We start from the raw sequence: 106,237 nt of genomic DNA, 5'->3' as shown, positions 1-106,237 counted from the left end.
CACCTTCGCCATCGCCGGGCCGCGCTCGCGCGATGTGCTCAAGGAGCTGGTGCGCGACGCCGAGCCCCAGACGGTGCTCTCGAATGCGCGCTTCCCGTGGCTGTCGATGCGCCGCATCGAGCTGAAGATGTGCCCCGTCTACGCGGTGCGGGTGGCCTACACGGGCGAGCTCGGCTGGGAGCTCTACCACCCCATCGAGATGCAGAACTACCTGTGGGACGAGCTCTGGGAAGCGGGCGAGAAGCACGGGATGAAACCGGTGGGCGCGCGGGCGCAGAACTGGCTGAGGCAGGAGAAGAGCTATCGCGCCTTCGGCAACGAGCTTGGCCGCGATGCCACCCCGCTCGAGGCCGGGCTCGACCGCTTCGTCGATCTCTCCAAGGAGTTCACCGGCAAGGAGGCGATGCTGGCCAGGGGCATCCGCTCGAAATGCGTCACGCTCCTCATTGACGGGCCGGACGATGCCGACCCGTGGGGGCGCGAGGCGCTCTATGCGGGTGGCGAACGGGTCGGGCGGCTGACCTCGGGCGGCTGGTCGGTTGCCTTCGGCAAGTCGATCGGCATGGGCTATGTGCGCCCCGATCTGACCGAGCCCGGCACGAAGCTTCAGGTGAAGATGTTCGACGCGCTCTGGCCTGCCGAGGTGGTCGAGGACAGCCCCTACGACCCGAAGAACGATCGGCTCCGCGCCGACGGCTGAGAGGGAACGCGCGCCTTCAGGCGCGCGTGCCTCCGGCGGGGGTATTTGGCCCAGGGTGAGAGATCAGCCGCGCACCACAAGGGGCGTGCCCGGCTCGATGTGGCGGACGAGCCAGAGGAGATCGGCCGGCGCGAGCGCGATGCAGCCCGCCGTGGGAAAGCCCGGACGGCGCCAGCGGTGCAGGAAGATCGCCGAGCCGTGCCGCGGGCGGGGCGGCGAGGCGTTCCAGTCGGTCGTCAGGATCAGGTCGTAGAGCCGGTCTGCCCGGCGCAGCGCCTCGTGCGAGAAGGCGCGCGGGGCGCGCGCGGGCCGGTTGTAGAGCGGGTCGGCCGGATCATCAGACCAGATGTCGCGCGGGCCGATCGGCCGCGCCCAGGGCACGGGGCGCGCCATCCGGTCGGGCCGGTAGAGGCAGCCGGTGATGCGCAGCGTGCCGGCAGGCGTGGCCATGTCGCCCTCGCGTTTGGAGGCGGTGATGCCGGCCCGCCCGATGGCGCAGGGCATGAGCCGCGCGCCGAAGCGCAGGCCGCGCGGGGTCAGCACAAGCGCGCCGCGCGTCACAGCAGGTGGCCCGACTTCTTTGCCTTGGTGGCGAGATAGGCGGCGTTGTGGGGGTTCTCGCCCACCTTGAGCGGCACCCGTTCGACCACCTTCAGGCCGCAACGCTCGAGCATCGCCACCTTGGCGGGGTTGTTCGTCAGAAGCCGCACGCGGGAAAAGCCCATGGCGCGCAGGATCTCGGCGCCGATGCGGAAATCGCGCTCGTCATCCTCGAAGCCAAGGCGGTGGTTGGCCTCGACCGTGTCAAAGCCCTGATCCTGCAGCGAATAGGCGCGCATCTTGTTGGCCAGCCCGATGCCGCGGCCCTCCTGGTTGAGATAGAGCAGCACGCCCGCGCCCTCCGCGCCCATCTGGGCGAGTGCCGCGCGCAGCTGCGGGCCGCAGTCGCATTTCAGGCTTCCCAGAAGGTCGCCGGTGAAACAGGCCGAATGCAGGCGCGCGAGCACCGGCGCCTCGCGCGGCGGCGCGCCGATCTCGACGGCGTAGTGCTCTTCGCTGCCGTCCTCGGGCCGGAAGACATGCAGACGCCCCGCCTCGGACACCGCGAGCGGCACACGCGCGCTCACCACTTCCGAAAGCCCGGCCGTCGCGGCGGGCAGGCTGCCTTCGAGCGGCAGAAGGGTGAGCCCATGTGCATGCGCAAGCTCGCCCGGCGCCTCCACCTCCACCACGACCGCCGCGGGAAGCAGCCGGGCCGACTTGGCAAGCGCGATTGCCGCCCGCGCAAACCCGGCCTCGCCCTCGCGCCGCGCGATGAAGGGACCCATCAGGGGGTGGGCGAGATCATCAGCCGGGTCGGCAGCGGCGGCGATCCACGCCGCGCCGGCCTCCTCGGGAATGACGATGCGCGCCAGATCGCCATCATAGGCACGCGCCTTGAGCGTGGCCGCACGCCGGGCGGTCAGGGCAAGCTCCGGCCGGCCCAGCGCGCGCAGATCCTCAAGCCGCTCCTGCGCGAGTGTCTCGGCCGCGGCGATGACCGCGCCACCGGCGCCGCCGGCGAGCACCACCGGCACGCCCATGCGCAGATCGGCGCGGGCGCGGGCAAGAAGTTCGGTCTGGGTCGGGGTGAGGGACATGGGTCTGCACCGCAGGCTGGGAAGCCTCAGATATGAAACAATTCCGCCGCTGTCGACACGAGGGCGTGAAATCATTGCAGCAAATCTTGCCCCGCACCGGCACGATGCTCAGATTTCCGGGCAGTTGAAGGGAGGCCTGAACAGTGAGCAAGCTCAAGAAGATCCTGCTCGTGGACGACGACGACGACCTGCGCGAGGCGCTGGGCGAGCAGCTGGTCATGACCGAGGATTTCGACGTCTTCGAAGCAGCGAGCGGTGCGGAGGCGATGGAAAAGGTGAAGGCCGGTCATTTCGATCTGGTGCTTCTTGATGTCGGCCTGCCCGATACCGATGGGCGCGATCTGTGCAAGCGGATGCGCAAGCAGGGGCTGAAATGCCCCGTCATCATGCTCACCGGCCATGACACCGATGCCGACACCATCCTCGGCCTCGACGCGGGCGCCAATGACTATGTGACCAAGCCCTTCAAGTTTCCGGTTCTTCTGGCGCGCATCCGCGCCCAGCTGCGCCAGCACGAACAGTCGGAAGATGCGATCTTCCAGCTTGGCCCATACACCTTCAAGCCGGCGATGAAGATGCTGATCACCGAGGATCAGCGCAAGATCCGGCTCACCGAGAAGGAAACGAACATCTTGAAGTTCCTCCTGCGCGCCTCCGACCGGGTGGTGCCGCGTGATGTGCTCTTGCACGAGGTGTGGGGATACAACGCGGGCGTGACCACCCACACGCTCGAGACTCACATCTACCGGCTGCGGCAGAAGATCGAGCCCGACCCCTCGAACGCACAGCTTCTGGTCACCGAGTCGGGCGGCTACCGGCTCGTGGCCTGATCCAGATCAAGGCCGAGCGCGCGCGAATCGGCGACAAGGTGATTGTCTTCCCTTCATGCCGGGGTCTTGGCATGTACCTCCCTGTTGGACTGGCCCGGGTTTCGGCCCGGGCCCTTTTTCAGCTGCGGTCGGCCAGTAACGCCCATGCGACAGCCAAGGAGGCAAGCGTGGCGTAGAAGGGAAGGCTGCGGCGGAACCATTCGGCCGGGTCCGGGCCAAGGGTGAACAGCGCGAGGTTCGCGGCAAGGTTGAAAGCGAGATGCAGCGCAATGGCCGGCACGAGCGATCCGGCGGAAAGCCGCTGGGCGGCGGCGATCAGAAAGGCATATGCAAGCACGTGCATGCCGAACAGCACCGGCGAAATCACGCGCTGCGGCGAATCGACCGCCCAGAGCGGCATGTGCCAGACGAACCACACACCCGCCACCACGGCTGCAACCACCAGCCAGTGCATGCCTGCCTCAAGCCGCGGCGTCAGCCAGCCGCGCCAGCCGAACTCCTCACCGAGCGGTCCGAGAAAGAGGTTCAGCCCCACCATCGCCAGGAGAAGCGCCGGCCCCGGCAACCCCGCCTGCCCGACCGCTTCCGCCGGGGCGCGCTGTAGGACGGCCATCACCACCGGCGCCGCGACCAAGAGCCAGACGCCCGCCGGCACGGAGCGGAACTCGGCGGCGCGGGAGAGAAGCCCGCCAAGCTCGCCCGCCCGCCAGCTGAGGAGCACCGCGGCGATGGTAGGACTCCACACCGCCAGAAGCCAGACCGGAAGGCCCGGCCAGCCCTCGGGACTTTGCGCGCCCTCGATGCTGCGCATCATCAGGAAGGCGAGACCGGAAAGCGCCGCGACAATGCCAAGAAAGGCGGCAATCATGTCTCCGCCCCCCACCGGCCGATGCGCAGGGCGAGGTCGGAGAACTCCCTCTCCGCCCCCAAAAGGCAGCCCAGCGCGGTGAGCGCGGTTGCCGCGAACCCGGCGATGTCGGCGAGCGGCGACCCGTCCAGGAGGGCAAGCCGGTTCAGCCGGGCGTTCACCGTAAGGAACAGCTCTGCCACATGACGGGGCGGGACGTTCCGGTAACGCCCCTCGGCAATGCCCGATTGCAGCGCCGTCTCGATGACCGGCCGCAGATGACGCGCCTCCGCCGCCTCCCGCGCCGCGAGGTAGCGCTCGCGTTCCTGACGCCCCTCGAGCCAGGCCGGATCGAAACCCGCCGCACCCGCGCCCAGCATCTCCGAGCCCGCCTCGACCAGGGCTACGAGGGGAAGCGGCGCCGTCTCTACCCGCGCGGCCAGGCTGGCGCACTCGGCATCGACGAGGGCGGCCATGATCTCTTCCTTCGCCGCGAAGTGATGGTAAAGGCCGCCCCGCGACAGGCCCGCGGCGGCCCGAATGTGTTCCATTTGCGCGGCCCCGAAGCCGTGCTGAGCGAAAACCTTGCGCCCCGCTTCCAGAATGCGCGCCCGCCGGTCATCCCGGGTAAGCCGCCTGCGTGAGAGGTTCATCCTGCCAATCCCCTTTACCGACATGTGTCGGTATTGCGAAGAGCGCCACCATTGTCAACCACCCCCGTGGCACCTGCCGACAACGCGTGCTAGGCGGGCCGGCAAGACGAGCAGAGGGGGAAGCCATGCCCTTCACCATCGCCACGTGGAACATCAACTCGGTGCGCCTGCGCGCCGGCCTCGTGGAGAAGCTGTTGCGCGAGCAGGCGCCCGACATCCTCTGCCTGCAGGAGTGCAAATCGCCGGTGGAGAAGATGCCCGCCGACCACTTCGCCGCGCTCGGCTATCCGCATTTCGTCGCCCGCGGTCAGAAGGGCTACAATGGCGTGGCGATCCTCTCGCGCCTGCCGATCGAGGACGCCGGCCACCGCGAATTCACCGGTAGGCCCGAGGCACGCCACGTTGCCGCGCGACTCTCAAACGGCGTTGTCATCCACAACTTCTACGTCCCCGCCGGCGGCGACATTCCCGACCCGGAGGCGAACGGGAAATTCGCCCACAAGCTCGACTTCCTCACCGAGATGCGCGACTGGTTCCGCGCCGAGCGGCCCGAGCGCACGATCCTCGTGGGCGATCTCAACATCGCCCCGCGCGAGGACGACGTCTGGTCGCACAAGGATCTCCTGAACGTGGTCAGCCACACGCCCGTGGAGGTGGAGGCGCTCGGCAAGGTGCAGGAGGCCGGCGGCTGGGTGGACATCACGCGCAAGGACATTCCCGACGGCCGGCTCTACAGCTGGTGGTCCTACCGCGCGCGCGACTGGGCCGCCTCCGACCGCGGTCGCAGGCTCGACCATATCTGGGCCTCGCCCGACATCGCCGGCGCCGGCCATGGCTCGATGATCCTGAAGGAGGCGCGCGGCTGGGAGAAGCCCTCCGACCATGCGCCGGTCTTTGCGCGCTTCGACCTTTAACTGCGCAAGGCCCGGGCGCATATTGTGCGGCAAGAACGCTAGATGGGGAACCCGAAATGCTCGAACTGGGACAAGGCGCGCAAGCGGCGGCGCCGAAAGCCGATCTGATCAAGGACGTCCGCGAAGCCGATTTCATGACCGAGGTCATCGAGGCCTCGCGCGAGGTGCCGGTGATCGTCGATTTCTGGGCACCGTGGTGCGGGCCGTGCCGCACGCTCGGCCCCGCGCTCGAGGAAGCGGTGAAGGCCGCGGGCGGCAAGGTGCGCATGGCCAAGGTCAATGTCGACGAGAACCAGGCCATCGCCGCGCAGCTGCGCATCCAGTCGATCCCCACCGTCTACGCCTTCTGGCAGGGCCAGCCCGTGGACGGATTCCAGGGCGCCATCCCCGGCTCGCAGATCAAGGCGTTCATCGACCGGCTGGCCGCGCTCGCCGGAGATGGCGGGCTCGCCGAGGCGATTGCCGCGGCGGAGGAGATGCTCGAGCAGGGCGCGGCTGCCGATGCGGCCGAAACCTTCGCCGCCATCCTGCAGGAAGAGCCCAACAACGCCGCCGCCTATGCAGGGCTGGTGCGTTCCCATCTCGCCTTGGGCGACCTCGAGCAGGCAGAAGCGATCCTCAACGGCGCCCCCGCCGAAATCTCGCACGCGCCCGAGCTCGAGGCAGCCCATGCCCAGCTCGAACTGAAGAAGCAGGCAGCCAAGGCCGGCCCGGTCGACGAACTCCGGGCCCGGGTCGAGGCCAACCCCGATGACCTGCAGGCGCGCTTCGATTACGCTCAGGCGCTTTATGCCGCCGGCAAGGTGGCCGAGGCGGTCGACGAACTGCTGGAAATCTTCCGCCGCGACCGGAACTGGAACGACGAAGCCGCCAAGAAACAGCTCTTCACCATCTTCGAGGCATTGCCGCCCAACGACCCCATCGCGCAAAGCGGGCGGCGCAGGCTGTCCTCGATGATATTTGCCTGAAGCCCTTGGCGCGCTAGGCTCGACTTCATGCTCACAGCAATGGACCTGCCCGACATCCTGCCCGTGTTCCCGCTTCCCGGCGCGCTGCTCCTGCCGCGTGCGCGGCTGCCCCTGCATGTGTTCGAGCCACGCTATCTTGCGCTGCTTGACGACACGCTGAAGACGAGCCACCGCCTGATCGGCATGATCCAGCCCTATCCCGACGCCCGCGCCGAGCGCCCGCGCCTGCATGCGATCGGCTGCGCCGGGCGTGTCACCGCCTTTTCCGAAACCGAGGATGGGCGCTACATGATCACGCTCACCGGCGTCTCCCGCTTCCGCGTTACCGGCGAGGTCGAAGGCTTCACCCCCTACCGCCGCTGCGAGGTGAGCTGGCAGGGCTTCGAGCGCGACCTCGGCGGGCCGGAGACGGATGAGAACCTCGACCGGGGGGCCTTTCTTGCCCTGCTGGCCCGTTACTTCGAGGCCGAGCAGCTCCGCACCGACTGGGACTCGCTGCGCGAGGCGGACGATGAATTGCTGATCGACTCGCTGTCGATGCTCTGCCCCTTCGACCCCGAGGACAAGCAGGCGCTTCTCGAAGCCCCTTCGCTTGCCACCCGGCGCGAAACCCTCGTAACGCTGATCCGCTTCGCGCTTGCTGGCAGCGGCAGCGGCGAGGACCGGATGCAATGAGCGAACAACCCGCTTTCGACCGCCGGATGCTCGAGGCGCTGGTCTGCCCGCAGACGCACGCGCCGCTCGTCTTCGACCCGGCGCGCATGGAACTTGTCTCGAAGGCGGCGCATCTGGCCTATCCCATCCGCGGCGGCATCCCGGTCATGCTCGTCCACGAGGCCCGCCCCCTCGACTGACCCCCGGCATGAGCCGCCCCTGCCCCTCTCACCCTGGGTGAAAATACCCCGGGGGAGCGCGCAGCGCGGGGGCGGAGCCCCCGTCAGTCACACCGGACGCCCGCGCATGAGGCGCGGCAGATCGCCGGTCAGCCCTGCCGCCTCGCGAATGAGCGCGCGCCGCAGCCCCGGCAGCGCGCCGACGATACCCATCCCCAGATCGCGGCCGAGCCGCAAGAGCGGGTTGTCGTTCGAGAACAGCCGGTTGAAGCCGTCGGTGGCAAGCGCCAGCGTGGCGGTGTCGAAGCGCCGCCAGCGCTGGTAGCGCTCCAGCACATCGGCCCGGCCGATGTCCTCGCCGCGGCGGCGCGCCTCCACCAGAACCTCCGCCAGCGCCGCCACGTCCTTGAGCCCGGCATTGAGCCCCTGCCCCGCGATCGGATGCAGCCGGTGCGCGGCATCCCCGACAAGCGCCAGCCGCTCGCCGACAAAGGCATGGGCCACCGAAAACGGAACCGGATAGGAAAACCGCGCGCCGGCGAGGGCGATCTCGCCGAGAAAGCCGCCGAAGCGCGGGCGCAGCTCCTCGAGATAGGCCTCATCGTCCAGCGCCGCGATGCGCGCGGCCTCGGCGTCGCTCTCCGTCCAGACGATGGAGGAGACGTTGCCCGGCAGCGGCAGGATGGCCAGCGGCCCCGGCGGCATGAAGAACTGATGCGCCACGCCATGGTGCGGCCGCTCATGGGCGATCGCGCAGACAAGTGCAGTCTGCCCGTATGACCAGCTCATCCGGCGGATGCCCGCCCGCGCCGCGCTGGGCGAATGCTGACCGTCGGCGGCAAGCAGGACCGAGCCGGTCAGCTCCCGCCCGTCATCGAGCGTCACGCGCACGTCCGCCGGGCCGGGCGCATGACCCGTCACCCGCACCCCGTGCAGCGCCTCGATGCGTTCCTGCCCGTCAATGGCATCGAGAAACGCACGGCGCAGGAAGCGGTCCTCGACCATGTAGCCCATCGGCCCCTCGTCGATCTCGGCGTGATCGAACTCGAGCACGAAGGGCGAGAGATTGCCCTCGCCCGCGCGCCCGTCCGTCACCTTGATCTCGAGAATGGGCTGGGCATTCGGCGCCACTTGCGGCCACACGCCGATGGCCGCCAGAAGCCGCTGCGAGGCGAGCGCCAGCGCATAGCCGCGCCCGTCAAAGGCCTCGTCGGCAAGCGCCGCGCGGCTCAGCGCATCGACCAGCACCACCTTCAGCCCGCCCTGGGCCAGCGCCAGAGCCAAGGCCGAGCCGTTCAGCCCCCCGCCCACGATGATCGCGTCGCAATCCGCCATGCCCTGACTTATGGGGCGGCGGGAAGGATTGTCCATATCCCGCGCCGGCGCTACCGTCGCCCGCACTCAGGATCAGGGAGGGCGAGATGTCGCAGGAATGGCTGGAGACGCCGGCAGCCGAGCTTGGCCGGGGCATCGAGGCAGGCCGCATCGACCCGGTGGATCTCACCGAAACCTTCCTTGCCGCCATCGAGGCACATCCGCTGAGCCCGCGCATCTATGCCTGCCCGACGCCCGAGCGCGCCCGCGCCGAGGCCGAAGCGGCACGCGCGCGCGCCCGGTCCGGCCTGCGCCGCGGCCTGCTCGACGGGGTGCCGGTGAGCTGGAAGGATCTCTTCGACACCGCCGGCATCGCCACCGAGGCCGGCTCCGCGCTGCTCGCGGGCCGCGTGCCCGAGCGCGATGCCCGCGTGGTGCGGAACGCCACCTTCGCCGGCACCGTCTGCCTCGGCAAGACGCATCTCTCCGAGCTTGCCTTCTCGGGCCTCGGCCTCAATCCGGTCACCGAGACGCCCCCCGCCCGCCATGACGGCGAGGCGGTGGCGGGGGGCTCCTCCTCGGGCGCGGCGGCCTCGGTGGCGCAGGGGCTGGCGCCGCTCGCCATCGGCTCGGACACCGGCGGCTCGGTGCGCATTCCGGCCGCCTGGAACGATCTCGTCGGGCTCAAGACGAGCCACGGGCGGCTGTCGCTCGAGGGCGTCGTGCCGCTCTGCCCGCGCTTTGACACGGTCGGGCCGCTCGCCCGCACCGTGGAGGATGCCGCGCTGGCGCTCGCCGCGCTCGAGGGTGGGCGGCCGGCCGACCTTGCCGGCGCCAGCCTTGCCGGCGCACGGCTGATGGTGCTCGAGACGGTGGCGCTCGATGACCTCCGCCCCGAACCTGCCGCGGGCTTCGAGAATGCGGTAGCCCGCCTCGAGGCGGCAGGCGCGCGCATCGAGCGGCGGGCCCTGCCGTTCGTGGCCGAGGCGCATGCGCTCTCGCCGGTGCTCTTTGCCGCCGAGGCCTATGCGACGTGGGAGAGGGAAATCGAAGCCGCACCGGAGAAGATGTTTCCGCAGATCCTCGCGCGCTTCCGCGGCGGGCGCGACGTGCTCGCGCGCGATTACATCCGCGCCTGGGCCAAGCTGGAGACGTTCCGGGCACGCTGGCAGGAGGAGACGGCCGGGTTTGACGCGGTGATCCTGCCCACCGCGCCGAACCTGCCGCCCAAGATCGATCGGCTGATGAGCGACGACGAATACTACCGCACCGAGAACCTTCTGACCTTGCGCAACACCCGCATCGGCAACCTCATGGGGCTTGCCGCGCTGACCCTGCCCACGGGCGTTCCGGCCACGGGGATCATGCTGATGATCCCGCCGGGCAGCGAGGAGCGGCTGTTGCGCCTTGGCTCGGCGGCCGAGGCTGCGCTGGCCTGAAAGCCACAGGTCCCCGCCCCAACTGCGCGTCCTTGCACGGTTTTCTGGACGGGCGCAGAGCCGGCCGCTATGCTGGCGTGCAATCGGGGCATTCCCAACAACGACCCCGAAGACGAGGCAGACAGACAAGATGCGTGCACCCGAGCGGTTCTCGGACCTGCCAGAATATGCCTTCCCGCGGCTGCGGGCGCTGCTCGACTCCCACGCGCCGGGGGGCGAGCCGCTGTCTCTGTCGATCGGCGAGCCGCGTCACCCCTTTCCCGGTTGGGTCTCCGATGTCGTGGCCGAGAATGCCGACGGCTTCGGCCGCTACCCGCCCAATGACGGCGCGCCCGAGCTGCTGGAGGCGATCGGGCGCTGGCTGCACCGCCGCTACAACGTCGACGTGGATGCCGAGCGCGAGATCATGGCACTGAACGGCTCGCGCGAGGGGCTGTTCAACGCCGTGCTCGCGCTCTGCCCGGAGACGGCGAAGACCGGCGGGCGGCCTGCCGTGCTGATGCCCAACCCCTTCTACCAGGTCTATGCCGTCGGTGCGCTGGCCGCGGGTGCCGAGCCCGTCTATGTGCCGGCCACGCGCGAGACAGGCTTTCTGCCCGACTACGCCGCGCTGCCCGCTGATGTGCTCGAGCGCACCGAAATCGCCTTTCTCTGCTCGCCATCGAACCCGCAGGGTGCGGTCGCCTCGCATGACTATTGGCGCGCGCTGATCGAGCTTGCCGAGCGCCACGACTTCCGCGTGTTCGCCGACGAGTGCTATTCGGAAATCTGGCGCGACGCGCCGCCAGTGGGCGCGCTGCAGGTCGCACGCGAGATCGGCGCCGATCCCGAGCGGGTGGTGATCTTCAACTCGCTCTCGAAGCGCTCGAACCTGCCGGGGCTGAGATCAGGCTTCGTCGCCGGGGGGGCAGAGACGCTCAAGCATCTCAAGAGGCTGCGCGCCTATGCCGGGGCGCCCTTGCCGCTGCCGCTCCAGCGCGTGGCCCAGCGGGCATGGAACGACGAGTCCCACGTGGTCGAGAACCGGGCGCTCTATCAGCAGAAATACCGGATTGCCGACGAGATCCTCGGCCAGGTGCCGGGCTACTTTCCGCCGCGGGGCGGCTTCTTTCTGTGGCTGGCGGTGGAGGATGGCGAGGCGGCAGCGCTGAAGCTCTGGCGCGAGGCGGGCATCCGCGTGCTGCCCGGCGCCTATCTAGGCCGCGGCGAAGGGCCGGAGAACCCCGGCCACGGCTTCATCAGGGTGGCGATGGTGGCTGAGGCCGAGGAATTGCGGCGCGCACTGATCGCGCTGCGTGATTGTCTTTACTGAACGAGGGCTGGAGCAGATGGCATCCTATCAGGCGAGGCAACGTGAACCGCTGTTCGACCCCCACACGCAGGCCGTCATCGAAAGGCGCGCCGCGGAGCTTCTCGGCCTTTTCCTGATCGCGTTGGGCGGCGCGCTGGCTGCCATGCTGGCCACCTACAGTCCCGAAGACCCGAGCTGGCTCTCGGTCGGCGACGGGCCGACACAGAACGCGCTCGGCCTGCTCGGCGCCTCCATCGCCGCGCCGCTGATGATCGTGGTTGGTCACGGCGCATGGGCGCTCGCCGCCACTGCCATCGCCTGGGGACTGCGCTGCGTGCTGCACATCGGAGCAGAACGGGCGCTCGGCCGCACGGTGTTCACGCCGATCGCGGTGGCGGTGGTCTCGGTCTTCGCGGCCTCGCTCACCCCGCCACCGTCGTGGAGCCATTCCTTTGGCCTCGGAGGACTTTTCGGCGATACCGTGCTGGGCGCCATCCTCGGGCTGATGCCGGTCGACCTCGACTTCGGAGTGCGGATGGCCGCGCTCGTCGCTGCCGGCGCGGCGGTTGCGGTCAATGCCTTCGTGATCGGGATGACGCCGGGCGAGTTGCGCCGCCTTCTCGCCTTCATGGCCCGCGGCACCGTGCTCGCCTATGCCGGGATCGTGGCGTTTCTCGCCGCCGCGCTCGGCGCAACCGGGCGACTGGCGGCGGCGGCGCTCGAGCGCCGGGCGCGCGCCCGCGACTCCGCGGCCGACCGGCCCATGCCCGAACCCACCACCGCCACCGCGCATGCGACCGCGGCCGCTGCGGCCGGCCCGCGCGTGGCCGCATCCTCGCGCGAAGCAACCGAAGCCCCGCGCACCAGCCGCACGGCGAGGGCCGAGCCTCCGCTTGCCGCCCGCCGCGGCCAGGAGCCCGACCCGATGCGATCGGCGCCGCAACCCGCGCCGGCGCAGTCCGCTGCGGACGCCGAAACTCAGCTGCGCGGACCGCTGAAACTTCGCCTGCCGGGGCTGATGAAACGCGCCGGGACAGTGCCCGAGACCCCCGAGCCGCCCGCCGCGGCGCCCGGGGAGCCCGAGCTTTCGGGCGAGGAGCGCATCCGCGCCAAGATCGCCGACGTGATCCGCAGCCGGGTGCGCCAGCGTCAGGCGATGACGATCGAGCCCCGCAGCGAGCCGCCCGTCAGCCGGACGTCAACGCCGCTCGTGCGCAAGGGCGACGACGAGGTCGCCGGCTTCGCCGTGGTCGAGGACGAGCAGGATCTGGAGCAGCTTGACACCCTCGCCGCCGCAGCTCGGCCCGCGTCGTGCGCCGCGCAAGGGACCGTTCAAGGGGCCGCTCACGGGCCGGCGGAGCCCGGTGCGCGTCGGGACGCCGTGAACGCCGCGGCGCCCCCGCGCGCCGCCCCTGCGCCGCAGACGCGCCCCGTGGTGCAGCACACGCCGCGCAAGGCGCCCGCCCCCTCGCGCCGCGCCATGGCCGAAGCCCAGCCGGGGCTGCCGCTCGAGGAAACCCCGCCGCCGGCCTACGAGCCGCCGCCGCTGTCGCTGCTGACCGACCCGGCGGAGATCCCGCGCCATCACCTCTCCGACGAGGCGCTGGAGGAAAACGCCCGCATGCTGGAGAACGTGCTCGAGGATTACGGCGTGAAGGGCGAGATCGTCACCGTCCGCCCCGGCCCGGTGGTGACGATGTACGAGCTCGAGCCCGCACCGGGGCTGAAGGCCTCCCGCGTGATCGGGCTGGCCGATGACATCGCCCGCTCGATGTCGGCGCTGTCGGCGCGCGTCTCCACCGTGCCGGGGCGCAGCGTCATCGGCATCGAGCTGCCGAACGTGAACCGCGAGAAAGTGGTGCTGCGCGAGATCCTCGCCAGCCGCGACTTCGGCGACAGCCACATGCGCCTGCCGCTGGCGCTCGGCAAGGACATCGGCGGCGATCCGGTGGTGGCCAACCTCGCCAAGATGCCGCACCTCCTGATCGCCGGCACCACCGGCTCGGGCAAGTCGGTGGCGATCAACACCATGATCCTGTCGCTCCTCTACAAGCTCTCGCCCGAGGAGTGCCGGCTGATCATGATCGACCCGAAGATGCTCGAGCTCTCGGTCTACGACGGCATCCCGCATCTGCTCTCCCCCGTGGTCACCGACCCGAAGAAGGCGGTGGTGGCGCTGAAGTGGGTGGTGGGCGAGATGGAGGACCGCTACCGCAAGATGTCGAAGATGGGCGTGCGCAACATCGAGGGCTACAATGCCCGCGTGCGCGATGCCCTGGCGCGCGGCGAGATGTTCTCGCGCACCGTCCAGACGGGCTTTGACGAGGAAACCGGCGAGCCCGTCTTCGAGACCGAGGAGTTCGCGCCGGAGACCCTGCCCTACATCGTCGTCATCGTCGACGAGATGGCGGACCTGATGATGGTGGCGGGCAAGGAGATCGAGGCCTGCATCCAGCGGCTGGCACAAATGGCGCGGGCCTCCGGCATTCACCTCATCATGGCCACGCAGCGGCCTTCGGTGGATGTCATCACCGGCACCATCAAGGCCAACTTCCCCACCCGCATCTCGTTTCAGGTCACCTCCAAGGTCGACAGCCGCACCATCCTCGGCGAGCAGGGGGCCGAGCAGCTTCTGGGTCAGGGCGACATGCTCTACATGGCCGGTGGAGCGCGCATCATGCGCGTGCATGGTCCCTTCGTTTCCGACGAGGAGGTCGAGGAGGTTGTCAACTACCTCAAGAGCTATGGCCCGCCCGAATATGTGGGCGGTGTCGTCGAAGGCCCTGACGAGGAGAAGGAAAGCGACATCGACCTCGTCCTCGGCCTTGGCGGCAACACCAACTCCGATGACGCCCTCTACGACCAGGCGGTGCAGATCGTCATTCGCGACCGCAAATGCTCCACCTCCTACATCCAACGCAAGCTGGCCATCGGCTACAACAAGGCCGCGCGGCTGGTGGAACAGATGGAGGAACAGGGCGTTGTCAGCCCCGCCAACCATGTCGGCAAGCGTGAAGTGCTGGTGCCCGAGCCGCAATAGGCCGGCGGGGTGGCGGTGGCGAAACCCCGCCATCCTCGCGCATCCGTGAGCGGAAGGGGGCTGCAGAAGGGCGCCGGGCGCCCTATGTGAGGTCCATGATGACGACGCGCAGAAGCCTTCTTGCCTCCCTCGCCGCCTTCGCGGTTGCCGCCCCGGCGGCGGCGGCGCCGCTCAGCCTTGGCGAGATCTCCGCCTATCTCAACGGGCTGACGGCGGCAAAGGCCGGATTCACCCAGATCGACGACGACGGGATGATCTCCACCGGCACGCTCTATCTGCACCGTCCGGGGCGGGCGCGCTTCGAGTATGATCCGCCCAATGCCGCGCTCGTGATTGCCGGGGGCGGGACGGTGGCGATCTTCGATGCCAAGTCGAACACGCCCCCCGAGCAGTACCCGCTTGCGCGCACGCCGCTGAAGCTCATCCTCGGGCGCAACATCGACCTTGAGCGCGCGCGCATGGTGGTTGCGCATCGCTCCGACGGCACCACCACCTCGGTGGTCGCGCAGGATCCCGAACACCCCGAGCTCGGCACCATCGAGCTCGTCTTCACCGGCCCGCCGGTGGAGCTGCGCCAGTGGATCATCACCAATGCCGACGGCAGCCGCACGACCGTGATCCTCGGCGGGCTCGAGCGCACGGAAACCCTGCCGGCCGGGCTGTTCTCGATCCAGTGGGCGATGGAAGAGCGCGGGTTCTGAGCCGCCGCCGGCTCAGCGGCGGCAGCTTGCCAGTTGCAACTGGTACATCCGCGCGCGCTGATCCACGCTGTCGGCTATCTGCATCAGCCACGCCTTCTGGCGGTGGCTGCCACGCAGGTAGCCCGTGATCCCCTCGTGGTAGGCAAGATACTGGTTGCGCGCATCCCACAGCGGAATTCCTGCGCGCGAGCGCGCTTCATTCATGTACCAGCCCATGAAATCGGTCGCGTCACGGATGTTGTCCCGCCGCGCCCCGAAACGGCCGGCCCGGCGCCGGTAGTCGTCCCATGTGCCGTCCAGCGCCTGCGCGTAGCCATAGGCGGAGGATTGCCGCCCCATCGGGATCACGCCCAGCACATACTGCCGAGGCGTGCGCGCATCGGACCTGAACTTCGACTCCTGATGAATCACCGCCATCTGCACATGCGTGGGCACGCCCCAGCGTCTTTCGGTGCGGGCGAATGCGCGCATGAAATCGGGCCGCTCGCGAGCGATGGCACAGGCGTCATCAAGGTTTCTTGGCGCGCTGCCGTTTCCGCCGCCGCAGGAGGCGAGGAAGACCAGAAGGATCAGCGCGCGGAACAGTCTGCTCATCTGCCCCTCGCGTCTTTATGGTTTTGCGGGAGCATAGCCGATTCCCGCCCATGGCGAAAGCATTCTGCGGCGCCGGGCGCGGCAAGGGGCCGGGCTTGCCGGTGATTCGCCGCGCTTCACAGAGTGTTTCCCGCGACGGGCCCATCGTCCGGTGGACAAGCCCCCCTGCCGGCAGATAGAACTCGCGTGACAGGGGGCACGACACGACGATGCTGAAAGCAAGAGCGAAATACCACCTCGGCCAGGTGGTCAGACACCGCAAGCACCCGTTCCGCGGCGTGGTGTTTGACGTGGATGCGATGTTCTCGAACACCGAGGAGTGGTATCAGGCCATCCCCGAGGAAAGCCGGCCGCGGAAGGATCAGCCCTTCTATCACCTTCTGGCCGAGAACGAGCACAGCTATTACGTGGCCTACGTCTCGGAGCAGAACCTCGAGCCCGACTATTCCGGCGAGCCGGTCGATCACCCCGATCTGGTCGAGCTTTTCGGCGAGTTCGAGGACGGCCATTATCCCCTGCACTTCCAGCTGAACTGAGCCGCGGTAAAGGCGTGGCGGCGCGCTCAGTAGCCGAGCGCGCAGCCGTCCTTGCGCGGGTCCGAAGCGCCTTCGAGCACGCCCAGATCGCGGCGAATGCGAATCGCCTGCGCCCCGCCGATGGGCGTGCTCGGGATCGTCACGCGATGGCCCAGCGCGGCCAGCTTCTGCCGCACCGCCTCCGGGTACCCCCGCTCCACCTGCAGCTCGCCGGCATCGAAGAAGCTGCGTGGCGCGTCGATGGCCTCCTGCAGGTCCAAGCCGTAATCGACAAGATTGGTCAGAAAGCGCACGTGGCCGTTGGCCTGATAGGCCCCGCCCATCACGCCGAAGGCGATCTCGGGCCGGCCGTCGCGGGCGATCATGCCCGGGATGATCGTGTGCATCGGTCGCTTGCCGCCCGCCGCCTCGTTGGGGTGGCCCTCGATCAGGTTGAAGCCCGCGCCGCGGTTGTGAAACAGGATGCCGAAGCGCGGCGAGGCAATCCCCGAGCCGAAGCTGTGGAAGATCGAGTAGATGAGCGAGACCACCATCAGGTCACGATCGACCACGGTGATGTAGATCGTCTCCCTGTGCACCGACTCCGAAAGCGCCGCGGGGTCGGCCATGGCGCGGCCGGGGTCGATGAGTGCGGCCAGCCTTTTCGCCGTGTCCGGTGACAGCAGGTGATCGAGCCGCCGCATGTGCGCCGGGTCGGCGATGAAGCGGTTGCGCGCATCATAGGCGAGTTTCGCCGCCTCCGCCTCCAGATGGGCGCGCTCCGCGCCGAGCGGGTCGAGGCTGGCAAGGTCGAACTCGGCCATGATCCGCGCCATCAGGATCGCTGCCGCCCCCTGCCCGTTTGGCGGATGCTCGACAAGCTCGACACCGCGATAATCGCCGCGCACCGGCTCGGTGTAATCGCAGGCGGTGGCGGCGAAATCCTCCAGCGTATGCGTGCCCCCTGCCGCGCGCAGCGCCGCGACCATGTCCTCGGCGACCTCGCCGGTGTAGAAGCCGTCGCGCCCCTCGCGGGCAATGCGGCGCAGGACTTCCGCCTGCCGGGGGTGGCAAAAGCGCTCGCCCAGCTGCGGCACGCGGCCGTCCGGCAGGTAGAACTCCCGCGCCACACCCTGCAGCCGCCCCTGCGCCTCGGCCCAGTCGAACGCCACGCGCGGGGCCACCGGCACACCCTCCTCGGCATAGTGGATGGCGGGCTCGAGAATGCGGTCAAGGCCCAGGCGCCCCCAGTCGGTGCTGAGCCGGCAGAAGGCATCCACCGCGCCGGGGATGGTCACCGCATGGGGCGAGTTGTCGGGCATGGCGGTGAGCCCCTCGGCGCGCAGCGCCGCCGCCGAAAGGCCCGCGGGCGCCCGCCCCGAGCCGTTGAGCCCGATGATCCTGTCCTGCCCCGGCGGGGTGAAGAGCACGAAGCAGTCGCCGCCGAGCCCGGTCATCTGCGGCTCGCACAGCCCCAGAAGCACCGCCCCGGCAATGGCCGCATCCATCGCATTGCCGCCGGCCTGAAGAATCGAGACAGCCGTTTGCGTGGCCAGGGGATGCGAGGTGGCGCACATCCCGTTGCCGGCATAGACGAGCGATCGCCCCGGAAGCTGAAAATCCCGCATGCGCGAGCCTCCCCTGATCCGTCCTTTCCCCGCCGCCGGACGCTACGGCCGGAGACGGCGAAAGCCAAGGGCTCCCTGAAGGCTCAGACCATGCGGATCACGTCCTTGTCGATGGCGAGCATGTAGCCCTTGCGCGCGATGGTCTTGACCAGAAGCTCGCTCACGAGCTGGTTGCCGAGCGAATCGCGCAGCCGCTTGATGCGCGTGGCCCCCGACGCCTCTTCGCACTCGGACGGGTCGCGTCCCGAGATCATCGCCTCGATCTCGGCACCCGAGAGCACCTCCTCATCCATCCGCGCCTCGGCGAGCACGGCGAGCGTCTCGATGGCGGCGGGGGTGAGGGTGAACTCCATGTTGTTGAGATAGACCTTGCGCTCCTCGCGGCTGATGATGAGCGAGGAGACCTGAATGCCGCTGCGCTCGATCTCCTCCACGCGACGGTTGAGCACAACGATCATCACCAGAAACACGAGCGCAGCGATCAGAAGCGCGGTGGAGAAGATCAGCAGGATGAAGATGACGATCCGGTAGGAGGCGATGACCTCCGCGAAGGTACTGCCGGACTGGGCGAGGATCTCGAGAAGCTTGATCTCGGCATCGGAGGTCAGATCGTCGTTCTCGACGAAGATGCGCTCCACCCGGTCATTGAAGGCATTGGCGTCCGGCAGGTTGAGCAGGATCAGCGCCGCGGCCACCGCGAGGATGGCCACGATGCCAAGGATGCCGAACGCCACCACGCGGCTGGCGGTTCGGCGTGCATCGGTGGCGCTGGCATCGCTTGCGCGCACGGGTTCCTCCGCTCACTCTTCGCTGCGAACAGAGAGAATCTTGAGCAGGGTCCAGCCGCGCCCGGCCAGCAGTTTCTCGACATGTTCGCGGGCCGCTTCGGGCGTGCAGGCGCTCTGCGGGATTTCGACGATGCCGTACTCGAGGCGAAGCGGATCGTCGCGCTTGGCCTTGTATTCCACCTTGCAGCCCGCCGCCGCCGGCGCGGCCGCGAGCGTGAGGGTCAGCGTGAGGACGAGAGGTTTCATCATGGCTCCAGAGTTGCGCCAAATCGTCCTGTCATTCAATGACAGACGCCCTGCGCGGGCGCCCGTCGGCGACGTTATCGGATGACAGGTCGGCGATATTGCCTGACAGGCGCCTCCTCCCGCCACATGCGCATGGCCCGACCGCTGCGGCGCTCTGCACTGCCGGCGCCTCGGGCAAGACGACCAGACACGGAAGCGGGGGCCGCCCGCGCCCCGACGCCCACGAAAGGGAAAGGAAGAAACCATGCGCAACAGGATCATCGGGTTTGCCGCGGCCACGGCACTCGGCCTTTCGAGCTTCGCGGCCACGCCCGCGTACGCCGACCGCAACCTGCAGAATTTCCTCCTCGCCGCCGGAGCGATCATGATCGTGGCCGGCATCACGGCAAACCGGCAGAGCGAGGCACGCCACCGTCACGGGGTGGTGGTTGAGCGAACCCGCGTTGTGAGCCCGGCCCGCCATTGCGAGATGCATCGCCGCGGCATCCCGCACCGCCACCCCGGTCGTGGGGTACATGGGCACCGCCCCCACCATCACCATCATCATCGCCACCACGGGCACCACCGTCACCGCGGCGGCTGCTGAGGCGGCCCGGCCCCCGCTGCGGGCACTGAACGGCGGATTGCCGATTGCATCCGCCGGCCTGCCGGGCTTGTCTTGCGCCCATGGCGAAGAGCATGCCCGATCTTTCATTCGAGCGCGAGGCTTTCGCGCGCGGCGCCGCCTCGGTAGCCGGGGTGGACGAGGCCGGCCGTGGCCCGCTGGCCGGCCCGGTGATCGCCGCGGCCGTGCGCCTGCGGCCGCAGGCGCTCCCCGAGGGGCTCAACGATTCAAAGCAGCTCACCGCGCGCCATCGCGCGCGGCTTTTCGACCTGCTGAGCGCGGCCGCGGAGATCGGCATCGGCGAAGCCAGCGTCGAGGAGATCGACCGGCTCAACATCCTCCGGGCCAGCCACCTCGCCATGCGCCGGGCGCTCGAGGCGCTCCGCCCCGCCCCCGATCTCGCGCTCATCGACGGCAACAGCCTGCCCGACGAGCTGCCCTGCCCGGCCCGGCCAATCGTGCGTGGTGATACGCTGAGCCTGTCCATCGCTGCCGCCTCCATCGTCGCCAAGGTGACCCGCGACAGGATCATGAAGGAGCTCGCGCGCGACTTCCCAGGCTACGGCTGGGAACGCAACGCGGGCTACCCCACGCGCGAGCACCTCGCCGCCCTCAAGCGCTTGGGGCCAAGCCCACATCATAGGCGCTCCTTCCGTCCCGTGCACAACATCTTGTGTGAAGTTCAATCTCTAAGCCGCTGATTCAAAAAAGAAATTGACTGGCGAATCGGAATGACTCATCCTGTCGCCAATCAAAAAACGTGCCCCAGACGGTGCGAGGACAGAGGCAGTGATGGAACTTGTGCAAGCGAGCGGGGCGGCAACGCTTCCGCTGAACGAGATCATTTGCGGCGACTGCATCGAGGTGATGCGCGCGCTTCCCGAAGCGTCGGTTGACCTGATCTTCGCCGATCCGCCCTACAATCTGCAGCTCAAGTCGGAGCTTCACCGCCCCGACAACTCCCGCGTCGATGCGGTCGATGACGACTGGGACCGGTTCGCCAGCTTCGAGGATTACGACCGCTTCACCCGCGACTGGCTGTCGGCGGCGCGGCGCATTCTCAAGCCCAATGGCGCGATCTGGGTGATCGGCAGCTACCACAACATCTTCCGCGTCGGCGCGACGCTGCAGAGCCTCGGTTTCTGGATCCTCAACGACGTGATCTGGCGCAAGTCGAACCCGATGCCGAACTTCCGCGGCAAACGGCTGACCAACGCGCATGAAACGCTCATCTGGGCCTCGCGCGAGGAAGGCGCGAAATACACCTTCAATTACGAGGCGCTGAAGGCGCTCAACGACGGCGTGCAGATGCGTTCGGACTGGGTTCTGCCCATTTGCACGGGTCACGAGCGGCTCAAGGGCGAGGACGGCTCCAAGGCACATCCCACCCAGAAGCCGCAGGCGCTGCTGCACCGGGTGCTGGTGGCCACCACCAACCCCGGCGATGTGGTGCTTGACCCGTTCTTCGGCACCGGCACCACCGGCGCCGTGGCCAAGATGCTGGGGCGCGACTTCATCGGCATCGAGCGCGACGAGGGATACGTCAAACTCGCGCGCCGGCGCATCGCCGATGTGCGCCGGCTCGACCGCGCCGTCCTCGAGGTCTCGAGCTCGCGCCGCGCCGAGCCGCGGGTGCCCTTCGGCCAGCTGGTGGAACGCGGCCTGCTTCGCCCCGGCGAGGTGCTGGTCTCGGTCTCGGGCAAGACGGCCAAGGTGCGCGCCGACGGAACGCTGGTGGCGCAGGACGTGAAAGGCTCGATCCACCAGGTCGGCGCCGCGCTCGAGGGCGCGCCAAGCTGCAACGGCTGGACGTACTGGCACTTCCGCCGCGACGGGCAGGCGGTGCCGATCGACGTGTTGCGCCAGCAGATCCGCGCCGAGATGAACTGACGCTTTCATACCGCCGGTGCCGTCGGCTCACGGGAACCGACGGCACGAACTGACCCCGTCGGAGCGCTCCGGCGGGGCCTTTTTCTGCAGCGTCTCGCCCCGATCAGCGCAGCCGGAGCGGCCCGGTCGCCTGCGGCCGGCTCAGAACTCCACGCCCGGCTGGGCCTTCACGCCGGAGCGGAAGGGGTGCTTGACAAGCTCCATCTCGGTCACGAGATCGGCCGCCTCGATCAGCTCGGGCTTGGCATTGCGCCCGGTGAGCACGACATGGGTCATCGGCGGCTTCTCCTCGGCGAGGAAACGCAGCACCTCGGCCGTATCGAGATAGTCGTAGCGCAGCGCGATGTTGATCTCGTCGAGCAGCACCATGCGGTTTGCAGGATCACGGATGAGCTCCTTGGCCTTCTCCCACGCCGCCTGCGCCATGGCGATGTCGCGTTCACGGTTCTGCGTCTCCCAGGTGAAGCCCTCGCCCATGGTGTGGAACTGGCAGATGTCGGAGAAATGCCTCTCGATCAGGTCGCGCTCGCCGGTGGCCATGCCGCCCTTGATGAATTGCACCACCGCGCAGGGAAAGCCATGCGCGATGCAGCGGAAGATCATGCCGAAGGCGGCGGTGGACTTGCCCTTGCCCTTGCCGGTGTGGACGATGATCAGGCCCTTCTCCTCGGTCTTGGTGGCCATGATCTTCTCGCGCGCGGCCTTCTTCTTGGCCATCTTCTGGGCGTGGCGGTCGAGGTCTTCGGTCATGTCATCCTCCTTTGGGCGGGTGACTTTGGCCCTGCGCGGGCGCCGGGGCAAGGGGGAATGGGCGCGCCTCAGGGAGCGAGCAGCGCGATCAGCCACGGCGCCAGGAACGGCGCGATGAGGGCGGTGAGAAGCGCGTTGAGCCCCATGCCCACGGCCGAGAAGGCGCCGGCCGTATCCGAAACCTGAAACGCGCGCGCCGTGCCAATGCCGTGGCTCGCCACGCCAAGCGCAAAACCGCGGGCCCGGAAATCGCGGATGCCGAGCGCGTTGAAGAGCGGCGTGACCACCACCGCGCCGATGATGCCGGTGAGAATCACGAGAACCGCCGTCAGGCTCGGCGCCCCGCCTATGGCCTCTGACACGCCAATGGCCACCGGCGCGGTGGACGATTTCGGCGCCAGCGAAAGCAGCGTGGCGCGGTCGAGCCCGAAGGCCGCGCCAATGGCGAGCGCACTGGCCATCGCGGTGATCGAGCCCGCGACGAGCGCGGCGGCCATCGGCAGCGCAGCGGCCTTCAGCCGCGGCAGGTTGGCATGGAGCGGCACGGCCAGCGCCACCGTTGCCGGCCCCAGCATGAAATGGACGAATTGCGCCCCCTCGAAATAGGCGGGATAGGCCGTGCCGGTGCCCTCGAGCACCAGCGCGATGAGGATCACGGCAATGAGCACGGGGTTGAACAGCGCCCGCCGTCCCGCGGCGCGGAAGGCGTGGTCTCCGGCCAGATAGGCCAGCAGCGTCATCGTGAGCCAGAACAGCGGCTCGCGCGCGAGGTAGGACCACAGAAGCGCCGGGTCGCTCATCGCCCGCCCTCCTCCTCGGCGGCCGCGCCGATCCAGCGCGCGACGGCCAGAAAGGCGCCCACGCCGGCCAGCAGCGCGAGCACGGTCGAGCCGACGAGGGCCAGCGCGAGCCCCGCCCCCTCGCTCGTGATCCGGTCGAGATGGGCCACGACCCCCACCCCGGCAGGCACGAAAAGAAGCGACAGGTTTGCCAGAAGCACCCCTGCCGTGGGCGCCACCACCTCCCCGAGCCGGGGAGAGGCCGACAGCATCGCCAGAAGCCCAGCCATGCCGAGAACGGGGCCGGGCAGCGGCAGGCCGAGCGCACGCACCGCCAGCTCCCCGGCAAGCTGCAGCGACAGAAGAAGCGCCAGACCCGCAATCATCGAACCCTCCTCCCCGGCACCCGGCCACCGCCTCCAGCATTGCCGGGTCGCGCCGGCTTGCCAAGTCCGGGCTCGCAACCCGACGCGCCTTGTGCTCTTCTCCGCCCGCAGCAGGAGACCCGAGCGATGACGGAAGGCGCCATCTACGTTGCCACGGGCGCGGACTATCGCGAGCTTGCCCGCGCCTCGGCGCGCAGCCTGAGGCAACACAACCCGACCCTGGCCATCGATGTTTTCACCGACGCGCCCGGCGAGATGGCGGCAAGCGGCCTTTTCGACGCGGTCCACCCCGTGCCACGCCTGCACCCCCGCGCCAAGCTCGACTGCCTGCCGCTCACCCGCTTTGCGCGCACGCTCTTTCTTGACTGCGACACGCTGGTGCTGCGCCCGCTCGGGCGGCTTTTCGACATTCTCGAGCGTTTCGACCTGGCGCTTGCCCATGACGTGCGCCGGGCTTCAGCGCTGATCCGCGAGGGGCACGAGGTGGAGACACCCCATGCCTTTCCGCAGTTCAATTCGGGCGTCCTGCTCTACTGCAACAGCCCGCGCATGCTGGCCTTCCTCGCCGAATGGGCGGCGCGCTTTCACGCCGCGCCGGACCAGCCCCGCGACCAGCCGATCCTGAAGGACATGCTCTGGCAGTCGGATCTGCGCTTCCATGTCCTGCCGCCCGAATACAACCTGCGCCGCGTGACCATGCTCGACGCCTGGGAGCCGCTCGACGCCGAGCCCACCATCATCCACAGCCACCGGCTGATGGATCACATGCGCCGCCCCGGCGCGCCGCGCATCGAGACGCTCGAGGCGCTGGTCGAGGCCGAGCGCGCCGCGCTCGAGGCCGAATGGCGCGCGGCCGAGCGCCAGGGCAATGCCGCCTTCCGGCGCATCCCGCGCGGTGCGCAATCGACTTGACGTTGCCGCGCCCCTGGGCAATCCCAAGGCCGGAGCCATCAGGAGGCGCCGCGTTCGGCGCGCGACATCGATGCCCGTCGGCAACTGGGACGAGATCCGCACCGCCTATCACGTCGCCCGCGCCGGTACGGTGAGCGGCGCGGCCGAGGCGCTGGGCGTGCATCACGCCACCGTCATCCGCCACATCGACGCGCTGGAAAAGCGCCTTGGCACCAAGCTCTTCCAGCGCCACGCCCGCGGCTACACGCCCACCGAGGCAGGGCAGGAACTGCTGCGGGTGGCGCAGGCCACCGACGATCAGCTTTCCCAGCTTGTCAGCCGCATCCGCGGGCAGGGCGAGGCGATGTCGGGCGAGCTCATCGTCACCTCGCTCGCGGGCCTTGCGCCGCTGCTCACACCGGCGCTCGTGGCCTTTCAGCAGGCCCATCCCGACCTCGTGGTGCGCTTTCTCACCGACGAGCGGCTGTTCCGCCTCGAGTATGGCGAGGCGCATGTCGCCGTTCGCGCCGGGCGCGCGCCCGAGGAACCGGACAACGTCGTGCAGCCCTTCTGCCGCCTTTCTGCCGCTCTCTACGCCGCGCCGGCCTATGCCGAGGCATATGGCCTGCCCGCGAGCGAAGAGGAGCTGCCGCGTCACCGCTTCGTTGCCCACGACAATGCCAATTCCCGCGCGCCCACCGAAATGTGGCTGCGCGAGCGCGTGCCGCGCGATCAGGTGGTGTTCCGGGCGGTCGAGTCGCGCGCCCACGAGCTGGCGGTGATTGGCGGCGCGGGGCTCGGCTTCCTGCCGCGCTGGGTGGCGGAGGCACACCCCGAGCTGATCGAGGTCATGCCCCCGCGCGAGGAATGGGCGGCGCAGCTCTGGCTCGTCACCCATGTCGATCTGCATCGCAGCGCCAAGGTTCAGGCACTCACGCGGTTCCTGAAGGAGGCCGCGAAGGACTGGTACATCGCCTGATGCGCGACCGCCGTGAACAGCTTCTCGGCCACGCGGCGATGCTCGCCTTCTCGGCGCTGGTGGCGGGCTCCTTCAGCCTCGGCGCCATGGTCGCCAACGACATCGCGCCCATCGCGCTCAACGCCGCGCGCTTCGTGCTCGGCACCTTTGTCGTGGGCGCGCTCGCTGCCGCAGCGGGCAAGCTGCCGCGTGGGCTGCCCGAGGCGCCGTGGCGCTATCTGGTACTCGGCGGGCTCTTCGGCAGCTATTTCGTGCTGATGTTCGAGGGGCTGAAGACGGCGCCGCCCGTCTCGGCCGCGGCGGTGTTCACGCTCATGCCCATCGTCACCGCGCTGGCGGGCTGGCTCATCCTGCGCCAGTTCGTCACCGCGCGCATGGCGCTGGCGCTTGCCGTCGGCGCGGCGGGGGCGCTGTGGGTGATCTTCCGCGCCGACCTCTCGGCACTCGTCAACTTCCATCTCGGCAGGGGCGAGGCGATCTATTTCGTCGGCTGCGTGGCGCATGCGCTCTACACGGTGTTCCTGCGCAAGCTGAACCGCGGCGAGCCCGGTATCGTCGTCGTCTTCTACGTCATGGTCTTCGGCGCGGTGATGCTGAGCTCCCTCGGCGCGCCCGCCATTGCCGCCACCGAGTGGAGCGCGCTGCCCTCGATGGTGTGGTTCGTGATCGGCTACACCGCCATCGTCTCGGGCGCGGGCACCTTCTGGCTCTTGCAGTACGCCGCCCAGCGAATCCCCGGCGCGAAGGTGATGGCCTACAACTACCTCACGCCCTCATGGGTGATCCTTCTGGAGCTGGCGCTTGGCCACGAGATGCCACCGGCGCTCGTCTTCCCCGGCATCGCTCTCACGGTGGTTGCGCTGGTGATGCTGCTCAAGGACGAGGGTCACTGATCGCCCTCGGCCTCGGCGCCAATGCCGAGCTCGGCCTGAAGGAAGCGCTCGAAGGCATCGAGATTGACCGGCTCGAACTGCCCGAAGCCCTGCATCCACACCGAGGCCTCGCGCAGCGCATCCGGCTCGAGCTTGCACCACTTCACCCGCCCGCGCTTCTCCTGGCTGATGAGGCCCGCGCGGGTGAGAATGGCCAGATGCTTGGAGATCGCCGCAAGCGACATCTCGAAGGGCTCGGCGACATCGGTCACCGCCATGTCATCTTCAAGAAGCATGGTCAGGATCCGCCGCCGCGTCGGGTCGGCAAGCGCGGAAAACACGGCGTCGAGCTTGTTCTCCATGCGCCCCGCATAGGGCCGTGGCCGGGCATCGGTCAACCGGATGGTTGAATGTCGCTTCTCCCGCGCAGGCGGCGCGATGCAGGCGCGTGGATCCATGGCCTCACGGTTTCGCGTTATTTTTCAATATCTTGCACAGATGCGCCCTGTGCTTTTGGGATATTGACTCTGCACCGACGCATTTCTAGGGTCCGCCGCGACTGTCCTCGGGGGCGATGCGATGGGCGAGGCGGACCGTGACGAGCGGCTGAGGCGGCTCGAGGAACGCATCGAGCGGTTCAAGGCCGAGCGGGCGCCCGCGCCTTCGACATCCGAGGAACACTATTCGCAGGCCAGCCAGGGCTGGCGAATGGTGATCGAGCTGGTGACCGGTCTGATGATCGGTTTCGGCATCGGATACGGGCTTGACGTGCTTTTCGGCACCTTGCCCGTGTTCCTGGTGCTGTTTGCGTTGCTGGGCTTCGCGGCCGGGGTGCGCACGATGATGCGCACGGCCGAGGAGATCAGAAGGGATCAGGAAGCGGGCAGGCCCGCCGGTAAAGAGGATTGAGACGTGGCGGAACAGGAAGGCGGTCTGGTTTTCCACCCGATGGATCAGTTCATCGTCAAGCCGCTGTTCGGCGGCGACGAGCTGCACTGGTACACGCCCTCGAACGTGACGCTGTGGCTGGCGCTCACCGTGCTCGGCGTGTTCCTGCTTCTGGTCGCCGGCACGCGCCGCCGGGCGATCGTGCCCTCACGCACCCAGTCGGTGGCCGAGCTTGCCTATTGCCTCGTCTACAAGATGGTCGAGGACGTGACCGGCAAGGAGGGGCTGCGGTACTTCCCCTACATCATGACGCTGTTCATGTTCATCGTCTTCGCCAACTTCCTCGGCCTTCTGCCGATGGCGTTCACCACCACCTCGCACATCGCGGTGACAGCGGTTCTGGCGCTGCTCGTGTTCGTCGGCATTACCGCGCTTGGCTTCGCGCTGCACGGCATGAGCTTCCTGCGCCTGTTCTGGGTTGACGCGGCGCCGCTGCCCATTCGCCCGATCCTCGCCGTGATCGAGGTGATCTCCTATTTCGTGCGCCCGGTCAGCCACTCGATCCGACTTGCCGGCAACATGATGGCCGGACATGCCGTCATCAAGGTTTTCGCGGCCTTCGCGGCGCTTGCCGCTATCTCGCCGGTATCGATCCTGGCGATCACCGCGATCTACGCGCTGGAGACTCTCGTGGCCTTCATCCAAGCCTATGTCTTCACGATCCTCACCTGCGTCTACCTGAAGGACGCGCTGCATCCGCACCACTGAGGCGCGGTCGAGACAACCCGCAACACTGCCAATTCCAATCCAAGGAGAGACGATCATGGAAGGCGATATCGTTCAAATGGGTGCCTACATCGGTGCCGGTCTGGCCTGTACCGGCATGGGCGGTGCCGCGCTTGGTGTGGGCAACGTCGTCGGCAACTACCTCGCCGGCGCGCTGCGCAACCCCTCGGCGGCAGGCGGTCAGACCGCAACCATGTTCATCGGCATCGCGTTCTCCGAAGCGCTGGGGATCTTCTCCTTCCTCGTCGCGCTTCTGCTGATGTTCGCCGTCTGATCCTGACTGACCGACGGTATCGACCGGGCGGGCTCAGCACCCGCCCGGACGGGTTTTCGGGCACCGGGAGACAGATATGGCAAGCGAAACCGAAACCGCGGCCCACGGGACCGCTCACGGCGCGGCCGATGCCGCGCATGGCGGTGCCGAAGCGGTCGGCATGCCGCAGCTCGACTTTTCCACCTTCCCGAACCAGATCTTCTGGCTCGCCGTCGCGCTGGTGGTTCTCTACCTGATCCTCAGCCGACTCGCGCTGCCGCGCATCGCCTCGGTGCTCGCCGAGCGCTCGGGCACCATCACCGGCGATCTGGAGAAGGCCGAGGAGCTCAAGCGCAAGGCCGTGGAGGCCGAGGAAACCTATCAGAAGGCTCTGGCCGACGCCCGTGCCGAGGCCCAGCGCGTGATCGCCGAAGCCAAGGCCGAGCTGCAGCGCGAAATCGACGAGGCCACCGCCAAGGCCGATGCCGAGATCGCCGCGCGCGCGGCGGAATCGGAAAAGGCCATCGCCGAGATTCGCGCCAGCGCGCTCGAAAACGTGCGCGCCGTTGCCGAGGAGGTCGCCCGCGAGGTGGTCGCCCTGCTCGGCGGCAAGGCCGATCCGAAGGCCATTGCCGAGGCCGTGAGCGCGAAGATCGGAGGAACGCGGGCATGATCAGGTTCACCACCCTGTTTCTGGCTTTCTCCGCCGGTCCGGCGCTTGCCGCCTCGGGGCCGTTCTTCTCGCTGCGCAACACCAACTTCGTGGTGTTGCTGGCCTTCCTGCTGTTCGTGGCGGTGCTCGTCTACCTGAAGGTGCCGCAGCGCCTTGCCGGCATGCTCGACAAGCGCGCCCAGCAGATCAAGGCCGAGCTGGAGGAGGCGCGCTCCATCCGCGAGGAGGCCCAGGCAGCACTCGCCGCGCAGGAGCGCAAGCTCAAGGAGGTCTCGAGCGAGGCGGAACGGCTCATCGCTCACGCCCGCGAGGAGGCCGAGCTTGCCGCCGCGCAAGCCAAGAAGGAGCTGCAGGAGACGCTCAAGCGTCGGCTGCAGGCCGCCGAGGAGCAGATCGCTTCAGCCCAGGCCGCGGCACTCAAGGAAGTGCGCAACCGTGCCGTCGACGTGGCAATCGCGGCGGCCCGCGACGTGATCGCGGCGCAGATGACGGCGCAACAGGCCAACAAGCTGATCGACGAGGCCATCGAGACGGTGGAGAAGCGCCTCCACTGAACGGTTCGCAGCTCACGCCGCACGCACGGGGAAACCCGCGCCGGCGCGGCAAAACACCGCAACCGCCGCCTCCGGGCGGCGGTTCGTCTTTGTGCGCCCCGTTGTGGCTCACGCCCCGCCGCGGCGCATCCAGGCGGCAAGCGCGGACGTCTCCATCCCGAAGCCGCCCTGCTCCAGCCCGTCGGCGGCGGCAAGACGCGCGGCCTCCGGCTTGTTCTGCGACAGCTTCCACGTGCCCTCGACCGCTTCGACACGCAGGCGAAACGGCAGGATCATGCGCAGCATTCGCTCGAAGGCGGCCGTCGCCATCTTTGCCCGTGTCCATGCGGGCTTGGGGGCGAGACGCGCCTCGAACACGGCCGAGAGCCGATCGAGAAGCTGCGGGAGTTCCTCCTCGGGCAGTGGCTCGAGGATGCCCCTCAGATGCACGGCAATGTAGTTCCAGGTCGGAACCTGACCGTCGAGCCCGTACCAGTCCGGCGAGATGTAGCCATCCGGCCCGGAGACCGAGATCACCGCCGGCACCCCCTCCCGCGCGAGCGGCACGATGGGGTTCGACCGCACAAGATGGAGTTCCGCCACATTCCCTTCCTCATCCAGAAAGAAGGGAATGTGCGACAGAAGCGGCGCCGGCGCCGCGTTGACTGCCAGCGTCCCGAAGCCGCGCTCGCCTGCGAAGGCGACCATCGCGGCGCGCGGGACCTGCCGGAAGGCGGGGTTGGGATGCATGGCTCACACCACCAGGCGGTTGCCGTCAACGCCGCGGATGCGCGCGGTGACGATCTCACCCACGGGACGATCCTCGCCGAAGACGACCTCGGCAAACTGCTCGCTGCGCCCCAGCCGCGGCGCTTCCATCAGCACCCGCGCCTCGCGCCCCTGCTGGGCGGCAAGATAGCGCGCCGCCGCCGCCTCGCCGGCCGCGCGCAGCCGCGCCGCGCGTTCGCGGATCGCCGCGCCGGGGACCTGCGGCATGCGCGCCGCGGGCGTGCCGGGGCGCGGCGAGAAGGGAAAGACATGCAGCCAGGTCAGCCCGCACTCCTCCACGAGCGCGAGCGTGTTGCCAAACATCGCCTCGGTCTCGGTCGGAAAACCCGCGATGATGTCGGCGCCGAACACGATGTCGGGCCTGAGCCGCCGCGCCTCTTCGCAAAAGGCGATCGCATCGGCGCGGGAGTGCCGCCGCTTCATCCGCTTGAGAATGAGGTCGTCGCCGGCCTGCAGGCTCAGGTGCAGATGCGGCATCAGCCGCTCCTCCTCGGCGAGCGCGCGCATCAGCGCCGCGTCCACCTCGATCGAATCGATCGACGACAGGCGCAGCCGCGGCAGCTCCGGCACCAGCCGCAGGATGCGCGCGACCAGATCGCCCAGCCGCGGCGCGCCGGGCAGATCCGCCCCCCAGCTCGTCAGATCGACGCCGGTCAGCACCACCTCGCGGTAGCCGCGCGCTACCAGCCGGCGGATCTGCTCCACCACCACGCCCGCGGGCACCGAGCGCGAATTGCCCCGGCCATAGGGGATGATGCAGAAGGTGCAGCGGTGATCGCAGCCGTTCTGAATCTGCACATGCGCGCGTGCGCGCGTGCCGAAACCGTCGATCAGATGCCCCGCGGTCTCGGTGACCGACATGATGTCATCGACCTGCACCGGCTCGGTCTTGCCGATGAGATCAGGCGTGAGCCGCGCCCAGGTCTCGGCGCGCATCTTCTCGGCATTGCCGAGAACCACATCGACCTCCTCCATCGCCGCGAAGGTCTCCGGGTCGGTCTGGGCGGCGCAGCCGGTGACGATGATGCGGGCTTCGGGGTTCTCGCGCCGGGCGCGGCGGATCTCGGAGCGTGCCTTGCGCACCGCCTCCGCCGTGACCGCGCAAGTGTTGATGATCACGGCGTTCTCGACGCCGGCGCGCGCGGCGAGTTTCTTCATCGCCTCGGTCTCGTAGGCGTTCAGCCGGCAGCCGAAGGTGTGAAAGCGGGGCGCGCTCATGTGAGCCCCTCCAGGAACGCCGCCGTGAGCGTGCCGTCAAAGACATGCGCCGTGGGCCCGGTCATCCACACGCCGTCCTCGCGCCAGTCGATCTCGATCTCGCCCCCGTCGAGAATCACCCGCACCCGCCGGCCGGTGAGCCCGCGCCGCGCCGCGGCAACCGCCACCGCGCAGGAGGAGGAGCCCGAGGCCAGCGTGATGCCCGTGCCCCGCTCCCACACCCGCATGCGCAGCGTGTCCGGCCCGGCGAGATGCGCAAACTGCACATTGGTACGCTCGGGAAACAGCGGGTGGCGCTCGATCACAGGGCCGCGTGCGGCAAGGTCCACCGCCTCGGCATCCTCGACGAAGAAGGTGCAATGCGGGTTGCCCATGGAGGTCGCCACCGGGTCGCCCTCGATCGGCAGGTGCAGCGTGTCGGCCGCGCGCGCGAGCGGGATGTCGCGCCAGCCCGTGAGCGGCTGGCCCATGTTGACGGAGGCGAGCCCGCCGCCGGCATCCACCGCCTCGAGCACCCCGCGCCCGGTGCGCAAGGCAAGGCGGGTCTTGCCGGTCTCGTCCATCAGCCAGCGGGCGATGCAGCGGGTGGCGTTGCCGCAGGCGGCCGATTCCGAGCCGTCGGCATTGAAGAAGGTGAGCTGGGCGTCCGCCTCCTCGTCCGATTCGACCACGGCGAGCTGATCGAAGCCCACCCCCCGGTGGCGGTCGGCCAGCGCGCGCACCAGTGCCGCCGGCGGCCGCCCGCCGCCCTCGCGGCGGTCATACACCACGAAGTCGTTGCCAAGCCCGTGCATCTTCATGAACCGGGCGAACTGGGAGAGATCGGTCGCGCTCATCGCGCCGGATATAGCGCCCGCGCAGCCCCGACGCCATAGCCCCGCGTGCGAGGCCAAAACGCGCTTGACCCCTGCCGCGCTTGCCCCTAGACAGCACCCCGTGATCGCCGGGTCGCACGCGGCCGGGCGGTTGGGGGTCGGGCCGTTAGCTCAGTTGGTAGAGCAACTGACTTTTAATCAGTAGGTCGCTGGTTCGAGTCCAGCACGGCTCACCACCCCTCCACGCCCCGGGCGCAGGCCCGGGTTTTTCTTTTTCGGCGGGCCCGCGGCGGCCGTCAGGCGCTTCCGCCCTTTTCGGATAGGAGCCCGCGCAGGGTCTCTTTCAGCCGCGCCGCCGCCTCCTCGCCAAGACCGGCAAGCAGGCGCATCTCATGCGCGCGTGCCTGTGCTGCCAGCCCGGCGGCCATGTTGCGCCCCTTCTCGGTGAGCCGCACCACCACCCGCCGCCGGTCGCCCTCGGCCATGCGCCGCTTCACAAGCCCCTGCGCCTCGAGCCGCGCCACCTGCCGCGTCATGGTCGGCTGCTTGGCGAGGCAGGAGCGCGCAAGCTCCCCGATCGTCGCCGGCGAATCAGGGTAGAGCGTGGCGAGGATGCGCCAGGTCGACACGGCAACGCCCTGCCCGGCCAGCCGGGCGTGAAACTCGGCCGAGGCGCGGTGGCTGGCCTGGGCGAGAAGGTAGAGAAGATAATCATCGGTAAAGCGCGCCATGGGCCGAGAATAGCGCCGAAATATGAAATTGCATCATATGATCCTTCATGTAACGTGACCCGAGGGAGGAGGGGCCATGCTGAGCGACCGGATCGAGAGCGCCTGGATCGATGCCTTCGCGCGCGTCTTCGAGATGTGCGCGATCCGCACCAGCGAACAGGTGGTGATTCTGAGCGAGACCCAGTCGCGCGCCCTCAATGTGCATCTGGCCGAACTGGCGCTGGGGCAGATGCGCGTGCCCTTCTTCCACCTTCAGGTGCCGACACCGCCGCACCCCGCCGGCCCGATCATCCGTTCCACCGGCGCGAGCCTCGCGCTCGAGGGGCAGGCGCTGGCGGTGAAGGCGCTGGCGCAGGCCGATGTGGTCATCGACCTCACGCTCGAGGGGCTGATGCACAGCTCCCAGACGGGCGAGATCCTGCGCGGGGGCGCGCGGATCATGACCGTCTCCAACGAACACCCCGAGGCGCTGGCGCGCACCGTGCCGACGCCCGATCTGAAGGAGCGCGCGAAGGAGGCGGTGGCGCGCTGCCGGGCGGCGGAGATGATGACGGTGCGCTCGGACGCGGGCACCGACCTGCGCGTGTCGATGGATGGCGCGGCCACCGTGGGCGTGTGGGGCTGGACGGACCGGCCGGGCACGCTCGCCCATTGGCCCGGCGGCATCGTGGTGAGCTTCCCGCGCGCAGGCGCAGTGAACGGGCGGCTGCATTACCGGCCCGGCGACATCAACCTCACCTTCAAGCGCTACTTCGACTCCGCCGTCGATCTCGTGATCGAGGAAGACTACGTCACCGCCATCACCGGGCAGGGCACCGATGCGGAGCTCATGCGTGACTATCTCGCCGGTTTCGGCGAGCGCGAGGCCTATGCCGTGAGCCATGTCGGTTGGGGCTTCAACCCCGGCGCGCGCTACGAGGCGCTGACCATGTATGACAGGCGCGACACGAACGGCACCGAACTCAGGGCGGTGCCGGGAAACTTTCTCTTCTCCACCGGCGCCAATGAATTCGCGGGCCGTTTCACGCGCGGCCATTTCGACCTGCCGATGATGGGCTGCGACATCGCGCTCGACGGCAGCGCGGTGGTGCTCGGAGGGGTGCTGCAATGACCGAGACGAAGATTGCCGCGGGCATCGAATATGCCGAAGCGGGCGAAGGCCCGGCCGTCATCTGCCTGCACGGGATCGGAGGCGATACCGAGAGCTTCCGCCCCCAGCTCGAAGGTCTGGCCGGGTTTCGCGTGATCGCATGGAACATGCCGGGATACGGGGCGAGCGCGCGGGGAGAATGGCCGCCGAGCTTTCAGTCGCTTTCCGCCGCGCTTGGCCGCTTCATCGAGGCGCTGGGGCTTCAGCGCGCGCATCTCGTCGGCCACTCGATCGGGGGGATGGTGGCGCTCGAGCACGCGGTGCGCCAGCCCGATCAGGTGGCAAGCCTCACCATCATCGGCTCCACCCCCGCCTTCGGCGGGCGCGACGACAGCTTCAAGCGGGCCTTTCTCGAGGCGCGGCTGAAGCCGCTCGAGGAAGGCATGAGCATGGCCGAGATGGCCGAGGCTTCTGCCCCCGATCTCGTCGGCCCCATCGCCGATGCCGCCTGCATCGGCTCGGTGGCCGCCTCGATGGCGCGGGTGAGCGAGGAGACATGGCGTGGCATTCTCGAATGCCTCGTCACCTTCGACCGGCGCGACGCACTTGCCGCGCTCGATCTGCCCGCCTGCCTGATCGCGGGCTCGGAGGACCGCAACGCGCCTGCCCGCACCATGGAGCGGATGGCGGCGAAGACGCCGCGCGCGGAGTTCCATGTGATCGAGGGGGCGGGGCACATGATCGAGCTCGAGGCGCCCGATGAGGTGAACGCGATCATCGCGGCGTTTCTGGGGCGAGTGGAAAATGAAGAGCGCGCCTGAGGCACCTGCCTTGGGCCGGGCCTGCTCTTGGCGAGGAGGGTGCCCCCTTCTTCACTGTCCCGCCCGGGCCGTCAGGCCCAGGCAGCGCCCGCCCCGCCCCCATGGGCGGGCGCTGCCAGCGCCCACCCCGGGGCGCGCGCTGCCCTCAACTCCTGACGAAACCATCTCTTGCCAAGTGAAACCGTTATGACCGACCAGCCGATTTTCGACCCAGAGGCCTGGAAGCTCACCGACAAGCAGGCCGAACTCACCGCCCGCGCCCGCGCGCTGGCGGCGGAGAAATTCGCCCCGCGCGCGCCGAAATATGACCGCGAGGCGACCTTCCCCACCGAGAACTACCGCGACCTCGCCGAGGCCGGGCTTCTGGGCATCTGCATTCCCGAATCGGAAGGCGGGATCGGGGCGGACCTGAAGACCTACATGCTGACGGCCGCCGAGATCGGGCGCTATTGCGGGGCCACCGCGCTGACCTTCAACATGCATGTCTCCTCGTGTTTGTGGACGGGCGATCTGCTCGACAAGCTCGACCTCGACCCCGAGACGCGCGCCCGCCACCACGCGATGCGGCGCATCCACTACCGGCGCGTCCTCGAGGAGGGCGCGATCTACGCCCAGCCCTTCTCCGAAGGCGGCGCGGCGGCGGCGGGCTTCAAGGCCTTCGGCACCACCGCGCTGAAGGTCGATGGCGGCTGGCGGGTGACGGGCAAGAAGATCTTCGCCTCGCTTGCCGGACACGCCGACTATTACGGCGTGCTCTGCACCGCGCTGCATTCGCCCGACGAGGAGCCTTCGCGGCGCAACACCATGTATCTCGCCGTGCCCGCAACGGCCGAGGGCGTGAAGGTGGTGGGCGACTGGGATCCGTTGGGCATGCGCGGCACCGTCTCGCGCAACCTTCTCTTCGAGGATGTCTTCGTGCCCGACGAGGCGCAGCTGATGCCCGAGGGCGTCTATGCCGCCGCCGCGAGCCGCTGGCCGCACATGTTCATGACGCTGACGCCAACCTACATGGGGCTGGCCCAGGCCGCCTATGACTTCACCGTCGCCTATCTCAGGGGCGAGGTGCCGGGGATGCCGCCTGTGAAGCGGCGGATGTATCCCACCAAGCAGCTTGCCGTCGCCCAGATGCGGGTGATGCTGGAGGCGACGAAGGCGGTTTGGTTTCAGGCCATCTCCGAGGCGCGGCCCGACCCCTCGAAGGACAGCCTGATGCGTGCCTGGTCGGCGCAATACATGGTGATGGAGAACGCCAACGAGATCGCCCAGCTTGCCATCCGCACCTGCGGCGGGCAGTCGATGCTGAGGAGCCTGCCGCTCGAACGGCTCTACCGCGACAGCCGCTGCGGCTCGCTCATGCTGCCCTGGACGGCGGAGCTCTGCCTCGACAAGCTGGGGCGCGAGGCGCTCTACGAGCCGGGCGAGACGGATGACGATTGACCGCTGGATCGCTGAAAAAGCCGCCGCACAGCCTGAGAAGCCTGCGCTGATCTTCGAGGGCGCGGCGCTGAACTACGGCGATGTCGCAGGCGAGATCGACGCGCGGGCAGAGGCGCTGAGGCGCGCGGGCGTCGGGCGCGGCGACCGGGTGGCGTGGTATGGGCTCAACGCGCCCGAGGTGTTCATCCTGCTCTTCGCCTGCGCCCGGCTGGGCGCGATGCTGGTGCCTTTGAACTGGCGGCTCGCCGAGGGCGAGATCGCGCAGATCGTGGAAAGCTGCGATCCGACGCTGGTGATCCATGACGAGGACTTCGCCGGTGCCGCGCGCCACCTTTCCGGCCGCCGCGTGGTGGCCGCGGGCGCGCCCCTGCCGGAAGGCAGGCCCGCGAAAGCCGAGGCGGCGGGCGAGGACGACCCGCTTCTGATCGTCTACACATCCGGCTCCACCGGCCGGCCCAAGGGCGCGGTGCTCACCCAGGCCGCGCTTGTCGCCAATGCGGCGATGAGCGTCGAGGCGCACGCCATGACCCCTGACGACACGGTGCTGAACGTGCTGCCGCTCTTCCATGTGGGCGGGCTCAACATCCTCTGCACGCCGGCCTTTTCCATCGGCGCGACCGTGGAGCTGCACCGGCGCTTCGAGCCGGCGGCGATGGCGCAGGCGCTCGCCCGCGTCGATCTCGCCATCACCGTGCCGACGGTGCTGCAGGCGGTGATGGAAACGCCCCAGTGGGCGGCGGCTGACCTCTCACGCCTGCGCGCCATCTCCATCGGCTCGACGGATGTGCCGGTGCCGCTGATCGAGGCGGTGCACGCCCGAGGCGTGCCGGTGATCCAGATCTACGGCGCAACCGAAACAGCGCCCTTCGCCATCTACCAGCGGGTGGAAGAGGCCCATGCGACGGTGGGCTCCATTGGCCGGGCGGGCTCGGCCTGCGAGATCCGGCTGGTCAAGGGCGACGGAAGCGACGCCGGCCCCGGCGAGTCGGGCGAGATCTGGGTGAAGGGGCCGAACACGCTTATCGAATACTGGCGCGCGCCGGAGGAAACCGCGGCGGCGATGCGCGACGGCTGGTTTCGCACCGGCGATGTGGCGAGGCGCGACGAGAACGGCCTTTACTGGTTTCGCGACCGGATCAAGCATGTGATCATCTCCGGCGGCGAAAACATCTACCCCGCCGAGATCGAGCGGGTGCTGCGCGACCATCCGGGCATCCGCGAGGTGGCCGTGGTCGGCCGACCGGACGCGAAATGGGGCGAGGTGCCGGTTGCCGTGGTGGTGCGCGCCGACCCCGCGCTCACGCCCGAATCGGTGCTCGGCCATCTCGAAGGGCGCATCGCCCGCTACAAGCGGCCGCGCGTGGTCGTGTTCGTCGAGGCACTGCCCCGCAACGCCATGGGCAAGGTCGTCGCCGCGGAAGTGCGGAGAATGATCGCTTCCATGCACGCCGGCGAGAATGCCGAGACTTGATTTTGACCGGCCGTTCGGTCAATCAATTTGCAGGGAGAATTTTCCGTGCTCCTGCCGCCCGGCTTCGTGCTAGGCAGGGGGAGCGGGAGGCCCCGGCAGCCGGTCGCCGGGAGGAGGCGGCAGGCAGTCGCAACGGAAACTTGGGAGGACTCATGAAACATCTGGTCAAGACACTGGTCGTATCCGCCGCGCTGGCCGTGACGACGCTGGCCGCGCAGGCGGCCGAGAAGACGCTCATCATCTCGTCCTGGGCGCCGCCTACGCATGGGGTCAACGCGATCCTCTGGCCGAAGCTCATCGAGGAGATCGAGAAGGCGACCGACGGCCGCGTGACCGCCGAGATCAAATACGGCCTCGCCGCGCCCCCGGCGCAGTTCGACCTCATCCTCGACGGCGCGGCCGACATCACCTGGATCTTCCACGGCTACAACCCCGGCCGTTTCGTCGCCACCAAGCTCATCGAGCTTCCCGGATACGAGGGCAACGCCGAGGCGGCATCGGTTGCCTACTGGCGCGCCCATGAGAAGTTTCTCGCCCCCGCCGACGAACACCGGGGCGTGAAGCTGATCGCCCTGATGACGCATGGCCCGGGCCTTCTGCACTCCGCCGAAAAGGTCACGCGGCTTGACCAGATCTCGGGCATGAAGCTGCGGCTTGGCGGCGGCGTGTCGGGCGACGTTGGCGCGGCGCTCGGCGCCACCGGCATCCGCGTGCCCGCGCCCAAGGTCTACGAGACGCTCGCCTCGAAGGCCGCCGATGGCGTGATGATGCCGATGGAAGGCAAGAAGAGCTTCAAGCTCTACGAGGTCGCTCCCCACACCTACACCGTGCCGGGCGGCTTCTACCGCGGCTCCTTCGCCATCATCATGAACCAGGACACCTTCGAGGGGCTCTCCGATGAGGACAAGGCCGCTCTCGAGGGTGTCTTCGGCGAGCATCTGTCGCGCATCGCCGGCGCGATGTGGGATCAGATCGATGCAGAGGGGCTGGAGACGCTGAAGTCCACGCCGGGCAACACCCTCAACGAGGCCACGCCCGAGGATGCGGCAAAGTGGCAGGAGCTGACCGGCCCGATCATCGAGAAGGTGCTGGCCGAGGTCGCCGCCCAGGGGATCGACGCCAAGGCGGCGCGCGATTTCATTGCCGAGACGATGGCCAACTACTGAACCATCGCCAAGGACGTGACCGTCCGGGGCCCTCCGGGGCCCCGGTTGCCTGAGGGAGCGGGGAAAATGAGCGAGGGAGAAAAGGCAACCGCAACGGCCGGCGGCCAGCGCAGGATCATCCCGCGCAGCTTCTGGGGCTGGGCCGAGGCGCTGCCGAACTGGCTGGCGGCGCTCGCCCTGTTCGTGCTGATGACGATGACCTTCTTCGATGTCATCCTCCGCAGCGCGCTCAGCAACCCCATCGAGTCGGCCACCGAGCTCACCCGCATCTTCATGGCGATCATCGTGTTCGCGAGTCTGCCCTCCGTCACCTGGCGGGGCGGGCATATTGTGGTGGACCTGATGGATCCGTTCTTCACGCGCCGGGCCGCGCGGCTGCGTGACACCCTCATCGACCTCATCTGCGGGCTGGCGCTCCTGTGGCCGGCCTGGCGGGTGTGGGAGCTTGCCGAGCGCGCCCGCAGCTATGGCGACACGACCGAATACCTGCACTTTCCGAAGTTCATCACCGGCTGGTTCATCGCCGCCTTCTGTCTCGTCACCGCTGGCGTGTTCCTTGCGCGCGGCGTCATGCGCGTCGTCGCCCCCTCGAAGGTGCCTTCCTGATGCTGGAGTCGATCATCGGCCTTGGCGCCGTTCTGGTCCTGGTGTTCCTGCGCATGCCCATCGCCATTGCCATGGGGCTTGTGGGCTTCATCGGCTACATGGAGCTGCGCGGCTTCCGCGCCTCGATTTCCATGCTCGGGCGGCTGATCATCGACACCGCGCAGGACTACGGGCTTTCGGTGGTGCCGCTCTTCATCCTGATGGGCCTCTTCGTCAGCCGCGGCGGGCTGGCGGGCGAGCTCTACCGCGCCTCCTACGCCTTTCTGGGGCATATGCGCGGCGGGCTTGCCATGGCCACCATCGTCGCCTGCGCGGGCTTCTCGGCGATCTGCGGCTCGTCGCTGGCGACCGCCGCCACCATGTCGAAGGTGGCGATGCCCGAGATGCGCCGCTTCGGCTACAAGGACCGCCTCTCGACCGCCTCGATCGCCGCGGGCGGCACGCTGGGCATTCTCATCCCGCCTTCCGTGATTCTCGTCATCTACGGGCTGCTGACGGAGACCTCCATCGGCAAGCTCTTCATCGCCGGCATCGTGCCGGGGGTGCTGGGGGTTCTGCTCTACCTCGTTGCGGTGCGCTTCACGGTGATGCGTGACCCCGAGGCAGGGCCCGCGGGCGAGCGCACGCCGCTGGCCGGCCGGCTGGCGGCGCTGAGGGAAGTCTGGGCGGTGCTGCTCCTCTTCTTCCTCGTCATCGGCGGGCTCTACGGCGTGCTCAATGTCTGGCCGATCAACCTCACCTTCTCGCCCACCGAGGCGGCGGGGATGGGCGCGGCCGGTGCCTTCCTGATCGCGCTGTCGCGCGGCTCGCTGGATTTTCGCACGATCGTGCAGGTGCTGATCGAGACCGCCCAGACCACCGCGGCCCTCTTCGCGGTGCTCATCGGGGCCTGGGCGTTTTCCAACTTCGTCAATCTCGCGGGGCTGCCCGAGGGGCTGAAGGCCATGGTCACCAGCGCCGGGCTCTCGCCGATGACGGTCATGCTGATGATCCTGCTCATCTACGTGATTCTCGGCTGCGTCTTCGAAAGCCTGTCGATGCTGCTTCTGACCGTGCCGATCTTCTTTCCGCTGGTCACGGGGCTTGGCTTCGATCCGGTCTGGTTCGGCATCGTCGTGGTGGTGGTCACCGAGATCAGCCTGATCACCCCGCCGGTGGGGCTCAACGTCTTCGTGCTGAAGGGCGTGGTGGGCGATGTCTCGACCGCGACGATCTTCAGGGGCGTCACCCCCTTCTGGATCGTCGACATCATCCGGCTCGCGCTTCTGGTGCTGATACCCTCGCTGGTGCTCTACCTGCCCAACAGCATGTGGTGAGGGGGCGCGTCCGGCCCCCTTGCGACGGCACACACCCCTTTTCCCCGCGCCCGCGCTGCGATAGAAGCCCGCGTCCGCAGCTTGAAGAACCGGGAGAGCCGCATGGGCTATCGAGTCGTCGTCGCCGGCGCCACGGGCAACGTGGGCCGGGAAATGCTGAACATCCTGGCCGAGCGCCAGTTCCCCGTTGACGAGATCGCCGCGCTTGCCTCGCGCCGCTCACTCGGCACCGAGGTGAGCTTCGGCGACAAGACGCTGAAGACCCAGGACATCGAGCAGTTCGACTTCATCGGCTGGGACATCGCGCTTTTCGCCATCGGCTCGGAGGCGACGAAGACCTACGCACCGCGGGCGGCCAAGGCCGGCTGCGTGGTGATCGACAACTCCTCGCTCTACCGTTACGACCCCGACGTGCCGCTGATCGTGCCCGAGGTGAACGCCGATGCGATCGAGGGCTATGCGAAGAAGAACATCATCGCCAACCCCAACTGCTCCACCGCGCAGATGGTGGTGGCGCTGAAGCCGCTCCATGACCGCGCGCGGATCAGGCGCGTGGTGGTTTCCACCTACCAGTCGGTCTCGGGCGCGGGCAAGGAAGCGATGGACGAGCTGTGGGAGCAGACCAAGGCGATCTACAATCCGACCGCGAGCGTGCCGCCCAAGGTCTTCCCCAAGCAGATCGCCTTCAACGTGATCCCGCACATCGATGTCTTCCTCGACTCCGGCGAGACCAAGGAGGAGTGGAAAATGGTGGCCGAGACCAAGAAGATTCTCGACCCCGCCATCAAGGTCACGGCCACCTGCGTGCGGGTGCCGGTGTTCGTGGGCCATTCGGAGGCGATCAACATCGAGTTCGAGGAAAATCTCGACGAGGACGAGGCGCGCGACATCCTGCGCGAGGCGCCGGGTATCATGGTCGTCGACAAGCGCGAGCCCGGCGGCTACATCACGCCGGTGGAATGCGTGGGCGACTTCGCCACCTACATCAGCCGCATCCGGCAGGATCCCACCATCGACAACGGGCTGAACTTGTGGTGCGTGTCCGACAACCTGCGCAAGGGCGCGGCCCTCAACGCGGTGCAGATCGCCGAGCTTCTGGGCAACCGGGTGCTGAAGAAGGGCTGAGCGCCGGCTTCTGCCCGAGCATCCGCGCCGCCAGCCCGCGATGGGCATGGCCGGGGAAGGGCGCGCCGAGGCGGCGCATCAGCGCGCTGTAGCTGAAGCCGAGCTCCGAGGCCTTGCACAGCCGGTCTCCTTCCGGCCAGCGGTGCAGCGCAAGCCCGCCACCGGCCTCGCGCAGCTCATAGCCCTTGGCCCGGAGCCGCGCCTGCAGCTCCCGCCAACCGGGGGCATGGGCGAGATCATCGGCGAGCCGCGCCCGCAAGGGCGCGAGGAGCCGCTCATCCGCCCTCACGGGCGGCTTCGCGCGGGCGCGCCGCGCGATCTCGCGGTCAATGAGCCGGCGCAGGATCTGCCCCGGCGAAACATCCTCCTCGGCCGCCATCCTCTCCAGCGCCGCGCGCATCTCGCGCGGCAGCCGGAAACTCGCGCGTTCCATCTCCATGTCCCGAGCCTCGCCCGGCCATGGTTGAGAAAGGGTGAAGGCGCGGCATCAGACCGGCACGAAACACCCCGTCTCGGCGTCGAGCACATGCAGCTCGCCCGAGCCGATCTCGTGCCAGGCGCCATGCAGCGTCAGGTCACCCGCTTCCACCGCCTGCGCCACGAAGGGAAAGCTCATCAGGTTCTCGAGGCTCACCCGCACCGCCTCGTGTTCAAGCTCGGTGAGCGCATCCTCCACCCCTTCACGCCCGGCCACCCGCTCGTAGCCGGGGCGGAGGATGTCCATCCAGCGGCCGACGAAGCTCGTGGCCTTCTCGAGCTCCGGCGCATTGCCCGAGCACATGTCATGACACCCCTGCACCCCGCCGCAGCGCGAATGCCCCATGACGATGACATGCGCGACCTTCAGCGCCGTCACCGCATACTCCACCGCCGCCGAGGTGCCGTGATGGTCACCATCCGGCGCATAGGGCGGCACGAGGTTGGCGATGTTGCGGTGGATGAAGAACTCCCCCTGATCCGCCCCGAAGATCGAGGTCGCGTGCACGCGGCTGTCACAGCAGGTGATGACCATCGCCCGCGGCCGCTGGCCCTCCTCGGCAAGACGCTTGTACCAGGCCCGGTTCTCGGCAAAGGTCGTTGCCTTCCAGCCGTGATAGCGCTGGACCAGATAGGCAGGCAGCGGGCGTACCGGCAGCATGCGTTGCTCTCCCTCCCCGGTTCGGAGCGTCTGTAGGCTGCATTGTCGGCAAATGCGAGCCATTTCCTCCGCCGCCGTCAACGCTTTCTTGGCGCGCGCGGGCCAATTTTGCCGGGCGGTGAGGAAAACGGGGAAGAGCGAGGGTGAAATGAAAGGCGTCATCCGGCTGCGCCTGGCAGAGCAGGTCGTGATCGACGGGCAGCTCGCCCGGAGCCGCAACGCGGAACCGAACGACCGGAGCAGCCCGGCGGCCCCGGCGGTTGCGCTCGAGGAGCTCGCCTACTGGCTCTACCACTTCGACGCCGCCTTGCGGCGTGGCGACAGGCAGGAGCTGGCGGAGCGTGCGGGGCGCATCGCCACCCTTGCCGAACCGCTCGGCCTTCGCTCGCTGGCGGGAGTTGCGCGCGACCTGCTGACGCTCTTCGACGCGGGCGGGCAGGGGTCTGCGTCGCACTGGCTGGGACCGGCAAGGGCGGCGGTCGCGGCGCGGCTCGTGCGCGTTGGGGAGGCTTCGATACTCCGCGCCTGGGAGCTCCAGGACATGCCGGGGTGATGACCGTCACAGCCATGCATCTCCCTGCCCCGGCAGGAGTCCCGTCTCTTGGGCGGCGCACGCGACGATGCACCGCGACGCGAGGTGCCCCGGGCGCGCTGTCAGCGGCGCCGCAGGATGATGTCGGGCAGCGCCAGCGCCTCGATCAGCGCGAGGCAAAGCCCCCTTGCATTCGGTACAGCCGACGCAGGGGCCGGTGAGCGCGGCACACTGGCGCGCCAGCTCGGCCACCCTCGGCGCATGGGCAACGCGGCGTTCTGTTTCCATGGCCCCCTTCCTCGCGGGCTGTCCACGGGCATGCTTTGCAGTGCATTCTCGCCAAGCCCGGGCGCGTTGTCGAGCCGCATGGGGGCGGCGTGTCAACGGATGCCGCGACGGCGCGGCGCATTGCCGCTCAGAACCGTTCCAGAAGCCGGCGCAGGTAGTCGAGCTCGATCAGCGGCCGGTCGCGCTCGCCCGAGCGGCGGCGGATCTCGTCGAGAAGGTCGCGGGCGCGGCGGTACACGTCCTCGCCCTGCAACAGCTTCTCCTCCGTCCCGATCTGCCCGTCGCGGCCAATGTCGCGGCCGAGCGGGTCACGGCGGCGGGGGGCATCGGCCCGGCCGAAATTCTCGCCCTGCTGGCCGTTCTGCATCTGCTCCTGCGCCAGCGCCTCGCCGAGGTTGCGCATCCCCTCGCGCAGGGCTTCCATCGCCTCGGCCTGCTCGTCGAGCGCGCCGGCAAGATCGTTCTCGCGCAGGGCTTCCTCGGCGCCCTCCATGGCGCGACCGGCGCGGTCGAGCGCCTCGCGCGCCGCATCCCCCTCGGGCGTGCCTGGCGCGGGGAGGCCACGCGACTGCCCCTCGAGAAGCTCGCGCAGCGCGCGCTGGCGGTCGGCGAGCATCTGGCCCAGCCCCTCGCCCGGCGTCTCGCTGCCCTGCCGCCCCGCGCCCGGGGGCTGGCCCTCCTGACCCTCTTGGCCCTCCATCCCCTGCTGGCCCTGTTGCTGGCCCTGCTGCTGGCCGTCCTGAAACTGGCGCTGCAGGTCCGAGAAGGTGTCGTCGCTCAGCTCCTGCTGCTGGCGCAGCGTGTCGGCAAGGCCATTGAGCGCCTGCTGGCCCGGCGATTGCTGGCCGTTCGGCCCCTGCGTGACCTGCAGGTTCTCCATCATCTGGCGCAGGGCCTCGAGAAGCTGCTGCGCCTCGTCCATACGGCCCTGCTCCATCAACTCCTGCAGCCGCTGCAGCATCTCCTCGAGCTGCTGGCCGGTGATCTCCTGGCCCTGCTGCTGGCGCTCGGCCTGCTGTTCTTGGCCGCCCTCGCGCTGCTGCTCTTCGGCGAGCTGGCGGATGTAGTCGCTCATCGCCTCGCGCAGCTCCTGCATCAGCCGCTCGATCTCCTCACGGTTGGCGCCGTTGCGCATTGCCTCGGCCAGCCGCTCCTGCGCCTCGCGCAGACGCTCGAGCGCGCCCGCAAGCGTACCGTCCTCGATCATCAGCGCGATGTCCCACAGCGCCTCGGCGATCTCGTCGCGCAGCGCATCGTCAAGCGGGCCGTCCTTGAGGCCAAGCTCCAGCCGCCGGATCGCGACCCGAAGCTTGAGATAGGCGGTCTCACTGTCGAAGATGTCCTCGGGGCGGTGGCTGATGGCGCGCAGAACCTGCGCCACGCGCGGCGCATTGGCGCGGCTCCACAGCAGGTCGCGACGCTGCTCAACAATCGCCTTGGCCAGCGTGTCGAAGAAACGCCGGCCCGGAAGCTCGATGATCTCGGGCGCCGAGCTGCCCTCCTGCCCGGCGGCATCGACCACGGTGAGCCTGACCTCCACCGGCAGGCCGACCCAGGGGTGGCCCGAGACATTCTCGATCAGCACCTCGCGGAAGTCGCGCCGGTCGCCGGTGATGGTCATCGGCAGATCGAAGACCAGAGGCGCGCGCGGCTCGGGCTCGGCGGCGAGGCCGTAGCGGCGATCGACCCGGTCGAGCGCAAGGGTGATCTCGGCGCGCCCGCTCACCACCCCGTGGTCATCGGAGGCAACAAAGGGCAGGCGCATCTCGCCCGTCGCACCCCGCTCGGCCGGCCCGTCGAGGCGCACGCTCGGCGGCGCGTCGGCGATCATCGTCACCTCCCAGCTGCGCCCCCCCGGCCCCTCGATGGCAAGACGGCCCGATTGCACGACCGTGAAGGACTGCTCGGGAGCGGAGGCGGGTGGCACCTCGCCGGTGCGCGCCGAGACCGTCTCGGAAAGCGTCAGAGCGCCCACCTCGCCGTAGAGACGCAGAGTGATGCGGCTGCCCTGCGGCACTTCGAGCCGCCCGGCAGGCAGGTCGTTGAGATAGAGCGTGGGCTTTGCGGTATAGGCGGGGGGCTCGACCCAGCCCTCCCAGCTTGGCCCGGCGGCAAGCGCCTCAGCGCTGCCGCCCGGCGTCATCTCGGTGACGGTGCCGACGCGCCAGACCGAGCCGAAGAGAACCGCCACGGCGAGCGCCACCAGCGCCGCGTAGCGCAGCGCGTAGGGGTCACGCGCGGCAAGGCCCAGCTTCGGGCGCACCGCGCGGGCCTCGGCCACACGCGCGGCCATGCGCGCAAGATGCGCGCGCCACAGCTCGGCCGAGGCTGCATCGCCGCGCCCGACCGCCAGCTCGTCGGCCAGCGCCGAGATCGGCCGGCCGGGAAGCGTGGCATCGAGCCGCGCCACCACCTCGTGCTGGCGCGGCCAGCGAAAGCGCGCGAGCCCGTGCGCAAGCGCGAGAAGCGCGCCCATGATCGCCACCGCGCCAGCCGTCCAGACAACCTCGAGCGGGGCGAGCTCGTGCAACCCCAGCATCAGTGCGGCGAAGCTCGCGAAGATGATGCTCCACAGCGGCCAGAAGGCACGCGCGGCCCGCTCGGCGAACATGCCGAGGAAGGTCAGCCGCAGCGGCCACGCAAGGCGGCTGCGAGCCTCCGGCGGGATGCGGGCCATCTCGTTCATGCCTCAGGCGCTCCCCGCCCGGTCAGGCGCAAAGGGTCAAAGCCATTCCGGAATGGTATCGCGCCCGATGATTTCGTCAAATGTGGGGCGTGCGCGGATGACGGCGAATTGATCGCCGCGCACCAGCACTTCGGGGATCAACGGGCGGGTGTTGTATTCCGACGCCATCACCGCGCCATAGGCCCCGGCCGAGCGGAAGGCGACGAGATCACCGGCCGCCACCGGCGGCATGGGGCGGTTGCGGGCAAAGGTGTCGCCGGTCTCGCAGACCGGGCCGACGATGTCGAAGGGGTGAAGCTCGGCACCGGGCGCGGGCTCGATGACCGGCACGATTTCGTGCCAGGCGCCATACATGGCCGGGCGGATGAGATCGTTCATGCCCGCGTCGAGAATGAGAAAGTCGCGGTCCTCGCCATGCTTGAGCCAGACAACCTGCGCCACCATGATCCCGGCATTGCCTGCGATCAGCCGGCCGGGCTCGATCTCGATCTCGCAGCCCAGATCGCCCACCACGCGGCGGACCATGGCGCAGTAGTCGGTGGGCAGGGGCGGCGGGGCATTCGACTGGCTCTCGTAGGGGATGCCAAGGCCGCCGCCGAGATCGAGCCGGCTGATCTCGTGACCATCGGCACGAAGTTGCCGGGCAAGCTCCGCGACCTTCGTGTAGGCCTCCTCGAAAGGGGCGAGATCGGTGAGCTGGCTGCCGATGTGCACGTCGATTCCCACCACCTTCAGCCCCTTGAGCCGCGCCGCTTCGGCATAGACCTCGCGGGCGCGGCTGATCGGGATGCCGAACTTGTTTTCCTTCCGGCCGGTGGCGATCTTCTCGTGGGTGCGGGCATCGACATCGGGGTTCACGCGGATGGCGACGGGCGCCACCAGCCCCATCGAGCGCGCGACCTCGTCGAGCGCGCGCATCTCCGGCTCCGATTCGACGTTGAACTGCCGGATGCCGCCGGCAAGCGCCACGCGCATCTCCCCGCGCGTCTTGCCGACACCGGAAAAGACCACCCGCTCACCCGGCACCCCGGCGGCGAGGGCGCGGCGGTATTCGCCTTCGCTGACCACGTCCATGCCCGCCCCCTCGGCCGCGAGCGTGGCGAGAATCGCCTGGTTCGACAGCGCCTTGACCGCGTAGCAGATGAGGTGATCGGTGCCCGCGAGCCCCTCCTCGAACAGCCGGTAATGGCGCAGGAGCGTGGCGGTGGAGTAGAGGTAGAAGGGCGTGCCGACGGCCACGGCGATCTCGGGGACGGGCACATCTTCGGCGTGGAGCACGCCGTTGCGGTAAAGGAAATGATCCATCGCGCGGCTACCCGGCTTGCGTGGTATCGGGCCGGGGCGGCGGCGGCACGGGCGGGCCCTCCACCCCGCAGGTGATGAGCGGCAAAAGAAGCGTGAGCGCGAGAACGAGCTTCATCCAAGGATCTCCTTCCAGCGGGCGATCTGCGCGCGCACCTGCTCGGGCGCGGTGCCGCCATAGCTCGTGCGGCTCGCCACCGAATTGTGCACGCCGAGCACGTCATACACCTCTTCGGTGATGCCGGGATGGACTTCGCGCATCTCCTCGAGCGTCAGCTCGGGCAGGTCGCAGCCCTTCGCCTCGGCCTTCGCCACCAGCGCGCCGGTCACGTGATGGGCCTCGCGGAAGGGCAGGCCAAGCCGGCGTACCAGCCAGTCGGCCAGATCGGTGGCGGTGGAGAAGCCCGCCGAGGCCGCCGCCTCGAGCGCCTCGCGATTGACGGTGAGGTCGCGGATCATCCCCTCCATCGCCGCCAGCGACAGCATCAGCGAATCGGCGGCGTCGAAGACCTGCTCCTTGTCCTCCTGCATGTCCTTGGAATAGGCCAAGGGCAGCCCCTTCATCACCACGAAGAGCGAAACGGTCGCCCCCAGAATGCGCCCGATCTTGGCGCGGATCAGCTCGGCAGCGTCAGGGTTGCGCTTCTGCGGCATGATCGAGGAGCCGGTGGAGAAGCGGTCCGACAGCGTGACGAAGCGGAACTGCGCGGTTGACCAGATGACAAGCTCTTCGGCCAGCCGGCTGAGGTGCATCGCGCAGATCGAGGCGGCGGAGAGGAACTCGAGCGCAAAGTCGCGGTCGGAGACGGCATCGAGCGAATTGGCCATCGGCCGGTCGAAGCCGAGCGCCTTCGCCGTCATCTCCCGGTCGATCGGAAAGGAGGTGCCGGCAAGCGCGGCCGCGCCGAGGGGGCATTCGTTCATCCGCGCGCGGGCGTCGGCGAAGCGGCCGCGGTCGCGCCCGAACATCTCGACATAGGCCATCATGTGATGGCCCCATGTGACCGGCTGGGCCACCTGCAGATGGGTGAAGCCCGGCATCACCCAGTCGGGCCCCGCCTCGGCCTGTGCGAGAAGCGCGCGCATCAGCGCCACCAGCGCCTCGTCAAGCGCGTCGATCTGCTCGCGCACCCAGAGGCGGAAGTCGGTCGCCACCTGATCGTTGCGTGAGCGCGCGGTATGCAGCCGCCCGGCGGGCTCGCCGATGAGCTCCTTCAGCCGCGCCTCCACGTTCATGTGGATGTCCTCGAGCGCGGTGGAGAAGGGAAAGGTGCCCGCCTCGATCTCTGACAAGATCGTGAGAAGCCCTTCACGGATCGCCTCGGCATCGCTATCGGAGATGATGCCCGTGGCCGCCAGCATCGCGGCATGGGCGCGGGAGCCGGCGATGTCCTGTGGCGCAAGCCGCCTGTCGAAGCCGATCGAGGCGTTGATTGCCTCCATGATCGCGTCCGGTCCGGCGGCAAAGCGACCGCCCCACATGGCGTTGGAGCTCTTCTGGTTCATGGCTGTAGACCCCGGGAGGGAGAGATGCGCAGATTTCTTGCCGCCGTCCTCTACACGGCGCTGATCCTCGGCGCAAATGCCGCCGCCGCCCAGGACATCGGCGCGCTCGAGGCCCTGCGCGCGGGCTCGATGAAGAAGCTCGCCTTCTTGCCTGAGGCCGTTGCCGCCTCGCAAGCGCCCTTTCTTGACGAGAACGGCAGCAAGATCACGCTGACCGAGTTTCGCGGGAAATGGGTGCTTCTGAACTTCTGGGCCACATGGTGCGCACCCTGCCGCAAGGAGATGCCGGGGCTCGAGGCGCTGCAGCGCGAGATGGGGGGCGAGCGCTTTCAGGTCGTCACCATCGCCACGGGCCGCAACCCGCCGCCGGCCATCGCACGCTTCTTCGACGAGATCGGCGTGAGCGAGCTGCCGCGCTACCGCGACCCTTCCCAGCGGCTTGCGCGGGAGATGGCCGTCTTCGGTCTGCCGACCACGGTGATTCTCGACCCGGAGGGCCGCGAGATCGCCCGCCTGCTCGGCGATGCCGAGTGGGACAGCGACAGCGCCCGCGCCATCATCGCCGCGCTCGTTGGCGCACAGCGCTGAGGCTCAGGCGAGCGCGGCCACCTGCGCATGCCGGGGGCAGGTGACAAGGTGGTCGTTGACCATGCCGGTGGCCTGCATGAAGGCGTAGGTGATCGTCGGCCCGCAGAAGCGAAAGCCCGCCGCCCTCAGATCGCGTGAGATGTGCTGCGAGAGCGGCGTCTCGGCCGGCACCTCGTCCATCCTGCGGAAGCGGTTCTGGATGGGCGCGCCGCCCACCCGGCTCCACAGGAAGGTCGCGAACCCCTCGCGCGCCTCGATCTCGAGCCACGCGCGGGCGTTGGTGATGGTCGCCTCGATCTTGCCGCGATGGCGCACGATGCCGGGGTCGGCGAGGAGGCGGGCCACCTCCGCCTCGCCCCACCGCGCGATCACCTCCGGGTCGAAACCGGCGAAAGCCGCGCGGAAATTCTCCCGCTTTCTCAATATCGTGATCCATGACAGCCCGGCCTGGAAGCCATCGAGCACGAGCTTTTCCCACAGCGCGCGGCTGTCGCGCTCGGGCACGCCCCACTCCTCGTCATGGTAGGCCACATAGAGCGGATCATCACCGCACCAGGGGCATCGCTGCTCGCTCATGTTCCGCGCCCGTTCCGCCGTGTGCCATCCCGTGAAAGTTTGAGACAAAACGCGAACTTTTACCAGACGTAAAGCTTCTCGCGGCAGTGTCGGCGGTGTTTGGGGAGTCTGCTATGGTCGACATCGTGACGGGAAAATTGCCCGAAGGCGCGCTGCCCGCGCTCGACGGGCCTGACAATCCGCTTGCCGCCGCCATTGCCGCGCGCGACCGGCACACCATCGCCATGGTGCGCGAGGCGGTCGAGGCGCGCCGCGTCGTGCTGGCGTTCCAGCCTGTGGTGACCGCGCTGCAGCCCTTGCGCACGGGCTTCTACGAGGGGCTTCTGCGCGTGCTCGAACCCTCGGGCCGCCCGATCCCCGCGCGCGAGTTCATCGGCGCCGTGGAGCAGACGGAGCTTGGCCGCAAGCTTGACTGTCTGGCGCTCGAAATGGGGCTGGAGACCCTGCGCCGGCACGCGGGCCTGCGGCTGGCAATCAACATGTCCGCCCGCTCCATCGGCTATCCGCCCTGGCGCGCGGTGCTCGAGAAGGGGCTCGCCGGGGAGCCCACCATTGCCGAGCGGCTCATTCTGGAAATCACCGAAGGCTCGGCCATGCTCATGCCGGATCTCGTCCAGGTGTTCATGAAGGAGCTGCAGGCGAAGGACATCACCTTTGCACTCGATGACTTCGGCGCCGGCTACACCTCCTTCCGTTATCTGCGGGACTTCTGTTTCGACATCCTCAAGATCGACGGGCAGTTCATCCGCGGAATTCACGCCGAGCCCGACAACCAGGTGCTGACCGAGGCGCTGCTGGCGATCGCCCGGCACTTCGACATGTTCACCGTTGCCGAGTCGGTCGAATGCGAGGCTGACGCCGTCTTTCTCGCCAATCTCGGGGTCGATTGCCTTCAGGGATACTACTTTGGAGCACCGACGATACGCCCGCCCTGGGCGCGCGAAGAGGAGGAGACGAGACTCGCTGCGGGGTGAAGGTTCCACCCCATGGCCACCAAGCGCAAGGCCCTCGCCGATTGCATCGCTGCACCGCAGAATGTATAGAAGCTCGAGATCGCGACCGGCGCCCGGCCGGATCCGTTGAACCGACTGCGGGAACCTGTGTTTTCGGCAAGGGATCAGGGCAGGCCGGGCCGGTCATTGCCAATTGATCGGGAGGCTCTGCTCATGTCCAACGTCGTCATCGCCGCTGCCGCGCGCACCCCTGTCGGCAGCTTCAACGGATCATTCGCCGATACTCCCGCGCACGAGCTTGGCCGCGTCGTGCTCGAAGCGGTGGTCGAGCGCGCGGGTCTCGACAAGTCGGAGGTGTCCGAGACGATCCTGGGGCAGGTTCTGACCGCCGGGCAGGGCCAGAACCCGGCCCGCCAGGCCCATGTGAATGCGGGCCTGCCGATCGAGTCGGCGGCGTGGGGCATCAACCAGGTCTGCGGCTCGGGGTTGCGGGCGGTGGCGCTTGGCGCCCAGCACATCCAGCTTGGCGACGCTGAAATCGTCGCTGCGGGCGGGCAGGAATCGATGTCGCTCAGCCCGCATGTCGCCCATCTGCGCAAGGGCCAGAAGATGGGTGACATGCAGTTCATCGACTCCATGATCCGCGACGGGCTGTGGGACGCCTTCAACGGCTATCACATGGGCCAGACGGCCGAGAACCTCGCGGAGAAATACCAGATCACCCGCGAGATGCAGGACGAGTTCGCCGCGGCCTCCCAGAACAAGGCCGAGGCGGCGCAGAAGGCGGGCAAGTTCGATGAGGAGATCGTTCCGGTCACCGTCAAGACGCGCAAGGGCGACATCGTCGTGGACAAGGACGAGTACATCCGCCACGGCACCACGCTCGAGGCGCTGGCGAAGCTCCGCCCGGCCTTCAAGAAGGACGGCACGGTGACCGCCGGCAACGCCAGCGGCATCAACGACGGCGCAGCGGCCGTGCTCCTGATGAGCGCCGAGGAGGCCGAGCGCCGCGGCATCGAGCCGCTCGCGCGCATCGTCTCCTGGGCCACCGCGGGGGTGGACCCGGCGATCATGGGCATCGGCCCCGCGCCCGCGAGCCGCAAGGCGCTTGAGAAGGCCGGCTGGAAGATCGACGATCTCGACCTTGTCGAGGCCAACGAGGCCTTCGCCGCCCAGGCGCTCGCCGTGAACAAGGAAATGGGCTGGAACCCCGAGATCGTGAACGTCAATGGCGGCGCCATCGCCATCGGCCACCCCATCGGCGCCTCGGGCGCGCGCATCCTCAACACGCTCATCTACGAGATGAAGCGCCGCGGCGCGAGGCGCGGGCTTGCCACGCTGTGCATCGGCGGCGGCATGGGCGTGGCCATGTGCGTGGAGCGGCCGTAATCTTTCACTCCCGCGTCAATTCCGGCATTGCGCAACATGATTGCGCAATGCCATTCTTTGTCGGAATGAAGTTTCAGGAATGAGGGAGGAATTCCATGGGCAGAGTTGCGCTTGTCACCGGCGGCACCCGCGGCATCGGCGCCGCCATCTCCAAGGCACTGAAGGCGGCAGGCTACAAGGTGGCCGCCAATTACGCCGGCAATGACGCCGCCGCGCAGGCCTTCACCGAGGAGACGGGCATCCCGACCTACAAGTGGTCGGTGGCCGATTACGACGCCTGCAAGGAGGGCATCGCGAAGGTCGAGGCCGATCTCGGACCGATCGAGGTTCTGGTCAACAACGCCGGGATCACCCGCGATGCGATGTTCCACAAGATGACGCCCGAGCAGTGGCGCGAGGTCATCGACACCAACCTGACGGGCCTGTTCAACATGACCCACCCGATCTGGCCCGGCATGCGCGAGCGCAAGTTCGGCCGCGTCATCAACATCTCCTCCATCAACGGCCAGAAGGGTCAGGCGGGCCAGGCCAACTATTCGGCCGCCAAGGCCGGCGACCTCGGTTTCACCAAGGCGCTGGCGCAGGAAGGCGCCCGGTTCGGCATCACCGTCAATGCCGTCTGCCCGGGATACATCGCCACCGAGATGGTGAAGGCGATCGACGAGAAGATCCTGAACGAGCGGATCATCCCTCAGATTCCGGTGGGCCGCCTCGGCGAGCCCGAGGAGATCGCCCGCTGCGTGGTGTTTCTCGCGGCCGATGACGCAGGCTTCATCACCGGCTCGACGATCTCGGCCAATGGCGGGCAGTACTTCGTCTGAACACCGCGACCGACGCGACGCGCCCGCGCCCCATGCGGTGCGGGCGCTTTTCATGAAGGACGCCAATGACACGAGCGCGCGCCACCGCCACCGGTTTCGGGGCAGTTCTCATGTGGGCACTGCTGGCGCTTCTCACCGTGGGCTCGGCACCGGTTCCGCCCTTCCAGCTTGCCGCCATCTCTTTCGCCATCGGCGCGGCAATCGGGCTTGCCTGGACCGCGGCGACGGGCGGGCTCGCCGCGCTCGGCCATGTGCGGCCCGCTGTCTACGCCTTCGGCATTGCCGGGTTGTTCGGCTATCACGCGCTCTATTTCTTCGCGCTCCGGCTCGCACCCCCCGCCGAGGCCGGGCTCATCGCCTATCTCTGGCCGCTGTTCATCGTGCTCTTCTCCGGGCTCTTGCCGGACGAGAAGCTGGGCGCGGGCCATGTTCTCGGCGCGCTCGTCGCCTTTGCAGGCGCGGCTCTGATCATTGGCGGCAGGATTGGTGGCGTCTCGGCCCAATCGCTGCCGGGACTCGGCCTTGCCTTTCTCTGCGCGCTCACCTGGAGCAGCTATTCGGTGATTTCCCGGCGGCTCGGCGCGGTGCCGACCGCAAGCGTGACGGTCTTCTGCGCCGGTTCAGCGCTGCTCGCACTCGCCGCACATGTCGCCTTCGAGACGACGGTATGGCCGCAGAGCGCGCTCGGCTGGGTCTCCACAGCCCTTCTCGGGATCGGTCCCGTTGGCCTTGCCTTCTACCTCTGGGACGTCGGCGTGAAGCACGGAGACATCCAGCTGCTGGGCGTGGCCTCCTACGCCGCGCCGCTTCTTTCGACGCTGGTGCTGGTGGCGGCGGGCGTGGCCGAACCTTCGGCCACGCTGCTTCTCGCCGCGCTGATGATTGCGGGCGGTGCGCTGCTTGCCGCCCGGGCCAGCGCCGCTGCCCGCGCGGTCAATGGCTCGAGAGGCGGTAGATCTCTTCCTTGATCTTCAGTTTCTGCTTCTTGAGCTCGGTGATCTGCAGATCGTCGAAGCCCGGGGTCCTCAACGCCTCTTCAACCTTTTCCGAGAGCGCCTGATGCTTGCGGCGGAGTTCCTCCAGGTGCGAACTCAAGCTCATGTTTGGTGCCCTCCTCGTTGATTGCTGTTGCAGGATCAGTCCAGCACAAAAACCCGCTCCTGTCACCTTCTCGTTACACAGGCTTGCGAGAAATCATCCAAACCCATTCAACCCCAGGCTACAGGCAACCCGGCGCCCTCGCGAAGCACGCGGGCAACGGCGGGCGTGAAGCTTTCCCCTTTCTCGACATGGGCGTGCCCCTCGTGGATGACAAGAGGGGCCAGCAGTCGGAACGGCGCCCGTGACCCCTTGCGCCCGGTCACGATCACGCGATCGGCAGGCCGCCCCGTGCGCCCCTGCAAGGGCAGCACGGTAATCTGCCCCAGTCGCCCCTCGAGCACACGCAGAATCTCCGGCAGCCGTTCGCTGCGCTGGATCACGGTGAGCCTGCCCTTGGGGCCAAGCCTCCTGATTCCGGTATCGAGCCAGTCGCCAAGCGCCCTGGGCCCGGCATTGCCCATCGCCCGACCCGGCTCCTCCGGCGAAGTGCCCGAACCGGGGGTGAAATACGGCGGGTTCATCATGACATGATCGAAGCTGCGCGCGCGCAACGCTCGCGGCAGTGCGCCGACGTCGGCCTCGATCACCTCCAGCGCGAGGCCGTTGCGTTCGGCATTCCGCCGTGCGAGCGCCGCCATCGCCGGCAGGATTTCGACGCCGGTCACGCGCACGCCCGGCACACGCCGCGCGAGGCAGAGTGCCGCCGCGCCCGCGCCACACCCGAGCTCGAGCACCGTCTGACCGGCCTCCGCCGGCACCGCAGCGGCAAGCAGCACCGCATCGGTGCCCGAGCGGAAACCGCGCGCCGGCTGCGCGATTACAAGACGCCCGCCGAGAAATCCGTCTTCGGTCAGATCAGGCGGCAGGGGAGCACTCACCCGCTCACCTCGACTCCGTTGTCGCGCAGTATCGCGCGGGCGAGAAACAGGTCACGGTCGCGCACCATCAGCCGGCGCGGCAGTATGCCCAGGGAGCCTTCCAGCACGCTCATGTGGACGTCCATCTGGAAGCAGTCTATACCCTCGCCGTCCAGTAGCGCGGTGGCGTAGGCGATGAGGGTCGGATCGTTGGTGCGCAACAGTTCCTTCATGCCTCTCCATCTAGGCGCGGTAGCCGGGAATTGTCGATATGGCTGACGCAGGTGATATCGCGCAGGCGGCCAAGGCCAGGCCCCACGAACGGCTGGCCGAGGCGCTTGCCCGCGAGATGGATGAGGTCAACGCACTCATTGCCGAGCGCATGGCCTCCGAGCATGCCCCGCGCATCCCGGAAGTCACGCGCCATCTCGTCGAGGCGGGCGGCAAGCGGCTGCGGCCGTTGCTCGTGCTCGCCGCCGCGCGGCTCTGCGGGTACGAGGGCCCCTTTCACATTCACCTCGCGGCGACGGTCGAGTTCATCCACACCGCCACGCTTCTGCATGACGACGTGGTTGACGAGAGCACCCGCCGCCGCGGCCGGCCGACGGCAAACCTGCTGTGGGACAACAAGTCGAGCGTTCTGGTCGGTGACTATCTCTTCGCCCGGGCCTTCCAGTTGATGGTTCAGACGGGCTCGCTCAGGGTGCTCGACATTCTCGCCGATGCCGCCGCCACCATCGCCGAGGGCGAGGTTCTCCAGCTGACGGCGGCGAGCAATCTTGCCACTGACGAGAGCGTCTATCTCAAGGTGATCCGCGGCAAGACGGCCGCGCTGTTCGCCGCCGCCTGCGAGGTGGGCGGCGTGATCGCCGGAGCACCGGCCGCGCAGGTGGAGGCCCTGCGCCGCTATGGCGATGCGCTCGGGATCAGCTTCCAGATCGCCGACGATTTGCTCGACTATGACGGCGACGCCGGCGTGACGGGCAAGAACGTCGGCGACGACTTTCGCGAAGGCAAGCTGACGCTGCCCCTCATCAAGGCGGTCGCAAAGGCCGACGCCGAGGAGCGCGCCTTCTGGCGTCGGGTCATCGAGCAGGGCCGCCAGCAAGAGGGCGACCTCGAGCACGCGCTCGAATTGATGCACCGGCATGGCACGCTCGCCGCAGCGCGCGCCGATGCGCTGGCATGGAGCGCCAGAGCCCGGGAGGCGCTGACGCATCTGCCCGACGTGCCGCTGAGACACATGCTGGGCGATCTGGCCGAATACGTCGTGGCGCGGATCAGCTGAGGCGCTCGCCGCCACGCCACAGCCCTGCCGGGGTGATCCACCACGCCGGCCGTTCGGCACCAAGCCGCGCGGCAGCCTCCCCGGCAGCCGCGGCCGAGGCATAAAGGCCAAAGCAGGTCGCACCCGATCCCGACATGCGCGCGAGAAGGCAGCCCCGCGTGCCTGTGATGGCATCGAGCGCCTCGCCGATTTGCGGCGCGATGCGGCTGGCGGCAGGCTCGAGGTCGTTGCGCATTCGCCCGAGCCAGCCGGCCAGTTCGGCCGCGTCGCCCCAGCGCGGGAGCTGTTCGGGCATGGGCGGGTTATCCCGGCTCTCGAGTGCCGCGAAGACAGCCGCGGTGGGCACCGCAACACCGGGGTTGACGAGCACGAAATGCGCCTCGGGCAGCTCGACGGCTTCGAGCCGCTCGCCAATGCCGCGCATCCGCGCGGGACGGGAACGCAGGCAAACGGGCAGATCCGCACCGAGCGCGGCGAGCGCTTCGGGCGCTGGCATCGTGCCACCCAGCGCCGCGAGCCCGCGCAGGAGCGCCGCGGCATCCGCACTGCCCCCGCCAATGCCAGCGGCTGCGGGCAGGTGCTTTTCGAGCGTTATCGCCACGGCAGGGCCGCCCATGAGCCGTGCGGCCCGCATCGCAAGATTGTCTTCACCGACAGGAACGCCGGCCGCAAGAGGCCCCGTGACCTCAAGCGAGAAGGACGGGGCCGACTCAAGGCGCAGCCGATCGCCCGCATCGAGAAAGACGACGAGGCTGTCGAGCAGGTGCAGCCCGTCCGCGCGCCGGCCGGTGACATGAAGTGTCAGATTGATCTTGGCCGGGGCGAAGACCTCAATTGCCCTGGACATCCTCGCGGGCGCTGGCGCGGATCGGCTGCGCCCCCTCCTCGATCAGCACCGCATCGAGCCCCACTTCGAGCTTGCGGCGGATGCGGTCGGCCTCGTCGGGTTCGGGGTTGAAGGAAAGCGCGCGCTTCCACTGCACGCGTGCCTCGCGCTCGCGCCCCACCGCCCAGTAGGCATCGCCCAGATGGTCGTTGATGATCGGATCTGTCGGCATCAGTTCGGCGGCGCGCTCGAGATTGACAACCGCCTGTTCATAGTCGCCCAGGCGGAACTGGACCCAGCCGAGGCTGTCGACAATGTAGCCCGAATCGGGCCGCGCCTCGACCGCGCGCTTGATAAGATCCATCGCCTCGTCGAGGTTGATGTTCATCTCTACGTAGGAATAGCCGAGATAGTTCAGCACCTGCGGCTGGTCGGGCTCGAGCTCGAGTGCCTTGCGAAAGTCCGCCTCGGCCTTTTCCCACTCGCCGGTGCGTTCGTAGCAGATGCCGCGCCCGAAATAGACGACCCACTGCCCGCGCTCGGGTTCGTCATAAAGGGCGATGGCACGCGAATAGCCCTCGGCGGCCTCGGCGTAACGCTCCTCACGGCGGAGCATGTCGCCAAGCGAGACATGCACCGAGGGGTTGTCGGGGTGTTCCTCGGCCAGCGCGCGCAGCGTGGCGATGGCCTCCTCAACCTTTCCCGACGCGTGCAGCGCTTCCGCCCGCCCGATGGTCGCCGGCACATAGGCGGGGCTGTCGGGCGGAATCCGAAGATAGGTCTCGGTCGCCAACTCGTGCCGCCCCATCCTCTCGAGCAGTCCCGCGCTCAGCAGGATGGCGCCAACATGGTCGGGACGCAGATACTCGGCCATGCGGCTGTACATGAGCGCATAGGCGTCGTTGGCCTCGCCATCGAGCGCACCAGCAACGGCAAAAAACACTTCCGCCGCCCCCGCCGCCGCATCCGGCACTGCGGTGAAGGGAAGCGTCTCGCCAGCCTCGAGCGCGGCCTTGATCGCTGCCAGCTCCTCGTCGAGACGGCCGGCAAAGGACTTGTCGATGAGTTCGACCGCATCGGCATTGCGCTCGAGCTGGCTGAGGATCTGCGCATAGGCGATCACCCCGCGCCGGTCGAGCTGGATCGGACCGGCGGCCCGGCCCGAGAGGATTTCCTCCGCGCCTTCCATGTCGCCGACCGCGGCCAGCGCAAGCGCCTTGTGGTAGAGGCCGAACATCTCGACCCCGCGCGTGGCGGCGACCTCGTCGAAGCTCTCCAGCGCCTCCGACATTCGCCCCGCACCGAACTGGGCCCAAGCCTTCAGAAGCCCGTCCACCATCGGGCCGACGCTGACGCCCGCGGTGAGATCATCGAGAAGCGCGGGGTAGTTGCCCTTCTTCATGTGATCGGCGAAGAGCACCATCGCCGCCACCTGGCTGACCTGCCCCAGCCCCTGCATCCGGCGCGCGATCGCCACCGCCTGCTCGATGCGTCCAAGCCCGACATACGCGCGAAGCGCGTTTTCCATGATCACCGGGTTGGACGAGTCAACGATCAGCGCCTGGCTGAAATAGGTGGTGGCGGCTTCGAAGTCGTTGTTCTGGGCGGCAACCTGCCCGGCCAGATAAGGCCCTGCAAGCCCCTGGGCCGTCGCCGGCAGACCGACAAGGAGCGCCACGGCGGCGGCGGCAAGACGCAGGGTGAAGGGCCGTGCTGTCACGATGCGCACCTCTCTGGGCAGACCACGCCGGGCAACCTAGCCCGCGCCCCCGGCAAGGGCAATGCGACGGAGCCGCCCGCGGCCGGCCCCAGCCGGCCGTGGCGTTCACATGTTCGGGTAATTCGGCCCGTCCCCGCCCTGCGGGCAGGTCCAGACGATGTTCTGGCTCGGATCCTTGATGTCGCAGGTCTTGCAGTGCACGCAGTTCTGGAAATTGATGACGAAGGTCGGCGCCTCGCCATCGCGCACCACCTCGTAGACCCCGGCCGGGCAGTAGCGCTGCGCCGGCTCGTCATATTTGGGCAGGTTCACCCGGATCGGGATTTCGGGATCCTTCAGCTTCAGATGCGGCGGCTGGTGCTCGTCGTGGTTGGTGAAGGAATAGGCCACATTCGTGAGCCGGTCGAAGCTCAGCTTGCCGTCGGGCTTGGGGTAGTCGATGGGCTTGTGCTTCGCGGCGGGCTCGGTGGCCTGCGCGTCGGTCTTGCCGTGCTTGAGCGTGCCGAAGAGCGAGAAGCGGAAGATGGTCTGAAACCACATGTCGAAGCCGCCGAGCGTCAGCCCGCCGAGCGGCCCGAGCCTGCCGTTGAGCGGGGCGACATTCCGCACGATCTTCAGATCCTTGCCCACCGGCCCCTCGCGCAGACGGCGGTCATATTCCTCCAGCCGGTCGTGGGCGCGACCGGCGCGGATGGCCGCGTGCGCCGCTTCCGCGGCCTCGATGCCCGAATGCATGGCGTTGTGGTTGCCCTTGATGCGCGGCAGGTTCACAAGCCCCGCCGAGCAGCCGAGCAGCACGCCCCCCGGGAAAGCCGTTTGCGGGATCGACTGCCAGCCGCCCTTGGTCACCGCCCGCGCGCCATAGGCCACGCGCCGCCCGCCCTCCAGAAGCTTCGCGATCATCGGGTGATGCTTGAAGCGCTGGAACTCCATATAGGGGTAGAGATAGGGGTTGCGGTAGTTGAGATCGACGATATAGCCGACGTAAACCTGATTGTTCTCAAGGTGATAGACGAAGCTGCCGCCCCCGGTGCCAAAGCCCAGCGGCCAGCCCATGGTGTGGGTGACCTCGCCCTCGTTGTGCTTGGCCGGGTCGACCTCCCACAGCTCCTTCATGCCGAGGCCGAATTTCGGCACGTCGCAGTTCGCGTCGAGCTCGTAGCGTGCGATCACCTCCTTCGACAGCGAGCCGCGCGCCCCTTCGCCCAGCATCACGTACTTGCCGATGAGGTTCATCCCCGGCTCGTAGTTCGGCCCCGGCGTGCCGTCGGGGTTCTTGCCGAACTCGCCGGCGACCACCCCGATGACCTCCCCGTTCTCGCCATAGACGAGCTCGGTGCAGGACATGCCGGGGAAGATCTCCACCCCCAGCGCCTCGGCCTGCTGCGCCATCCAGCGGCAGACATTGCCCATCGAGACGATGTAGTTGCCGTGGTTGTTCATCAGGGGCGGCATCATCCAGTTCGGCAAGCGGATGCCGCCGGCCTCGCCGAGGATGTAGAAGTTGTCCTCGCGCACCGGCACGTTGAGCGGCGCGCCCTTCTCCTTCCAGTCCGGGATCAGGCGGGTGAGACCCGAAGGGTCGAGTACCGCACCCGAGAGGATATGCGCGCCGACTTCCGAACCCTTCTCGAGCACGACGACCTGCAGGTCGGGATCGAGCTGCTTGAGCCGGATCGCCGCCGAAAGCCCCGCCGGCCCCGCACCCACGATCACCACGTCGTATTCCATCGACTCGCGTTCGATCTCGGCCATGGCTCCCCCTCACGCGCGCAATTTCCTTTCGCCGAACTGGTAAAGGGCGGCATGGCGCCGGTCAATCGCGACGCGACGCAAAGCGGACCCATTGCGACAGGCACACACGGGGAAGCGGGGCGAAGCGGGCTTGCCGCTTGCATTTCCGGCCCCAAATGGTCAGGTAAGGGAGACAACGACGTCCGGCGTGCATGACGCCGGGCGCTTTTGCTTTGGGATGAGCGACAAGACGGTTGCCATGGAAAAGATTCACATCACGCGCAACGGGCATGCGGCGCTGAACGAGGAACTCAAGCGCCTGAAGACGGAGGAGCGGCCGGCCATCATCAAGGCCATCGCCGAGGCGCGCGCGCATGGTGATCTCTCCGAGAACGCCGAATATCATTCGGCCAAGGAGAAGCAGGGCTTCATCGAGGGGCGGATCAAGGAGATCGAGGGCATCCTCGCCCGCGCCGAGGTGGTCGACCCCTCGAAGCTTTCAGGACCGATCAAGTTTGGCGCGACGGTGCACCTCATCGACGAGGACACCGAGGAGGAGCGCGTCTACACCATCGTGGGCGAGCCCGAAGCCGACATCGAGCGCGGCCTGCTGAACATCAAGTCGCCGCTCGCGCGCGCACTGATCGGCCGGGAGGAAGGCGACAGCGTCGAGGTGCGCACGCCCGGAGGCGAAAAGAGCTACGAAATCGTCAAGGTCGAGTATATCTGAGGCCGTGACCGGAGTGCCGCGCCGTCGCCCGGGAAGTCCCTGGCGGGCGTGACAGGCGCCGGCACCCGCGGCAAGGCAGGGGGTGATGGCCGAGAGGAAAGCAAACCCCATCGCCGGGCTCGGGCTTTACGGCGGGCCGGCAGACCGGCGCCCGGCCCCTTCGCGGGCCGAGCGCATCGCGGTGGTTCTCTCCATCCTGTGGATCGTGCTTGCCGGTGCGGGGCTGTTCCTCGCCGGGCGCGATCCGATGGCCTCGGAGGCGGCCTTGCGCTTTGTCGGCATCCTCATGGCGATCTTCATGCCGGTCGCGGTGCTCTGGGTGGGCGTTGCCGCGCTGCGCTCGGCGCAGGTGATCCGGGAGGAGACGGCGCGGCTCGAGGTCGCCATCGAGGCGCTGCGCGAAACCTACATCGAAAGCCGCAAGGCCGAGAGCGGCAAATCCTCCATCGAACGCAAGCTCGAGGAGATAGCCGCCGCCCAGCGTCAGACCGAGCAGGCAATCGCCACCTTCACCTCCGCGCGGCACATGGCCGAAGCGGCGCTCGCCGATGACAAGCCGGCGATTCCGGCCGCGGCGCGGACCGAAGACCCGAGCGAGGAGCAGCCGCGTCTGGCCCTTGTCACCCCGCCCGAGGCGGCGGCGCCGCCGGTGAGCGTGGCCGATTTCATTCGCGCGCTGAACTTTCCCGAGAACGCGGAAGACCGCGAGGGCTTCCAGGCCATGCGCCGCGCATTGCGCGACCGCTCCACCGCCCAGCTCGTGCAGGCGGCGCAGGATGTGCTCACGCTCCTCTCCCACGACGGCATCTACATGGATGACCTGACGCCAGACCGGGCGCGCCCCGAGATCTGGCGGCGCTTCGCGCGCGGCGAGCGGGGCAGGGCGATTGCCGCGCTTGGCGGCATCCGCGACCGCTCCTGCCTTGCCCTGACCGCGGGGCGGATGCGCTCCGACACGATCTTCCGTGACGCGGCGCATCACTTCCTGCGCAAGTTCGATCAGGTGTTCTCGGAATTCGAGAAGACGGCGAGCGATCAGGACATCGCCGCGCTGGCCGACACGCGCACCGCCCGGGCCTTCATGCTGCTCGGCCGCGTCGCCGGAACCTTCGACTGAGGCCGCTCAGCCGCTGTCGGGCGGAAACCGCAGAAGGTAGCGGTTGTCCGCCGGGTCATCATCGACGAAGACGCGCGTCCTCGCACCGCTCAGGCGACCGAAATCGCGCATCAGCATTGAAGGGAAAGGCGTTGCGCCGATGGCCTCGAAGCCCTCCACGCGCCGCAACGCGCGGGAGATGGTCAAGGCGCAGAACCCCGGCGCCGCGGGGCCGGCCTGTGCGAGCGAGCTTGTGACGGCGTCCGCCACGCTGGCCGGCACGGCGACCTCCTGCACGATGGTGCGATGCGAACGGCGCGTGTGATAGTCGAGGAAATGCGCCAGCACCCGGTCATCGATGCCGAATCGCAGATCGTTGCGCTCCGGCGAACGGGGATGCTTCCATGAACCCGCGGGATCGAACAGCACGCGCTCGGATCCGTTGACCACGAGCGCGCTGTGGGTGCCGACATTGAGATCATTCCGCACCACGGTGATGAGCGTCACCGAGGGCGGTTTGCCATTGCTGTAGGCGGCGCGCGCCACCCGCTCGTCGCCGTCCCACACCCTCTGGGCGCAGCCGGTGGCAAGGGTCGCGGCAACGAGCAGCGCAAGGATCCTCATGAGGGATCCTTAGCCCATCGGCCGGCAGCGGAGAAGCGGCGTCAGGAGTTGAAGATCGCGAGGAAGATCAGAACCGCGATGGTGATGCCCGCGCCCCACGTCAGGGCACGCACGAGGCCCTCGAAGGCCTTCTCGTGCTCGGTGATGTCGAAATCGTCCGGGTTGGTCTTCTCGGCCATTGCTCTTGTCCCCTGAATGACGGTTCGCCTTCGCTTAGCCGATTGCGCGGTGGCTGTCACGAGGGGTGCGGCGCGCAAATCGGCGCACCCCGCGCCCGCGCCTCACCCCTCCTCCGGGGCAAGCTGCCACAGCCAGGCGCCGTCCTCCCTGCGCCAGCGGATCACCTCGCGCCGGTGCAGAAGGTGGTTGAGATGCGCCACCGCCTCGACGAGCGCCAGCCCATATTCCGCCGCGCCGATCTCGCGCGCGAAGAGCGGTCTGAAACACTCGGCCGCGGTGCGCGGAGCGACGAGCCAGTCGCGCAGGCGCTCGAGAGCGCCATGATGGTTGTCGATGAGCTGACGCATGCGTGCGGGAAGCCCGGTAAAGGGCAGCTTGTGGCCCGGCAGCACCAGCTGATCATCGCGGGCGAAGGCGCTGAGGCGCTCGCAGGAGGCCAGCCACTCGCCCACCGGGTCGGCATCGGGTTCGGTGGCATAAACCCCGAGGTTGGGCGAGATCGTCGCCAGAAGCTGATCGCCGCCGATCACGAGATTGTCCTCGCGCGACCAAAGGGTTGCGTGCTCGGGCGCGTGCCCGTCGCCCATGCGCACGTCCCAGTGCCGCCCGCCGAGGCGGATGACATCCCCTTCCTTCAGCCGCCGGAAGCCGAGCGGCAGCGGCGCCACCACATCGGCGAAGTTGAAAGGGCGCTCGCGGGCGCGCCGCTCGTAAAGGGCGGGGTCCATGCCCGCACCGCGCCAGAAGGCAAGCGTCTCGTCGGCGGGGCGGGCCTGTTCGTCGAGGGTGAGCATCCGCGCCATGAGCCAGGCGGTGCGCGTGGTCAGAAGCTCGGCGCCGTGGTGCGTCTGGAACCAGCCCGCAAGCCCCACATGGTCGGGGTGGTGATGGGTGACGACGACGCGCCGCACCGGCCGCCCGGCGAGCGGGCCGGAAAGGACCGCCTCCCAGATCGCGCGGCTCTTCTTCGTGTCGAGCCCGGTGTCGAGAACCGCCCAGCCGTCGCCCTCGTCGAAGGCGTAAGCGTTGACGTGGTCGAGCTTCATCGGCAGCGGCAGGCGCAGCCACAACACGCCCTCGGCCACCTCAACGGCCCCGCCTGTCTCGGGCGGCTCTTCCCACGGGGTGCGGATCGGGGCGGACACGGCATCCATCACGCGGCGAACTCCTCGGGCGCAAGCGCGTAGAGATCGGCTGCGCCGGCGCGGGCATGCGCGCAAAGGCCCGTGTGTTCGGGCAGAAGGCGGGTGACGTAGAAGCGTGCGAGCGCCGTGCGCGGGCCGTTGCCGCCCTCGGCGATGGCAGCGCGCAGGTGGTAGTGGCCGCCCAGCACGCGGGCGAAGGCGCGCAGGAACGGGATCGCGCCCGCGAAACGCTCGTTGATGTCGCCCTGCGCCACCAGCCATTCGGTGGTCTCGCGCAGGGTCTCGGCCGCTTCCCAGACGGGGCCGGCGAGGTCGGGCAGGCGGCCGCGGGCGGCTTCGGCATCCTTCTCGATCTCGTCGATGAGGCGGAAGGCCGCCTCGCCGCCGTCGCGCATCTTGCGGCCCACAAGATCCATCGCCTGAATGCCGTTGGTGCCCTCGTAGATCGCCGTCACCCGCACATCGCGGTAGAACTGCGCCGCACCCGTCTCCTCGATGTAGCCCATGCCGCCGTGTACCTGCATGCCGAGCTCGGCCACCTTCATGCCGGTCTCGGTGCCGAAGGCCTTGGTGATGGGTGTCAGAAGCGCCGCCCGCGCCGCCCAGTCGGCGGTGCCGGTGGCCTTCTCCATGTCGGTGGCAATGGCATTGGCGAGCGCGATGGCGCGGGCGGCGAAGGTTTCGGCCTTCATGGTCATCAGCATCCGCCGTACATCGGCGTGGTCGATGATGGTGCCGGTGGGATTCTCGATGGGCGCGCGGCCCTGCCGGCGCTCGAGCGCGAAGGCCAGTGCCTTCTGGAAGGCGCCCTCGGCCACGCCGATGCCCTGAACGCCCACCCCGAGGCGGGCGTTGTTCATCATCGTGAACATCGCCGCCATCCCCTTGTGCGGCTCACCCACCATCCAGCCGGTGGCGCCGTCATACTCCATCACCGCCGTCGGCGAGCCGTGCAGCCCCATCTTGTGCTCAAGGCTCACCACGCGCAGGCTGTTTGCCTCGCCAACGCTGCCGTCAGGATTGGGGAGGCGCTTGGGCACCATGAAGAGGCTGATGCCCTTCGTCCCCGGTGCACCGTCCGGCAGGCGGGCGAGCACGAGGTGGCAGACATTCTCGGTGAAGTCGTTGTCGGCCCAGGAGATGAAGATCTTCTGCCCGGTGATGCGGTAGGTGCCGTCGCCCGCGGGCTCGGCGCGGCTGCGCAGCGCGCCCACGTCGGAGCCCGCCTGCGGCTCGGTGAGGTTCATCGTGCCCGACCATGCGCCCGAGATGAGCTTTGGCAGGTAGAGCGCCTTGAGCTCCTCGCTCGCGTGATGCTCGAGCGCCTCGATCTGGCCCTGCGTCATCAGCGGGTTGAGCTGCAGCGACAGGCAGGCCGAGGCCATCATCTCGTTGACCGCCGTGGTCAGCGCCTGCGGAAGGCCCATGCCGCCATATTCGGGTGGGGCGGAGGTGGAGATCCACCCCCCCTCGGCAATGGCGCGATAGCCTTCCGCAAAGCCCGGCGAGGTGCGCACGACGCCGTTCTCCAGCACCGCCGGGTGCTGGTCGCCGACGCGCTGGAGCGGCGCGAGCACCTCCTCGCACATCCGGCCAGCCTCGGTGAGGATCGCGTCGGTGACATCACCCGCGGCTTCGGCGAAACGCTCGGTGGCGGTGACCTGGCCGAGATCGACCACATGATCGAAAAGGAAGCGGAACTCGGCGACGGGCGCGCGATAGGACATTGATCGAGCCTCCAGAGCTTGCCGCGGGCCTTGGCTTGGCCGCAGGCGAGGTTTATTGACCGCGCTGAGGCGGGGCAACCCGCCGAAAGCCTGAGCCGAGAGCCCGTTCCCCGCAAGCCGGACGCTGCGTCACAGGATGGAAGAGACCCGCACCCTCCCCGCCGATCCCGCCGGGATCGAGGAAGCGGCCCGGCTGATTCGCGCCGGGCGGCTCGTGGCGTTCCCCACCGAGACGGTTTACGGCCTTGGCGCCGATGCCACGGACGGGCGGGCGGTAGCGGCGATCTTCGAGGCAAAGGGAAGACCGCGCTTCAACCCGCTGATCGTGCACGTGCCCGATATCGAAGCGGCGCGGAAGATCGCCGTCTTCGACGAGGCCGCCGAACGGCTGGCCCGCGCCTTCTGGCCGGGGCCGCTGACGCTGGTGCTGCCCCTGCGCCCCGAGGCGCGGATCTCGGAGCTGGTCACCGCCGGGCTTGAGACGGTGGCGGTGCGGGTGCCGGCGCACCCGGTGGCCCAGGCCCTTCTGCGCGCGGTGGGCCGGCCGGTGGCGGCACCCTCCGCGAACCCCTCGGGCCGCGTGAGCCCGACCACGGCCGAACATGTGCTCGAAGGGCTCAAGGGCCGCATCGCAGCAGTGCTCGATGCCGGCCCCTGCGAGGTGGGGCTTGAGTCGACCATTGTGGCGCTCACGCCGAGGCCAATGCTCTTGCGCCCCGGTGGTGTGCCGGCGGAGGAGATCGAGGCCTGTCTCGGAACGAGCCTCGGGGCGCCGGCACCAGCGCCGGAGCGGCCGAATGCGCCGGGCCAACTCGCCTCGCATTATGCGCCGCGCGCCCGGCTGCGGCTTGACGCGCGCGAGGCGCGGCCCGGCGAGGTGCTGCTGGGGTTCGGGCCCGTAGAAAGGTCGGCGCTCAATCTCTCGCCCTCGGGCGATCTGCGCGAGGCGGCGGCCAATCTCTTTGCCTTCCTGCGGCAGCTCGACGCGCAAGGGGCGGAGGCGATCGCCGTCTCGCCCATCCCCGAGGAGGGGCTCGGGCGGGCGATCAACGACCGGCTCAGGCGCGCCGCGGCGCCGCGGGGGTGAGGCGCGGCCTGACCGGGGCATCGAGCCCCGCTCAGGCCGATGCCTTCGGCGAGGGTATTTTCACCAGGATGATGTGAGCAGGGCGCGCTGCCTCAGTCGGCAAGGCCCGGTTCGTCCAGCAGGTGGCGGCCCTCGCGGCTCTCCACCTCGATGATCCACAGATCGGGGTCGAAGCTGCGCTGGCGGGCAAGCGTGGCGTCCACCTCGTCCTCCGCGCCTTCGGCGAGCACCATCCAGCGGCGGGCGCCCGTGAGCGGGTCGAAGCTGCGCTGAAAGGCGGTGGCGGTGCCGTCGAGGCGGTTGAGCTTGACGATCACCGCGCCGGCGGTGTCATCGCCATGGGCGGTGATGAAGGCGGGGATGTTCTCCTGCGCCAGCCGCGCGATGTAGGCGCGCACCCAGAAATCGGCGGTGAGCCGCGCCATGGCCGCTCAGCCCTGACCCTCGGAGAAGTCGAGGCCCATTTCGCGGTAGCGCTCGGCCTCCTCCTCCCAGCGCGGGCGGACCTTGACGGTGAGGAAGAGATGCACGCGCCGGCCGAGCATCTCCTCCAGCTCGGCGCGCGCGGCCTGGCCCACCGCCTTGATCGTCTCGCCGCGGCGGCCGAGGGCGATGCCCTTGTGGGTTTCGCGCGCGACATAGACGACCTGGTCGATGCGCACGGAGCCGTCCTTGCGCTCCTCCCAGCGCTCGGTTTCGACGGTGAGCTGATAGGGCAGCTCGTCGTGAAGCCGTAGCATAAGCTTTTCGCGCGTGATCTCGGCGGCGAGCATCCGCAGGGGCAGATCGGCGATCTGGTCCTCGGGGTAGAGCCAGGGGCCCTCGGGCATCTCGTCGGCGAGCCAGCGCTTGAGGTCGTCAACGCCGTCGCCCTTTTCGGCCGAGATCATGAAGGTGCGCACGAAGTCGAAACGCTCGTTGAGGGCCTTCGCGAGCGCCAGAAGCTCGGGGCGCTTGACCCGGTCGATCTTGTTGATGGCAAGCGCCACGGGCCGGCCGGCGGCGCGTTCGGCGAGATTTGCCAGGATGTCCTCGACGCCAGGGGTGATGCCGCGGTGGGCCTCGACGAGAAGCACCACCACATCGGCATCGGCCGCGCCGGACCAGGCGGCGGCGACCATGGCGCGGTCAAGCCGGCGGCGGGGGCGGAAAAGGCCCGGCGTGTCGACGAAGATGATCTGCGCATCTCCCTCGATGGCCACGCCGCGGATGCGGGCGCGGGTCGTCTGCACCTTGTGGGTGACGATCGAGACCTTCTGCCCGACCATGCGGTTGAGCAGGGTGGACTTGCCGGCGTTGGGCTCGCCGATCAGGGCGACAAAGCCGCAGCGGGTGGTCTTCTCACTCATCGCCGGCCTCCATGCGCCGCAACAGCTCCCGCGCCGCGGCCTGCTCGGCCTGGCGCTTGGAGCGGCCCTCGGCCACCGCCTCCTCGCCGCTCTTGAGCCGCGCGGCGATGGTGAAGGTGGGGGCGTGATCGGGGCCGGTGCGGGCCGTCTCCACATATTCGGGGGCGGGCAGGCCGCGGGCCTGTGCCCATTCCTGCAGCGCGGTCTTGGCGTCTCGGGCATCTGCCTCGACGGCGGCGATGCGCGGCCCCCACAGCCGCAGGACGAGATCGCGCGCCGCCTCGAAGCCCGCGTCGAGATAGACCGCGGCGATCACCGCCTCCATCGCGTCGGCGAGAAGCGCCGCCTTGCGCCGCCCGCCCGAGAGCATCTCGGAGCGGCCAAGCTTGAGCACCGCGCCCAGTTCGATCTCACGCGCCACATCGGCAAGCGTTTCCTTGCGCACGAGCGCGTTGAAGCGGGGGGCAAGCTGGCCTTCGGTCGCCTCGGGGTCGGCTGCGAGAAGCGCCTCGGCCATCACGAGCCCGAGCACCCGGTCGCCGAGAAACTCGAGGCGCTGGTTGTCGGGCCGTGTCGGCGAGGAGACTGAAGGGTGCGTGAGCGCGCGGATCAGGAGCCGCGGGTCGGCAAAGCGGTGGCCGAGGCGTTCACAGAAGGCCGCGAGGTCTGCCGAGAGCTTCACCGGATCTCCTTGAAGAAACGATCCGCGCGCCATGTCCAGAAGAACAGGAGCGACCGGCCGGCGGAGGAAAACATGATCCGGTCGGCCCGGCCGATGAGGTTTTCCATCGGCACGAAGCCCACGCCGCCGGCGTTCTGCGGCACGCGGCTGTCGGTGGAGTTGTCGCGGTTGTCGCCCATCACGAAGAAGTGCCCCTCGGGCACCACATAGGCGGGCGTATCATCGAGCGGCGTGTTGCGGATGTCGAGGATGCTGTGGCGCACGCCGTTCGGCAATGTCTCGATGTAGCGGTCCTTCACGCAGTCGCCGCCGAGCGGCACGCCGAAGTTCTTGCACTGCGGCAGGCTGCCGGTAGGCCCCTGCTTTTCATAGGTTTCGATGAACTGGCCCGCAGGCTCCTGCGGAGCGGGTCGGCCGTTGATGTAGAGCACCCCGTTCAGCATCTGAATGCGGTCGCCGGGCAGGCCGACGACGCGCTTGATGTAGTCGGTTCCGGCCACGGGGTGGCGAAAGACCACCACGTCGCCGATCTGCGGCTCGGAACCCAGGATGCGGCCGGAGAAGGGGCACAGGCCAAAGGGGCAGGAGTAGCGCGAATAGCCGTAGGCCATCTTGTTGACGAAAAGGAAATCGCCGATCAGCAGCGTGTCCTTCATCGAGCCCGAAGGGATCCAGAAGGGCTGGAAGAAAAGCGTGCGAAAGACGCCGGCGATCACCACCGCCCAGATGATCGTCTTCACCGTCTCGAGAATGGCGCCAGCCTTCTCCGCTTTCGCCGCCATGCGCCTGCCTCGCCTGCCCCGTGCCGAATGTCCCGGCTACATGCGCCCCGCCCCGGCGCGAGTCAAGGCGCGGGGGGATCGAGCGGCACCGCCTCGATCACCACGAAGGCCTGCGCCCAGGGGTGATCGTCGGTGAGGCTCACATGGATCACCGCGCGATGGCCCGGTGGCGTCATCGCCGCAAGCCGCTCGGCCGCCCAGCCGGTCAGCTCCATCGTCGGCTGGCCGGAGCGCAGATTGACCACGCCCATGTCGCGCCAGGCGATGCCCATCCGCAGGCCGGTGCCGAGTGCCTTCGAGCAGGCCTCCTTCGCCGCCCAGCGCTTGGCATAGGTGCCGGCGACATCGCGCCGCCGCTCGGACTTGCGCTGCTCCACCTCGGTGAAGACGCGGTTGCGGAAACGGTCGCCGAAGCGCTCGAGCGTGCGCGCGATGCGCTCGATATTGGCCAGATCGGTGCCGATGCCGATGATCATTCGACCGACGCGCGAATCTCGCCGCTGGCCTGGTTGACGATGAGCCTGAGCCGGGCCGGGCGGCCTTCTCCGGTGGAGGAGTCGGGCAGCTCGACGGGGATGTCGAGCACGAGCCCGGAGGCGGGATCATATCGCGCGGTCATGCCCGCAAGCGTTGCGGAGAAGAATCCGAGGCCCTCGCCGAGCGAGACAATGCGGCACTGGCGCATGCCAAGCTCGGCCCACGGCGGCGATAGCACCAGGAGATGGAAGGCGGCAGAGGCCGGTTCCACCACGTCAAGAATGGCGATGCGCACATCCCCATTGGCAAAGCTGCGCGTGTGCCGCTCCCACGGTTCGGGAAGATTCTCCGCCGAACTGCGCCAGTCGCAGGCGCTGACCTCCTGCGCGGCGGCCGAAGAGACTGAAAGCAACCCCGCGAGAAGCAATGCCGGCACCACCAGGGAAAGCCGTTCCATTTCCTTACCTCGCTCAGATCCCGCCGCGTGCCGCGTCCATCCTCCGGCGCATCTCGGAAATCGCCGCCGCGAGTCCCACGAACACCGCCTCGCCGATCAGGAAATGGCCGATGTTGAGCTCGCGCACTTCCGGCAGGGCGGCGACGGGGCCGACGGTGTCGTAGGTGAGCCCGTGGCCCGCGTGCACCTCGAGGCCGAGCGAATGCGCATATGTCGCCATCTCGCTGAGCCGCTGAAGCTCCTCGTCGCGCTCGCGCTGGCGGCCCTCGGCGTGAAAATCGCAGTAGGCGCCGGTGTGAAGCTCCACCACCGCCGCGCCCACGCGATGCGCCGCCTCCACCTGCGCGCGGTCAGCCGCGATGAAGAGCGACACCCGGCAGCCCGCCTCGCGCAGCGGCGCGATGAAGGCCTTCAGCCGCGCTTCGTCGCCGGCCACCTCGAGCCCGCCCTCGGTGGTGCGCTCCTCCCGCCGCTCGGGCACGAGACAGACGGCGTGCGGGCGGTGGCGGAGCGCAATGGCCTGCATTTCATCGGTCGCGGCCATCTCGAGGTTGAGCGGCTTGGTGAGCACCTCCATCAGCCGCGCGATGTCGTCATCGACGATGTGCCGGCGGTCCTCCCGCAGATGGGCGGTGATGCCATCGGCGCCGGCCTTTTCGGCCAGAAGCGCGGCGCGCACCGGGTCGGGCAGGCTGCCGCCGCGCGCGTTGCGCAGGGTGGCGACATGGTCGATGTTCACACCGAGACGCAGGCGCGCCGAGGTCTTGCTCTGAGCCATGGAACGGTTCCTTGAGCCGGGATTCGGGCGGCAGTCTAATTGCTTTTCGGCACGACCGGAATGCGGGCCACGCGGTTCATTCGCGCCCCGCAGCGGCGCCCTGCCTCTCGCGGTGAATGGCACCCTGTGCCAGCGCCTCGGCCCGACGCCGTGCGTGCCGGTCGCGCAGCTTGCGGGCGCGGCGCTTCTGATAGGCCGTCACCGCCGGCAGGGTCAGCCAGTAGCCCAGCATGCCGAAAAACAGCCCGGGAAGTATCCCGCCCACGGCGTAGGGAACGAACACCGTGTGCCAGAACTCGGCCAGATTGTCCCAATGCGCGGTGCGCTCGTCGAAGATGGCGGTGAAATTCGACCAAAGCTCGACGGATGCGTGCGAGAAGGCGCTCACGACATGTGGCAGCGGCATGCCGCCGGGAAGGTTGAGAATGGCGTTGCCGACCTCGAGGCTCAGCGTGGCGATGAGCGGAAAGGTCAGCGGATTGCCCACGAAGGTGGCCAGAAGCGCGGCCAGCACATTTCCCTGGACAAGCAGCGCAAGACCGGCCGCCAGAAGAAAGTGAAAGCCGAAGAACGGCGTGAAGCTCACGAAGATGCCGACAGCCACGCCCCGGGCAATCTTGTGCGGCGGATCGGGCAACCGGCGCAGACGGTGCCACACATAGCTGGCCGCGCGCAGCCAGCCGCCGCGCGGATAGATGGCGTCCCCGATCCGCTGCAGCCAGGTTCGCCGATCTCTGCGCTTGAAGACCATTGTGGTTTTCTTGCCCGTCCAGTCCCGCCCCTGCCTCAGGGTTTGCGCTTGATGTCGCGATGGCGCGCCAGCGCGGCGACATCCGATTCCGCCTCGAGCGCAACCATCAGAGCGTGCAGGTGCTCAGCGTCCCTCAGATCGACGTCAACAATGAGACGGTAAAAGTCCGGTTTCCGGTCAATGAACTGCAGATCGGAGATATTTGCCTTCTGCTCGCCGATCAACGTGCAGATGCGCCCCAGAACGCCCGCGTCATTGGCGATGGTCAGATCGAGGCTGACGGTGTGCACCGGCGGGTACTTGCCCGGCTGCCAGCGCAGATCGACCCAGCGGTCGTTGTCGTTCTCGAACTCGGCCAGCGCCGGGCAGTCGATGGCGTGCACCACCACCCCCTTGCCGCGGTAGGTGATGCCGACGATGCGCTCGCCCGGCACCGGCTGACAGCACTCCGCGCGCCGGAAGCTTTCCCCCGGCGAAAGCCCGATGACCGAGCGTGAGGGCTCCACATACTCCCCCTCACGGTCGCTCAGTTCGGGATAGAGGACGTTCACCACCTCGCGGGCGGAAATCTCGGCCGACCCCAGCCGGGCGAGAAGCTCGTCGCGGCTCTCAAGCCCCATCTGCCGCGCGGCGGTCGCAAGCGCCTTGTCGGTGGCGCGCTTGCCCACATGCTCGAAGGCCACGCGCGCAAGCTCCCGGCCCAGCTTGATGAATCGCTCCCGGTCCTCCTCGCGCAGGCTGCGGCGGATCGCGGCCTTGGCGCGGCCCGTGACCACAAGGTCAAGCCACGTTGCCTGCGGCCGCTGGCCCTCGGCGGTGATGATCTCCACCGACTGGCCGTTTCTCAGGCGCGTCCAGAGCGGCACGCGCAAGCCGTCCACCTTGGCCGAGACGCAGGAATCGCCGATGCGGGTATGGATGGCATAGGCGAAATCGAGCGGCGTCGCGCCGCGGGGCAGCTTCACCACATCGCCCTTGGGGGTGAAGCAGAACACCTGGTCGGAATACATCTCGAGCTTGACGTGCTCGAGAAACTCGTCGTGATCCTCGCCGTTGCCGAAGCGTTCGGTCAGCGAGGCGAGCCAGTTGGCCGGGTCAACGGCAAAGGGGTTCGCGGTGGGCACGCCGTCGCGATAGGCCCAGTGGGCGGCAACGCCGGCCTCGGCCACCTCGTGCATCTCGCGGGTGCGGATCTGCACCTCCACCCGCTTGCCGTCGCGCCCCGAAACGGTGGTGTGAATCGAGCGGTAGCCGTTGGACTTCGGCTGGCTGATGTAGTCCTTGAACCGCCCCGGCACAGCACGCCAGCGGCGATGAATCACGCCGAGCACGCGGTAGCAGTCATCCTCGCTGCGGGTGATGATGCGAAAGCCGTAGATGTCGGAGAGCCGCGAGAAGGTCGTCTCCTTCGCCTGCATCTTGCGCCAGATCGAATAGGGCTTCTTTGCGCGCCCGAACACATCGGCCTCGATGCCGGCCTTCTCGAGCTCGAGACGGATGTCGCCGGTGATCTGGTTGATGACGTCGCCCGCCTCGCGCTGCAGGGTGATGAAGCGGCGGATGATCGAGTTGCGCGCCTCGGGGTTGAGCACCCTGAAGGCCAGATCCTCGAGCTCCTCGCGCATCCACTGCATGCCCATCCGGCCGGCGAGCGGCGCGAAGATCTCCATCGTCTCGCGGGCCTTCTGCACCTGCTTGGCCTGCGGCATCGAGCGTATGGTGCGCATGTTGTGCAGCCGGTCGGCGAGCTTGACGAGGATCACCCGCAGATCCTTCGACATCGCCATGAACAGCTTGCGGAAGTTCTCCGCCTGCTTGGTCTCCGACGAGCTGAGCTGCAGGTTGGTCAGCTTGGTCACGCCATTGACCAGCTCGGCGATCTCGGCGCCGAACTCGCGCGCGATATCCGCGTAGGACGCGCGGGTGTCCTCGATGGTGTCGTGCAGAAGCGCGGTGACGATTGTGGCATCGTCAAGCCGCATCTCTGTGAGAATCGCCGCCACCGCGACGGGATGGGAAAAATAGGGCTCGCCCGAGCGGCGGAACTGCCCCTCGTGCATCCGCTTGCCGAAGTCGTAGGCCTTGCGGATCAGCGCCTCATCGGTGCGCGGATTGTAGTTGCGGACCAGCTGGATCAGGTCGTCAGCTTCGATCATCCGGTCCGCATCTCCAAGGCGCCGGTCAGCCCTGCTCCTGTGCCTTCAAGAGTTCGCGCAGCAGCCGCTCTTCGTCCATGTCGTTCTCGGCGGGGCGGTCGACCTCGCCGCCTCCCATCAGGAGCGCCATGGAATCGTCTTCGGGCTCGTCCACCTCGATCTGCGTCTGCAGGCTCTGGATCAGGCGTTCGCGCAGCTCGTCCACCGGCTGCGTTTCCTCGGCGATCTCGCGCAGGGCGACGACCGGGTTCTTGTCATTGTCACGGTCCACGGTGATCGGCGCACCGGCCGAGATCTCGCGCGCGCGGTGCGCGGCGAGCAATACCAGCTCGAAGCGGTTCGGAACCTTGTCAACGCAATCTTCGACCGTCACGCGGGCCATGGCTGCTCCAATCCTCTGTCCGGGAGAGTCAAGGGTTGTTCCTTACGCGCTTGAGATAGGCTTGACAAGCAGGATTTCCAGTGCCTCAGGCGGTTTGCAGAGCGCGCACGCCCGCCCTGTCCTCCTCGGCCAGCGCCGCCAGCATCTCCTGCACGGTGCGACCCGTGACCGGATGGCGCCAGCGTGGCGCGATGTCGGCGAGCGGCACCAGCACGAAGGCACGCTCCTCGAGACGCGGATGGGGAATGACGAGTTCGCCCGGCGCCTCGCGGCGCTGGCGCTCGGGGTCCAGCTCGCGCCAGTGGCGCCATGTCTGCAGATCGGGCAGGACGAGATCGTCAAGCGCGATCAGGTCGAGATCGAGCGTGCGCTGCCCCCAGCGCTGGACCCGCTCGCGCCCGAACAGAGCCTCCACCTCGTGCAGCAGCGCGAGAATGTCGCCCGCCCCGCGACCGGCGCCGGAAAGCGCCGCGACGGCGTTGATGTAGTCGGGGCCCGCACCGGGCGGAAAACACGGGGTATGGAAGAAGCGGCTCACTGCCTCGATGCGCAACCCGCGCCGGCCAAGCTCGCCCAGCGCCGCGCGAAGATTCGCCGCCGGCGGGCGCTCGCCGAAAGGGAGATTCGCACCAAGGGCAACATATGCTAAACTGTTTCGCATTGCGGCACGGGCTCTCCCGATTGTGTCGAAAATGTAACAGCCCGCTCCTTGCGGCCCGCGCTCAACCCATTATCTTGCCGCCGTCCAGCGCAGGCGGGGGCTCCACTCGCCCCAAGGGGATACGCTTGCGCCCAAAGGATTGAAAGGATTTTCAAATGTTCTATCGTGACGAGCGCCTGGCGCTGTTCATCGATGGAGCGAACCTCTATGCCTCCGCGAGGGCGCTCGGGTTCGACATCGACTACAAACTGCTCAGGCAGGAATTCCTGAGGCGCGGCAAGCTGTTGCGCGCCTTCTACTACACCGCGCTTGTGGAAAGCGAGGAGTACTCTCCGATCCGCCCGCTGGTGGACTGGCTGCAGTACAACGGCTTCCACATGGTCACCAAGACCGCCAAGGAATACACCGACAGCCAGGGCCGGCGGAAGGTGAAGGGCAACATGGACATCGAGCTTACCGTCGATGCCATGGAGATCGCGCCGCATGTCGATCACATCGTGCTCTTCTCCGGCGACGGTGACTACAAGCCGCTGGTGGAGAGCCTGCAACGGCAGGGGGTGCGGGTGTCCATCTGCTCCACCATCCGCTCCAGCCCGCCGATGATCGCCGACGAGCTGCGCCGTCAGGCCGACAACTTCATCGAGCTCGACGAGCTGCGGGAGGTGATCGGCCGCCCACCGCGGGAGGCACGCGAACCGCGCGAGCGTTTCGGCCCGCCCCGCGAGGCCGAGGAGGCGGAAGCCGAAGAGAACGAGTGAGCCCGGCTTCCCCGTTCGAGACAAGCCAACGGGGTGGCGCGACATGCGTCGCCCCGTTCAAATGCGCCGCGGCTCTGGACGCCGGCCAGGCGAGGCTGTAGCGGTGAGCGCATGAACGACAACGCCGCCAAGCGCATGCCCATCACCCTGCATCTGGCCAGCCCGCGCGGCTTTTGCGCCGGGGTGGACCGGGCGATCAAGATCGTCGAGGAGGCGCTCGCCCGCTGGGGAGCGCCTGTCTATGTGCGCCACGAGATCGTGCACAACCGCTTCGTGGTGGACAGCCTGCGCGCCAAGGGTGCCATCTTCGTCGAGGAGCTCGACGAATGCCCCAACGACCGGCCGGTGGTCTTCTCTGCGCATGGGGTGCCGAAGTCGGTGCCGGCCGAGGCGGAACGGCGCAACATGCTCTATGTCGATGCGACCTGCCCGCTCGTCTCCAAGGTCCACATCGAGGCCGAACGCCACCACGCAAACGGGCTGCAGATGGTGATGATCGGCCACGCCGGCCACCCCGAGACGCTCGGCACCATGGGGCAGCTGCCCGAGGGCGAGGTGCTGCTTGTCGAAACGGTGGAGGACGTGGCGCGCCTTGAGCCGCGCGACCCCGATCGCCTTGCCTTCATCACCCAGACGACGCTTTCGGTGGATGACACCGCCGAGATCGTCGCCGCGCTCAAGGCACGCTTCCCGAACATCATCGGCCCGCACAAGGAAGACATCTGCTACGCCACCACCAACCGTCAGGCGGCGGTGAAGGCGATGGCGCCCGAGATCGACGCGCTTCTGGTCATCGGCGCGCCCAACTCCTCCAACTCGCGGCGGCTGGTGGAGGTGGGGCGCGCGGCGGGCTGTTCTTACGCCCAGCTCGTGGGCCGCGCCGGGGAGATCGACTGGCGCGCGCTCGAGGGCGCCCGCGACATCGGCATCACCGCCGGTGCCTCGGCGCCCGAAGTCCTCGTTGAGGAGGTGATCGAGGCCTTCCGCGCCCGCTACGAGGTGACGCTGCGCGAGGTGCATGTCGCCGACGAGCGGGTGAGCTTCAAGCTGCCGCGGGTGCTGCGCGAGGACACCACGCGCGCGGCCGCAAAGTGACCCCCCAGGCGCGGCGACAGGCGTTCATGGCTGAGATCTACGCCTATACGGACGGCGCCTGCTCGGGCAATCCCGGCCCCGGCGGCTGGGGCGTGCTCCTCGTCGCGCGGGAGGGTGACCGGGTGCTGCGCGAGCGCGAGCTCAAGGGCGGCGAGCCTCAGACCACCAACAACCGCATGGAGCTGATGGCCGCCATCGCCGCGCTCGAAGCGCTCAAGCGGCCCTCGAAGATCACCATCGTCACCGACAGCGCCTATCTTCGCAACGGCATCACCGACTGGCTGGCGAAGTGGAAACGCAACGGCTGGAAGACCGCCGCGAAGAAGCCGGTGAAGAACGACGATCTGTGGCAACGGCTCGATGCCGCCCAATCCCGCCACGAGGTGCGCTGGGAATGGGTCAAGGGCCACGCCGGCCACCCCGAGAACGAACGCGCCGACAAGCTCGCCCGCGAAGGCATGGCGCCGTTCAAGAAGACGTCGGCAAACGGCGGCAAGTGAATGCCGCGACGCGAAGCCGCCGCCATGTCCGAACGGCACTCCCGCCACGCGGAAGCGGCGCCGTGGAGACGGGCCATTGCGGTCGCGTGAGGCTGCCACTAGCTTGGCAACGGGCTGGAGACACGCCAGGGCACGAGCCATGATCTCACGACGCGGATTTCTCACCGGTGCATGCGCAATGACGGTGGCCTCGCCATCCGTCCTGCGTGCGGGCGAACATGCAATTGCGCCGCGGTTCCGCCCTCGCCTGGTGCCGCTCAGGGGTGACTACGAGGTCGGGCGCATTCTCGTCACGCCGCACACGCATTTCCTCTATCACGTTGTCGCGCCGGGCGAGGCGATGCGCTACGGTGTCGGAGTGGGGCGCGAGGGACTCACCTTTCGCGGCGAGGCGGTGGTGGGGGCCAAGCGCAAGTGGCCAAGCTGGCGCCCGACAGACGAGATGCTTGCCCGCAACCCTCGGGAATACGCCCGCTTCATCGAGGATCCCGACTACATCATGCCGGGTGGGCCCGATAACCCTCTCGGCGCGCGGGCGCTCTACCTCTACCAGAACGGGCGCGACACCTATTACCGCATCCACGGCACCAACGCACCTCAGACCATCGGCCGCTCCGTCTCCAACGGCTGCATACGCATGCTCAACGAGCACGTGATCGAGCTTTATGACAAGGTTCCGATCGGAACGCCCGTCACCGTGTTCTGACAGCAGGGAAGGAAGGCCACTCATGCACCGCATCCTCGTCGCCGTCGACGGCTCCGATCCCTCCTGGCGCGCGGTCGATCTGGCCGGTGAGCTCGCGGGGGCGCTGAACGCGCATCTGACCGTCTGTCACATCCACATGCACGGTCGGCCGCTGGCCGAGCTCGAACGCATGGCGCGAATAGAGCATCTGGTTGACGATGTCGCCGCCGGCCTGCCCGATCTGCCACCCGTCCCGCGCATGGCGACGATGGCCGAGCTGATGGAAACCGCGCGCAAGCACGTCACGGAGGAAATCATCGTCACCCGCATCGGCGATCTCATCGTCGAGCAGGCCGCGGAGCGCGCCAGGCAGAAAGGCGCGCGCGAGGTCGACAGCTGGACGGGCGAAGGCGATTATGCCGATGGCATCCTGGAAGCGGCGGAGAAAACCGGCTCCGACATGATCGTGATCGGAAAGCGCGGGCTGGGGCGGCTGCGGGAGATGCTTCTGGGCAGCGTCTCCAACAAGGTGGTGCAGCTCGCCCCCTGCACCGTGGTCACGGTGAAATAGCCCCGCTCAGCTCGCCTTCACCGGGCGGATGTGCTCGGTGATCCAGCGCTCGATCATCTGCGCCGGCATCGCGCCGGACTGCCGGGCCGTTTCCCGCCCGTTCTGGAAGATCACCAGGGTGGGAATGCCCCGGATATTGTACCGCATTCCCGCTTGCGGATGCGCCTCGGTGTTCAGCTTCGCGAAGCGGGCACGCCCCTTCAGGCTTGCGGCCGCCTGCGCATAGGCCGGTGCCATCATCCGACAGGGCCCGCACCAGGGCGCCCAGAAATCCACAACCAGCGGCATCCCGTCCAGTTTCGCCGCTTTCTGCAGGGTCTCGAGGTCGATGTCGTGCACCTTGCCATCAACGAGTGCCGCCCCGCAGGTGCCGCATTTCGGCCCGTCGTCGAGGCGCGTCGCGGGCACGCGATTGGCTTGCCCGCATTCCAGGCATGTCAGTTTTGTCGCCGCCATCATGCGCTCCTTGAATTCGTTAACACGAATGTAAGGAGCGCTCCCGATCATTGAAGATGCAGACAGCAATTCCAGGTTGACCGCTCAGAAACCGATCGTCGTCGCAATTTCGCGGGCGAGTGCGCCGATCTCATCGGCCGTGCCGCGCCCGCGGGGAAGCTCGAAGGCCGCCACGCCGCTGCCCAGCGCCTCGGCATAGGCCACGCGATTGCCGATGGCCGCCTCTGTCCGGCCGATCCCGACCTCGTCGATTGCCGCCAGCACTTCGTTCGTCAGCCGCGCCCGCGGCGGCACCCGGTTCAGCACCGCCATGACGGGTCGGCGCTCCCGCCCGGCAAGCTCGAGAAGCCCCTCGGTGGCCCAAAGGTCCATATGGCTCACCGAGACCGGGAGAAGCACCAGATCAGCCTCCCTGAGCGCGGGGCGCAGATCGGCATCGATCTTGGGCGGGGTGTCGATGATGACGAGATCGGCCGTCTTCTTGAGCTTCTCCGCCTCGTAACCGACTCCCCAGGCCGAGGCGGTGCCGAACTCCAGCCCCGGCGCGCCACCGGTGGCTTCGCGCCGCGCCATGAACCATCGCCCCAGACTGCCCTGCGGGTCGGTGTCGAGAAGCGCCACGCGCCGCCCCTCGCGGGCGAACCAGACGGCAAGATGCGCCGCCAGCGTGGTCTTGCCCGAGCCCCCCTTCTGCTGGGCCACAGTGATGACGCGTCCGTTCATTCAGCCCTCCATCGACGCTCCAGCCAAGGCCGGCAGGCGCGGCATGCGCCTCACCCCTTCTCCGCCTCGGCGACGTTGACCTTCACCTTCAAGAACGCATCCGGCGTGACCGAGATCGAATCAATCCCGTAGCCCACCAAAAGCCGGGCATAGTCGGGGTCGTTTGAGGGCGCCTGCCCGCAGAAGCCCACCTTGCGCCCGGCGGCATGGGCCTTTTCGATGACCGTGGCGATCATCCACTGCACCGCCGGGTCGCGCTCGTCGAAAAGCGCGGCAAGCGCGCCCGAATCCCGATCCACCCCAAGGGTGAGCTGGGTGAGGTCGTTGGAACCGATCGAGAAGCCATCAAAGCGCTCGGCGAAATCTTCGGCACGGATGACGTTGGAAGGAATTTCGCACATCACATAGGCCTCGAGCCCGTTCTCCCCCCGCTTCAGCCCCGCATCGGCCATCACCGCAAGCACCCGGTCGGCCTCTTCGGGCGTGCGGCAGAAGGGGATCATCACCCGCACATTGTCAAAGCCGATCTCCTCGCGCAGCTTCTTCACCGCCCGGCACTCCAGCGCGAAACCGGGCGCATAGGCCTCCGAATAGTAGCGCGAGGCGCCGCGGAAGCCGAGCATGGGGTTTTCTTCCTCCGGCTCGAAGGCCCGCCCGCCCAGAAGCTCAGCATATTCGTTGGTCTTGAAGTCGCTCATGCGCAAGATCACCGGCTCGGGCCAGACCACCGCCGCAATGCGGCTGAGCCCGCGCGCCAGCGTCTCGACGAAATAATCGGTAGGGTCGTCGTAGCCTTTCGTCAGCCGGGCGATTTCCTCACGCGCAGCCGCGTCGGTCACCTTCTCGGGATGAATGAGCGCCATGGGATGCACCTTCACCCAGTTGGAAATGACAAACTCCATCCGCGCGAGCCCGACGCCATCGGCCGGCAGGCGCCAGGAGCGCGCCGCCGTTGCCGGGTTGGCGAGGTTCAGCATCACCTTGGTGCGGGTCTGCGGTATGTCGGAGATGTCGAGCTCCTCCACGCTGAACTCCGCCCGCCCCTCATAGACGAAGCCGGTGTCGCCCTCGGCGCAGCTCACCGTCACGATCTGTTCGTCATGCAGCACATGGGTGGCGTTGCCGGTGCCCACGATGGCCGGTACCCCCAGCTCACGGCTGACGATGGCGGCATGAGAGGTGCGCCCGCCCTGATCGGTGACGATCGCCGCCGCGCGCTTCATGATCGGCACCCAGTCGGGGTCGGTGATGCGGGTGACGAGGATCGCGCCGTCAACGAAGCGGTCCATCTCGGCGGGGCTTTCGATCAGGCAGACCGGCCCCACGGCCACGCCCGAGCCCACCGCGAGCCCTTGGGCAAGCACCTTTCCACGCGAATGCACCGTGTACTGGCGAATGGCGCCCTTGTCGGCGTGGCTCTGCACTGTCTCGGGGCGGGCCTGAACGATGTAGATCCGCCCCGTCTCGCCGTCCTTGGCCCATTCCATGTCCATCGGCATGCCGTAGTGCTCTTCGATCACCACCGCCTGGCGGGCGAGCTCGAGAATCTCGGCGTCCGACAGCACAAAGGCTTCCCGCTCGGCCTTCGAGGTCGGCACGTTCCTCGTCGGCCGCTCGGCGCCGGGTTCGGCGTAGATCATCTTGATCTCCTTCGTGCCGAGCGCCTTCTCGATGATCGGCACGAGGCCGGGGCGGCCCAGGAACGGCTTGAACACCTGATACTCGTCAGGCGTCACCGCACCTTGCACCACATTCTCGCCGAGCCCCCAGGCGGCGGTGATGAGCACCACCTTGTCAAAGCCCGATTCGGTGTCGAGCGAGAACATCACCCCCGAACCGGCAAGATCCGAGCGCACCATCTGCTGAACGCCGACCGAAAGCGCCACGGCGCGATGATCGAAGCCCTTGAGCTTGCGGTAGGTGATCGCCCGGTCGGTGAAGAGCGAGGCATAGCAGCGCCGGCAGCCGTCGAGCAGGGCGCGCTCGCCGACGATGTTCAGAAACGTCTCCTGCTGGCCGGCGAAACTCGCATCCGGCAGGTCTTCGGCCGTCGCCGAGGAGCGCACCGCAACCGAGGCCTCCTCCTTCCCCGCCCGGCGCGAAAGCTCGCGATAGGCCTCCACGATTGCCGCGCGGATCTCCTCGGGCCAGTGACCGGCCCGGATCGCCTCGCGGATGCGGCGCCCGGCCTGCTGCAGGGGCATCCGCCCTTCCTCGAGCGCCTCCATCGTCTCGTCGATCAGCGGGTTGAGTCCGTTGGCCTCCAGATAGGCACGGTAGGCGTCGGCGGTGGTGGCGAAACCGTCCGGCACGGAAACACCCTTGGGCGCGAGATTGCGCACCATCTCGCCAAGCGAGGCATTCTTGCCGCCGACCCGCGGCACATCCTCGCGTGTGAGATCCTCGAACCAGACGACGGGCACATCCATGACGCTCTCTCCCAGGGCTGAAACATGAGAACGACGGAGACACTAGGCGCGATTGGAGGCCGTCTCGTTGATCCGTGTCAACGGCGCGGGGCGCAAGATCGCCCTCATCGGGGATCGGTGCAGAAAAAGGGCGGCAGCCTTCCGGCCGCCGCCCTTTCCCCGTGCAAACCCTTGCGGGTTACTGGAACAGTAGTGCTGCTTCCCTGCGCTTGAGCGACGGGCGCGAGGCAGCATAGGCATCAAGCCCGGCCTTCTCCCGCAGCTCGGGGAAGAGCGCGAAAAGTTCCTCGCGCTGATCGTTCTCGATACCTGCGATGGACCAGTCACCGGGCTGAAAGCTTTCCGTCCAGGCGCCGTTTGCGAGGATCACCTCGTGCTTCTCGCACATCAGGTGCAGATAGGTGACGCCGGGCACCTGCGCGCGCTCGATGCCCTCGAGCCTGGTCATGTGCTTCGCCGCCACCAGCACCTCGTATTCGGACATGATGAGCGGCAGCTCCTCGCTCATGTAGAGCATGCGGTGGTTCGGCGAGACCAGCATGTCGCGTTCCGGCATGCCATGGCCAAGCGCACCGGCCCGGATAAGGACAGGGCGCAGCTGCGGCGCGCGCCGAAGCTCGGCGGCGTCCAGCGTCTTCGCACCCGTCCAGCAGATGGTCTGGATGCCGTTGTCGCGGGTGATGACGCGATCGCCCGGGCGCAGGCTTTCCACCGGCCGCTGGCCCTCGGGCGTCATGATCATGGTGCCCGGGGTGAAGCAGATGCAGATGGCCGGATCCTCGACATCATTGACCACCTTGATCTTGTCGATCTCGGCAAAGGAAACCGTCGTGCCATCGGCCAGCACGACCTTGCCGGTGTCGCTGTGATCATCGAGGTGGATGATATCGCCCGGGTTGCGGAAGCCGAGCGAGTGGCCATTGACGATGACCTCGACCCTGCCTTCGACGTAAAGCTTGTCGACACTCGCCGATGACGCCGCGCCGGTGCCATTGTTGCCGCGGACGGTGTCATGACCGCCCCCCGTCCCGACATAGAAGCTGTCGCTGTCGGTTCCGCCGATCAGCGTGTCGTCGCCGGCACCGCCATAGAGCCGGTCATTGCCGGTACCGCCCAAGAGCGTGTCGTTGCCATCCTTGCCGAGCAGGATGTCATCATCCTTGCCGCCGACGATCAGATCGTCGCCACGCCCGCCCGTCAGCTCGTCATTGCCGGTGCCGCCGTACAGGCGATCGTTGCCTGAGCCGCCGGCAATGCAGTCGTCACCCTTGCCGCCGAAAATCGTGTCGTCGCCCGAACCGCCCACGAGCCTGTCGTTGCCGCTGCCGCCGTCGATCAGGTCGTTGCCGCCGCCACCGTAGATGACGTCGTTGCCGCCGCCGCCGTACAGGCCGCCCGGTGCCGCCGAGCCGCTGCCCTTGCCCGAACCGGTGCCGCACCTGCCAGAGCCCCTGCCACTGCCGCTACCCGTGCCGTGGCCGGAACCGCCCGTGCCGCCAACCGTCGGGGCATCGTCGCCCGAGCCGCCATGGATGACGTCATCGCCACGCCCGCCGGCAACGTGATCCCGCCCTGCTCCGGCGTAGATGACATCATCGCCATCGTCGCCGTAAACCGTGTCATCTCCAGCCCCGGCCGCGATCGTGTCGTTATGTTTCGTGCCGTTGAGCTTGTCGTTGCCGGACGTCCCGTTAATGTTCGCCATCGCTTTCCATCACTTTCCAATGTCGCCCAATGCCCATGCGGCTGGCCAATCACCTCTCCCGCAAGAATAGCGGCGCTCTCTCTGAGTAACCCGGCGCCCCCGACCGGCGACCTTTGCCACGATCCGTGCCCAAATATGAGGACTTCGGAGCCTTCCGGGAAAGCATTTTTCATGCCAGACGCATGAGCGGCGGCTCTTCGACATCTGAGCAGGATGCGCCGCCTCTCGTGTATCCGCAGCCACTCCGCCCCTGGTGCTGCAACGATGGATCTCTCTGAACTTCTTGAAATGACAAAAGATTTTTCGAAGCTGATCGATCCGAACACAAGGGGCTTCCGACCGGTACAGACGTGCCCGCGCGGCCGCCGCCGCCGTTCGCCGGCCCGCGAAACGCGGACGGGGAGCCTGCCGTTTTTCCAGGCAATGTCGCCGGACTGGCATCAAACTCCAGCCGGCCGCGCGATTGACGACACAAGGGAAACCGTTGAGCGATTCGCGCGCCGGGCCCTCGCCAGCTTCTCGCTGCAACACCGCCACATTCCCGCTAGACTCGTGCGACAGGGTGAGTGACGCGAACCCGCCCGAAACGGAGCCGGACGGAAACTGGGCAGGGCGACAGCAAGAGGGAGGCGCAGATGGCCGTGAAAACCGACCCCTCGCGGCGGGCGCAATCGGACACGGGCGAAAAGGGCATTCCGCTCGATCAGCTTCTGGCTGCGGTGGAGGCCGTCTTCGGCGCCCCGCCGGACAAGATCACCGCCCCCGGTGGGAAGCGGCGCGACAGCCTGAGGGTAATCCTCCTGGGCGGGAAAAGCGTTATCGCCACCCGGCGCCGCCTCGGCAGCCGGCGCGCGCGCGAGCTTGCCTTTCTCGAACGCATGGCCGAGGCCGGCGCGCCGGTGCCGCGCCTTCTGGGCCAGTCGGGCGAGATCTTCTTTCAGTCCGACGCGGGCTCGCGCCGCCTGACCGCGGAACTGGAACGCAGCGCCGGCCCGTCGCGCGAATCGCTGATCGCAGGAAGCTTCGAGACTCTGTGGCGGATCAAGGCGGCGGCGCGGCGCTGCGGGATTCTCCGCGAGTCGCCGCCGATCGCGCTCAACGCGGAGTGGCTCGGCCGGTTCGCCGTCGCCCCGCGACTTCTTGCCAAGGCCTTTCGCATCCCCTCCCCGGCCATCGACTGGAACCCGCTGGCACAATCCCTCGCCGCTCTGCCGGTGGAGTTCGTGAAATGGGATGCCCGCCCGGGCAACGCCGCCGTCGGTCCCGACGGCACGCCCATCTGGTTCGACTGGGAGCATTACGGCCGCCGCGCCGGCGTTGAGGACTTCGCCTTCCTCATCGCGGACGAGTTCTGGCCCGAAGACCCCAACACGAGCCTGCGCCTGTTCCGCGAGACGGCCCCGGAGAACGGCCGGGCGCTCGAGCCGTTTCTCGTGCGCTTTGCGACCGTCCAGGTCGCCGCGCGGCTGCGCCTCATTCACGAGGACTGGGTCAGGCACGGCTGGCTCGACGCCGACAAGACCCGCCGCTACGACTATATCGGCACGGCACCGCAACTCGTCCGGCGCCTGCTCGCGCATGGAGCCGCGCTGGCCGAGCGCGACCCGATGACGAAGCCCGCCGCGCAATGGTTCAGCGAGTTCCCCCCGCCGGAAGACTGGGGCTGAGGGTCGCTCAGCGCGCCTGCACACACGCCCTGAGCCAGTCGATGACGGCCTCGGGCCGCGGTTCGAGCGCCACGGCGAGCTCTCCGGCGAATTCCTCGAACGCGGCGCGCTGACCGTCGGAGACCGCCGTGAGCACGGGGATCCCCTCGGCAATTGCCAGCCCGATCAGCGAGCGAAAGCCGCGCCCCTCCGCCTCCTGTTTGCCGAACTTGTTGACGATCAGGATGTCGGGCCGCGCCTCGCCCTCGGCCCGAAGCGCCGCCTCGACGAGCCCCACGGCGCGCTCAAGCCCCTCCGGGTCGAGCCGGCAGCCTTCGGCGCACTGGCCAAGATCCTGACTGATACGCACCACCTGATCGCCGAGGAGCACGCGCAACTCCATCTCGCAGCGCCCGCCGCCTTCGGACTCGCGGTTTTCCTGTACCGCACCGGCCACGCGCAGCCCTGCCGCCATCAGCCGCTCGGCAAGCCCGGAAATGAGCGCGTCTCCCGCTCCTCGACCGCCTCCGCCGATGTAGCCCAGCATGCGCGTCCGCGCGGCTCTGCCGCGCCCTCACCGCCTTGAAATCCCTGCCCGCGGCATACAAGATGCCGCGCCAGCAGGGAAGAAGGCCGGCGTCGCGGCCGCGCATGGCGCAGGGGGAGACATGCCAGCATCACCGCGCCCCTTGGGCGTGATCCTCGCAGGCGGGCGGGCCACGCGCATGGGCGGCGGTGACAAGGGGCTTCTTCGCCTCGACGGCGGACCGCGGCTCATTGATCTGGTGATCGACCGCCTCGCCCCGCAATGCGACGCGCTCGCCCTGAACGCCAACGGCGACCCGGCCCGCTTTGCCGATCTCGGCCTGCCGGTGCTGCCCGACAGCGTGAGCGGTTTCGCCGGTCCGCTCGCCGGCGTTCTCGCCGGACTCGACTGGGCGGCGGAGCAGGGCGCGGGGGCAATCGTGACCGCCGCGGCCGACACCCCCTTCCTGCCGCGCGATCTCGTGGCCCGGCTGCAGGCCGCCGCCGGGCCTTCCGGCCTTGCGCTTGCCGCGAGCCGCGATGCGGGGGGCAGGCTCTGGCGCCAGCCCACCTTCGGGCTCTGGCCCGTGGCCCTGCGGGATGACCTGCGCGCCGCGCTCGAAGACGGCCTGCGCAAGATCGTCGCCTGGACGGACCGCCACCACGCCGGCACCGCCGAATTCGAGAGCACCCCCTTCGACCCCTTCTTCAACGTCAACACCCCCGAGGATCTGGCCGAGGCCGGCCGCCTCGCCCGCATGATCGGAGAGAGAGAAGCGTGAAGGTCTATGGCATCACCGGCTGGAAGAACTCGGGCAAGACCGGCCTTGTGGAGCGGCTCGTCACCGAATTTGTCAGCCGCGGGCTCACGGTTTCCACCGTCAAGCATGCCCATCACGTCACCGACATCGATCAGCCGGGGCGCGATTCGCACCGCCACCGCATGGCCGGCGCCACCGAGGTGGTGCTTTCCACCCCGCTGCGCTGGGCGCTGATGCACGAGCTTCGCGGTGCCGAGGAGCCGAGCATGGAGGAGCTTCTGGCCAAGCTCTCGCCGGTCGATCTGGTGCTGGTCGAAGGCTACAAGCGCGAGGCGCACCCCAAGATCGAGGCCCACCGCCGCGCCACCGGCCGCCCGCTTCTGCAGCCCGAGGATCCGGCCATTCGCGCCGTCGCCTCCGACACCGCCCTTGAAGGGCTGCCGGTGCCGCTCTTTCATCTCGATGACACCAGGGGAATCGCCGACTTCATCCTGCGCGATCTGGGATATTGAGACCGTTCGACACATTCGTGATGGTGGACTGGTCCGCCGCCCGCGACCGCGGCCCGGCGCCGAAGCCCGACGCCATCTGGGCCACCGTTGCGCGCGCGGGCAGGGTTGAGGAGCCGGTCTATCTGCGCAACCGCCGCGTGGCCGAGCGCTGGCTTGCCGAGTTCATCGAGGCCGAGCTTGCCGCCGGCCGGCGGGTTCTCGCGGGCTTCGACTTTCCCTTCGGCTTTCCCGCAGGGTTTGCCGAACGGCTCACGGGCCGGGCTGATCCCCTCGCACTGTGGGACTGGTTCGCCGCCGAGCTCGAGGATGACGGCAGCGTCAACAACCGCTTCGCGCTTGCCGGCCGCATCAACGCGCGCTTTCCCGGCACCGGCCCCTTCTGGTTCAACGGCGCGAGGGGGGACATCCCCTTCCTCCCCCGCCGCGGCAGCGAGCGACACGGCCACGGCATGGCCGAGCGCCGCGCGGCCGAGGCGCGTGCGCCGGGCAGCTTCTCCGTCTGGCAGATGGGCGGGGCGGGTGCCGTGGGCGGGCAGGCGATGACGGGCATGGCGGCGCTCTCGCGGCTGCGCGCGCGGCTTGGGCAGGCGGTGGCCGTCTGGCCCTTCGAGCCGCCCGAGGCCCCGGTGGTGCTCACCGAGATCTGGCCCTCGCTTCTGGCCGAGGCAGTGCAGGCCGCCACGCGGCCCGGCGACATTCGCGACGCGGTGCAGGTTCGGGTTGTCGCCGCGGCTCTGGCGCGGTTGCAGGAGGAGGGCCGGCTTGAGGAAGTGCTCGCCGCCGTGCCCGATGAGGCGCGCGCCGAAGAGGGCTGGATTCTGGGCGTCGGCGCTGAGGAGGCGCTGCGCGAAGCCGCCCGCGCGGTGGCCGGGGCCGGTCTCGTGCCGCCACGGCTCAAGGACGACTGCTTTGCCATGCCGCAGGGCGTGGCCTGGGTGCCGGTCGATGAGGCGCTCGCGCGCCTGCGCGCCGCGCTCCACCCCGTCACCGGCCGCGAGCGGCTGGCGAGCAGCCGGGCGGCGGGCCGCGTGCTCGCTGCCGATGCCATTGCCCGCCGCGCCAATCCGCCCCGCCCCAACTCGGCGGTGGACGGCTACGGCTTTGCCCATGCCGCGACCGGCCCCGGCATCAACCGCCTGCCACTCGTCCAAGGCCGCGCGGCGGCCGGTCAGCCCTTTGAGGGGCGCGTTCCCGAGGGCTACGCCGTGCGCATCCTCACCGGCGCCATCCTCCCCGAGGGGGTGGATACGGTGGTGCTCGAGGAGGACTGCGCCACCGATGGCCTGACGGTCGCCTTCGACGGGCCGGTGAAGCCCGGCGCCAACACCCGCCGCGCGGGCGAGGATGTGGAGGAAGGCGCCGTTGCGCTTCCGGCCGGCCAGCGGCTGCGCCCGCCCGACATCGCGCTTCTCTCCGCCCTCGGCATCGCCGAGGTGGAGGTGTTCCGCCCGCTGCGCGTGGCCGTGCTCTCCACCGGCGACGAGATCGTGCCCGACCCGGCCCTGCCCGCCGCGCCCCACCAGATATGGGACGCGAACCGCCCGATGCTGCTCGCGCTCGTCGAACGCTGGGGGCATGTGCCGGTTGACCTCGGCCATGCCCGCGACGATGCGCGCGCCATCGCCCGCGCGCTCGACCAGGGCGCGCGCGAGGCGGATGTCATCCTCACCTCGGGCGGCGCCTCGGCCGGCGACGAGGATCACGTGAGCCGGCTTCTGCGCGAGAGGGGCAGGCTCACGAGCTGGCGCATCGCGCTGAAGCCCGGCCGGCCGCTGGCGCTCGCCATGTGGCAGGGCGCGCCCGTCTTCGGCCTGCCCGGCAACCCGGTTGCGGCCTTCGTCTGCGCGCTCATCTTCGCCCGGCCCGCACTCTCGCTCATGTCCGGCGCCGGCTGGCTCGAGGCGCAGGGCTACACCGTGCCCGCCGCCTTCTCCAAGCGCAAGAAGCCGGGCCGGCGCGAATACCTGCGCGCGCGGCTCACGCCCGAGGGCGCGGCAGAAGTGTTCCGCTCCGAGGGCTCGGGCCGGATCAGCGGGCTTTCCTGGGCCACGGGGCTTGTGGAGCTGCCCGATGGCGCGCTGGATGTGGAGCCCGGAACGCCGGTGCGCTACCTGCCCTATTCGGGCTTTGGGCTCTGACCGCCCTTGCGCAGGTAGAAAACACGCGCCGCCGCGCCTTCCTCCACGGCCAGAAGCTCATGGCCCTGCTCGGCGCAGAAATGCGGCACGTCGATGACCGCCGCCGGATCGGTGGCGACAAGCCTGAGCACCGCGCCCGGCGCCATGGCCTTGAGCCGCTTGCGCGCCTTGAGCACCGGCAGCGGGCAGAGAAGCCCCGAGGCGTCGAGTTCCTGATCCCATTCCATGGGCAGCGCCATAGGCGATGACGCGGGCGCTGTCCACGTGGTCGCAGAAGGATCAGACGCCCGGCCCGGCGCGGGGCAGGAGACGGGCAAGCATGTTGAACTTCCGGGCAGATCCGTGAAGGATTGCCCGCATTCCGCAAGCCTTGGGAGGAAGGCAAGATGGCCCTCGACCGCAGCGCATCGGGCGAACCGCGCCGCCGCCGCGCCCGCCCCACGCCCAAGGGGCGGCAGCTTGACCCCGCGGCGCTCGAGGAAGTGCGCGCGCTTCTGGGCGAGCGACCGCGCCGGCGCGACCTTCTGATCGAGCATCTGCACCTCATTCAGGACCGTTACGGCCATCTTTCCGCCCGGCACCTGCGCGCGCTCGCCGAGGAGATGCGCCTCTCCATGGCCGAGGTCTGGGAGGTGGCAAGCTTCTATGCCCATTTCGACCTCGTGAAGGAGGGCGAGACGCCGCCGCCGGCCCTGACCATCCGCGTGTGCGATTCGCTCTCCTGCGCGCTTGCGGGCGCCGAGGCGCTGAAGGAGGCGTTGAGGGCCGGGCATGACCCCTCGCAGGTGCGGGTGATTCGCGCCCCCTGCATGGGCCGCTGCGACACGGCGCCGGTGTGCGAGGTCGGCCACCGTCATGTCGATCACGCCACGCCCGAGCGCGTGGCCGAGGTGATCGCCGCGGGCGATTTTCATCCCGTCATCCCCGACTACGAGGACTTCGCCGCCTACCGCGCCAAGGGCGGCTACGAGACGCTCCTGAGCCTGCGAGAGAGCGGCGATTGGCAGGAGGTGCAGGAAAGGCTCCTCGCCGCCGGCCTGCGCGGGCTTGGTGGCGCGGGCTTTCCCTCGGGGCGCAAATGGGGCTTCGTGCGCGCCGAGCCCGCGCCGCGCTATCTGGCCGTGAACGGCGACGAGGGCGAGCCCGGCACCTTCAAGGACCGCTTCTATCTCGAACGCACCCCGCATCTGATGCTCGAGGGGATGCTGATCGCCGCCTGGGCGGTGGAGGCGGCGCGCGCCTACATCTACATGCGCGACGAGTACCCGGCGGTTCTGGAGATCCTTCGCCGCGAAATCGCCGCGCTCGAGGCGGCCGGCATCGTCGCGCCGGGCTACATCGAGCTGCGCCGCGGCGCGGGCGCCTATATCTGCGGCGAGGAATCGGCGATGATCGAGTCGATCGAGGGCAAGCGCGGCCTGCCCCGCCACCGCCCGCCCTATGTGGCGCAGAAGGGCCTCTTTGGCCGGCCGACGCTGGTGCACAATGTCGAGACGCTGCACTGGGTGGCGCGCATCTGCCGCGAGGGCCCGGAGGTGCTGTCGGGCGTCGAGAAGAACGGCCGCAAGGGGCTGAGAAGCTATTCCGTCTCCGGCCGGGTGGCGAAGCCGGGCGTGTATCTCCTGCCCGCAGGCTCCACCATTCGCGATGTGATCGAGGCGGCGGGCGGCATGGCCGAGGGGCACGAGTTCAAGGCCTATCAGCCGGGCGGGCCGTCCTCGGGGCTGTTGCCGGCCTCGCTCGATGACGTGCCGCTCGATTTCGACACGCTCCAGCCGCACGGCAGTTTCATCGGCTCGGCCGCGGTGGTGGTGCTGTCGCACAAGGATTCCGCCCGCGCCGCCGCGCTCAACATGCTGCGCTTCTTCGAGGACGAGTCCTGCGGGCAGTGCACCCCCTGCCGGGCGGGCTGCGAGAAGGCGGTGAAGCTGATGCAGGCCGAGAAGTGGGACCGTGAGCTTCTCGAAGACCTGGCCCAAGTGATGGAGGATGCCTCCATCTGCGGCCTCGGCCAGGCGGCGCCGAACCCGATCCGCCTGACCATGAAGCATTTCGGGGAGGAGGTATGATGGCGCTCCTGAAAATGAGGGCAGCGCCCGGCCCGAGGGTGGGCGCGATGAAGCGCCCGCCCTGGGGGGCGGGTCGGGCGCTGCCCGGCGCGGCGCGCCGGGCGTGGCATGCGAGAAGGGAGGCCCAGCAATGACAGACGCGCCTACCGTCACCTTCACGCTCGACGGCCAAACGCTCACCGTGCCCGAAGGCACCACCATCTGGGAGGCTGCCCACGGCCGCGGCCTGACCATCCCGCACCTGTGCCACAAGCCCGCGCCGGGCTACCGCCCCGACGGCAACTGCCGCGCCTGCATGGTGGAGGTGGAGGGCGAGCGCACGCTCGTCGCCTCCTGCATCCGGCCGGTGGCCGATGGCATGGTCGTCAACACCGCCACGCCCCGCGCCGAGAAGGCGCGCAAGACGGTGATGGAGCTTCTGCTCGCCGACCAGCCCCTGCGCGAATCGGCGCATGACCGCTCCTCCCATCTCTGGGCTATGGCCGAGGCAAACGGCGTCTCGACAAGCCGCTTCCCGGCGATGGAGTCCGAGCGCGTGCCGCTTCTCGACGCCAGCCACGTCGCCATGCGCGTCAATCTCGATGCCTGCATCCAGTGCAATCTCTGCGTGCGCGCCTGCCGCGAGGTGCAGGTCAATGACGTCATCGGCATGGCCGGCCGGGGGCATGACAGCTTCCCCGTCTTCGATTTCGCCGACCCGATGGGCGAGAGCACCTGCGTGGCCTGCGGCGAATGCGTGCAGGCCTGCCCGACCGGCGCGCTGATGGAAGCAAGCCTTCTCGACGACGCCCAGAGGGGCGACTCGGCCGCCTTCGACCGCGAGGTGAAGACCGTCTGCCCCTATTGCGGCGTCGGCTGCCAGGTGTCGGTGAAGGTGAAGGGCGAGCGCATCCTCTACATCGACGGCGCCGAGGGACCGGCGAACGAGAACCGCCTCTGCGTCAAGGGCCGCTTCGGCTTCGACTACATCCACCACCCGCACCGGCTGACGAAGCCGCTCATTCGCCGCGAGGGCGCCCCGAAGGAGATCGACGTCGACCCCGCCAACCCCTTCACCCATTTCCGCGAGGCGACATGGGAGGAGGCGCTCGATACCGCGGCAAGGGGCCTTGCCGCCCTGCGCGATGCCCATGGCGGGCGCGCGGTGGCGGGCTTCGGCTCGGCCAAATGCACCAATGAGGAGGCCTATCTGTTCCAGCGGCTCATCCGCGAGGGCTTCGGGCACAACAATGTCGATCACTGCACGCGGCTTTGCCACGCCTCCTCGGTCGCCGCGCTGATGGAAAACGTCGGCTCCGGCGCCGTCACCGCCACCTTCAACGAGATCGAGCACGCCGATGTCGCCATCGTCATCGGCGCCAATCCTGCCGAGAACCACCCTGTCGCCGCCACATATTTCAAGCAGTTCGCCAAGCGCGGCGGCAAGCTGATCGTGGCCGACCCGCGCGGACAGGTGCTTGCCCGCCACGCCACGCACATGCTGCAGTTCCGCCCCGGCACCGATGTGGCGATGCTCAACGGCATCATGGCCGCCATCGTGCAGGAAGGGCTCTATGACGCGCAATACATCGCCGCCTTCACCGAGAACTGGGAGGCGATGCGCGCCCATCTCGAGGCCACCGACATCGACGAGATGTCCGCCATTTGCGGCATCCCGGCCGAGACCCTGCGCGCGGTCGCCCGCGACTTCGCCCGGGGGCAGGCGGGGATGATCTTCTGGGGCATGGGGATCAGCCAGCACATCCACGGCACCGACAACTCCCGCTGCCTCATTGCGCTGGCGCTGATGTGCGGCCATGTCGGGCGGCCCGGCACCGGGCTGCACCCGCTGCGCGGCCAGAACAACGTGCAGGGTGCGTCTGACGCGGGGCTCATCCCGATGGTGTTTCCCGACTACCAGAGCGTCGCCGACGCGGCGGCGCGGGCAAGGTTCGCCGAAATCTGGGGGGTGGAGAACCTCGATCCCCAGCCGGGGCTGACCGTGACCGAGATTCTTGACGCCGTCCACAAGGGCGAGATCAAGGGCATGTACATCCTCGGCGAGAACCCGGCGATGTCGGACCCTGACCTCACCCACGCCCGCGAGGCCCTGGCCAAGCTCGAGCACCTCGTTGTGCAGGACATCTTCCTGACGGAGACCGCCCGCTACGCCGATGTGGTGCTGCCCGCCACCGCCTTCTACGAGAAGACCGGCACCGTGACCAACACCAACCGTCAGGTGCAGATGGGCCGGCCCGCCGTGCCGCCGCCCGGCGAGGCGCGGGAGGACTGGTGGATCACCACTCAGATCGCCCGCCGCCTCGGGCTCGACTGGCACTACAGCCACCCGCGCGAGGTCTTCGCCGAGATGAAGCGCGGCATGGCCTCGCTCGACAACATCACATGGGAGCGGCTCGAGCGCGAAAGCGCCGTCACCTATCCGAGCCTCTCGCCCGACGATCCGGGCCAGCCCATCGTCTTTGGCGACGGCTTCCCGCGCGCCGAAGGGCGCGCGCGCTTCGCGCCCGCGAAATTCGCCCCGCCGGCCGAGGAGCCCGACGCCGACTTCCCGATGGTGCTCACCACGGGCCGCCAGCTCGAGCACTGGCACACCGGCGCGATCACCCGGCACGCAAGCGTGCTCGATGCGCTGGAGCCCGAGGCCACCGCCTCGCTCAACCCGGCGACGCTCGCGCGCCTCGGCATCGCGCCGGGCGATCCGGTGCGCCTGACCACCCGGCGGGGGAGCGTTGTGGCGCGTGCGCGCGCCGATGCCGCGGTGCCGCCCGAGATGGTGTTCATGCCCTTTGCCTATGTCGAGGCGGCGGCGAACATCCTCACCAACCCCGCGCTCGACCCGTGGGGCAAGATCCCCGAGTTCAAGTTCGCCGCGGTTCGCGTGGAGCCTGCCGCTCAGGCAACCGCCGCGGAGTAAGGCGCGCCCGCCTGCTTCGGCCACAGGCCGCCGCGGCGGAGCGTCACGGCGGCTCAGCGCCCGTTGCCGAGGATAACGCCCAAAAGCTCCATGATCACCCGATCGGCAATATTGCCGGGCCGGCGTTGCCTGCGCGCCTCGCCCACGCCCCGCGCAGCAGCCGGCGCCGCAGGCGAGGATTCCTGCTCCGGCCGGATCATGGGCAACGGCCGGGGCGGCAGGCCCTCATGCACCCGCAGCATGGTTTGCCGCCATATCTCCGCCGGCAGCCCGCCGCCGGTGACGCCGGTGAGCGGGGTGTTGTCGTCATAGCCCATCCAGACGCCCGCCACGTAATCGGCGGTAAAGCCCAGAAACCACGCATCCCGCGCGGCCTGGGTGGTGCCGGTCTTGCCGGCGGCCTCGCGGTCGGGCAGCGCCGCGCGCCGGCCCGTCCCCTCGGTGATCACGCGGCTCATCATGTAGACGAGCTGACGCGCCGACTCCTCGGAGATCACCCGCTCGCCGATGCCCCCGCCCTTGCCCATGAGCGGCGTCTCGTCACCGATGAGCTTCAGCTCGATCAGCCCGTAAGGCGTGACCGAGCTGCCGCCGTTGAGAATGCCGGCGTAGGCGCCGGTCATCTCCAGAAGCGTCGACTCCGAGGCACCGAGCGCCAGCGCCGGCCCGCTGGCCAGATCACTGTGGATGCCGAAGCCCTCCGCCACCTGCCGAACCAGATCGCGCCCCACCGCCTCCGACACCCGCACCGCCGGCACGTTGAGCGAATGGGCAAGCGCATAGGCAAGCGTCACCGGCCCGCGAAACGCGCCGTCGTAGTTCTTCGGCGACCAGGGGCCGGAGCCGGGAATGTCGATGGTCAGCGGCTCGTCGCGCACCAGCGAATCCCACCGGTAGCCGAGCTCGAGCGCGGTGGCATAGACGAAAGGCTTGAAGGCCGAGCCCGTCTGCCGCTTGGCCTGGATGGCGCGGTTGAACTGGCCGGCCACGCCCTTGAAGCGCCGCCCGCCCACCATCGCGCGCACCGCGCCGTCGGCCGACATCACCACCACCGCCGCCTGCGCCTTCGACCCCTCGCGCACCAGATTGTCGAAGACATACTGCACCGCCTCCTCCGCCGCCGCCTGAATGAAGGGGTCGAAGGTCGTGCGGATGACGACATCCTCGGTGGTCTCGCGGGTGAGGAAGGAAGGCCCCTGATCCATCACCCAGTCGGCAAAATAGCCGCCCGCCCGCGCCTCGGCCGCCGCCGACAGCTCGGCGGGATTGGCGCGCGCCCGGTCGGCCTCGGTGGCGGAGAGATAGCCCGCCTCCTCCATCAGCCCGATCACCACGTTGGCGCGCTCCTGGGCGCGCCTGAGGTTGTTGGTGGGAGCAAAGCGCGTCGGCGCCTTCAGAAGCCCGGCCAGCATTGCCGCCTCGGCCGCGTTCACCTCCGCCGCCGACTTGCCGAAATAGCGCTGCGCGGCGGCTTCGAAGCCGCGCGTGCCCGCCCCGAGATAGGCGCGGTTGAGGTAGATGGTCAGGATCTCGTCCTTGCTGTAACGCAGCTCCATCGCCAGCGCATAGATCGCCTCCTGGATCTTGCGCGCAAGCGTCGTCTCGCGGCAATCGGCCTCGTAGGCGGCCTCGCTCTCCCAGCGCTTGGGGTCATAGGGCCGGCCGAGGCAGAGAAGCTTCGCCGTCTGCTGGGTGATGGTGGAGCCGCCATGGCCCTCGAACGGCCCCCGCCCCTCGCTAAGGTTGATGCGGATCGCCCCGGCGATGCCGATGGGATCAACCCCGAAATGGCGGTAGAAGCGGCGGTCCTCGGTGGCGATGATGGCGTTCTTGAGATGGGGGGAGACCATCTCCGCGGTGATCTGCCCGCCGAACTGCTCGCCTCGCCAGGCAAAGACATTGCCGTAGCGGTCAAGCAGCGTGACCGAACCGCGGGTGCGCGCATCGAGCAGCTCCGAGGCGGGGGGCATGCTGAGCGCCTGCCAGCCCACCAGGAGACCCACGATCAGCGCCACCGCCGCCGTCGCGCGCCAAGTGACGGCCCAGATCAGTCGGCGCAGAAGGCGCCAGAGCCGGGCGATGATACCCGGCCTCCGCCCGCTGCCGCCGTTTTCGGCGGCGCGCGAACGGCCCGTCACGGTCCGTTTTCGCCCCTTGCCCGATCTGCTCATGGATGCTGCGCCGAGATACCTGCCCGTGCCCGGAAACTAGCCGAATTGCGGATGGATGTGGAGGCTCCGGCGCCCAAGGCAAGGATTTCCCGCTGCCCAAATATTCAGCAGCGCCCAAGATTTGTGCGAAAAATCGCGGCCATTCGCGATTCCCGCCGTTTCCGCCGGGTCCGGATTCTTGCGATTCTGCGCTGCGGCACTGCTCCTTTCCCTGTCGACTTCCGGCAGGCGTGACCTGCGTGAACCAAGGGGGAAGGATGTGAAACTCATCATTGCAGCGATCAAGCCGTTCAAGCTGGAGGAGGTGCGCGAGGCGCTCACCGCCACCGGCGTGCGCGGCATGATGGTCACCGAGATCAAGGGCTTCGGCACCCAGTCGGGGCACACCGAAATCTACCGCGGCGCCGAATACGCGGTGAATTACGTGCCCAAGGTCAAGATCGAGACGGTGGTGCCGGACTCGATGGCCGAAACCGTCGTGGAGACGATCCAGAAGGCCGCCCGCACCGACAAGATCGGCGACGGCAAGATCTTCGTGCTGGATGTGGAAGGCGCGGTGCGCGTGCGCACCGGGGAAACCGGCGAGGCGGCGCTGTGAGCGGCGCGCCTTGGACAGAGCGGAAAGGACCGAAAGTCATGAAAGCAGGACGTATTGCGCTGACCGCCGCCGCGCTCGCGCTCATGCCGGCGCTGGGGCTCGCCCAGGAGGTGGACAACACCCCGCCGTTGGAAGAGATCGGCTACATCTTCACCACCTTCATGTTCCTCGTCACCGGCGTTCTGGTGATGTGGATGGCCGCCGGCTTCACCATGCTCGAGGCCGGCCTCGTGCGCCAGAAGAACACCACCATGCAGCTGATGAAGAACGTGGCGCTCTTCTCGATTGCCGCGATCATGTACTACCTCGTCGGCTACAACCTGATGTATCCCGGTGACGGCTGGCTGATTCCCGGCGTGCTCGGGGCCATCTCGCCCGCCGTGCTCGAGCCCGTGGGCCTTGCCGACACCGAAACCGACCTGACCTACGCCTCGGTCGGCTCGGATTTCTTCTTTCAGCTGATGTTCTGTGCGACCACCGCCTCGATCGTGTCGGGCGCGCTGGCCGAGCGGATCAAGCTCTGGCCGTTCCTGATCTTCGTGGTCGTCCTGACGGCACTGATCTACCCGATCCAGGCGTCGTGGAAATGGGGCGGCGGCTTCCTCGCCCCGGGTGACGGCAGCGTGACCGACTTCCTCGACTTCGCCGGCTCCACCGTGGTGCATTCCACCGGCGGCTGGGCGGCGCTTGCAGGCGCGCTCATCCTTGGTCCGCGGCTCGGCAAGTACAAGGACGGCAAGGTGCACCCGTTCCCGGGCGCCAACCTGCCGCTCGCCACGCTTGGCACCTTCATCCTGTGGATGGGCTGGTTCGGCTTCAACGGCGGCTCGCAGCTCTACATGGACACCGCCGCCAATGTCGCCGACATCTCGCGCATCCTTGCCAACACCAATGCCGCCGCGGCCGGTGGCGCGGTCGCCGCGCTGATCCTCACGCAGCTCATGTTCGGCAAGCCCGACTTGACCATGGTGCTCAACGGCGCGCTGGCCGGGCTCGTGTCGATCACCGCCGAGCCGCTGACGCCCTCGCTCGGCGCGGCAACGCTGATCGGTGCCGTCGGCGGTGTGATCGTGGTCTTCGCCGTGCCCTTCCTCGACAGGCTGAAGATCGACGACGTCGTCGGCGCGATCCCGGTGCACCTCTTCGCCGGCATCTGGGGCACGCTCGCGGTGGTGCTGACCAACCCCGATGCCTCGCTCTTCGCCCAGATCAAGGGCATCGTCGTGGTCGGCATCTTCGTCTTCGTGGTCTCGGGGGCGCTCTGGCTGATCCTCAAGGCTGTCATGGGCATCCGGGTTGACGCGGAGACGGAGGAACGCGGCCTCGACACCGCCGAGCTCGGCATGGAGGCCTATCCCGAGTTCCACGCCGCCTGAGCCGGCGCGAAAGGCGAGACGCGAAAGGCCCGGCGCGGGGTGCGCCGGGCCTAATTGTGTTCTGCCAATGCGCCTCAGCTCGTTCGCCTTGCTTCCACCTTCTTCGGCGCGCCGGTGGCCATGTCGGTGCCGATGTAGGGAAGGCCGGCTTCCTTCCATGCCGCGAAGCCGCCCTTCATGTGGGCCACCCGCGCGATTCCCGCCTCGAGACAGCGCCGCGCCACACGCCCCGAGCGCACCCCCGAGCCGCAGTAGAAGACAAGCCGCTTCCCCTGTTGGGAAGGCAGCGCCTCGGGCCGAAAGAAGGACATCGGGAAAAGCAGCGCGCCCTCGATGTGCTCGAACATATATTCCTGTGGCGTGCGCACGTCGATGAGCGCCACCTCGCCGCGCTGGAACGCCTCCCAGACTTCCTGCGGCGTCCAGGTCTCCAGAACGCGGCCGTCGATGGTTTCGGTTTCCATGCGCCTCTCCTCACACGCCCGCGTCGATGATCGCCGCGGCGAGCTTGGGCACCGCCGCCTCGGTCAGCCCGGCGATGTTGATGCGGCTGTCGCCGACCATGTAGATGCCGTGTTTCTCACGCATCAGCTCCACCTGCTCGGGGCTGGCGCCGATGAGGCTGAACATGCCGCGGTGCTGGGCGATGAAGCCGAAGCGGTCGGAGCCCGACAGCCGCCGCAGCTCCGCGGCCAGCGCCTCGCGGATGCGCAGCATGCCAAGCCGCATTTCCTCAAGTTCCGCCTGCCAGTCGGCACGCAGCGCCGCATCGTTCAGAATCATCGTCACCAGACGCGCGCCGTGATCGGGCGGGAAGGAGAAGTTCTGCCGGTTCAGAAACGCAAGGTTGCCCTGCACCACGGGCTTGCGCGCGGCATTCTCCGCCACCGCCATGAGGATGCCGGTGCGCTCGCGATAGATGCCGAAGTTCTTCGAGCAGCTCGCGGCAATGATCGTCTCGGGCAGGCGCGCGGCGATCAGGCGCGTGCCGGCGGCATCCTCCTCCAGCCCGTCGCCGAAACCCTGATAGGCGATGTCGATGAAGGGGGTGGCGCCGGTCTTCTCCAGAAGCGCGGCCACCTCCTGCCACTGCGGCAGGGTGAGATTGGCGCCGGTGGGGTTGTGGCAGCAGCCGTGCAAGAGCACCACATCGCCCGGCTTCGCCTGCGCCAGATCGGCCATCATGCCCTCGAAATCGACCCCGCGCGCGGCGGCGTCGAAATAGCGATACTCCCGCATCGGCATGCCGAGATAGCGGATGATCGAGGGGTGATTGGGCCAGGTGGGCGCCGAGAGCCAGATCGTGGCGCCGGGCGAAGCCAGACGGATCAGCTCAAGCCCCTGCCGGATCGCCCCCGTGCCGCCCGGCGTGGCGGCGGCCGCGACGCGCCCCGCCTCCACCGCATCGCCGAGCACGAGCCCGCGCATCGCCTCTGCGAAGGCCGGGTCGCCCGCAAGCCCCGTGTAGGCCTTGGTCTCCTCGGTCTCCCACAGCGTCTTCTCGGCAGCTTTCACCGCGCGCATGATCGGCGTGACGCCTTGCGCGTTGCGATAGACGCCCACGCCGAGGTCGATCTTCTCCGCGCGCGGATCGGCGCGGAACATCTCCATCAGCGCAAGGATCTTGTCCTTGGGCTGCTCCTGCAGGTTCTCCAGCATCAGTCCTCTCCCGTGGCGACCTTCAGGTCGCCGTAGCTGCCCCACTCGGCCCACGAGCCGTCATAGACGGCGTGACGGTCATGGCCGATGATCTCAAGCGCCAGATCGAGAATGGCCGCCGTCACCCCCGAGCCGCAGGTGGAGATGATCGGCTTTGACAGGTCCACCCCCGCCGCCTCGAACTCCGCGCGCAGCTCCTCGGGTTCCTTCATGGTGCCGTCGGGGTTGAGAAGCCGCGCGTAGTGGAGGTTCTTCGAGCCGGGGATGTGCCCCGCGCGCAGGCCGGGGCGCGGCTCGGGCGCCTCGCCGCGGAAGCGCTGCGGGCTGCGGGCATCGACGATCTCGTGATCGCCGAGCTTGGAGGCGGCGGCGACCTGGGTCACGTCCTTCACGAGCTGGTTCTGCACCCGCGCGGTGATGTGCCGGTCGCGCATCACCGGCGGCATGTCCTCCACCGGCCGGCCCTCGGCCTGCCATTTCGGGAAACCGCCGTCGAGCACGGCGACATCCTCCTTGCCCATCAGCCGGAACAGCCACCAGACCCGCGGGGCGGAGAAGATGCCGGCGCCGTCATAGACCACCACCTGATGGCCGTCGCCAATACCCATGGCGCGCATGCGGGCGACGAACTTCTCCGGCGGCGGCGCCATGTGCGGCAGCGGCGAGCGCAGATCGGCAATCTCGTCGATGTCGAAGAAGCGCGCGCCGGGAATGTGTGCCGCCTCGTATTCGGCCCGCGGATCGCGGCCCTGATCGGGCAGATACCACGAGGCATCGATCACGCGCAGGTCGGGGTCATCGAGATGCGCGGCGAGCCACTCGGTGGAAACCAGCGTTTTCGGGTCGTCTTTCATGGGCGCCCCCTGCGTGTCGGGTCAGCTGCGGGTTACGCTCAAGCCCGCCGGCTTGCAAGCGGACAGCGCCAACTCAGCCCCGCTCGCGCAAAAGCCGCTGTTTCTGGCGGTCCCAGTCGCGCTTCGCCTCGGTCTCGCGCTTGTCGTGCAGCTTCCTGCCGCGCGCGATGCCGAGCTTGAGCTTGGCGATTCCCTTGTGATTGAAATAGAGCACCAGCGGCACCAGCGTCATGCCCTTGCGGCGGGTGGCGTCCCACAGCCGGGCAATCTCCTTCTTCTTCGCCAGAAGCTTGCGGCGCCGCCGCTCCTCATGGCCGAAGGTCTTCGCCTGCTCGTAGGGGCCGATGTAGGAGTTGACGAGCCACAGCTCGCCGTCCTCCACCGTGGCATAGGACTCGGCGATGTTGGCCTTGCCCTCGCGCAGCGACTTCACCTCGGAGCCCTGCAGCGCGATGCCGACCTCGAGATCGTCCTCGATGGCATAGTCATGCCGCGCGCGCCGGTTCTCGGCGACGACCTTGTAGTTGGGGTTGTCCTTCGGCTTGGCCATGGCCCGCGCCTATAGGACAGAGCGGCGCCGAGGGAAAGCCGCCCTCAGTGCAGAATGCCCGCATGCACCATCGCCGCGCGGATCTCGGCCTTGGTCGCCTCGGTGAGACCGACGAGCGGCAAGCGCACCTCCTCCGAGCAGCGTCCGAGAAGCGAGAGCGCATATTTCGCCCCCACAAGCCCCGGCTCGAGGAAGATCGCCCGGTGCAGGGGATAGAGCCTGTCCTGATACTCAAGCGCGCGCGCATAGTCGCCGGCAAGCGTCGCTTCCTGAAACTCGGCGCAAAGCCGCGGCGCGACATTGGCGGTGACCGAGATGCACCCCACCCCGCCATGGGCATTGAAGGCGAGCGCGGTGGCATCCTCGCCCGAGAGCTGCACGAACTCCGGCCCGCAAAGCCGGCGCTGCTCGGAGACGCGGGCGATGTCGCCGGTGGCATCCTTCACGCCGATGATGCGCGGCAGCTTCGCGAGCTCCGCCATCGTCTCGGGCTTCATGTCGATCACCGAGCGGCCGGGGATGTTGTAGATGATGATGGGCAGGTTGCAGCAGTCATGCAGCGCCCGGTAATGGGCGATCAGCCCGGCCTGGGTGGGCTTGTTGTAATAGGGCGTGACCACCAGCGCGGCATCGGCGCCCACCTTCTCGGCATGGCGGATCAGGCGTACCGATTCGGCGGTGTTGTTGGAGCCCGCCCCGGCGATCACCGGCCGCCGGCCGGAGGCAAAGCGCACCACCGCCTCGACAACCTGCTCGTGCTCCTCATGGCTGAGCGTCGGGCTCTCGCCGGTGGTGCCCACGGGCACGAACCCGTGCGAGCCCTCCTCGATGTGCCACTCCACCAGCGCCTCGAGCGCGGCGAAATCGACCTTGCCCTCGGAAAACGGCGTCACCAGCGCCGGAATCGAGCCCCTGAACATCTCCACGCCTCTTCGCTGTCTCATGCCGCCGCGCCGCGCTGCGGCCCGATCTCGGCGGAACCTAGCCGGGGCACGCGGCCTTGCCAAGCGCGTGCGTTGCAACGCCGCGCCGCCGCGCTACCCTTGTTTCGCGCCAGCCGGAGGAAGAAGAGGTTCACCCCGTGCAGCTACCGCGCATCGCGTCCTTGCCCGCTCTCATTCTCGCCTTCTGCATGTCAATGTCGGCGACGGCCCAGACCGGCGGAGCGCCGGGCAAGGCGCTGGCCGAGGCCTTTTCGCTGGCCGAGGCAGGCGCATGGGACGCCGCCGAGCAGCGCGCGGCAGACGACGGGCGCGTTGCCCGCGACCTCATCCGCTGGACGCGCCTGCGCGCGGCCGAGGGCGAGTTTGCCCAGTATGTCGATTTCGTCACCCGCAACTCCCACTGGCCCGGCCTGAAGCTCATGCGGCGGCAGGGCGAGGCGCTCATTCCCGAAGACGCCGCGCCGGAGGACGTGCTGCGCTATTTCGGCACCGAACCACCGCAGACCGGGACCGGCGCGCTCAGGCTCATCGACGCCTATCGCCGCCTCGGCCGGATCGGGGACGCAGAAGCCGAAGCCGTACGCGCCTGGCTCAGCCTGCCGATGACCGCGGAGGAGGAATCCGCATTTCTGGCTCGCCATGGCCGCTGGCTCGAGGCGCATCACCGCGCCCGGATGGACGCCCTCCTGTGGGAAGGCGAAACCGAAGCCGCCGAACGGCTGCTTCCGCTCGTGCCTGAAGACTGGCAGGCACTGGCCCGCGCCCGCATCGCGCTGCGGCGCGACGCCCAGGGTGTGGATGCCCTCATCGAGGCCGTGCCGCCAGCGCTTCGCGATCACCCCGGCCTCGCCTACGAGCGCTTCGAGTGGCGCACCCGGCGGGGGCGGGACGAATCGGCCATCGCGCTCTTGCTGGAGCAGAGCCGGCGGCCCGCCGGCCTTGGGCAGGCCGAGCGCTGGGCGCCGCGCAGGGCCGTCTATGCCCGCCTGAAGATGCGCGCGGGAGCCGCGGAAACCGCCTACGAGCTTGCCGCCGGCCACGGCCTGCATGATGGCGACAGCCTTGCCGATCTCGAGTGGCTCGCGGGCTACATCGCCCTGACATATCTGGACGATCCGGCGCTGGCGCGTGAGCATTTCCGCACCTTTCGCAATACGGTCTGGACACCGATCAGTCTGGGCCGGGCCGGCTACTGGCTCGGGCGGGCCGAGGAGGCGCTTGGAAACCGCGATGCCGCCGAGGCCGCCTACCGCTTTGCCGCTGGCTACCAGACGAGCTTTTACGGGCTTCTCGCGGCCGAAAGGCTCGGCCTGTCGATCGATCCTGCCATCGTGTCGCCGCCGCCGGCGGCCGACTGGCGCGGAATGGCCTTTGCCGCGGACGACTCCGCCGTCGCCGCCCGGCTCCTGCTCGCGGCAGGGCGCAGGCTCAGAGCCGGGCAGTTCATCTCGCATCTGGCCGAGACCGTGCCGGAGCAGGAATTCCGCAGCTTCGTCGCCATGCTGCGGGAGATGGGCGACCCCTGGCTCGTGGTCGTCGCCGGCAAGATGGCAGCGCAACGCGGCCTCGTTGTGCCCGAAGCCTATTTTGCCGAGATCGATCTCCAGCTCGAGGACGCGCCGGTGCCGCTGGAGCTCGCGCTGGCCATCGCGAGGCGCGAGAGCGAGTTCAACGAGGCGGTGGTCAGCCCCGCCGGCGCGCGGGGGCTGATGCAGCTGATGCCCGGGACGGCACGCATGATGGCCGACCGTCTCGGCGAGGCGTATGACCTTTCCGCCCTCACCTCGGACCCGGCCTACAACGCCCGGCTCGGCACGGCATATCTTCGGCAGCTGATCGAGGAATTCGGTCAGGCCGTCACTCTGGTCTCGGCCGGCTACAACGCCGGGCCGGGCCGCCCGCGCCAGTGGATCGAGCGCTTCGGCGACCCGCGCGCGGACGAGATCGACCCGGTGGACTGGATCGAGCACATCCCCTTCACCGAGACCCGCAACTACGTGATGCGCGTGGCCGAGGCGATGGTCGTCTACCGCGCGCGTCGGGCCGGCACGCCGCAGCCCATCCGCCTTACCGACCTGTTGAAGGGGCGCTGAGCCTGCGCGCCCGGCGCCGCTCCCGCCACAGGGTGAAGAGTCCCGCGCCAACCACGATCGCGGCGCCGATCGCGACGTTCGGCTCCAGCGTCTCGCCGAAGACGGTGAGCCCGACGGCCGAGGCGAAGACCAGCTGGAAGTAGGCGAACGGCTGCACGGCACTGGCCTCGGCAAGCTCGTAGCACTTGATCAGCGTGTAGTGCCCGGCCGCGCCGGAGACGCAGAGCGCGGCCATCCAGCCCCAGTCGCCCAGGCTCATCGGCTCCCAGAACCACAGCCCCGGCCCGGTCATCACGATCGCGCCCACAACGCCCGTCCAGAAAAAG

Annotated in this window: 112 protein-coding genes and 1 tRNA gene (2 of these 113 only partly in view); 55 read left to right on the top strand and 58 right to left on the bottom strand. The window is 68.5% G+C overall.

Annotation, left to right across the window (positions count from 1 at the left end; translation table 11 throughout):
• A protein-coding gene (locus BLQ14_RS01900; RefSeq protein WP_092497613.1) for a GcvT family protein crosses the window boundary here: on the top strand, window positions 1-700 show its final stretch. The gene continues 1,802 nt to the left of window position 1, outside the view; the window shows 700 of its 2,502 coding nt (coding positions 1,803-2,502); its start codon lies off the left edge, out of view; it ends in the stop codon at window positions 698-700.
• Window positions 701-763: 63 nt separating this feature from the next.
• On the opposite strand, the gene BLQ14_RS01895 is transcribed toward BLQ14_RS01900, so the two are convergent.
• Both BLQ14_RS01895 and ribA read right to left on the bottom strand, forming a co-directional pair.
• A complete protein-coding gene (locus BLQ14_RS01895; protein ID WP_245656847.1) occupies window positions 764-1,261 on the bottom strand; it encodes a L,D-transpeptidase family protein in 498 nt (165 codons plus the stop codon).
• Complete coding sequence (ribA, locus tag BLQ14_RS01890) at window positions 1,258-2,340, bottom strand: GTP cyclohydrolase II (protein ID WP_092497611.1); 1,083 nt, start codon at window positions 2,338-2,340, stop codon at window positions 1,258-1,260. The genes BLQ14_RS01895 and ribA overlap by 4 nt, the downstream gene beginning before the upstream one ends.
• 143 nt (window positions 2,341-2,483) lie before the next feature.
• On the opposite strand from ribA, the gene BLQ14_RS01885 reads away from it, so the two are divergent.
• Window positions 2,484-3,170 (top strand): response regulator transcription factor, encoded by a 687-nt coding sequence (locus tag BLQ14_RS01885; protein WP_092497609.1) that lies wholly within the window; start codon window positions 2,484-2,486, stop codon window positions 3,168-3,170.
• A gap of 118 nt (window positions 3,171-3,288) precedes the next feature.
• Here the strand turns inward: BLQ14_RS01885 and BLQ14_RS01880 are convergent, their stop codons facing one another.
• Entirely contained in the window at window positions 3,289-4,038 is a 750-nt protein-coding gene (locus BLQ14_RS01880) for a CPBP family intramembrane glutamic endopeptidase (protein WP_092497606.1), read from the bottom strand.
• Window positions 4,035-4,670 carry a TetR/AcrR family transcriptional regulator gene (locus tag BLQ14_RS01875; RefSeq protein WP_170068380.1) on the bottom strand — a complete coding sequence of 212 codons (636 nt, stop codon included), beginning with the start codon at window positions 4,668-4,670 and terminating at the stop codon, window positions 4,035-4,037. Before BLQ14_RS01875 ends, BLQ14_RS01880 begins: the two co-directional genes overlap by 4 nt.
• A 125-nt stretch (window positions 4,671-4,795) precedes the next feature.
• Between BLQ14_RS01875 and BLQ14_RS01870 the strand changes: the two genes are divergently transcribed.
• The 4 genes from BLQ14_RS01870 to BLQ14_RS01855 are packed head-to-tail and all read left to right on the top strand — an operon-like array spanning window position 4,796 to window position 7,406.
• On the top strand, window positions 4,796-5,584 hold the full coding sequence (locus tag BLQ14_RS01870) for an exodeoxyribonuclease III (RefSeq protein WP_092497602.1): 789 nt from the start codon (window positions 4,796-4,798) through the stop codon (window positions 5,582-5,584).
• Window positions 5,585-5,640: 56 nt separating this feature from the next.
• The gene (gene trxA, locus BLQ14_RS01865) at window positions 5,641-6,552 is read left to right on the top strand and encodes a thioredoxin (RefSeq protein WP_092497600.1); all 912 of its coding nucleotides are present in this window, start codon (window positions 5,641-5,643) and stop codon (window positions 6,550-6,552) included.
• 27 nt (window positions 6,553-6,579) lie between these two features.
• Window positions 6,580-7,227: an LON peptidase substrate-binding domain-containing protein gene (locus BLQ14_RS01860; RefSeq protein ID WP_092497598.1), complete on the top strand. Its 648-nt coding sequence runs from the start codon at window positions 6,580-6,582 to the stop codon at window positions 7,225-7,227.
• On the top strand, window positions 7,224-7,406 hold the full coding sequence (locus BLQ14_RS01855; protein WP_092497596.1) for a Trm112 family protein: 183 nt from the start codon (window positions 7,224-7,226) through the stop codon (window positions 7,404-7,406). Before BLQ14_RS01860 ends, BLQ14_RS01855 begins: the two co-directional genes overlap by 4 nt.
• Before the next feature lie 87 nt (window positions 7,407-7,493).
• On the opposite strand, the gene BLQ14_RS01850 is transcribed toward BLQ14_RS01855, so the two are convergent.
• A complete protein-coding gene (locus BLQ14_RS01850) occupies window positions 7,494-8,756 on the bottom strand; it encodes an FAD-dependent monooxygenase (protein ID WP_092497594.1) in 1,263 nt (420 codons plus the stop codon).
• A gap of 50 nt (window positions 8,757-8,806) precedes the next feature.
• Between BLQ14_RS01850 and BLQ14_RS01845 the strand changes: the two genes are divergently transcribed.
• From BLQ14_RS01845 to BLQ14_RS01830, 4 genes are all read left to right on the top strand, one after another.
• Window positions 8,807-10,138 carry an amidase gene (locus BLQ14_RS01845; RefSeq protein WP_092497592.1) on the top strand — a complete coding sequence of 444 codons (1,332 nt, stop codon included), beginning with the start codon at window positions 8,807-8,809 and terminating at the stop codon, window positions 10,136-10,138.
• A gap of 130 nt (window positions 10,139-10,268) precedes the next feature.
• A complete protein-coding gene (locus tag BLQ14_RS01840) occupies window positions 10,269-11,450 on the top strand; it encodes an aminotransferase class I/II-fold pyridoxal phosphate-dependent enzyme (RefSeq protein WP_092497590.1) in 1,182 nt (393 codons plus the stop codon).
• 16 nt (window positions 11,451-11,466) lie between these two features.
• Window positions 11,467-14,469 (top strand): DNA translocase FtsK, encoded by a 3,003-nt coding sequence (locus BLQ14_RS01835; protein WP_092497588.1) that lies wholly within the window; start codon window positions 11,467-11,469, stop codon window positions 14,467-14,469.
• 98 nt (window positions 14,470-14,567) lie between these two features.
• Window positions 14,568-15,170: a LolA family protein gene (locus BLQ14_RS01830; RefSeq protein ID WP_092497586.1), complete on the top strand. Its 603-nt coding sequence runs from the start codon at window positions 14,568-14,570 to the stop codon at window positions 15,168-15,170.
• Window positions 15,171-15,182: 12 nt separating this feature from the next.
• On the opposite strand, the gene BLQ14_RS01825 is transcribed toward BLQ14_RS01830, so the two are convergent.
• Window positions 15,183-15,764, bottom strand: coding sequence for a transglycosylase SLT domain-containing protein (locus BLQ14_RS01825; protein WP_092497584.1), 582 nt, complete (start codon window positions 15,762-15,764; stop codon window positions 15,183-15,185).
• A 209-nt stretch (window positions 15,765-15,973) separates the two neighbouring features.
• Between BLQ14_RS01825 and hspQ the strand changes: the two genes are divergently transcribed.
• The gene (gene hspQ, locus BLQ14_RS01820) at window positions 15,974-16,300 is read left to right on the top strand and encodes a heat shock protein HspQ (protein WP_092497582.1); all 327 of its coding nucleotides are present in this window, start codon (window positions 15,974-15,976) and stop codon (window positions 16,298-16,300) included.
• A gap of 26 nt (window positions 16,301-16,326) precedes the next feature.
• On the opposite strand, the gene BLQ14_RS01815 is transcribed toward hspQ, so the two are convergent.
• The 3 genes from BLQ14_RS01815 to BLQ14_RS01805 form a co-directional block, all read right to left on the bottom strand.
• Window positions 16,327-17,907 carry a gamma-glutamyltransferase family protein gene (locus BLQ14_RS01815; protein ID WP_092497580.1) on the bottom strand — a complete coding sequence of 527 codons (1,581 nt, stop codon included), beginning with the start codon at window positions 17,905-17,907 and terminating at the stop codon, window positions 16,327-16,329.
• 83 nt (window positions 17,908-17,990) lie between these two features.
• Window positions 17,991-18,695 (bottom strand): winged helix-turn-helix domain-containing protein, encoded by a 705-nt coding sequence (locus BLQ14_RS01810; protein WP_092497578.1) that lies wholly within the window; start codon window positions 18,693-18,695, stop codon window positions 17,991-17,993.
• Window positions 18,696-18,707: 12 nt separating this feature from the next.
• Window positions 18,708-18,941: a hypothetical protein gene (locus BLQ14_RS01805; RefSeq protein ID WP_092498306.1), complete on the bottom strand. Its 234-nt coding sequence runs from the start codon at window positions 18,939-18,941 to the stop codon at window positions 18,708-18,710.
• Between the two features lie 244 nt (window positions 18,942-19,185).
• Here BLQ14_RS01805 and BLQ14_RS01800 point away from each other — a divergent pair, with 244 nt between their 5' ends.
• The 3 genes from BLQ14_RS01800 (at window position 19,186) to BLQ14_RS01790 (ending at window position 21,435) form a co-directional block, all read left to right on the top strand.
• Window positions 19,186-19,527 carry a hypothetical protein gene (locus BLQ14_RS01800; RefSeq protein ID WP_092497576.1) on the top strand — a complete coding sequence of 114 codons (342 nt, stop codon included), beginning with the start codon at window positions 19,186-19,188 and terminating at the stop codon, window positions 19,525-19,527.
• A gap of 92 nt (window positions 19,528-19,619) precedes the next feature.
• On the top strand, window positions 19,620-20,246 hold the full coding sequence (locus BLQ14_RS01795; RefSeq protein WP_245656845.1) for a ribonuclease HII: 627 nt from the start codon (window positions 19,620-19,622) through the stop codon (window positions 20,244-20,246).
• Between the two features lie 91 nt (window positions 20,247-20,337).
• Window positions 20,338-21,435, top strand: coding sequence for a site-specific DNA-methyltransferase (locus BLQ14_RS01790; protein ID WP_092497572.1), 1,098 nt, complete (start codon window positions 20,338-20,340; stop codon window positions 21,433-21,435).
• A gap of 141 nt (window positions 21,436-21,576) precedes the next feature.
• On the opposite strand, the gene cobO is transcribed toward BLQ14_RS01790, so the two are convergent.
• From cobO to BLQ14_RS01775, 3 genes are all read right to left on the bottom strand, one after another.
• Window positions 21,577-22,185: a cob(I)yrinic acid a,c-diamide adenosyltransferase gene (gene cobO / locus BLQ14_RS01785; RefSeq protein ID WP_092497570.1), complete on the bottom strand. Its 609-nt coding sequence runs from the start codon at window positions 22,183-22,185 to the stop codon at window positions 21,577-21,579.
• 68 nt (window positions 22,186-22,253) lie between these two features.
• Window positions 22,254-22,985 carry an LrgB family protein gene (locus BLQ14_RS01780; protein WP_092497568.1) on the bottom strand — a complete coding sequence of 244 codons (732 nt, stop codon included), beginning with the start codon at window positions 22,983-22,985 and terminating at the stop codon, window positions 22,254-22,256.
• The gene (locus tag BLQ14_RS01775; protein WP_092497566.1) at window positions 22,982-23,350 is read right to left on the bottom strand and encodes a CidA/LrgA family protein; all 369 of its coding nucleotides are present in this window, start codon (window positions 23,348-23,350) and stop codon (window positions 22,982-22,984) included. The genes BLQ14_RS01780 and BLQ14_RS01775 overlap by 4 nt, the downstream gene beginning before the upstream one ends.
• 126 nt (window positions 23,351-23,476) lie before the next feature.
• Between BLQ14_RS01775 and BLQ14_RS01770 the strand changes: the two genes are divergently transcribed.
• The 3 genes from BLQ14_RS01770 to BLQ14_RS01760 all read left to right on the top strand — a co-directional run bounded on the left by BLQ14_RS01770 (window position 23,477) and on the right by BLQ14_RS01760 (window position 26,113).
• Window positions 23,477-24,262 carry a putative nucleotide-diphospho-sugar transferase gene (locus tag BLQ14_RS01770; RefSeq protein ID WP_092497564.1) on the top strand — a complete coding sequence of 262 codons (786 nt, stop codon included), beginning with the start codon at window positions 23,477-23,479 and terminating at the stop codon, window positions 24,260-24,262.
• A gap of 70 nt (window positions 24,263-24,332) precedes the next feature.
• Entirely contained in the window at window positions 24,333-25,220 is an 888-nt protein-coding gene (locus BLQ14_RS01765; RefSeq protein ID WP_092497562.1) for a LysR family transcriptional regulator, read from the top strand.
• Window positions 25,220-26,113 (top strand): DMT family transporter, encoded by an 894-nt coding sequence (locus BLQ14_RS01760; RefSeq protein ID WP_092497560.1) that lies wholly within the window; start codon window positions 25,220-25,222, stop codon window positions 26,111-26,113. Before BLQ14_RS01765 ends, BLQ14_RS01760 begins: the two co-directional genes overlap by 1 nt.
• Here BLQ14_RS01760 and BLQ14_RS01755 read toward each other — a convergent pair.
• Window positions 26,107-26,454: an ArsR/SmtB family transcription factor gene (locus BLQ14_RS01755; RefSeq protein WP_092498304.1), complete on the bottom strand. Its 348-nt coding sequence runs from the start codon at window positions 26,452-26,454 to the stop codon at window positions 26,107-26,109. The two genes, BLQ14_RS01760 and BLQ14_RS01755, sit on opposite strands and share 7 nt — an antisense overlap.
• A gap of 217 nt (window positions 26,455-26,671) precedes the next feature.
• Here BLQ14_RS01755 and BLQ14_RS01750 point away from each other — a divergent pair, with 217 nt between their 5' ends.
• The 5 genes from BLQ14_RS01750 to BLQ14_RS01730 all read left to right on the top strand — a co-directional run bounded on the left by BLQ14_RS01750 (window position 26,672) and on the right by BLQ14_RS01730 (window position 29,246).
• Complete coding sequence (locus BLQ14_RS01750) at window positions 26,672-27,001, top strand: AtpZ/AtpI family protein (RefSeq protein WP_092497558.1); 330 nt, start codon at window positions 26,672-26,674, stop codon at window positions 26,999-27,001.
• A 39-nt stretch (window positions 27,002-27,040) separates the two neighbouring features.
• Window positions 27,041-27,748, top strand: a complete 708-nt coding sequence (locus BLQ14_RS01745) for a F0F1 ATP synthase subunit A (RefSeq protein ID WP_092497556.1) — start codon at window positions 27,041-27,043, stop codon at window positions 27,746-27,748.
• A 55-nt stretch (window positions 27,749-27,803) separates the two neighbouring features.
• Window positions 27,804-28,040: a F0F1 ATP synthase subunit C gene (locus tag BLQ14_RS01740; RefSeq protein ID WP_092497554.1), complete on the top strand. Its 237-nt coding sequence runs from the start codon at window positions 27,804-27,806 to the stop codon at window positions 28,038-28,040.
• Between the two features lie 76 nt (window positions 28,041-28,116).
• A complete protein-coding gene (locus tag BLQ14_RS01735; RefSeq protein WP_092497552.1) occupies window positions 28,117-28,692 on the top strand; it encodes a F0F1 ATP synthase subunit B' in 576 nt (191 codons plus the stop codon).
• Window positions 28,689-29,246 carry a F0F1 ATP synthase subunit B gene (locus BLQ14_RS01730; protein WP_092497550.1) on the top strand — a complete coding sequence of 186 codons (558 nt, stop codon included), beginning with the start codon at window positions 28,689-28,691 and terminating at the stop codon, window positions 29,244-29,246. Before BLQ14_RS01735 ends, BLQ14_RS01730 begins: the two co-directional genes overlap by 4 nt.
• Before the next feature lie 108 nt (window positions 29,247-29,354).
• Here the strand turns inward: BLQ14_RS01730 and BLQ14_RS01725 are convergent, their stop codons facing one another.
• Genes BLQ14_RS01725 through dapF form a run of 3 tightly spaced genes read right to left on the bottom strand, consistent with a single transcriptional unit; the run spans window position 29,355 to window position 32,068 of the window.
• On the bottom strand, window positions 29,355-29,975 hold the full coding sequence (locus tag BLQ14_RS01725; RefSeq protein ID WP_092497548.1) for an FMN-binding negative transcriptional regulator: 621 nt from the start codon (window positions 29,973-29,975) through the stop codon (window positions 29,355-29,357).
• Window positions 29,976-29,978: 3 nt separating this feature from the next.
• A complete protein-coding gene (gene mtaB / locus BLQ14_RS01720; RefSeq protein ID WP_092497546.1) occupies window positions 29,979-31,232 on the bottom strand; it encodes a tRNA (N(6)-L-threonylcarbamoyladenosine(37)-C(2))-methylthiotransferase MtaB in 1,254 nt (417 codons plus the stop codon).
• Complete coding sequence (gene dapF, locus BLQ14_RS01715) at window positions 31,229-32,068, bottom strand: diaminopimelate epimerase (RefSeq protein ID WP_092497544.1); 840 nt, start codon at window positions 32,066-32,068, stop codon at window positions 31,229-31,231. Before dapF ends, mtaB begins: the two co-directional genes overlap by 4 nt.
• Window positions 32,069-32,207: 139 nt before the next feature.
• Here dapF and BLQ14_RS01710 point away from each other — a divergent pair.
• Window positions 32,208-32,283, top strand: a tRNA-Lys gene (locus tag BLQ14_RS01710).
• Between the two features lie 60 nt (window positions 32,284-32,343).
• On the opposite strand, the gene BLQ14_RS01705 is transcribed toward BLQ14_RS01710, so the two are convergent.
• The gene (locus BLQ14_RS01705) at window positions 32,344-32,778 is read right to left on the bottom strand and encodes a MarR family winged helix-turn-helix transcriptional regulator (RefSeq protein WP_092497542.1); all 435 of its coding nucleotides are present in this window, start codon (window positions 32,776-32,778) and stop codon (window positions 32,344-32,346) included.
• A 76-nt stretch (window positions 32,779-32,854) separates the two neighbouring features.
• On the opposite strand from BLQ14_RS01705, the gene BLQ14_RS01700 reads away from it, so the two are divergent.
• From BLQ14_RS01700 to BLQ14_RS01665, 8 genes are all read left to right on the top strand, one after another.
• On the top strand, window positions 32,855-33,889 hold the full coding sequence (locus BLQ14_RS01700) for a 2,5-dihydroxypyridine 5,6-dioxygenase NicX family protein (RefSeq protein WP_092497540.1): 1,035 nt from the start codon (window positions 32,855-32,857) through the stop codon (window positions 33,887-33,889).
• Complete coding sequence (locus tag BLQ14_RS01695; RefSeq protein ID WP_092497538.1) at window positions 33,886-34,689, top strand: alpha/beta fold hydrolase; 804 nt, start codon at window positions 33,886-33,888, stop codon at window positions 34,687-34,689. The genes BLQ14_RS01700 and BLQ14_RS01695 overlap by 4 nt, the downstream gene beginning before the upstream one ends.
• A 186-nt stretch (window positions 34,690-34,875) precedes the next feature.
• Window positions 34,876-36,126, top strand: a complete 1,251-nt coding sequence (locus BLQ14_RS01690; RefSeq protein ID WP_092497536.1) for an acyl-CoA dehydrogenase family protein — start codon at window positions 34,876-34,878, stop codon at window positions 36,124-36,126.
• Complete coding sequence (locus BLQ14_RS01685) at window positions 36,116-37,597, top strand: class I adenylate-forming enzyme family protein (RefSeq protein ID WP_092497534.1); 1,482 nt, start codon at window positions 36,116-36,118, stop codon at window positions 37,595-37,597. Before BLQ14_RS01690 ends, BLQ14_RS01685 begins: the two co-directional genes overlap by 11 nt.
• A gap of 152 nt (window positions 37,598-37,749) precedes the next feature.
• Window positions 37,750-38,763 (top strand): TRAP transporter substrate-binding protein, encoded by a 1,014-nt coding sequence (locus BLQ14_RS01680; protein ID WP_092497532.1) that lies wholly within the window; start codon window positions 37,750-37,752, stop codon window positions 38,761-38,763.
• Window positions 38,764-38,829: 66 nt separating this feature from the next.
• Window positions 38,830-39,369, top strand: coding sequence for a TRAP transporter small permease (locus BLQ14_RS01675; protein WP_092497530.1), 540 nt, complete (start codon window positions 38,830-38,832; stop codon window positions 39,367-39,369).
• Window positions 39,369-40,685, top strand: coding sequence for a TRAP transporter large permease (locus BLQ14_RS01670; RefSeq protein ID WP_092497528.1), 1,317 nt, complete (start codon window positions 39,369-39,371; stop codon window positions 40,683-40,685). Before BLQ14_RS01675 ends, BLQ14_RS01670 begins: the two co-directional genes overlap by 1 nt.
• Window positions 40,686-40,787: 102 nt before the next feature.
• On the top strand, window positions 40,788-41,810 hold the full coding sequence (locus BLQ14_RS01665) for an aspartate-semialdehyde dehydrogenase (RefSeq protein ID WP_092497526.1): 1,023 nt from the start codon (window positions 40,788-40,790) through the stop codon (window positions 41,808-41,810).
• On the opposite strand, the gene BLQ14_RS01660 is transcribed toward BLQ14_RS01665, so the two are convergent.
• On the bottom strand, window positions 41,755-42,249 hold the full coding sequence (locus BLQ14_RS01660; protein ID WP_245656843.1) for a hypothetical protein: 495 nt from the start codon (window positions 42,247-42,249) through the stop codon (window positions 41,755-41,757). The genes BLQ14_RS01665 and BLQ14_RS01660 overlap by 56 nt on opposite strands.
• Before the next feature lie 48 nt (window positions 42,250-42,297).
• Window positions 42,298-42,948, bottom strand: coding sequence for a carbonic anhydrase (locus BLQ14_RS01655; RefSeq protein WP_092497524.1), 651 nt, complete (start codon window positions 42,946-42,948; stop codon window positions 42,298-42,300).
• A 148-nt stretch (window positions 42,949-43,096) separates the two neighbouring features.
• On the opposite strand from BLQ14_RS01655, the gene BLQ14_RS01650 reads away from it, so the two are divergent.
• Window positions 43,097-43,501, top strand: coding sequence for a hypothetical protein (locus tag BLQ14_RS01650; protein ID WP_092497522.1), 405 nt, complete (start codon window positions 43,097-43,099; stop codon window positions 43,499-43,501).
• Between the two features lie 394 nt (window positions 43,502-43,895).
• On the opposite strand, the gene BLQ14_RS01645 is transcribed toward BLQ14_RS01650, so the two are convergent.
• From BLQ14_RS01645 to argH, 4 genes are read right to left on the bottom strand one after another with little or no spacing between them, the layout of a single operon-like run.
• The gene (locus tag BLQ14_RS01645) at window positions 43,896-46,454 is read right to left on the bottom strand and encodes a TIGR02302 family protein (protein ID WP_245656841.1); all 2,559 of its coding nucleotides are present in this window, start codon (window positions 46,452-46,454) and stop codon (window positions 43,896-43,898) included.
• A gap of 36 nt (window positions 46,455-46,490) precedes the next feature.
• A complete protein-coding gene (gene lysA, locus BLQ14_RS01640; RefSeq protein ID WP_092497520.1) occupies window positions 46,491-47,759 on the bottom strand; it encodes a diaminopimelate decarboxylase in 1,269 nt (422 codons plus the stop codon).
• 7 nt (window positions 47,760-47,766) lie between these two features.
• On the bottom strand, window positions 47,767-47,874 hold the full coding sequence (locus BLQ14_RS15250; protein WP_106176380.1) for an argininosuccinate lyase: 108 nt from the start codon (window positions 47,872-47,874) through the stop codon (window positions 47,767-47,769).
• A complete protein-coding gene (gene argH / locus BLQ14_RS01635) occupies window positions 47,871-49,262 on the bottom strand; it encodes an argininosuccinate lyase (protein WP_092497518.1) in 1,392 nt (463 codons plus the stop codon). The genes BLQ14_RS15250 and argH overlap by 4 nt, the downstream gene beginning before the upstream one ends.
• Before the next feature lie 24 nt (window positions 49,263-49,286).
• Here argH and BLQ14_RS01630 point away from each other — a divergent pair, with 24 nt between their 5' ends.
• On the top strand, window positions 49,287-49,850 hold the full coding sequence (locus BLQ14_RS01630; protein ID WP_092497516.1) for a TlpA family protein disulfide reductase: 564 nt from the start codon (window positions 49,287-49,289) through the stop codon (window positions 49,848-49,850).
• Between the two features lie 3 nt (window positions 49,851-49,853).
• Here BLQ14_RS01630 and BLQ14_RS01625 read toward each other — a convergent pair whose 3' ends face one another.
• On the bottom strand, window positions 49,854-50,426 hold the full coding sequence (locus BLQ14_RS01625; protein ID WP_092497514.1) for a DNA-3-methyladenine glycosylase I: 573 nt from the start codon (window positions 50,424-50,426) through the stop codon (window positions 49,854-49,856).
• Between the two features lie 113 nt (window positions 50,427-50,539).
• On the opposite strand from BLQ14_RS01625, the gene BLQ14_RS01620 reads away from it, so the two are divergent.
• From BLQ14_RS01620 to yddG, 4 genes are all read left to right on the top strand, one after another.
• On the top strand, window positions 50,540-51,400 hold the full coding sequence (locus BLQ14_RS01620; protein ID WP_092497512.1) for an EAL domain-containing protein: 861 nt from the start codon (window positions 50,540-50,542) through the stop codon (window positions 51,398-51,400).
• 192 nt (window positions 51,401-51,592) lie between these two features.
• A complete protein-coding gene (locus tag BLQ14_RS01615) occupies window positions 51,593-52,768 on the top strand; it encodes an acetyl-CoA C-acetyltransferase (protein ID WP_092497510.1) in 1,176 nt (391 codons plus the stop codon).
• 95 nt (window positions 52,769-52,863) lie between these two features.
• Complete coding sequence (gene phbB, locus BLQ14_RS01610; RefSeq protein ID WP_092497508.1) at window positions 52,864-53,589, top strand: beta-ketoacyl-ACP reductase; 726 nt, start codon at window positions 52,864-52,866, stop codon at window positions 53,587-53,589.
• Between the two features lie 65 nt (window positions 53,590-53,654).
• Window positions 53,655-54,557 (top strand): aromatic amino acid exporter YddG, encoded by a 903-nt coding sequence (gene yddG / locus BLQ14_RS01605; protein ID WP_092497506.1) that lies wholly within the window; start codon window positions 53,655-53,657, stop codon window positions 54,555-54,557.
• Here yddG and BLQ14_RS01600 read toward each other — a convergent pair.
• From BLQ14_RS01600 to BLQ14_RS01590, 3 genes are all read right to left on the bottom strand, one after another.
• Window positions 54,523-54,690, bottom strand: coding sequence for a YdcH family protein (locus BLQ14_RS01600; protein ID WP_092497504.1), 168 nt, complete (start codon window positions 54,688-54,690; stop codon window positions 54,523-54,525). The genes yddG and BLQ14_RS01600 overlap by 35 nt on opposite strands.
• Before the next feature lie 107 nt (window positions 54,691-54,797).
• Window positions 54,798-55,568 carry a tRNA1(Val) (adenine(37)-N6)-methyltransferase gene (locus tag BLQ14_RS01595; RefSeq protein WP_245656839.1) on the bottom strand — a complete coding sequence of 257 codons (771 nt, stop codon included), beginning with the start codon at window positions 55,566-55,568 and terminating at the stop codon, window positions 54,798-54,800.
• On the bottom strand, window positions 55,565-55,780 hold the full coding sequence (locus BLQ14_RS01590) for a putative signal transducing protein (protein ID WP_092497503.1): 216 nt from the start codon (window positions 55,778-55,780) through the stop codon (window positions 55,565-55,567). Before BLQ14_RS01590 ends, BLQ14_RS01595 begins: the two co-directional genes overlap by 4 nt.
• Before the next feature lie 38 nt (window positions 55,781-55,818).
• Between BLQ14_RS01590 and BLQ14_RS01585 the strand changes: the two genes are divergently transcribed.
• On the top strand, window positions 55,819-56,835 hold the full coding sequence (locus BLQ14_RS01585; RefSeq protein WP_092497501.1) for a polyprenyl synthetase family protein: 1,017 nt from the start codon (window positions 55,819-55,821) through the stop codon (window positions 56,833-56,835).
• Here BLQ14_RS01585 and BLQ14_RS01580 read toward each other — a convergent pair.
• The 3 genes from BLQ14_RS01580 to BLQ14_RS01570 all read right to left on the bottom strand — a co-directional run bounded on the left by BLQ14_RS01580 (window position 56,828) and on the right by BLQ14_RS01570 (window position 61,136).
• Entirely contained in the window at window positions 56,828-57,682 is an 855-nt protein-coding gene (locus tag BLQ14_RS01580) for a 4-(cytidine 5'-diphospho)-2-C-methyl-D-erythritol kinase (RefSeq protein ID WP_092497499.1), read from the bottom strand. The genes BLQ14_RS01585 and BLQ14_RS01580 overlap by 8 nt on opposite strands.
• Window positions 57,666-59,381, bottom strand: a complete 1,716-nt coding sequence (locus tag BLQ14_RS01575; RefSeq protein ID WP_245656837.1) for a tetratricopeptide repeat protein — start codon at window positions 59,379-59,381, stop codon at window positions 57,666-57,668. The genes BLQ14_RS01580 and BLQ14_RS01575 overlap by 17 nt, the downstream gene beginning before the upstream one ends.
• Window positions 59,382-59,486: 105 nt before the next feature.
• Entirely contained in the window at window positions 59,487-61,136 is a 1,650-nt protein-coding gene (locus BLQ14_RS01570; RefSeq protein ID WP_092497497.1) for an electron transfer flavoprotein-ubiquinone oxidoreductase, read from the bottom strand.
• Window positions 61,137-61,374: 238 nt separating this feature from the next.
• Between BLQ14_RS01570 and greA the strand changes: the two genes are divergently transcribed.
• Window positions 61,375-61,845 carry a transcription elongation factor GreA gene (gene greA / locus BLQ14_RS01565; protein ID WP_092498296.1) on the top strand — a complete coding sequence of 157 codons (471 nt, stop codon included), beginning with the start codon at window positions 61,375-61,377 and terminating at the stop codon, window positions 61,843-61,845.
• 85 nt (window positions 61,846-61,930) lie between these two features.
• Window positions 61,931-62,962, top strand: a complete 1,032-nt coding sequence (locus BLQ14_RS01560) for a hypothetical protein (RefSeq protein ID WP_092497495.1) — start codon at window positions 61,931-61,933, stop codon at window positions 62,960-62,962.
• Window positions 62,963-62,968: 6 nt separating this feature from the next.
• Here BLQ14_RS01560 and BLQ14_RS01555 read toward each other — a convergent pair whose 3' ends face one another.
• The 4 genes from BLQ14_RS01555 to BLQ14_RS01540 form a co-directional block, all read right to left on the bottom strand.
• Window positions 62,969-63,565, bottom strand: coding sequence for a hypothetical protein (locus BLQ14_RS01555; RefSeq protein ID WP_092497493.1), 597 nt, complete (start codon window positions 63,563-63,565; stop codon window positions 62,969-62,971).
• Between the two features lie 41 nt (window positions 63,566-63,606).
• Window positions 63,607-63,744, bottom strand: coding sequence for an aa3-type cytochrome c oxidase subunit IV (locus BLQ14_RS01550; protein WP_092497491.1), 138 nt, complete (start codon window positions 63,742-63,744; stop codon window positions 63,607-63,609).
• Window positions 63,745-63,846: 102 nt separating this feature from the next.
• Complete coding sequence (locus BLQ14_RS01545; RefSeq protein ID WP_092497489.1) at window positions 63,847-64,899, bottom strand: MBL fold metallo-hydrolase; 1,053 nt, start codon at window positions 64,897-64,899, stop codon at window positions 63,847-63,849.
• Window positions 64,899-66,617, bottom strand: coding sequence for an acyl-CoA dehydrogenase (locus BLQ14_RS01540; protein ID WP_092497487.1), 1,719 nt, complete (start codon window positions 66,615-66,617; stop codon window positions 64,899-64,901). Before BLQ14_RS01540 ends, BLQ14_RS01545 begins: the two co-directional genes overlap by 1 nt.
• Before the next feature lie 136 nt (window positions 66,618-66,753).
• Here BLQ14_RS01540 and BLQ14_RS01535 point away from each other — a divergent pair, with 136 nt between their 5' ends.
• Window positions 66,754-67,704: an L-threonylcarbamoyladenylate synthase gene (locus BLQ14_RS01535; RefSeq protein WP_092497485.1), complete on the top strand. Its 951-nt coding sequence runs from the start codon at window positions 66,754-66,756 to the stop codon at window positions 67,702-67,704.
• Between the two features lie 92 nt (window positions 67,705-67,796).
• Here the strand turns inward: BLQ14_RS01535 and BLQ14_RS01530 are convergent, their stop codons facing one another.
• The 11 genes from BLQ14_RS01530 to folK form a co-directional block, all read right to left on the bottom strand.
• Window positions 67,797-68,129, bottom strand: coding sequence for a DUF1491 family protein (locus BLQ14_RS01530; RefSeq protein WP_092497483.1), 333 nt, complete (start codon window positions 68,127-68,129; stop codon window positions 67,797-67,799).
• Window positions 68,130-68,135: 6 nt separating this feature from the next.
• Window positions 68,136-69,053: a GTPase Era gene (gene era, locus BLQ14_RS01525; protein WP_092497481.1), complete on the bottom strand. Its 918-nt coding sequence runs from the start codon at window positions 69,051-69,053 to the stop codon at window positions 68,136-68,138.
• Window positions 69,046-69,735 (bottom strand): ribonuclease III, encoded by a 690-nt coding sequence (rnc, locus tag BLQ14_RS01520; protein WP_092497479.1) that lies wholly within the window; start codon window positions 69,733-69,735, stop codon window positions 69,046-69,048. The genes era and rnc overlap by 8 nt, the downstream gene beginning before the upstream one ends.
• Window positions 69,732-70,517 carry a signal peptidase I gene (gene lepB / locus BLQ14_RS01515; protein ID WP_092497477.1) on the bottom strand — a complete coding sequence of 262 codons (786 nt, stop codon included), beginning with the start codon at window positions 70,515-70,517 and terminating at the stop codon, window positions 69,732-69,734. The genes rnc and lepB overlap by 4 nt, the downstream gene beginning before the upstream one ends.
• 62 nt (window positions 70,518-70,579) lie before the next feature.
• Window positions 70,580-70,993 (bottom strand): holo-ACP synthase, encoded by a 414-nt coding sequence (gene acpS, locus BLQ14_RS01510; RefSeq protein ID WP_092497476.1) that lies wholly within the window; start codon window positions 70,991-70,993, stop codon window positions 70,580-70,582.
• Window positions 70,990-71,451 carry a hypothetical protein gene (locus tag BLQ14_RS01505; RefSeq protein ID WP_092497475.1) on the bottom strand — a complete coding sequence of 154 codons (462 nt, stop codon included), beginning with the start codon at window positions 71,449-71,451 and terminating at the stop codon, window positions 70,990-70,992. The genes acpS and BLQ14_RS01505 overlap by 4 nt, the downstream gene beginning before the upstream one ends.
• 13 nt (window positions 71,452-71,464) lie before the next feature.
• Window positions 71,465-72,229 carry a pyridoxine 5'-phosphate synthase gene (locus BLQ14_RS01500; RefSeq protein ID WP_092497473.1) on the bottom strand — a complete coding sequence of 255 codons (765 nt, stop codon included), beginning with the start codon at window positions 72,227-72,229 and terminating at the stop codon, window positions 71,465-71,467.
• Between the two features lie 76 nt (window positions 72,230-72,305).
• Window positions 72,306-72,980, bottom strand: coding sequence for a DUF2062 domain-containing protein (locus BLQ14_RS01495; protein WP_092497470.1), 675 nt, complete (start codon window positions 72,978-72,980; stop codon window positions 72,306-72,308).
• A gap of 35 nt (window positions 72,981-73,015) precedes the next feature.
• On the bottom strand, window positions 73,016-75,136 hold the full coding sequence (locus tag BLQ14_RS01490) for a RelA/SpoT family protein (protein WP_092497468.1): 2,121 nt from the start codon (window positions 75,134-75,136) through the stop codon (window positions 73,016-73,018).
• 25 nt (window positions 75,137-75,161) lie between these two features.
• Window positions 75,162-75,518, bottom strand: coding sequence for a DNA-directed RNA polymerase subunit omega (gene rpoZ, locus BLQ14_RS01485; RefSeq protein WP_092497466.1), 357 nt, complete (start codon window positions 75,516-75,518; stop codon window positions 75,162-75,164).
• A gap of 85 nt (window positions 75,519-75,603) precedes the next feature.
• A complete protein-coding gene (folK, locus tag BLQ14_RS01480; RefSeq protein ID WP_092497464.1) occupies window positions 75,604-76,179 on the bottom strand; it encodes a 2-amino-4-hydroxy-6-hydroxymethyldihydropteridine diphosphokinase in 576 nt (191 codons plus the stop codon).
• Window positions 76,180-76,334: 155 nt separating this feature from the next.
• On the opposite strand from folK, the gene BLQ14_RS01475 reads away from it, so the two are divergent.
• From BLQ14_RS01475 to BLQ14_RS01455, 5 genes are all read left to right on the top strand, one after another.
• Window positions 76,335-76,937, top strand: a complete 603-nt coding sequence (locus BLQ14_RS01475; protein WP_092497462.1) for a LabA-like NYN domain-containing protein — start codon at window positions 76,335-76,337, stop codon at window positions 76,935-76,937.
• 111 nt (window positions 76,938-77,048) lie between these two features.
• Window positions 77,049-78,032 carry a 4-hydroxy-3-methylbut-2-enyl diphosphate reductase gene (gene ispH, locus BLQ14_RS01470; protein ID WP_092497460.1) on the top strand — a complete coding sequence of 328 codons (984 nt, stop codon included), beginning with the start codon at window positions 77,049-77,051 and terminating at the stop codon, window positions 78,030-78,032.
• 26 nt (window positions 78,033-78,058) lie between these two features.
• Complete coding sequence (gene rnhA / locus BLQ14_RS01465) at window positions 78,059-78,532, top strand: ribonuclease HI (protein WP_092497458.1); 474 nt, start codon at window positions 78,059-78,061, stop codon at window positions 78,530-78,532.
• Window positions 78,533-78,671: 139 nt separating this feature from the next.
• A complete protein-coding gene (locus tag BLQ14_RS01460; RefSeq protein WP_176759515.1) occupies window positions 78,672-79,238 on the top strand; it encodes a L,D-transpeptidase in 567 nt (188 codons plus the stop codon).
• 22 nt (window positions 79,239-79,260) lie between these two features.
• A complete protein-coding gene (locus tag BLQ14_RS01455; protein WP_170068379.1) occupies window positions 79,261-79,788 on the top strand; it encodes a universal stress protein in 528 nt (175 codons plus the stop codon).
• Window positions 79,789-79,794: 6 nt separating this feature from the next.
• Here the strand turns inward: BLQ14_RS01455 and trxC are convergent, their stop codons facing one another.
• The 4 genes from trxC to BLQ14_RS01435 all read right to left on the bottom strand — a co-directional run bounded on the left by trxC (window position 79,795) and on the right by BLQ14_RS01435 (window position 85,101).
• A complete protein-coding gene (trxC, locus tag BLQ14_RS01450) occupies window positions 79,795-80,244 on the bottom strand; it encodes a thioredoxin TrxC (protein WP_092498292.1) in 450 nt (149 codons plus the stop codon).
• Window positions 80,245-80,328: 84 nt separating this feature from the next.
• A complete protein-coding gene (parA, locus tag BLQ14_RS01445) occupies window positions 80,329-80,967 on the bottom strand; it encodes a ParA family partition ATPase (RefSeq protein ID WP_092497454.1) in 639 nt (212 codons plus the stop codon).
• Window positions 80,968-81,017: 50 nt separating this feature from the next.
• Window positions 81,018-83,396, bottom strand: a complete 2,379-nt coding sequence (gene ppsA / locus BLQ14_RS01440) for a phosphoenolpyruvate synthase (RefSeq protein ID WP_092497452.1) — start codon at window positions 83,394-83,396, stop codon at window positions 81,018-81,020.
• Window positions 83,397-83,574: 178 nt separating this feature from the next.
• Window positions 83,575-85,101, bottom strand: a complete 1,527-nt coding sequence (locus BLQ14_RS01435) for a Hint domain-containing protein (RefSeq protein WP_092497450.1) — start codon at window positions 85,099-85,101, stop codon at window positions 83,575-83,577.
• A 635-nt stretch (window positions 85,102-85,736) separates the two neighbouring features.
• On the opposite strand from BLQ14_RS01435, the gene BLQ14_RS01430 reads away from it, so the two are divergent.
• Window positions 85,737-86,768 carry a hypothetical protein gene (locus tag BLQ14_RS01430; protein WP_092497448.1) on the top strand — a complete coding sequence of 344 codons (1,032 nt, stop codon included), beginning with the start codon at window positions 85,737-85,739 and terminating at the stop codon, window positions 86,766-86,768.
• Window positions 86,769-86,775: 7 nt separating this feature from the next.
• On the opposite strand, the gene BLQ14_RS01425 is transcribed toward BLQ14_RS01430, so the two are convergent.
• Entirely contained in the window at window positions 86,776-87,294 is a 519-nt protein-coding gene (locus BLQ14_RS01425; RefSeq protein WP_092497446.1) for a DUF2478 domain-containing protein, read from the bottom strand.
• 121 nt (window positions 87,295-87,415) lie between these two features.
• On the opposite strand from BLQ14_RS01425, the gene mobA reads away from it, so the two are divergent.
• From mobA to BLQ14_RS01410, 3 genes are read left to right on the top strand one after another with little or no spacing between them, the layout of a single operon-like run.
• The gene (gene mobA / locus BLQ14_RS01420) at window positions 87,416-88,054 is read left to right on the top strand and encodes a molybdenum cofactor guanylyltransferase MobA (protein ID WP_092497444.1); all 639 of its coding nucleotides are present in this window, start codon (window positions 87,416-87,418) and stop codon (window positions 88,052-88,054) included.
• Window positions 88,051-88,545 carry a molybdopterin-guanine dinucleotide biosynthesis protein B gene (mobB, locus tag BLQ14_RS01415; RefSeq protein ID WP_092497442.1) on the top strand — a complete coding sequence of 165 codons (495 nt, stop codon included), beginning with the start codon at window positions 88,051-88,053 and terminating at the stop codon, window positions 88,543-88,545. Before mobA ends, mobB begins: the two co-directional genes overlap by 4 nt.
• Complete coding sequence (locus tag BLQ14_RS01410; protein WP_176759514.1) at window positions 88,542-90,683, top strand: molybdopterin-binding protein; 2,142 nt, start codon at window positions 88,542-88,544, stop codon at window positions 90,681-90,683. Before mobB ends, BLQ14_RS01410 begins: the two co-directional genes overlap by 4 nt.
• Here the strand turns inward: BLQ14_RS01410 and BLQ14_RS01405 are convergent.
• Window positions 90,662-90,910: a sulfurtransferase TusA family protein gene (locus tag BLQ14_RS01405; RefSeq protein WP_092498290.1), complete on the bottom strand. Its 249-nt coding sequence runs from the start codon at window positions 90,908-90,910 to the stop codon at window positions 90,662-90,664. The two genes, BLQ14_RS01410 and BLQ14_RS01405, sit on opposite strands and share 22 nt — an antisense overlap.
• Before the next feature lie 159 nt (window positions 90,911-91,069).
• Here BLQ14_RS01405 and BLQ14_RS01400 point away from each other — a divergent pair, with 159 nt between their 5' ends.
• Window positions 91,070-92,752 (top strand): NAD(P)H-dependent oxidoreductase subunit E, encoded by a 1,683-nt coding sequence (locus tag BLQ14_RS01400; protein WP_092497438.1) that lies wholly within the window; start codon window positions 91,070-91,072, stop codon window positions 92,750-92,752.
• Between the two features lie 130 nt (window positions 92,753-92,882).
• The gene (gene fdhF / locus BLQ14_RS01395; RefSeq protein ID WP_092497436.1) at window positions 92,883-95,666 is read left to right on the top strand and encodes a formate dehydrogenase subunit alpha; all 2,784 of its coding nucleotides are present in this window, start codon (window positions 92,883-92,885) and stop codon (window positions 95,664-95,666) included.
• Between the two features lie 53 nt (window positions 95,667-95,719).
• Here fdhF and BLQ14_RS01390 read toward each other — a convergent pair whose 3' ends face one another.
• Window positions 95,720-97,837: a transglycosylase domain-containing protein gene (locus tag BLQ14_RS01390; RefSeq protein WP_092497434.1), complete on the bottom strand. Its 2,118-nt coding sequence runs from the start codon at window positions 97,835-97,837 to the stop codon at window positions 95,720-95,722.
• A 259-nt stretch (window positions 97,838-98,096) separates the two neighbouring features.
• Here BLQ14_RS01390 and BLQ14_RS01385 point away from each other — a divergent pair, with 259 nt between their 5' ends.
• Entirely contained in the window at window positions 98,097-98,435 is a 339-nt protein-coding gene (locus tag BLQ14_RS01385) for a P-II family nitrogen regulator (protein ID WP_092497432.1), read from the top strand.
• Window positions 98,436-98,473: 38 nt separating this feature from the next.
• Window positions 98,474-99,811, top strand: coding sequence for an ammonium transporter (locus BLQ14_RS01380; protein ID WP_092497430.1), 1,338 nt, complete (start codon window positions 98,474-98,476; stop codon window positions 99,809-99,811).
• A 74-nt stretch (window positions 99,812-99,885) separates the two neighbouring features.
• On the opposite strand, the gene BLQ14_RS01375 is transcribed toward BLQ14_RS01380, so the two are convergent.
• From BLQ14_RS01375 to dapA, 5 genes are all read right to left on the bottom strand, one after another.
• On the bottom strand, window positions 99,886-100,275 hold the full coding sequence (locus tag BLQ14_RS01375; RefSeq protein ID WP_092497428.1) for a rhodanese-like domain-containing protein: 390 nt from the start codon (window positions 100,273-100,275) through the stop codon (window positions 99,886-99,888).
• Window positions 100,276-100,285: 10 nt separating this feature from the next.
• A complete protein-coding gene (locus tag BLQ14_RS01370; RefSeq protein WP_092497426.1) occupies window positions 100,286-101,470 on the bottom strand; it encodes an amino acid aminotransferase in 1,185 nt (394 codons plus the stop codon).
• Window positions 101,470-102,324: a 3-mercaptopyruvate sulfurtransferase gene (gene sseA, locus BLQ14_RS01365; protein ID WP_092497424.1), complete on the bottom strand. Its 855-nt coding sequence runs from the start codon at window positions 102,322-102,324 to the stop codon at window positions 101,470-101,472. The genes BLQ14_RS01370 and sseA overlap by 1 nt, the downstream gene beginning before the upstream one ends.
• 73 nt (window positions 102,325-102,397) lie before the next feature.
• A complete protein-coding gene (gene smpB, locus BLQ14_RS01360) occupies window positions 102,398-102,874 on the bottom strand; it encodes an SsrA-binding protein SmpB (protein WP_092497422.1) in 477 nt (158 codons plus the stop codon).
• A 44-nt stretch (window positions 102,875-102,918) separates the two neighbouring features.
• Window positions 102,919-103,794, bottom strand: coding sequence for a 4-hydroxy-tetrahydrodipicolinate synthase (gene dapA, locus BLQ14_RS01355; protein ID WP_092497420.1), 876 nt, complete (start codon window positions 103,792-103,794; stop codon window positions 102,919-102,921).
• A gap of 161 nt (window positions 103,795-103,955) precedes the next feature.
• On the opposite strand from dapA, the gene BLQ14_RS01350 reads away from it, so the two are divergent.
• Window positions 103,956-105,911, top strand: a complete 1,956-nt coding sequence (locus BLQ14_RS01350; RefSeq protein ID WP_092497418.1) for a lytic transglycosylase domain-containing protein — start codon at window positions 103,956-103,958, stop codon at window positions 105,909-105,911.
• Here BLQ14_RS01350 and BLQ14_RS01345 read toward each other — a convergent pair.
• Window positions 105,886-106,237, bottom strand: partial view of a DMT family transporter gene (locus BLQ14_RS01345; RefSeq protein ID WP_092497416.1) — the final stretch only. It continues 584 nt past the right edge of the window; 352 of the gene's 936 nt are visible here — the last part of the coding sequence; its start codon lies off the right edge, out of view — the gene reads right to left on this strand; its stop codon occupies window positions 105,886-105,888. The genes BLQ14_RS01350 and BLQ14_RS01345 overlap by 26 nt on opposite strands.

It is taken from the genome of Meinhardsimonia xiamenensis (assembly GCF_900102905.1).
GTDB lineage: Bacteria > Pseudomonadota > Alphaproteobacteria > Rhodobacterales > Rhodobacteraceae > Meinhardsimonia > Meinhardsimonia xiamenensis.
This window is presented reverse-complemented; position numbering and strand designations above follow the sequence as displayed.

What these genes read in the sequence shown, in the direction of transcription:
- parA (WP_092497454.1), bottom strand. Translation starts at nt 80,967, where the DNA reads ATGAACGGACGCGTCATCACTGTGGCCCAGCAGAAGGGGGGCTCGGGC.
- trxC (WP_092498292.1), bottom strand. Translation starts at nt 80,244, where the DNA reads ATGGCGGCGACAAAACTGACATGCCTGGAATGCGGGCAAGCCAATCGC.
- BLQ14_RS01555 (WP_092497493.1), bottom strand. Translation starts at nt 63,565, where the DNA reads ATGAGGATCCTTGCGCTGCTCGTTGCCGCGACCCTTGCCACCGGCTGC.
- BLQ14_RS01475 (WP_092497462.1), top strand. Translation starts at nt 76,335, where the DNA reads ATGTTCTATCGTGACGAGCGCCTGGCGCTGTTCATCGATGGAGCGAAC.
- greA (WP_092498296.1), top strand. Translation starts at nt 61,375, where the DNA reads ATGGAAAAGATTCACATCACGCGCAACGGGCATGCGGCGCTGAACGAG.
- BLQ14_RS01835 (WP_092497588.1), top strand. Translation starts at nt 11,467, where the DNA reads ATGGCATCCTATCAGGCGAGGCAACGTGAACCGCTGTTCGACCCCCAC.
- hspQ (WP_092497582.1), top strand. Translation starts at nt 15,974, where the DNA reads ATGCTGAAAGCAAGAGCGAAATACCACCTCGGCCAGGTGGTCAGACAC.
- lepB (WP_092497477.1), bottom strand. Translation starts at nt 70,517, where the DNA reads ATGGCGGCGAAAGCGGAGAAGGCTGGCGCCATTCTCGAGACGGTGAAG.
- yddG (WP_092497506.1), top strand. Translation starts at nt 53,655, where the DNA reads ATGACACGAGCGCGCGCCACCGCCACCGGTTTCGGGGCAGTTCTCATG.
- BLQ14_RS01850 (WP_092497594.1), bottom strand. Translation starts at nt 8,756, where the DNA reads ATGGACAATCCTTCCCGCCGCCCCATAAGTCAGGGCATGGCGGATTGC.
- BLQ14_RS01425 (WP_092497446.1), bottom strand. Translation starts at nt 87,294, where the DNA reads ATGCTGGGCTACATCGGCGGAGGCGGTCGAGGAGCGGGAGACGCGCTC.
- BLQ14_RS01745 (WP_092497556.1), top strand. Translation starts at nt 27,041, where the DNA reads ATGGATCAGTTCATCGTCAAGCCGCTGTTCGGCGGCGACGAGCTGCAC.
- BLQ14_RS01535 (WP_092497485.1), top strand. Translation starts at nt 66,754, where the DNA reads ATGGAAGAGACCCGCACCCTCCCCGCCGATCCCGCCGGGATCGAGGAA.
- BLQ14_RS01570 (WP_092497497.1), bottom strand. Translation starts at nt 61,136, where the DNA reads ATGGCCGAGATCGAACGCGAGTCGATGGAATACGACGTGGTGATCGTG.
- ribA (WP_092497611.1), bottom strand. Translation starts at nt 2,340, where the DNA reads ATGTCCCTCACCCCGACCCAGACCGAACTTCTTGCCCGCGCCCGCGCC.
- BLQ14_RS01530 (WP_092497483.1), bottom strand. Translation starts at nt 68,129, where the DNA reads ATGGCGCGGCTCACCGCCGATTTCTGGGTGCGCGCCTACATCGCGCGG.
- BLQ14_RS01665 (WP_092497526.1), top strand. Translation starts at nt 40,788, where the DNA reads ATGGGCTATCGAGTCGTCGTCGCCGGCGCCACGGGCAACGTGGGCCGG.
- BLQ14_RS01375 (WP_092497428.1), bottom strand. Translation starts at nt 100,275, where the DNA reads ATGGAAACCGAAACCATCGACGGCCGCGTTCTGGAGACCTGGACGCCG.
- BLQ14_RS01370 (WP_092497426.1), bottom strand. Translation starts at nt 101,470, where the DNA reads ATGCTGGAGAACCTGCAGGAGCAGCCCAAGGACAAGATCCTTGCGCTG.
- BLQ14_RS01770 (WP_092497564.1), top strand. Translation starts at nt 23,477, where the DNA reads ATGACGGAAGGCGCCATCTACGTTGCCACGGGCGCGGACTATCGCGAG.
- BLQ14_RS01880 (WP_092497606.1), bottom strand. Translation starts at nt 4,038, where the DNA reads ATGATTGCCGCCTTTCTTGGCATTGTCGCGGCGCTTTCCGGTCTCGCC.
- BLQ14_RS01830 (WP_092497586.1), top strand. Translation starts at nt 14,568, where the DNA reads ATGACGACGCGCAGAAGCCTTCTTGCCTCCCTCGCCGCCTTCGCGGTT.
- BLQ14_RS01495 (WP_092497470.1), bottom strand. Translation starts at nt 72,980, where the DNA reads ATGGTCTTCAAGCGCAGAGATCGGCGAACCTGGCTGCAGCGGATCGGG.
- BLQ14_RS01600 (WP_092497504.1), bottom strand. Translation starts at nt 54,690, where the DNA reads ATGAGCTTGAGTTCGCACCTGGAGGAACTCCGCCGCAAGCATCAGGCG.
- BLQ14_RS01590 (WP_092497503.1), bottom strand. Translation starts at nt 55,780, where the DNA reads ATGAAGGAACTGTTGCGCACCAACGATCCGACCCTCATCGCCTACGCC.
- BLQ14_RS01760 (WP_092497560.1), top strand. Translation starts at nt 25,220, where the DNA reads ATGCGCGACCGCCGTGAACAGCTTCTCGGCCACGCGGCGATGCTCGCC.
- mtaB (WP_092497546.1), bottom strand. Translation starts at nt 31,232, where the DNA reads ATGAGCGCGCCCCGCTTTCACACCTTCGGCTGCCGGCTGAACGCCTAC.
- smpB (WP_092497422.1), bottom strand. Translation starts at nt 102,874, where the DNA reads ATGGCCAAGCCGAAGGACAACCCCAACTACAAGGTCGTCGCCGAGAAC.
- folK (WP_092497464.1), bottom strand. Translation starts at nt 76,179, where the DNA reads ATGCGAAACAGTTTAGCATATGTTGCCCTTGGTGCGAATCTCCCTTTC.
- BLQ14_RS01615 (WP_092497510.1), top strand. Translation starts at nt 51,593, where the DNA reads ATGTCCAACGTCGTCATCGCCGCTGCCGCGCGCACCCCTGTCGGCAGC.
- BLQ14_RS01795 (WP_245656845.1), top strand. Translation starts at nt 19,620, where the DNA reads ATGCCCGATCTTTCATTCGAGCGCGAGGCTTTCGCGCGCGGCGCCGCC.
- BLQ14_RS01455 (WP_170068379.1), top strand. Translation starts at nt 79,261, where the DNA reads ATGCACCGCATCCTCGTCGCCGTCGACGGCTCCGATCCCTCCTGGCGC.
- BLQ14_RS01380 (WP_092497430.1), top strand. Translation starts at nt 98,474, where the DNA reads ATGAAAGCAGGACGTATTGCGCTGACCGCCGCCGCGCTCGCGCTCATG.
- BLQ14_RS01675 (WP_092497530.1), top strand. Translation starts at nt 38,830, where the DNA reads ATGAGCGAGGGAGAAAAGGCAACCGCAACGGCCGGCGGCCAGCGCAGG.
- BLQ14_RS01825 (WP_092497584.1), bottom strand. Translation starts at nt 15,764, where the DNA reads ATGAGCAGACTGTTCCGCGCGCTGATCCTTCTGGTCTTCCTCGCCTCC.
- BLQ14_RS01545 (WP_092497489.1), bottom strand. Translation starts at nt 64,899, where the DNA reads ATGGATGCCGTGTCCGCCCCGATCCGCACCCCGTGGGAAGAGCCGCCC.
- BLQ14_RS01755 (WP_092498304.1), bottom strand. Translation starts at nt 26,454, where the DNA reads ATGGAGAACAAGCTCGACGCCGTGTTTTCCGCGCTTGCCGACCCGACG.
- BLQ14_RS01400 (WP_092497438.1), top strand. Translation starts at nt 91,070, where the DNA reads ATGGCCCTCGACCGCAGCGCATCGGGCGAACCGCGCCGCCGCCGCGCC.
- BLQ14_RS01680 (WP_092497532.1), top strand. Translation starts at nt 37,750, where the DNA reads ATGAAACATCTGGTCAAGACACTGGTCGTATCCGCCGCGCTGGCCGTG.
- ispH (WP_092497460.1), top strand. Translation starts at nt 77,049, where the DNA reads ATGAACGACAACGCCGCCAAGCGCATGCCCATCACCCTGCATCTGGCC.
- BLQ14_RS01390 (WP_092497434.1), bottom strand. Translation starts at nt 97,837, where the DNA reads ATGAGCAGATCGGGCAAGGGGCGAAAACGGACCGTGACGGGCCGTTCG.
- BLQ14_RS01685 (WP_092497534.1), top strand. Translation starts at nt 36,116, where the DNA reads ATGACGATTGACCGCTGGATCGCTGAAAAAGCCGCCGCACAGCCTGAG.
- BLQ14_RS01705 (WP_092497542.1), bottom strand. Translation starts at nt 32,778, where the DNA reads ATGGCGCGCTTTACCGATGATTATCTTCTCTACCTTCTCGCCCAGGCC.
- BLQ14_RS01730 (WP_092497550.1), top strand. Translation starts at nt 28,689, where the DNA reads ATGATCAGGTTCACCACCCTGTTTCTGGCTTTCTCCGCCGGTCCGGCG.
- BLQ14_RS01435 (WP_092497450.1), bottom strand. Translation starts at nt 85,101, where the DNA reads ATGGCGAACATTAACGGGACGTCCGGCAACGACAAGCTCAACGGCACG.
- BLQ14_RS01550 (WP_092497491.1), bottom strand. Translation starts at nt 63,744, where the DNA reads ATGGCCGAGAAGACCAACCCGGACGATTTCGACATCACCGAGCACGAG.
- BLQ14_RS01875 (WP_170068380.1), bottom strand. Translation starts at nt 4,670, where the DNA reads ATGAACCTCTCACGCAGGCGGCTTACCCGGGATGACCGGCGGGCGCGC.
- BLQ14_RS01620 (WP_092497512.1), top strand. Translation starts at nt 50,540, where the DNA reads ATGGTCGACATCGTGACGGGAAAATTGCCCGAAGGCGCGCTGCCCGCG.
- BLQ14_RS01630 (WP_092497516.1), top strand. Translation starts at nt 49,287, where the DNA reads ATGCGCAGATTTCTTGCCGCCGTCCTCTACACGGCGCTGATCCTCGGC.
- BLQ14_RS01790 (WP_092497572.1), top strand. Translation starts at nt 20,338, where the DNA reads ATGGAACTTGTGCAAGCGAGCGGGGCGGCAACGCTTCCGCTGAACGAG.
- BLQ14_RS01505 (WP_092497475.1), bottom strand. Translation starts at nt 71,451, where the DNA reads ATGGAACGGCTTTCCCTGGTGGTGCCGGCATTGCTTCTCGCGGGGTTG.
- era (WP_092497481.1), bottom strand. Translation starts at nt 69,053, where the DNA reads ATGAGTGAGAAGACCACCCGCTGCGGCTTTGTCGCCCTGATCGGCGAG.
- lysA (WP_092497520.1), bottom strand. Translation starts at nt 47,759, where the DNA reads ATGGATCATTTCCTTTACCGCAACGGCGTGCTCCACGCCGAAGATGTG.
- BLQ14_RS01650 (WP_092497522.1), top strand. Translation starts at nt 43,097, where the DNA reads ATGAAAGGCGTCATCCGGCTGCGCCTGGCAGAGCAGGTCGTGATCGAC.
- BLQ14_RS01405 (WP_092498290.1), bottom strand. Translation starts at nt 90,910, where the DNA reads ATGGAATGGGATCAGGAACTCGACGCCTCGGGGCTTCTCTGCCCGCTG.
- BLQ14_RS01840 (WP_092497590.1), top strand. Translation starts at nt 10,269, where the DNA reads ATGCGTGCACCCGAGCGGTTCTCGGACCTGCCAGAATATGCCTTCCCG.
- BLQ14_RS01500 (WP_092497473.1), bottom strand. Translation starts at nt 72,229, where the DNA reads ATGGCTCAGAGCAAGACCTCGGCGCGCCTGCGTCTCGGTGTGAACATC.
- BLQ14_RS01695 (WP_092497538.1), top strand. Translation starts at nt 33,886, where the DNA reads ATGACCGAGACGAAGATTGCCGCGGGCATCGAATATGCCGAAGCGGGC.
- BLQ14_RS01645 (WP_245656841.1), bottom strand. Translation starts at nt 46,454, where the DNA reads ATGAACGAGATGGCCCGCATCCCGCCGGAGGCTCGCAGCCGCCTTGCG.
- BLQ14_RS01660 (WP_245656843.1), bottom strand. Translation starts at nt 42,249, where the DNA reads ATGGAGATGGAACGCGCGAGTTTCCGGCTGCCGCGCGAGATGCGCGCG.
- ppsA (WP_092497452.1), bottom strand. Translation starts at nt 83,396, where the DNA reads ATGGATGTGCCCGTCGTCTGGTTCGAGGATCTCACACGCGAGGATGTG.
- BLQ14_RS01780 (WP_092497568.1), bottom strand. Translation starts at nt 22,985, where the DNA reads ATGAGCGACCCGGCGCTTCTGTGGTCCTACCTCGCGCGCGAGCCGCTG.
- BLQ14_RS01670 (WP_092497528.1), top strand. Translation starts at nt 39,369, where the DNA reads ATGCTGGAGTCGATCATCGGCCTTGGCGCCGTTCTGGTCCTGGTGTTC.
- argH (WP_092497518.1), bottom strand. Translation starts at nt 49,262, where the DNA reads ATGAACCAGAAGAGCTCCAACGCCATGTGGGGCGGTCGCTTTGCCGCC.
- acpS (WP_092497476.1), bottom strand. Translation starts at nt 70,993, where the DNA reads ATGATCATCGGCATCGGCACCGATCTGGCCAATATCGAGCGCATCGCG.
- BLQ14_RS01870 (WP_092497602.1), top strand. Translation starts at nt 4,796, where the DNA reads ATGCCCTTCACCATCGCCACGTGGAACATCAACTCGGTGCGCCTGCGC.
- fdhF (WP_092497436.1), top strand. Translation starts at nt 92,883, where the DNA reads ATGACAGACGCGCCTACCGTCACCTTCACGCTCGACGGCCAAACGCTC.
- BLQ14_RS01625 (WP_092497514.1), bottom strand. Translation starts at nt 50,426, where the DNA reads ATGAGCGAGCAGCGATGCCCCTGGTGCGGTGATGATCCGCTCTATGTG.
- BLQ14_RS01815 (WP_092497580.1), bottom strand. Translation starts at nt 17,907, where the DNA reads ATGCGGGATTTTCAGCTTCCGGGGCGATCGCTCGTCTATGCCGGCAAC.
- BLQ14_RS01845 (WP_092497592.1), top strand. Translation starts at nt 8,807, where the DNA reads ATGTCGCAGGAATGGCTGGAGACGCCGGCAGCCGAGCTTGGCCGGGGC.
- BLQ14_RS01580 (WP_092497499.1), bottom strand. Translation starts at nt 57,682, where the DNA reads ATGTCCAGGGCAATTGAGGTCTTCGCCCCGGCCAAGATCAATCTGACA.
- BLQ14_RS01725 (WP_092497548.1), bottom strand. Translation starts at nt 29,975, where the DNA reads ATGCATCCCAACCCCGCCTTCCGGCAGGTCCCGCGCGCCGCGATGGTC.
- dapA (WP_092497420.1), bottom strand. Translation starts at nt 103,794, where the DNA reads ATGTTCAGGGGCTCGATTCCGGCGCTGGTGACGCCGTTTTCCGAGGGC.
- BLQ14_RS01860 (WP_092497598.1), top strand. Translation starts at nt 6,580, where the DNA reads ATGCTCACAGCAATGGACCTGCCCGACATCCTGCCCGTGTTCCCGCTT.
- rpoZ (WP_092497466.1), bottom strand. Translation starts at nt 75,518, where the DNA reads ATGGCCCGCGTGACGGTCGAAGATTGCGTTGACAAGGTTCCGAACCGC.
- rnhA (WP_092497458.1), top strand. Translation starts at nt 78,059, where the DNA reads ATGGCTGAGATCTACGCCTATACGGACGGCGCCTGCTCGGGCAATCCC.
- BLQ14_RS01750 (WP_092497558.1), top strand. Translation starts at nt 26,672, where the DNA reads ATGGGCGAGGCGGACCGTGACGAGCGGCTGAGGCGGCTCGAGGAACGC.
- BLQ14_RS01490 (WP_092497468.1), bottom strand. Translation starts at nt 75,136, where the DNA reads ATGATCGAAGCTGACGACCTGATCCAGCTGGTCCGCAACTACAATCCG.
- BLQ14_RS01775 (WP_092497566.1), bottom strand. Translation starts at nt 23,350, where the DNA reads ATGATTGCGGGTCTGGCGCTTCTTCTGTCGCTGCAGCTTGCCGGGGAG.
- BLQ14_RS01460 (WP_176759515.1), top strand. Translation starts at nt 78,672, where the DNA reads ATGATCTCACGACGCGGATTTCTCACCGGTGCATGCGCAATGACGGTG.
- BLQ14_RS01800 (WP_092497576.1), top strand. Translation starts at nt 19,186, where the DNA reads ATGCGCAACAGGATCATCGGGTTTGCCGCGGCCACGGCACTCGGCCTT.
- trxA (WP_092497600.1), top strand. Translation starts at nt 5,641, where the DNA reads ATGCTCGAACTGGGACAAGGCGCGCAAGCGGCGGCGCCGAAAGCCGAT.
- dapF (WP_092497544.1), bottom strand. Translation starts at nt 32,068, where the DNA reads ATGAGCGCGACCGATCTCTCCCAGTTCGCCCGGTTCATGAAGATGCAC.
- BLQ14_RS01700 (WP_092497540.1), top strand. Translation starts at nt 32,855, where the DNA reads ATGCTGAGCGACCGGATCGAGAGCGCCTGGATCGATGCCTTCGCGCGC.
- BLQ14_RS01855 (WP_092497596.1), top strand. Translation starts at nt 7,224, where the DNA reads ATGAGCGAACAACCCGCTTTCGACCGCCGGATGCTCGAGGCGCTGGTC.
- BLQ14_RS01560 (WP_092497495.1), top strand. Translation starts at nt 61,931, where the DNA reads ATGGCCGAGAGGAAAGCAAACCCCATCGCCGGGCTCGGGCTTTACGGC.
- BLQ14_RS15250 (WP_106176380.1), bottom strand. Translation starts at nt 47,874, where the DNA reads ATGAAGCTCGTTCTCGCGCTCACGCTTCTTTTGCCGCTCATCACCTGC.
- BLQ14_RS01540 (WP_092497487.1), bottom strand. Translation starts at nt 66,617, where the DNA reads ATGTCCTATCGCGCGCCCGTCGCCGAGTTCCGCTTCCTTTTCGATCAT.
- phbB (WP_092497508.1), top strand. Translation starts at nt 52,864, where the DNA reads ATGGGCAGAGTTGCGCTTGTCACCGGCGGCACCCGCGGCATCGGCGCC.
- BLQ14_RS01585 (WP_092497501.1), top strand. Translation starts at nt 55,819, where the DNA reads ATGGCTGACGCAGGTGATATCGCGCAGGCGGCCAAGGCCAGGCCCCAC.
- cobO (WP_092497570.1), bottom strand. Translation starts at nt 22,185, where the DNA reads ATGACCGAAGACCTCGACCGCCACGCCCAGAAGATGGCCAAGAAGAAG.
- BLQ14_RS01740 (WP_092497554.1), top strand. Translation starts at nt 27,804, where the DNA reads ATGGAAGGCGATATCGTTCAAATGGGTGCCTACATCGGTGCCGGTCTG.
- BLQ14_RS01735 (WP_092497552.1), top strand. Translation starts at nt 28,117, where the DNA reads ATGGCAAGCGAAACCGAAACCGCGGCCCACGGGACCGCTCACGGCGCG.
- sseA (WP_092497424.1), bottom strand. Translation starts at nt 102,324, where the DNA reads ATGAAAGACGACCCGAAAACGCTGGTTTCCACCGAGTGGCTCGCCGCG.
- BLQ14_RS01805 (WP_092498306.1), bottom strand. Translation starts at nt 18,941, where the DNA reads ATGAAACCTCTCGTCCTCACGCTGACCCTCACGCTCGCGGCCGCGCCG.
- BLQ14_RS01765 (WP_092497562.1), top strand. Translation starts at nt 24,333, where the DNA reads ATGCCCGTCGGCAACTGGGACGAGATCCGCACCGCCTATCACGTCGCC.
- BLQ14_RS01430 (WP_092497448.1), top strand. Translation starts at nt 85,737, where the DNA reads ATGGCCGTGAAAACCGACCCCTCGCGGCGGGCGCAATCGGACACGGGC.
- BLQ14_RS01655 (WP_092497524.1), bottom strand. Translation starts at nt 42,948, where the DNA reads ATGCTGCCGGTACGCCCGCTGCCTGCCTATCTGGTCCAGCGCTATCAC.
- mobA (WP_092497444.1), top strand. Translation starts at nt 87,416, where the DNA reads ATGCCAGCATCACCGCGCCCCTTGGGCGTGATCCTCGCAGGCGGGCGG.
- BLQ14_RS01690 (WP_092497536.1), top strand. Translation starts at nt 34,876, where the DNA reads ATGACCGACCAGCCGATTTTCGACCCAGAGGCCTGGAAGCTCACCGAC.